We start from the raw sequence: 115343 nt of genomic DNA, 5'->3' as shown, positions 1-115343 counted from the left end.
ACAGCCTTATCTAAATCCCCGCTACTTGCAAATTGTAAGGCAACATAACCAATGCTGCTATACGTCACAGGCACGGAAAAATCTTTGCTTAATTTAATTTTTTGACTTGCTTTGAGCTGTGATTCCAGTGTAATTGTGAACTTTTTAAGTCCCTGAACAATACTCTCTAAAGTATTATCTAAACGCGCGTTAATTGCCGATTGTGTGTCAGCTTCTAACACCAAATACATTCCACCACGCAAATCAAGTCCAAGATTCATGGGTTCAGCACCTAATGCTAATAGCCAGTTTGGCGTATTGCCTGCCATGTTAAGGGCAACAATATAATCATTACTAATCGACTTTTGTAAAAGCGTACGTGCCGCTATCTGATCTTGTGCATTTGAGAAACTAACTTGCACAACTGTACTTGATTCTTGATGCAATGATTTATATGGGAGCTTTTGTTGCTCTAATGTATCTTTGATTTGACTGATAAGAGACGCTTTAATTGTGCCATCTTTTGGTGATATTTGTAATGAAGGTGTTTCACCAAACAGGTTTGGTAAAGCATAAATGATTGCCAAAATAGCAATCATTAGAATCATCAAATATTTCCATAAAGGATACTTGTTAACCGCAGCTTTTTGTCTAGGATGAAGCATAGTCATAATACCTTATTGATTATATGCTTGAGTTGTATAGAAGGTAGCAAAAATTAATTCGTTTTAACGGCACCTTTTGGTAAAATGCCTGAAACAGCATTTTTCTGTAGTTTGACTACTACATTTTCTGCAATTTCAACTTCAGTATAATTTTCGCCCACCTTAACAATTTTGCCCAGAATACCTCCTGTTGTCATGACCTCATCACCTTTAGTCAGTTCAGAAATCATTTTACGTTGCTCTTTATTTCGCTTCATCTGTGGACGAATTAACAAAAAATAAAAGATAGCAAAAAATGCAACCAACATTAAAATAGAGCTCATCGCACCGCTACCTGTTGCAGCTACACCTTCAGCAAATGCAGTGCTTGTTAATAATAAGGTCGATAGAATCACAACTAATCTCTTCATTTATTGTCTCCTGTTATATCTAAAATTCTGGCTTATTTCAAAACCCAACTAATGTACATGACAGGTGGTACTTTGACAACAACTGTCTGCTGTAAATGCAGCATCCTCATTAAAAAATGAGTGATCTCTAGCAACTTTTATGGAAATTGACTCTATCTCAAATAGCTATTTCTTATTCGATTAACTATTTATGACTTGTTTAAATCAGCTTTTACAGCCTTATAAGCTGCTGACAAATATAACCACATCGAATAAACCGTTAGAATGACTGCAATATAGAGCAGCACAAAACCGCTAATTACCCACAAATTAGTAAGATCCTTTGGTTTAAGCAACAAAAGAAAGATCGCCACCATTTGTGCAGCTGTTTTCACCTTGCCAACAAACGAAACTTTTACCACAGCACGTTGTCCAATTTCTGCCATCCATTCACGCAAGGCAGAAACAATAATTTCACGACAAATAATGATAATTGCAGGAAGCGCCACCCATGGGTACGGATATAAAGCAATTAAAAGCCCAAGAGCTGTTGCAACCATAAGCTTATCAGCAACAGGATCCAAAAAGGCTCCAAGCTTCGTCGTTTGCTCAAAATAACGCGCTAAAAAACCATCCAACCAATCAGTTATAGCCGCAAGTAGAAATATAGTTGCGCTCACACCATGATGATGTGGAAACGGTACATAGAAGGCAACCACTAATACAGGTATCAATAAAATCCGCAACATGGTTAAAATATTAGGGACTGTCCAAATCATCTTATTACAACCATTTTTCCTAACACTTTGTTAGTGTAGCATTGGCTTATAAGTGCAACAAGCCTTTACTTTACACCTGTATGCCCAAAACCACCAATGTTGCGCTCACTCTCGCTATTAAATTCATTAACCGCTACAAAATTAACCTGCACCACCGGAACAATGATCAATTGTGCAAATCGCATCAAGGGCTCGATAATGATATCTTCATTTGAGCGGTTCCAGCAAGATACCATCAACTCTCCTTGATAATCCGAATCAATGAGTCCGATAGAGTTACCTAAAACAAGTCCCTTTTTATGCCCTAAACCTGAGCGTGGGAGTATCATACCTGCTAGCGATGGATCCGCAATATGAATTGCAATACCGGTAGACACAAGCTCACACGCATTAGGTTTAAGAATAAGCACCTTATCAATTGCAGCATGCAAATCTACTGCTGCTGCTCCAGTTGTACCATATTTAGGTAATGTCGAAAAAATTTCAGGCTTTAATAACTTTAACTCTATTGTTGGAATACGCATTTATATTTTCCTTATAGCTGATCAATAAAACGATCAAACAACCATACTGTATCAACAGGACCAGGTCCTGCCTCTGGATGAAACTGTACTGATGAATATGGCAAGGTTTTATGTTTAATGCCTTGAATAGTATGATCATTTAAATTTCTAAACCATACATCCCAATCATTTGGGATGGTTTTCTCATCAACGGCAAAACCATGATTTTGAGAAGTCAAATAGCTTCGATTCGTCCCCTCTAATAGGCAAGGATGATTTTGAGCACGATGACCAAATTTTAACTTATAGGTTTTAGCACCTATTGCAATCCCCATAATTTGTGAACCAAGACAAATACCAAAAATTGGCTTTTGTGGGCACTTTGCCATTGCTATTTTCAAGAAGTTTGCTGTTTGCTGGCAACGAGCAGGATCACCTGGACCATTCGAAATAAATATACCATCATAAGGTTCCTTCGTATAATCATAATCATATGGCACTCGTTTTAAAGTTACCCCTGAATATGAACAAAGGTAACGCCAAATATTGGCTTTCATCCCGCAATCTACTACAATAACCTTTTTCTGACCATCACCATAGACAACAGACTCCTTAATTGTGACCTCAGCAACTAAGTCTAAATCGCTAATATCTGGATAGCTTATGGGCATATTATCGCCCACAACAATAGCTCCTGCAACCACACCGTGCTGGCGTAAGACTTTGGTGAGCGCTCTCGTATCGACATCTGCAATAATGGGAGTGTTGTATTTTTCACACCACTCCTTCAAGGAGTGCTCACCTTGCACACGTGCATAAAATGGTGCCAATTCTGACACAATAATCCCGGCAGCATGAATTTGATCTGATTCCCAATGATCCTGGTTTTCAACACCATAATTACCAATCATAGGGTATGTAAAGCAAACTATTTGCCCCTTATAAGATGGATCGGTCAATACTTCTGTATAACCTACCATACCAGTATTGAACACAATTTCGCCAAAATTAATACCTTTGACCCAATCTGGAACCTTACCTTCGAATACATCTCCTGTCTGTAAAACCAATTTTGCTGGAATCATGAAAAAACGCCTTGATTGAAGTTGACCTATTCTATGGGAAGCATCCTCAGATTGCAAATAAGCAAAAGGATATTTTAAAGTTAGAAAGCATTTTTAGAATCACCTCATTAAAATTTTACTCTAAGTATCTAATCAAGAGTATTCCTATCACAATTTTTAAAGCAGCATCCTTGTAGAAATAGCATACTTATTGTAGTTGGAATTTTCATTATTTTGTATTACTGTAGCACTCTAAAGTTCAAGCCTGGAGTAATTTATGACATTAAAGCAACACATAGTAACAGGGATTTATGATGGTCAAACAAATAATGTAGTTCATCGTAAGATTACAGAAAAAAAGTGATCAACCTTCGTAAAGCAGTATTACAATGATAATCGTTCGAATACTGGTGCAAGGACCTTTTGAGGATGGACTGGACTATCTTTACCCTTTTTCTCATCCCGTGCTTTATACACGTGTTTTAGTTCCTTTAGGAAAGCGCAAGCTTATTGGTATTATTAGCCAAATCAATCCTGACTGTGCCGTTACTAAGGATAAGCTAAAGCAAGTGATCAAAGTGCTTGATTGTAACGCCATCGTTTCTAATCGTACCATCGTGCTCATTAATTGGCTTTCAACCTATTACCAATGCTCACTCTATCAGGCATTAAAATTGGCAATTCCTAAGCTTCTACTACAAAAAGAACAAGCTTTTTACTCTGAAGTAATTGAATATAGATTAGCGAATTCTAATATTAAACTTGCCAAAAATGCACACAAACAAAATCAGTTAATTGAATTACTCAAGCAACGTCAAGTTCTCAACCATAGTGAACTCATTAAATTGGGAGTTCTGCCACAAACACTAAAAGCTTTACTAAATAAAAGCGCCATTCAGAAATACGTGTATCCATATAATCCGTTTTATAACACACAACGACAAACGTATCCTAAAACACTAACAACAGAACAACAAAAAATAGTCTCAACAATTTCTACTCGTTTAGATTATTTCAATACAATACTATTATATGGTGTAACTGGTAGTGGAAAAACGGAAATATACATTGAAACAATCAAACCTATTGTAGAAAAAGGTGGGCAAGTTTTGATTCTTGTTCCTGAAATCAATCTCACACCACAAACGCTTAATCGCTTTCAAAACAGATTGACTCAACCAATGGCTGCTATTCATTCACAACTAACAGATCAAGCACGGTTAGATGTTTGGCTTCATGCAAAGGAAGGGAACATTAATATAATTATTGCCACCAGAACTGGGCTGTTGTTTGATTTGCCTAAGCTTAAAATGATTATTGTAGATGAAGAACATGATGCATCCTACAAACAGCAGAACATACCCAATTATCATGCGCGAGACGTTGCAATTATGAAAGCACAAAAGTTCAATGTTCCAATACTCTTGGGTAGTGGTACACCTTCTCTGGAAAGCTATCATCATGCCATTTCTAATAAATATCATTTGATTTCTATTAAAAAACGAGCACTTAATCAAACACAAAATACGATACACATCATTAATATGCAAAAACAACAAACTGTCTTAGGTTTAAGCCAAGTATTGATCGATAAAATACAACAAGTAATTGCTAAAGGTGAACAGGCATTGCTGTTTATTAATCGGCGTGGATTTGCACATAGCCTTATTTGCCAAGCATGTGGTTGGTGTGCAAACTGTAACCACTGCGAAAAACCTTATACCTTGCACAAAAAACCCCAACACCTAGCCTGTCATTTTTGTGGAAAGGCAAAAGAAATCATTACTGAATGCCCAAATTGTAAATCACATGATTTAATTGATTTTGGTAATGGTACCGAAAAGCTAGAAGACCAGCTTATGGATATTTTCCCTTATGCCAACGTTGCCCGCTTAGATCGCAGCTCAACACAAAGAAAAGGTGAGCTTGAAGCACAATTAAACAATATCAAAAGTAACCATATCGATATTATTGTTGGCACGCAAATGATCACCAAAGGACACGACTTTCAGCATGTCACACTGGTTGGAATTATCAATGCTGATGCTGGGTTTTATAGTCAAGATTTCCACGCTATTGAAAAAACTGCGCAATTAATTACGCAAGTGGCAGGAAGAACAGGGCGTGGTAATAAAAGTGGAGAAGTTTATATCCAAACTTATCAACCAGATAACTCAATTTTGCATTTGATTTTACAAAAACACTATGAGCAATTCTTGCACCATGCACTTGAAACACGTAAACTTTTAAACTACCCACCCTTTTCCTATCAAGCATACATCTACGCACAAGCCACAAAAACTGAAATGTGTACTTATGCTTTGCAAAAACTCTATCACAGCTTATCTCACTATAACCTACACTATCAATTTAAATGTGACATTTCTCCTGTTTTGCCAGCCATTAATATCAAACAAGCAGGTTATTATCGATTTATGTTGATGCTCACAGCAAAAAACCGCTCAACTTTGCAAAAACTCCTTAAATCCATTAAACATGAAATTGCAACTACACGAAAAAAAGTAAAAATCACAGTTGATATCGATCCGATCGAAATTAAATAAAGTCAATAATGGGTTACTTGAGTATCATACTAATGATTTGTTGCACACTACTTAATTTACCTTCTAGCTTTTCATCTAGATCTAAGAAATAACCTAAATTTGGGTAAAGGGCATAAACTGTCTCTTTCGCCAAATCACATTAAGCACTATAAATACCCCCAACTGTCAAGATAGTTGAGAGTATTATACTTACTCATCCAGCTTTACGGATAGCTTAATATTTCCAGCATCCACAGCTTCCTTCTAAACACCAAATAGCACATGCTTATGGCAACAATAACGATATGCTGCCCATAGAACGATCAACTGAAAAATAATGGCAACAGCTAACACCCATATAGGTCCATTAAACCAGAAGATTAACATTTCAGCAGCCGCAGGACCAATAAGCCAAGTTGGCTCATCTCTGGTCACAATTCGCTCAAGATTATCAAAAGTATGAGCGACCCCCTTTGGGATGATGAAATCTGGAAGGAGAATAACTGACAATTACCTGACTTCCTTTTGATGGCGAATCCTTATTGCAGTCAATGAAATACCCAGTGATTTTTCTGCCAGTGTCTACAAAAAAGTTAACCGATTATTTTGACCAAACTATATCTTATTTAGTCAAATAACCAAGTTAATTAGCGCTAAATCCATCTGTTTGTGCATGCCTGCCTTAAGCGAGCTTAGCTCAATATTTTCATCCTTACTAAGACTCAGAAAACATGCCAGGTTTTGATAGAGCACATTGAGCTTTTCCGTGGCAAGATCGCAGCTTAACACATACTTTTGCTCTTGGGTAATACAGACATAGTGGTGTTTTACCAGTAGCGCTAGCAGCTCATCCAATGCGTTTAAATCAACATCTAAGCCAATTTTAATCAACTCATTTTTACTCACAGCCCGTTTGCTTTTTTGCTGTTCATAAAGCACTTTTAAAATTTTGATCGAAAGCTCAAAACGCATGGCTTTTCCTTGTCCGCGCAAGACTGGCTCAAGACTTAACATGCGAACAACGATCGCACCAAGTAACAATAACTGCCAGGAAATGGCAACCCAAAGGATAAACAACGGAATGATCACCAGGGTACCATACAGCATCTCATAGGTCGGCAAATTCAGCGCGTACCAAGCAAATGCTTTTTTAGCCAGATCAAACACAAGCGCCATCAACAAGCCGCCTAATATGGCGTGCTTAAGCTTCACACGCGTGAAGGGCACAACCTGATAGATAAACGTAAATGCGATTAAATTAAAGACAAATGGCAAAATCTGCAAAAAATTCACAAACCTGCTCACACCATCATTAAGCCAATGCCATGACAGCAAATATGAACTCAAACCCAAACTTGCACCAACCAGTAACGGTCCCAAACTCAACACCGCCCAATATAATAAAAAAGCTTGGGATAAGGGGCGCTCTTTTTTGACCTGCCAGATGTCGTTGAGTACTTTTTCCAGTGAACGCATCATCATAATACTGATAAAGAACAATACCACCACAGCAGTAATTGGAAGCCCTGCACGATTTTGCATGAACATTTTTAAATATTCATTCACTACTTCACCTGAACTTGGCAGCATGTTTTGTAAAATAAACTGCTGAAAGTCACCCTGCATACTCTTAAAGACAGGTAACATACTTAAAATAGAAATTGACACCATTAACAATGGCACCAAGGCAAATAGACTCGTTAATGCTAAGACCGATGCTTTGGCAAGGCAATTTTGTTGCATATATGCTTTAAACACCCATACCCAGAAACTTAAAAATCGCTTACTATAGTGGCATATTAACTTTGCCATAAGGATCCTTTATGCAGAACATTTTAATTCTTTATTATAGTCAGGGCGGCTCTACAAAAGCAATGGCACATAAGATCGCTCAAGGTGTTGAACTAACGGGTTTAGAAGCAAAACTTAGAACAGTGCCAAATATCTCTAGCAACTGTGAAAAAACAGAGCCTGATATTCCCAAAGAAGGTGCAATTTACGTCACTAAAGAAGACCTTATCAACTGTTCAGGTATTATTTTAGGTAGCCCTACACGCTTTGGAAACATGGCAGCCCCCCTTAAATATTTTATTGATAGCACGACTGATTTATGGTTTAAAGGGACACTCATCAATAAACCTGCCGCTGTCTTCACATCTACCGCTAGCTTACATGGGGGACAAGAAACTACCTTGTTATCAATGATGTTACCACTTTTGCATCACGGTGCGATAATCGTTGGCATTCCTTATAGCGAACCCTCACTCCAAAATACCCAAACAGGGGGGACTCCTTATGGTTTAAGTCATTACGATGGGATCAATTCAAATAACTCGCTTTCAAATGATGAAATCATCCTAGCCAAGGCACTTGGCAAGCGAGTTGCAGACATTGCAAAACTTAAATGATAATGCTTATCAATTGAGTTGACTCAAACTCAACTGATAGCTATAATGCCAAGCTACTTGCTAACCAATTCACGATAATTATGACTATTAAAACGAAGCAGGCTTATAAAATCCTAGGATTTAACGACAACTGCCCTCGTAACTACATGCAAAAATTACTCTCACTTGGTTTTATTCCAGGGGGTAGCTTTTATATTGCTAAAAAAGCACTGTTTGGTAACCCTTACCACATTACCATAAAAAACTTTTCGGTTTCACTTCGCAAATCAGAAATTTTATTCATGCAGGTTGAAAAAATATGAAATATGCAATCATAGGTAATCCCAATTGTGGTAAAACGACTCTTTTTAATGCTTTAACTGGGCTTAAACAAAAAGTAGGTAACTGGAGTGGTGTTACCGTCGATAGAAAGGTTGGTTATATTGAATCTGATAATCAACGCCTTGAAATCGTTGATCTACCTGGCATTTATACACTAACCGCAAGCGATCAATCTTCAATTGATGAACAAATTGCATCACGCTTTATCGTCGAAGATAAGCCAGATGCAATTATCAACGTCATTGACGCATCAAATTTAGAGAGAAATCTCTATCTGACCATGCAATTAATCGAGACAGAAATTCCTGTTATCTTAGTAATTAATATGATAGATGTTGCAAATAAAAAAGGAATTGTCATAAATTATCAAAAGCTTCAAGAAACGTTAGGTTGTATGGTTGTTCCAGTCATTGGTCGTAAAAAAGTAGGAATTGATGAGCTAAAAAGTGCGTTATTTCAAACACACTCATCGTCTTGTTATACATTGGAACAGTATTACCCAAACGAAATAAATGCTTTAACCAATACTTTGACTGAGCTTACTCACGATTATCCCAATTTATGGCTTGCTACATCGTTAGCAGAAGATAACTACCTGTTAAAAACACTATTTGACGGTATAACTTACGAGCGCTTACAACAATTAAAAGCATACTTTAAACTTGATCAGAAAACTGACATCGCTTTATCTACTGCACGCTATAAGGCAATTGAAAACGTCATCAAAAAAGTCTGTAAAACTCAAGCAATTACACCCCATAAAACCACTGAACTGATTGATAAAGTATGTATGAATAAATACCTTGGTATCCCAATATTCTTATTTGTAATGTACTTAATGTTTGAGTTTTCGATCACTATTGGTGGTGCCTTACAACCTTTATTCGATAATACATCAAATATAATTTTTATTGAAGGCATGACCCATTTAAGTTTATACCTTGGCTTACCTTTATGGCTTGTTGCAGTGATTGCACAAGGGATAGGCTTAGGTATTAATACCGTCTTAACCTTTATTCCACAAATTGGTTGCATGTTTTTATTTTTATCCTTTTTAGAAGACTCTGGTTACATGGCGCGTGCTGCTTATGTCATGGATAGATTCATGCAAGCGATTGGACTACCAGGGAAGGCTTTTGTGCCCTTGATTGTTGGGTTTGGCTGTAATGTGCCATCGGTAATGGCTGCACGAACACTTGAAACACGTCGTGATAGATTAATGACAATCATGATGGCACCCTTTATGTCCTGTGGTGCACGCTTAGCGATTTTTGCAGTATTCGCCGCAGCGTTCTTTCCGCATAATAGTGCCTTTATTATATTTAGTCTCTACATCGCTGGAATTATTGGTGCTATTGTTACAGGCTATGTTGTGAAATTTGCATTGTTAACCGGTCAAAGTACCCCCTTTGTTATGGAATTACCTGTCTATCATCTACCTAACCTTAAAACCATTTGCTTCAATAGCTGGGATCGCTTAAAACGTTTTATTTTTCGTGCAGGGAAGGTGATTATCCCGATTTGTGTATTAGTGGGAACGCTCAATAGTATTGAAACAAACGGTCAAGTTATAGCAGGAGGGTCTCCACAATCTATACTTGCTGAAACTGGACGTGCTATTACACCAATTCTGAAACCAATGGGAGTGTCTGAAGAAAACTGGCAAGCAACTGTAGGCTTACTTACAGGAACCTTGGCCAAAGAAGTTGTTGTTGGCACATTAAATACTCTTTATACTCAGGAAAAACCTCAGAGTCTTGCCGCCACAGCTGATGAAACATTTGACCTTTTGGAAGGTCTTGCTGTATCTTGGTACGACACTGTTGATAGTTTCAAAAACATGAACATTGGTGCTTTTATTAATCCATTCTCAGCTAATGAAAGTGATGCTAATATGGATAAAACAGCGATGGGTTCAATGATTATTGCTTTTGGTTCTCTGGCTGCCGCATTTTCTTATATGTTATTTGTTCTACTTTACGTTCCTTGCGCTTCAGTGATTGGTGCTATGGCACGTGAAGCTACACGTGGTTGGGCAGTAATATCTGTCATCTGGAGCACCTCAATTGCTTATACAGCTGCTGTTATCTCCTATCAATTAGCACAATTGACCATAGCCCCCTTGCACGCATTGAGCTGGATACTTGCAGTTATTATTTATATGGCAATGTTAGTTATTATAATGAAGCGTTTGTCACAAAAGCTATGCTTTAAACTAGAGCTCAATCAAACATGTTTAAAAGACTGTGGAACGACTGCTAAAGTTTCAAAAGTTACTTCAAATTGCCATTAAAATATATTGCAACACGATAATATTAGAAAGAAATAGCAGCTCCTGTGATTAAATCATCTAAACTTTGCAGTGGTCCCAATGGGCGAATCTCATCAATATAGGCTTTACGTTTAGGCTCACCTGACCATAGCTTATAGACGACAAGCTCATCTTGAATAATAAATACTGCTTGAAACCCCCAGCCTTCTTTCATTGTTTCTCGACGAAAACTCGTTAAATCAAGAAAGACATTACCAATACGTTTTTCATAGTCGTAATCGACATTGACAACGTATGCCTGGCAATGCTTAAACATGCTTAAACATTTGGCAACAGGAGCAGGAATATTCTTACCTGTACTCAAAGGGTCAAAACGAATACGTGTATCTAAGTAATTTTCAATCTTAACATTATTGGCCGCGTATGGATCAAAACCCATATTTTTTAACTCATTTACACTTGTTTTATTTGGAGTGACTTTATCGTAAACCTGTTGAATACTATCAAAAGATGACCACTGGTCATTACGCTCAATTTTTTTGGATGGCAAAAGAAAGCTGCATCCACTCAAAAATGTTGCAAGTGCAAAAACTGTGAGGCCCATTTGCCTGTTCATTGCAACTGTCCTTATGCTTTTCTTATACTTGTATAGTTAAAGTATAGTTCAAGCTCATTAAATATACAGCAATTCCAAAATATCTCCAAACCATATATAGGAAGAGTTTTATTGAAAGTAATTAAATTGCTTACTATCAAGAGTTTTTGCACCCTATCCTATAGTAAGTTTTTTACATATCCTTATGAAACAATTTATAGTTATTAGCTTATATTATCTGTACATTATCAATATATTATATTGCATTTTAAAAATCTTCGTCTAAGTTTCTAATTAACTATCACTTAAGCTTATGAACAAATCATTCACTGGAGTAACGCTATGAATAATCATACTAATAAAAAAAGGAACCTTCTTGTAAAAGCTTTACCTTTTGCGATTGGAGCTTTACTAATAACAGGCTGTAGCATTACCCCTACAGCTGTAGAGAATGAAGCTCAATTGAACAACACTTACAAGGGATTTCATGAAACAATAAAACGACAACCGCCAATTGATCACAAAATTACTTTAGCAGAAGCAATTGCACGCACTCTCAAATACAATCTTGATCACAAAGTCCAACAAGCACAATTGATGCTGGAATCTGGAAATCTTAAAGCCGCCTATATGGAAATGCTGCCAGCGCTTAACCTTAATGTTGATTATAGTTTTAGAAATAATGAACTGATTCAAAACCTCGTCAATGCTAATGGTCAAGTGACTCCTGGACAACAAAGTTATACACCACGAGAAGTATTAAACCAATCTTATGGGTTACAATGGAGTTTGTTAGACTTAGGTTTAAGTTATACCCGTGCTCAACAGCAAGCCAGTCGTGTAATGATCGCCGAAGAAGAGCGCAGAAAGATTACCCAGCAACTCATTCAAGAAGTGATCTCTGCATATTGGAAAGCCTGGACTGCACAAACGATGGTAACCGAAGTCACCCAATTTAAAGAAAAAGCGGAACTTGCTTTAAAACGCTCCAAAGAAGCTACAGAGAAAAAAGCCAATACCCCACAAATTGAGCTGGATTACCAACAAGTATTGATTAAAGCGATTCGTAAGATTAATCAACTTAAAGCCCAAATCGTGGATGCCAAAGCCAATCTTACACGATTAATGAATGCTGAACCTAATAGTAATTTTGAACTCTCTGATCCAGGCACAAATTTAATGACCTTACCTAATATTTCACCTCAATTTGAAAAAATGGATACATTAGCCCTAATCTATCGACCTGAATTAAGACAAGCCTCTTATCAGGCTGAAATTGCCAAAAAAGGTATTCAAGCTGCAATTATTAATATGCTTCCTGGTATTGATTTTTCATTTGGTTATAATACAACCAATAATGAATTTATGAAAAATCAATATTGGTTGGGTGGGAATATTGGCACATCACTTAACCTTATTCAAACCTTGTTAAGTGGTCCTTATGCCATTAATCTTGCTAATCAAACTCATAGTTTTGAGCAACTTAAACAAATTGCAGCAACAATAACAGTGCTTACCCAAGTGCGCATAGCCTATAGCAATTATTTATTATGGCAAGAGGATGCAAATTATGCCTTGCAAGAATCTAAAGTATCGATGGCACTATTTGAACATGCCAAAAAGCTTGAACAGGCTAATCAAGGCAATGAACAAATCACCATTCGTCGCGGAATAGAAGCAATTTCTGCACAATTTGATAAGGATGTTACTCTTGCACGAGCACATGATGCCTTGTCTAAGCTTTATCAATCAATTGGTTTAGATATTATGCCAACTCAAGTACGTGAGCTGCCACTAGATCAGTTACAGCAAAAGGTAGAAGAAGTGTTAAAGGCACAAAGTCAAGGTCAATTTAACCAGGAAATCGATAAAGCTTATTCTGACATCAAACCTACCTTAGATAAAATCAAAGTTGAAATGGTAGAGGAACAGAATAGCATACAAACGGAAATAATTGATGAAAAAATGACAACTGAAGCTATACATACAAATAATAACAATCATCATTCTCATCAAACCCCTCAAGTTTCTGATTCCACTGAATTGACTAGCGTTTCTGAATCTTCACGCTCTTTGAAGATAGTTGGGCCTTCAATACATTCTATGCCCTCTAACAGCGCTGACTCTCATTAATCCACACACACACTTTGCCTCATCTTGTACTTTTTACGTATTTCCGTTAGCATAACGACACTTAATAAAAAACCTTAACGCTTAAAGTTCAGCAAGAAAAGTGTGTACATCAATGCAACTATTTGTGGTTTTGTATTTTTTTGTGTAAGCACATTTATCTACGTTTTATTGATCAATACTCTTTTTGTGTAACCCTTCTTAAAATTTCAATAAAATGTTACATTATTCTATAGATTTAAAATTGCATTACTTTGAAAACAACTTAAACTAAACTCAACCGTTGTTTTTTAATAAAAATGATTATTTTATGATTCAACACTTTTTTAAACCCGCTAAAGCGGTCACAATGTTACCAGCTACAACAGTTGCCAAACTCTATCCACATTGGCGATTAAGAATGTTTTTGGTCGCTTATATTGGCTATTTTACCTATTACTTTGGGCGCAGCAGCTTTGATATTTCTAAGCAATATATTACTACTTTAACAACCGATCAACTTGGGTTTATCGGTGCTGCTTTAGGAATCGCTTATGGCTTGAGCAAATTCTTAATGGGGAATGTCTCTGATCGCAGCCATGCTAAAGTCTTCTTAGCAACAGGGCTATTAATTTCTGGTACTTTAAATTTACTTCTACCTTCATTCTTAAATGCTGGTGTTGCAATCATGTTTTTTGTAATGTTTTTAAACGGCTGGGGACAGGGCATGGGGTGGCCTGCATGTGCGCGCATCATTACCCACTGGTTTAGTGATAAAGAGCGTGGTACCAAAATGGGGATATGGAACACCGCACATAACGTTGGAGCAGGCATATTTGCAATCGGCGTAGTGCCATTAGGTATATTTTTATTTAAAGACAATTGGCATGGTCTTTTTTATCTTGCTGGAATTTTATGTATTTCTATTGCCGTGCTTATTCTCATTTTTGGTGCAGATACACCTCAATCTGTCGGCTTACCTCCAATTGAAGATTATAGCCATGACTATCCACCTGTGGCATGTGCTAAAACCAAAGCAGAACGAGAAAAAGAGTTAGGCGCAAAAGCAATATTTTTTCAACATGTGTTAAACAACCCTTGGATTTGGACAATTGCAATTGCTAATGCATTTGTTTATTGTGCACGTTATGGCCTTTTAAGCTGGTCCACCTATTATCTTGTACAAGTGAAACATATGTCTATGACAACAGGTTTGCTTGGCTTTGCTTTATTTGAGTTACCTGCCATCCCTGGAACAATTTTAATTGGTTGGTTAACAGACCGTTTATTTAATGGTCGTCGCGCACCCATGAGCGTTATCTGTATGGTGTTATTTATTGCTGTATTATTTGTTTATTGGCAAAGCAATACACCTTGGATAATGCTACTTTCTCTATCCGCTATGGGAATATTGATTTATGGACCTGTAGCCTTAATTGGTATTTTAGCAATAGATTTAGTACCAAAAAAAGCAGCAGGAACAGCTGCTGGATTTACTGGACTTTTTGGCTACTTTTTAGGAACGGTTGGCGCACAAGCCGTCATTGGCATAATTGCAGCTTATTATGGTTGGAATGAAGTATTTATTTTCTTACTTACAGCAAGCATCATTGCAACTATTTTACTTGCATTGTGCTGGAATCTGCATAATCGTAAAGAAGCATAACTAAATAAATTACTGAGTTTTCTTACTACTAGAAAATAATAAAAGTCTTAACTAAAAGCAATTGCTAACAATACCATGCTATCTCTTTATTTACAAACCCCTTCTGTTATACTGTTTTGACTTAAAGAGCTCATTCATTTCAAAACATCATGAAAGCACAAAATTACGTTTATTTTTTCGCTATTTTTTTAGTTGGTGTATACGTTTGTGCTTATGATATGTACATATCTGCCTTGCCTTTATTGCAGCAAGATTTTGCAGTAAGTGTTAGTCAAAGCCAATTAACGCTTACCTTATTTGTTATAGCAGGAGCAGTTTTTGCAATTCCTGCTGGAGTTATCAGCGATAAATTTGGTCGCAAAGTAGCTCTCATATTATATGCTTGCGTAGTTGCTCTTGGCAGTGTCATTTGTCTTTTAGCAAACAGCATTTACATTTTTTATTTGGGACGCATCTTACAAGGGATTGGCGCATCTGGTTTATACATTATTGCAATTGCCATTCCTAAAGATTTACTGACTGGCAACGAATATGTCAGAGCCTGGCAAAGCTTAACACTTTTATTCTACGTTGCCCCCTCTATCGCCGGCTTTATTGGTGGTTATATTGTTTACTTTGGTGGTTGGCAATCGGTTTTTAATAGCGTTATTCTTATTTCAATTTTAACTTTATTTGTTGTACTTATTTACTTTAAAAATCCGCCTTCTCATGAAAGCGACCAAAAAATTTCCAGTCGCAAAAAAATGGTTAACATCCTTAAAAATATAAAGTTTCTAAGTTATTGTTATATTACTTCTGCTGCTTGGTCAGGGATGTCAATTTTCTATATTTGTACACCTTATATTGTCATCAGTACACTTGGTTATAGCACAATTATTTACGGTTGGTTGTCCTTTTTACTTATCCTCTTTGGTGCCATTGGCCGCTGGATAAATATTCGTTGGCTACATGGAATAATGAGTTATGAGAAAAGCGCTTTATTATTTTCATTTGTAGCGGTTTTTAGCGGTTTGTTATTTATCTTTGCGTATTTAGCTCCCGTGAATCTTGCCATCTATATTATAGGTATCAGTGCAATTTTATTTGGTTTCTCATCTGCATTAGTAAGCGTCAATTCATCGACTATTGCTTTCTTGCTCATAGAAAAATCCCATAATGCAGTTGCATCGTCCATTTATGGGCTTAGTCTTGACCTTTTTATTGCTCTTTCATTAATTTTTGCCAATTTAATGTATCCAAATTTGATTTTACTTGGTGGCATGATTACTTGTTTTTATATTTTGGCAATTATTTTGATTTTTAAATTTAAGACACCAAAAAACTACAACAGCTTAGCTATCTGATCATACAGGAAAATAGTAAACGCTAATCAAAATTCAAACTTATACTGAAATTACTGCGACCCTTTCTTAACAATTCGATAATCTGAACGATTAGCAATTAAGTTTTTAACACAATTTGCATCGGCAAGGGTAGAGGTATCGCCGATTTGCTGTTCTTCAAAATGCGCAATTTTACGTAATATGCGACGCATAATTTTACCTGAACGCGTTTTAGGCAGCATTGGCACCCATTGGATTACTTTAATACTGGCAATAGGACCATACGTTTTGCGCACCCATTCCATAATATCTTGTTTAAGCAATTCAGATGGTGTGATACCTTTCTCTAATATTACATATGCATAAATGACTTCACCTTTAATTGCATCTGGAATGCCAACAACAGCTGTTTCTGCAACAGCTTCGTGAGAATCGATAACACTTTCAATTTCAGCTGTACCAATTCTATGCCCTGCAATGCTGATTACATCATCTAACCGACCACTTATCCAATAGTGCCCATCTTTATCACGATATGCACCATCTCCTGGGAAATAATAACCTAGATAAACATTAAAATAACTATCCATATAACGCTTATGATCACCCCAGAGCGTACGCATCATCCCCGGCCACGGACGTTTAATAACAATTGCACCATAATCATGTGCTGTTAACGCACCCTTTAGTTCATTGGCAGTGTTTTTATCCAAAATCGCAGGCTCAATCCCCCAAAAAGGATACATTGCTGAACCTGGTTTCTGATATTGAGTATGATCAGGTGAAATCATAACCCCACCTGTTTCAGTTTGCCACCAAGTATCCACAATTGAACACTTCCCCTTGCCTACTTTATCGTGATACCAATGCCAAGCTTCACGGTTAATTGGTTCACCAACTGTTCCTAAAATACGTAACGAATCTCTTTTTGTATTAGCCAATACGGCATCATCACCTTCTGCTTGTAAAGCTCTTATAGCCGTAGGTGCAGTATAAAAAATATTCACTTTATATTTATCAACCACATCAAAAAAACGTGATTTTTGTGGATAACTTGGGACCCCTTCAAATAGCACGTTTGTTGTGGCATTAGCCAGTGGTCCATAAATAACATATGAATGTCCTGTAATCCAACCGACATCAGCTGTACACCAATAAACATCACCATCTTTCAAATCAAAAATCTGTTTGTGTGTTGTTGCTGCATAAACCAAATAACCTGCTGTAGTATGTACTACACCTTTTGGCTTACCTGTAGAACCTGAAGTATATAAAATAAAAAGTGGATCTTCCGCATTCATGGGTTCAATTGGACAGAACACGTCTACTTGCTGAGCAAGCTTATAATAATGGACATCAATTTTATCATTCCAATTATTTATGTTGTGGGCATGCTCAACCACAAGTACTTTTTCAACTGTTGGGCAGTTTTTGATTGCTTCATCAACATTAGTTTTCAGTGGAATAGATTTTCCACCTCTATAACCGCCATCTGCAGTAATGATAAATGTACACTTTGCATCATTAACACGATCAGCGATTGCAACAGGGGAAAAACCACCAAAAATAACTGAATGTACCGCACCAATACGCGCACAGGCAAGCATAGCAACAGGTGCTTCGACAATCATTGGCAAGTAAATACAAACTACATCACCTTTTTTGACACCAAGGGTTTTAAGAACATTAGCAAAGCGATTAACCCTATCGTAAAGTGCTTGATAACTCAACGCTTGACTATGTTTAGGGTTATCCCCTTCCCAATAAAATGCAATTCTATCTGCATATTTTGACAAATGGCGATCAACACAATTATAAGAAACATTTAAGATACCTTCTTCAAACCATTTTACATTTCCTTCTTGAAAGGATCCACTGGTTACAGTATTCCACGGTTTAATCCAATCAATAATCTCACTCTTTTTTGCCCAAAACGTAGCATTATCATCAATGCTTCGTTGATATTGTGTCAACCAACCTTCTGACATCTGCAATTTCCTTTTTTGCATATTAACTATAACAAAAGGCTAACAAAAAAATCTGCCTATGGCTATATTGTTATACTTACGGTTTTTCAATGCTAACTATTTTATGCTAATTCAATATTGAAAATGAGCAAAATATTACTGAATATATTTTATTTTATCAGTATGATGCTCTTAATTTTACAAAATAAAATGATAAACCTTATTAAAGTCATCTATATTAACAAACCAAATCAAGGTTGTCTTATTGGCTTTTATTTCAACGTTCTGCTGCTTTTTACCAAGATCAATTGTATAGTTACCTGCCTTAAATTGATTTTCATAGAGTTGGATATTATTTGGCAACAAAAGCCAACTGCGCTCATCTGCTTGTGCAGTGACAAAACTATAGATTGAGCCAGCTAATAAACCCCAGCCACCAGCCTGGTTAGTTGCCTCATAAGTGGCAAGTGACTTTACTACCAACCGAATCACTTCACGCGTGATAATCACAGGGTACTCCTCTGTCAACGATTTAGTTGCCATTTGAGTTGTATTGACGAGCAACGCTGTCTGAGCACGATCTTGAATCCGATCATTTTGAGCAACATATATGCTTTTTTCTGGTAACAACGTATATTTGGATGGGTAGTAAGCGACCGCTACTTCTTGTAAACCAAGCTTGCCTAAAAATAATGGTAGTTTAATCGCCTCTCTAGGAGTTACAAAACCTTGTTCATAAATTACAACCAAACGCCCTTTGCCATTTTCATAAGCACTTCCTCCATTAAAGCCACGCTCTATTTCTTGATATGTGCGTAGAACGTAAGGATTATCTGGAAGCACTCGTTTAGCATCCTTAATGGATATAAACGCATTATTGTAATTCTCATCAAATGCTTCATACAAGATGCTTGCTAAATAATAACCAAATCCATTTTCATACGCATTGGTAGCATCCTTTACTGAACTAAACATCTCATTAATTTCTTTAGATTTTTTAAGTCCTAAGTTTTCTTCATCAATATCGACCTTAGCAGTATCTTTTTGATATTTACTTTGCATATCCTCCACCATTAATTTTTGTTGATATGTCCAATATTGAGCATTGCTTAACTGACGAATGGCAACTAAAGCGCCACTTAAATCATTTTGTGATAAATAATTTAGCGCTTGATATGGATATAAAAATGTCATCGCATAATCAGGTGTAGAAAAAGGTAATCCTCGATCATTGGTTAATACTGCTCCCATATTTTGTAAAACTTTTGACACCTGGACTTTTGCAGCCATTTTATTGGTCGCTACTGTTTGGATAACGGCTTGATAGCCTTTTTTTGATCGCTCAACGTTATCGTTTAATTGTGCTAAACGTGCCTGCTCCAATAAATATAGATTATCTTCTGTTGGATTATCTCCAAACTGGTTACTAAAAGATTTCTGTGCTGCTTTAGCATCTCCTTTAGCTAAATCAACTTTAACTTCAGATATTTTTTTAGGATAGGATGCTGAAAAAGTGGCACAACCTGATAACAATAAAAATATAATACCAACAACGCTAAGTATTAAATTTTTGTAGCGTTTTACTTTGTTATTCATATATACCCCGTCCCCATTCAATTTGGTTGATATAAAGACCAATTACAGTGCATGCATCACGCATTAGCTCACTTTTTGAGAAACAGATAGTTTTCCTCACAAGGCGCTTTATCCTCGTTCTAAACGTTTAAAGATTTACGCTCAATCTTCTGCGTGTTGCGTTTCCAACGTTGTGATACTCCTTAAGGAATACATGTGAAGTAAGTGATTTTTGTTTCCTTTACCAACCAAAGGTGCTACGTTTTTGAGTCTTACGAATTTGTTTTTGGTCTTGCCACACGATGATACCAGTTTTCAAGTCAATCATTTTTAGCGTAATCAAGAAGAATAAAGATTGCTGGTTACTATTCATTGATTGCATATCAGCAATGCTACCATAAATCATGTACTGTGCCCCAATTTGTTGCCCCATTTTGATTGCAGTTGCCTGATCAACCATGCCAGAGCCTGCTTGGTAGTCCATTTGTTCTTTCATTTCTTTGACTTGAGACATATCGGTAAATTGAAATTTACCACTATTAATAATCTCAGTGGAAACCGTATTGGCTAACATCCCTGTATTAATATGCTCTGCTGTTTCATTCTTAATGGTGCTAAAGAATACAACAGGCTGTGCACCTGCGGTAATGCGCGCAATTGCAGGCGATGACAACATACCACCAACCATTTTCTGGGTCGTTGTTTGCAGATCAGTTGAATTAAAATTAATTGAAGTAGTGTCAACACCTTGTGGGTCAACATAGCTTACATTGCCTGAGCTTGCACAACCTGCTAGTAAACTTACCGACAATAAAGTAGGTAAAAGGCATATTTTTTTGATCTTGATATTTAATCTCATCTTTACTCCATTATTCCGAAATTTAGTTTGTCAAATTCAGTTTGACGATGATTTTATGTAAAAAATATTATTAGTTCAAAACTTATCTATTGAAATAATAAATAAAAAATCTTTTCTGATGGTTACAACGTTAAAAATGATTAAAATGCACACAAATCACGAGCTTTTAACGTAATATTGGAACACTGTTCCCATAGTTTCTCACTCGCCATTTTGCCATTCTTATCAGTATATGGATAATGACCTTCAGCCGTTAATCCACACGCCTTAGCACATTGTTTAACCTGATTCTCATCAATTCGATACCAATATTGCGTACGCCCAAATAATGAGAAACCAATATAACCTCTTACATAAAGTTTGTTACCATTTTCTTGGACTTGAATTTTACAGCTATAAACTTTGCCATTAGATGGATCTAAAATTGAACCATCATCATATAAAGCACCATCTGAACCCTCTTTTTTCCCACCCTTGATAAAACCCCACATAATTTTAAGATCTTGCACTTGATTGTTGGGATAATTTGAATAATCAAACTGATAACCGTTTTCATTTCCCTTTCCACATTTCTTACATACTACCTCAGGCACTTGCTTTTTCCCATCTACAATATTCACAAATGGCACCACAATCTTGCCTTCCAGTTGACCATTTTTGCCTTTATAAACTTGTAGAATAGACTGGGCTTGCTTTCCGTCATCAGTATACTGTAACCAATAACCCACTGGTGAATATAAGTCTTGCTGCCTATTATGTTCTACAATTGTTTGATCATTAATCATTTTTGGTATTGTATTCTCAATATTTCCTGGTGAGTTTAACTCATCTTGTGCATAAGCAGGAATGCTGATAGCTATCCAACATATTGCTGCTATAGCTAATAATTTTTTTTTCCTCATTTGACTTAACATTTTATCTCCTTATTGATGAATTTAACATTTTGATTCATGTAGGGCAGTCACCAAACTATATCCCTTTGCAATATTGTACGCATTTTTGTTAAAACTGCTAATACATCTTTATTTCTTGTCCACTTCTAAAGTACTCTTTTCTAAGTTAGCTGAATTTCAGTGGCTATTGCCCTCGTTTAACGCCAGGAATAGTAGTTGAAAATATATATTTGACTGTTATGATGCTCAAAATAACAATTTTCTATAAACATAAACTCAATCATGCCAAAATTTCTAAAACCAAGTTATCTGTTATGGTCATTTTTTATTATCTATGCGGCGCTTTGGGTCATAACTCCATCCATAGTGAGGTTTGTTACACCAATGGATTCAACAGAAGGAGCTATGTGGGGACAAGTATTGCAATGGGGCTATCCAAGAGATCCGTGGTTTAATGCACTTTTAACAAAAATAGCACTTTGGATGAGTGGTGATCGCGATTGGAGCGTTTATTTACTCTCTCAAATGATGGTACTTTTAGCAGTCTGGTCAGTATGGCGTTTAGGGCGAATGATCCTTAAAAACGATTATTTAGCCTTAATCGCAGTGATTATTTTAGTTGCTATCCAATACTACAATTTAGGGGTGATAGATTTTAACGACAATGCTTGTGAGCTTGGGCTATGGCCACTTATGTTTTTATATTTCTACCGAAGCTTAACAACTAACCGGTTAAAGTACTGGCTTTACTTAGGCATAATAGCTGGTATTGGAATGATGGCAAAATACTATACTGCTGTCCCCTTAGTAGCTATGCTTCTATTTATGCTCTTTGATAAATCAAACCATAGATTTTTTAAAGAGTACAAGATATATCTTTCACTTATTATTGTTTTTGCTATTTCAACACCTCATGCAATTTGGCTACTTAAATATGATTTCGTTCCGATTCAATACTCTTTATCAAAGTTAAATCATTCAGCAGATACAACAAGCTTTTTCACCAAACATTTCGGCTATGGCATTAATTTTTTCTTTGCGCAAATTGGTACCTTTATCGGAGCTGTAGCAGTCTTTTTACTCGCCTATTTTGGAAAAACAACATCACAAACTAAGCTAAATGAAAAACCCTATATTGATCAATATAATCGTCGATTCTTATTCTACGTTGGTATTGCACCATTTTTATTGACAGTGCTTATTTCAATGGTTTCGGGTTGGAAAGTTCATACGATGTGGGGCATTCCTCTTTTAAGCTTATGGGGAGTGATTTTAATTGTATGGACCAAACCAATTTTAACTAAAAGCTAAAGTATATAGAGTTATTTTAATAGCCGCCTTAGTGACCATTTTATTAATGATAGGTTATAGCGTTTCAATATCTCGTAGCCAAACTTCTAGCGCAAATTACCCAGCGCGCACTATTGCTAAAATCATGACCGATTCTTGGCATGATCGTTATCATACACCACTTAAGTATGTAGCAGGCTATAATCGTCCAGTTAGCTATATGGCAAGGTATTCTGAAGATCGTCCAGAAGGATTGATTGATTTTAACCCAAAATTAAATCCAGCACTTAATATGAGGGACTTGCAAGAAAAGGGAGCTGTATTTATTTTAATTCCACAAATGGAAGGCCCATCTAGCTTTTCTAAAGAGATTTTAAATGAATATCCAAATTTAGTTATCACGCCATACCAAGAAGTTAAATGGGAAAGGCACAAACCTAAGCAACAACCAATACGTTTTCAAATAGCTTATTTACCCCCAGCAAATGTAAATCGATAAGATATTAGTTATGCAGCTAATCTTTCCAATCATTTTTTTCTCGTTACTCAGTGTATACTCATCAATAAATAAATTCCCCAGAAAAGGTTTTTTGCACTACAATTGGCGTTAAATTAATAGGAAAAAACTAACTACTAGATTCAAAAAGGACGTTATGAACTTTTTTAAATTAATTGAGCTGCATACTTTTTTGCTTATCTGTGAAATTTTAATTTTAATTGTTGTCATTCGCATGGTTGCTGAAAAACAAAAACCAACGAGCATGATGGCATGGCTATTAGCAATTATCCTGATTCCTTATGTAGCGGTTCCTTGCTATTTTATTTTTGGTATTCGCAAACACAAACGCAAACGTCATAAACATGTATTTAATCTACGTAAAATTGATCACGTTGATGCTTCTCATCCTCACACCATTCGTACGATATTAATTAATCAAGACATTCCTGCCCCCACCAGTAATAATCATTTTGAGCTTTATTTAGATGGGATTGATGCCTATGAAGCACTTATTAAACATATACATAAAGCACAACATAGTATTTATATCAGCACATATGTCTTTCAAAATGACCATGTTACCTTAAGACTTCTCGCAGCACTAACCGAAAAAGCTAAACAAGGTGTCACGGTTAAATTGTTGATCGATTCACTTGGTTCTTACCGCGTGTATTTCAATCAACGAACTTTTAGGCACTTACGTAGAGCAGGTGGGAAGGTATGTTTTTTCATGCCTATTATCCAAATGCCATTTCGAAACTATATTAATTTTAGAAATCATCGCAAAATCTACTTGTTTGATAATCACAGTCTTTTAACCGGTGGCATGAATCTAGGAGATGAATACCTAGGACCTACACATTGCAATAAACGTTGGGACGATATTTTGTTTAAAATTGAGGGTCATGCAGTATGCCATTTTCACAATATATTTGCTTCAGACTGGGAATATTCTGCAAAGGAGCATATTCCTAATATGACTGAAGTTTCAATGAAAAAATATTATGGTCAAAACTTATTACAAGTTGCTCCATCAGGTCCTGATATTCCAAATGATGCACTTTATGAATCACTAATTGCGGGCATTTATGCCGCACAAACAAGAATTTGGATTGTCACCCCTTACTTTGTACCATCTGACTCATTACTTGAAGCGTTGCAAATTGCTTATTATCGAGGGCTTGATGTCAAGCTGATCACTCCCAAAGTTTCTAATCATTTGATTGCTGACTTAGCACGTAGCAATTACATGCGGCAACTTGCCAAAACTGGCATCGAAATTGCCTTATTTGACAAAAAAATGATTCATGCCAAAGCTGTACTTTTTGATGACACAGCTGTGATGCTTGGTTCTGTCAACTTAGATAATCGCAGCTTATTTCTTAATTATGAAGTGGTAACTTATGCTTATGAAAAAGCGATTATCATACAAGTGGAAAACTGGATGAGTGAATTTTTAAAAGATGCTGATAAGCAATTACCTTCCCTAAATAGAGCACGTAAATTAGGGGAAAACATGGTTAAACTCCTTGCACCTCTCTTGTAGATTATGTTTAAGCCGACGCAAATTACCCAAAGCTGCAAAACTCAAGTTAAGCTTGAGTTTGTCCCAATACGCTTTAACCTTCTAAGCTGGAATATTTACAAGATAAATCATAAAACACCTTACGCTTTTCAACATTTTATTAGGAGTCTACAACAAGCGTTTGGCATTGGCTTTTATTGCTTGCAAGAAGCTAAACATACTGATAGTAATACCTTTCCCCTGAGCGATTTTTGTTTACATTTTGCTGCAAATTTACAACTTAAGAACCATGCCTATGGCGTGATGACAGCAAGTAACGTTATCAGTCACAAGGCACAACAAATCTTATCCAAGAAGACAGAATTTCTCTTTAAGACACATAAGTCTAGCCTTGTGAATCACTACTTATTTGAAGATCAAACCCCCCTTATTATCATCAACGTCCATGCTATTAATTTTAATAACTCTCGCGTTTACGCCGAAGAGATTGAACAACTTCAAGATTATTTGACTGAGTTTAAAGATACGCCACTTATCATTGCTGGTGACTTTAATAGTTGGAATAAAAAACGTAATTATCTTATTGAACAGTTCTGTATTGCCCTTAATTTAATCCAAGCGCAATTTGAAAACAATAAAAACATCAAACGCTTTGCTAAACACCCATTGGACCTAGTTATGTATCGCAACCTCACCTGTGAATATGCAATCGCAATCGATAGTCAAAAAATTTCGGATCACAATCCTCTTTTATTAAAGTTTATAAAGTATTAATCCAGCCATCACATTTGACTATTGTGGCATTAGGTTATGTAATAAAGAGCATGGCAAAAAATTTTCAATCGATCAAAGGCTATTGAAACGCATTAATCACTTAACCCTACTTGCTGTTTTGTCAACAAAGCCTCGAGCACAACAGAATGCACATAACCAGCAACTCGGTAAGGATCAATTTTGGATACTTGACGAATCATAGTTGAAGATAAACATGTATATTTCTCATCAGGTGTTAAAAAGATCGTCTCAAATTTTGGATTTAAATGACGATTGATATTAGCCATCTGAAACTCATAATCAAAATCAGACACTACACGCAAACCACGAATCACAGCTTTTGCATTAACGTGTTTGACAAAATCAGCAATAAGCCCTTCAAGATAAACAACTTGAACACCTTCCATTTCTGCCAATACTTTACGTGTAATTTCTAAGCGCTCTTCTTTAGAAAATAATGTCTTTTTACCATCACCTGTTGATATTGCTACGATCACTTCACCAAAAAGTGCTTTTGCTCGCTTAATTAAATCGATATGTCCTAAACTAATTGGGTCGAACGTCCCTGGATATACTACTTTTATCACAAGCTTTCCTTAAAATAAGCCAAGTTCCAATTTTGCTTCCTCGGTCATCATCTCTGAATTCCAGGGGGGATCAAACACAAGCACGACATCAGCTTTATCAATATTAGCAAATTGTTTAAGTTTTTCTTCCACATCCTGCACCAATATTGGTCCCATACCGCAACCTGGGGCAGTTAAGGTCATCTGAACCCCAATATGATAGTTACTATTTTCCAATAACGTAGTTGAAATGTCATAAATTAAGCCTAAATCAACAATATTAACTGGAATTTCTGGGTCATAAACTGTGCGCAATTGTGCCCAAATTAAATCCATATTAATTTCATCGCCTGGTTTCACGTCAATTTTATCACTGGGCAACAATATAATTTCTCGATTGATTGCATCAGCATCTTTGCCATCTAAGTAAACTAAGTTACCCATCACATTTAGTGTGAAACTTGCACCCATTGCTTGAGTCACTAAAACTTCTTGTCCTGGCATGAGTGTCATTTTTTCGCCATAAGGCACCGTCGTAACTTCTACCTCACGACGTAAAATTGCAACGTCTGACATCTTCATTAACCTTTCAACCCCTCATCTATAACGGTAAAACTCTCACCACAGCCACAACGTGCTGACTCATTGGGATTCTTATAAACAAGTTGTGACAAACCAAGTTCTCTTTTAATGTGATCAATTTCAAGACCATTAACATATTGCAAGGCTTTAGGATCAACAAAGAACAAAACGCCTTGTTCTTCTAGTCTAATAAACCCTTGCGGTAATTCATGAATAGGCTCAACAACATAAGCTAAACCTGAACAACCTGTGGTCTTGATACCGATTTTAATCCCAAGTCCACCTATTTTTTCCAAATGTTTTTTAAAGTGCTTTAATGCCGCTTGAGTAAAAGTTACTGGTCGCTCAATATTTGGATCAAACTTTTCTATCATAGTTTTTCTCATCAGGTTTATTCAATAAAATAGTACTGATATGGTATCATTTTATCTTAGATAACGCCAATAATTGCAAACCTTTCAAATATATTAATAGCATGATAAATTAAAGTGTATATAGCACCCCATCGTCACAAAATTAAACGTCAATATTGACAACATTTAGCGCATTGCTTTCAATAAAATCTCGCCTTGGCTCAACGTGATCTCCCATTAATGTTGAAAATAACTCATCTGTGGCTACTGCATCAGCAACGGTAACTTGCAACATTCTGCGCTCAGAAGGATCCATAGTTGTTTCCCACAATTGACCGGGATTCATCTCACCTAGTCCTTTATAACGCTGGATATTTTGACCACGCTTAGCCTCAGTAATTAGCCAATCTACTGCTTGATCAAATGTATCAACATATTCTTTCTTATTACCGCGCTCAACATAAGCACCAGGAGCTAACAAACCATTTAAAGTCTGACCAAGCTCAACAATGCTTTGGTAGTCTTTACTCTCAAAAAAACTTAGGTTGAAAAGATAGTCCGTTTGCACGCCATGTAATAATCTAGTGATATGTAATTTTATTAATTTTTCATCTTCATGAGTTTCGACCTTGATATCTGAACTATAAAATTCATAACCTGCAGTCATTGTATTAATATGTTCAGCAAAGCTTTTCCACCAGTAAGTAATATCTTCTTCACTCATATTAGCCGTAAAAGGTACATAACTTATTAATGCTTTTAAAACTCGTTCAGGATAGCGTCGCGCTAAGTTTAAAATTTTCACTTGTGTTTTTTGATGTTGGTGATATAAAGCCTCTAAACCTACGCCTGCAATTGGTGGAATATTCTCACCTGGATAAATACTTGCCCCTTCAATCCCAATATTACCAAGGTATTCAGATAAAGCTGTGTCATCTTTAAGGTAAGTTTCTTGCTTGCCTCGCTTTACTTTATATAAAGGTGGTTGTGCAATATAAATATAGCCACGCTCTACTAACTCAGGCATCTGACGATAGAAAAATGTTAACAATAGTGTGCGAATATGGGAACCATCAACATCTGCATCGGTCATAATTACAATTCGATGATAACGTACTTTCTCTGGATCATATTCATCACGTCCAATACCACAACCTAAAGCTTTAATCAAAGTACCCACTTCTTGTGAAGCAAGCATCTTGTCAAAGCGCGCTTTTTCAACGTTCAGTATCTTACCCTTTAATGGTAAAATAGCCTGGGTTCTTCTATCACGTGCTTGTTTAGCAGAACCACCCGCTGAATCCCCCTCTACAATATAAAGCTCAGACAATGCAGGATCTTTTTCTTGGCAATCTGCAAGTTTACCCGGGAGTCCTGCAATATCAAGTGCACCTTTTCTTCTAGTCATTTCACGCGCTTTTCTTGCCGCCTCTCTGGCACGTGCTGAATCAATAATTTTACTGGCAATCAGTTTAGCTTCCGTTGGGTTTTCAAGCAGAAATTCTTGTAATTTTTCATTAACTAGCGCCTCCACCGCAGACTTTACCTCTGAGGAAACCAATTTATCTTTTGTTTGTGAGGAAAATTTTGGATCAGGGACTTTAACGGATAGGACTGCTGTTAATCCTTCTCGCGCATCGTCACCTGATGTGCTAATTTTCAATTTTTTATTCAAGCCTTCTGATTCAATATAACCATTTATCGTACGTGTTAATGCTGCTCTAAAGCCTGATAAATGTGTTCCCCCATCACGCTGCGGGATATTGTTCGTAAAGCAGTAAATGCTTTCTTGATAAGATTCATTCCACTGCATCGCAAGCTCAATCATCACACCATTTTTCTCACCTTGAATATTGATGATATTAGGGTTAAGTGGAGTTTTACTGCGATTTAAATGCTCTACAAACGCACTGATCCCACCTTCATACTGAAAAATTGCTTGCTGATCGTTGATCTTATCAATCAGTTGAATCTTGACACCTGAGTTTAAAAACGAAAGTTCACGAATACGTTTAGCTAAAATATCATAGCTAAATTCAACTATTGAAAAGGTTTGAGCTGAAGGTTTAAAACGAATCATCGTCCCTCTTTTTGTTGTATCACCTACCTCTCTTAATGGTGCTAATGGTTCACCATGTACATAAAACTGCTCATACTCTTTACCGTTTTTCCAAACACGCAACTCTAAGCTCTCTGATAAGGCATTCACTACAGAAACACCCACACCATGAAGCCCCCCAGATACTTTATAGGAATTGTCATCAAACTTACCACCTGCATGCAGTACGGTCATGATCACTTCAGCAGCAGATCGACCTTCTTCTAAATGGATATCAACCGGAATCCCACGACCATTATCACTCACTGAAACAGAACCATCGGTATGGATTGTCACGATAATATCATCACAATATCCAGCAAGTGCTTCGTCAATTGAGTTATCAACAACTTCAAATACCATGTGATGTAATCCTGATCCATCATCGGTATCTCCAATATACATTCCAGGACGCTTACGAACAGCTTCAAGACCTTTTAAAACTTTAATATTTGACGAATCGTAGTTTGTAACATCGGACATTCAGTCGCTCCATTTTTACTTAAAAACAAATCACGCGGAATTATATCAAACATTGCAACTAAACACCTTAAATTATTGATATTTGGAATTAGAAAGTGTATTGAATACCGACCTTTGCTGAATCAACGCTCATACTTGAGTTTATAACATCTAGCTGTTTCTTAATTTCCTCAACTGCTGTCCCACCGATTACCTTTTTACTATTGATTGCAGAATCAATCGTTATCACTTGAAAAATATCTTGTTCAACGTTTGGAAAAAACCGCTGATATTCGGTTAATGTTAGCTCTTTAAGTGGACGACCTTCATTCAATGCAAAGCGTGTAATTTTACCTACTATATGATGAGCTTTTCTAAATGGTACACCTTTTTTAGCAAGGTAATCTGCAAGTTCGGTGGCAACACAAAAGCTATGCTTATAATCCTTATTTTTTTTAATCTTTAAACTCGCAATAGTAATCTTGGTAATCCGTAATATATCAATTATTGTATCTACAGCACCAAACAATGCTTCTTTGTCTTCTTGTAGATCTTTGTTATAACCTGAAGGTAACGCTTTTATCGTCGTTAATAATGCAATTAAATGACCATAGATACGTCCTGTTTTACCACGTACAAGTTCCATTGCATCTGGATTTTTCTTTTGCGGCATAAGTGAGGAACCCGTTGTTACTTCATCGCTCATCTCAAGTAAATCAAATTCAGTTGTTGAATAGATAATCATATCTTCAGCAAGGCGGCTTAAATGTACACTAACAAGACTCAATGCCGCCATAAATTCGATGATATAATCACGATCACTCACAGCATCTAAGCTATTTTTTGAAACTTCACTAAACCCTAATTGTTTTGCTATTTTATAACGATCTAATTGCCACGAATTACCTGCAATTGCACCTAATCCTAAAGGTGAAATGTCCACACGTTTTTTGACATCTGATAGTCTTTCAATATCACGCTTGAGCATTTCATAAAAAGACAAGAAATAATGACCCCATGTAATAGGTTGTGCCTGCTGTAAATGGGTATACCCCATGAGTGGAACATCAATGTTGGTCTGTGCTTGTTGACACAAATCGTGTTGCAAATTTTGAATAAGATCAACAACTTGATCAATGTGATCCAACACCCATAATCTTGTCGCACATGAAACTTGTTCATTACGCGATCTACTCGTATTGGCTTTATAAGCTAAATCACCTAACTTCTCGACTAAACTTTGCTCAACAAAAGTATGTACGTCTTCTACCCCTTCCCAAATTGCTTCTTGAATCAACTTGGGGTTTTGCTGGTTATCTTTTGCAATTTCATCTAGCGCTTGATGGAGTGCACTTAGCTCAACTTGTGTTAATACACTAATATCATAAAGTCCATGTGTAAAAACTTTACTCGCTTTAATATCATAAGCTAGCAAACGGTAGTCAAAACGAAGCGATGCATTAAATTGTACAAATAACGGATTGTTATCTTCACTAAAACGCCCACCCCATAGTTTTTGCTTTTGGTTATCTACTATTTTTTCTACCATTTCATATTCCTCATTGTACTAAAAAAATCTATGAAAAAAGCAATTCCTTCATTAATTTGTTGAATATAAATAAATTCATTCGCCGTATGCGAGCGTGCTGAATCTCCTGGTGAAAATTTAACACTAGGACAACTCAAAATTGCTTGATCTGAAGTCGTGGGAGAACCATACGTTGTGACACCTTGTGCTAGCAATGCTTTTACTACAGGATGATTCAGTGGTGTTGCACTTGGTTTTATTCGAGTTGAACGCGCCTGTACTTCTGATTGCATATTTTGCTGCATAATTTTTAGCACTTCCTCATTACTATAAGCATCTGTTGTACGTACATCGACAACAAAATGACATTTATTAGGCACAATGTTATGCTTAATACCAGCTTCAATCATGGTAGCACTCATTTTAATCTCCCCTAAACTGGGAGATACTTTGTCAAATTTATAGTTTGTCAACCATTGTATATCTTTAATTGCTTTTAAAATCGCGTTTTCACCTTCGTCTCTTGCCGTATGTCCTGATTTACCATACGCTATACAATCACAAACCATTAATCCTTTTTCACTAATCGCTAAAGCCATACTTGTGGGCTCGCCGACAATTGCAAAATTGATTTCACCAAAAAATGGTAACGCCAACTCCAACCCATTTCTACCTGAAATCTCCTCCTCTGCTGCTGCACAAAACATTAAATTAAATGGCAAATGCTCCTCATCATAAAAATAAACAAAAGCACTTAACAGACTCACCAGTGGTCCACCTGCATCATTTGAGCCTAACCCATAAAGCTTCCCTTCTTTTATGAAAGGAGTGTAAGGATCAATTGTATAATCTTTCGAGGGGGGCACCGTATCATGATGCGAAACAAGCAAAATCGATGGTTTATACGTATCAAAAAATTTATTTTTGGCACAAACATTATTGCCAATTAAAGTGGCATCAACACCTTTGTCATTTAACCATGATTGCAATAAGCATGCTGTTTTATTCTCTTGTTTCGAAGGCGACGGAGTAGCAATAAGTGCTTTAAGTAGGGCTAAAGCATCACATTTCATCTTAAGCATTTCTTTATTTTCTAACTCCATCTTAGACATGTATAGACTTCTCTTTTTTAACGATTGCTGTACCTTTAAACTTCAAGCCTGTCAACAGTTGAATTATTTGCGTAGCATTACTCACATAGATTTTACTAACCCCCCGCTCTAAAGCACTAAAGCAATTTTGAAGCTTAGGAATCATACCTTCTTTAATCATGCCTTGAGCATGGCAGTCTTTAAACTTATCTTCATCCAATACTGCAATCAACGAATCAGGCTGATCAAGGTTTTCATACACACCTTGTAAATCTAAACAATAATAAAGCTCAATCTCAATACCTTGAATGATGGCCAAGTTTATTGCAATGCTTGCGGCAAAGGTATCGGCATTAGTGTTTAATAACTGCCCTTTACCATCGTGGGTAATGGGGGATAAAACTGGCGTTATACCGTGTTCTAATAGCATTAACAAAGGTGATACGTTAACCGACTTTACATCACCAACAAAACCAAAATCATACTTTTGCATGCAACGTTTATCACACATGACTAAATTTGCATCCACTCCCGTTAAACCCCATGCATTGAGACCCTTTGCTTGTAAACTTGCCACGATGTCTTTATTTATCCATCCAGCAAGCATCATCACAACAGCTTCCAAGCTTTTATTGTCGGTTATACGTCGACCATCAACAAACTGTGGTGTAATGTGAAATTTTTCAACTAGTTTATTGACCTTATCACCCCCACCATGCACCAAAATAAAAGGTACGTTTTGCTTAGATAATGCACCAAAGAACTGTTCTAATTGCTGTGTGTCATCCATAACACGACCACCAATTTTAATGATTTTTATTTTATTGACTTGATTTTTCATCTTCCAAAATTTTCCAGGTTTTACATGATATCTCTATAAATCTGTCATATATGATAAGTAAAGTGGAATTACATTATTCTATTTCTCAAGATTTAAGCCTATTTTCTTTTTTATCAAGCGTTTTAATGATTTCTGACAGCACATATTGCGCTGCATAAAGGCGATTTTCTGCTTGATCAATAACTATTGATTGCTCAGAATCCAATACATAATCTGCAATCACTAAATTTCTACGAACAGGTAAGCAGTGCATCACTTTGGCATAAGGCGCGTTTTTAAGTTTGTTTTTATTGATCATCCAACTTTGATCTGTATTGGTCACCTTGCCATAATATTTAGTACTTGACCAATTTTTAACATAAATAAAATCCGCTCCTTTTAATGCTTCATCTTGATCGTAACAAACTGAGGCATTTTTTGTAAACTCAGGATCCAGCTCATAGCCTTTAGGATGCGTGATAACAAACTCATAATCCATCAACTGCATACTCTCAGCAAATGAATTTGCGACAGCATGTGGTAATGGATTAACATGCGGAGCCCAACTTAGCACTACTTTAAGCTTTTTTAAGCTTTGTATATTTTTATACTCTTCAATTGTTAAAATATCTGCCAAGCTTTGCAATGGATGGCGTAAGGTAGACTCTAAATTTATAAGCGGGCAATTTGTATATTTTTTAAAGCTGGCAAATATTTGCTCTTTATAATCTTCTTCCTTATCCATAAGCTTAGCAAAAGCACGAATAGCAACCATATCGCAATATTTTGCAATAACTTGTGCGGCTTCCTTGATATGCTCTGGTTTATTTGTATCCATCACAACGCCTTCACTAAATTCCAGTGACCAGCCATTGTTAACATCAATCGGTAACACGTTTAATCCAATGTTTTGTGCAGCCTTAATCGTTGAAATTTTGGTACGCAAGCTAGGATTGAGAAAGATGATGCCTAATGTTTTATTGTTTGCAAGCTGTAGCTTAGTAAAAGGTGATTTTTTAATCTCAATACACGATTCAATTGCATTTTTAATATTGTCTATATCTTTAATACTAAGATAATGTTGCATGCTCTTCTCCTAATTTCAACTTAAAAAGCAATTGGCTTCAATGTCAAACCACAGCTTATATCAAAGCCAAACATTAAATTCATATTTTGTACGGCTTGCCCTACCGCACCTTTAATTAAATTATCAATCACACTAATAATATGCAAATAATCACCATACTTTTTAACTGATAGCAAACAGTAATTGGTATTGACCACACTTTTTAAATCTGGACCTGATTTTTCTTCACTCACCTTAACAAATTCGACCTTGTGGTAAAAGGCTTGTGCCAAGTTTCTTGCTTCTATCCCATTTAATGATGATTTAAAATAAATCGATGCCAATATACCACGGGTAAATGCACCTCGCATCGGAACAAATTGCAACTGATTTCTATTTAAGCCTAAACCTCGGCATATCTCATTCATATGCTGATGTTCAAAGCTTTTGTAAACTGAAAGGTTATTGGCTCGCCAACTAAAATGGGAAGTATCACTTAACTTAGCGCCAGCCCCTGTTGAACCTGTAATCGCTGTGACATGAACATCATCTTGCACATATTGGCAAAATGGCATTACACCAAGCTGAATGGCTGTTGCAAAACAACCAGGATTGGCAATTTTAGTTGCTTGCTTGATTTCATTTGGATAAACATCGGCAAGCCCATATACAAATTCTGGATTCTCTGAACTATTACGATGATCTTGACTTAAATCAATAAGTTTAGTGGTATTTGAAAATATTACGTTTTTTAAGACTGACTTTGACTGATTGTGACCAACACACAAAAAAGCAACGTCAACTTCTGGATTAAGAATATGATCAAACACGCGTTTTTCATCAATTAAATAAAAATCACGATGTACATTTTTTATTGGTTTACCTTGATTTGAATCACTGTGTACAAAATCTATATTAACGTGAGGGTGGTAGGTTAAGATACGTAATAATTCTCCTGCCGTATAACCAGCACCTCCTATAATCCCTACTTTTATTTTTTTGTTTTTTATCATATTCATTCTTCAATTAACCAATAGAGCATTGTGAGCTTTTTTATCTGTCGAACTAGTAACCAATTTTGTTGTTTGGTTACTCTGCTTGTTCTTCAACTTCTGATGATAGGCTGCAAGCTGATTACTTAAAATTTTACTAAACCCTCTTACATCTTGACCACTAAAACTTGTGTTTCCTTCACCGTATTGTGCACCTTGCTGCTGCATTAAATCATAATCTGACTCAATACCTGTGATCGTAAAATACCACGGCTTAAGCTTGATAAATACATTGCCACTAACATGTAGTTGCGTTGAGCTTAAAAAGTTCTCAATATCACGTAATGCAGGATCCATAAACTGACCTTCATGTACCATCTCACCATAAGTACAGGCAAGCTGATCTTTTAGCTTTAACTGCGCTTTTGTTAAAACATGCTTTTCTAGGCAATGATGTGCCTTAATTAAAACCATAGGTGCTGGTGCTTCAAAGCCAACCCGACCTTTGATGTTAATAATGGTATCGCCTACGTGAATATCACGACCAATGGCATAGCAACTTGCAAGTTCATTAAGTTTTTTGATTAACTGTATAGGGTTAGATAATTCATCATTTAAAGCAATTGGTTCTCCTTTTAAGAAAGTAATCTTCACCTTTTCTTCATCACTTAAGGACTTTGTCATCTGACTTGACCAAGCTTCTTCAGGTAAAGCCAAGTGTGAGCTAAGTGTTTCTACACCACCTATTGACGTCCCCCAAAGCCCTTTGTTAATGGAGTATTTTTTTGTTTTGTCTGAGCATTCAATTCCATGCTTAATAAGGTAAGCTTGTGTTTGCGCGCGAGTTAACGATAAATCGCGAATGGGAGTAATAATCTCAACATTCGAACATAAGATATGGAACATTAAATCAAAACGTACTTGATCATTACCTGCTCCTGTGCAACCGTGAGCGATTTTATTGATACCCAATTCGTTTGCTTTGTTAGCAATGACCATCGATTGGAACGCACGCTCTGCACTAACAGAAAGCGGATAACAATTATTTTTAAGCACATTCCCAAAAATTAAATATTTAACACAGTGATTATAAAAATCATTTGTTGCATCAATATTTTGGTGAGTCGTTGCGCCCAATTGATATGCCCTTTTCTCAATTTCTGCTAGATCAAATTTGGAAAAGCCACCTGTATTTACAGTAACCGTATGTACTTCGAGATTTTTTTCTTGTTGCAAATACTTCACACAAAAGCTTGTATCTAAGCCACCACTAAAGGCTACTATGACCTTCATTTTTTGCTCCTTTGGTTTATGGTTGTTGGGTTCATAAAGCATACCTGTACATAAGCAGTTCTGATAATTTTTGGATTGCAAAATCGAAAAATTGACACAACTTTGGCAACCTTGCCAAAAAGTCATGTCATGCGTGAGCTTTGCAAAAGATGTAGGCTGATAACCAAGCTCACAATTGATTTTCATCACTACAGGATTGGTTGTTAGGCCAAATATTCTTGCATTTGGATAATACAAGCGCGCTAACTCAAAAGCCTTTTCCTTAAGAGCTTTTGCTAGACCTAAACTGCGATACTTCGGGAAAACAATCAGTCCTGAATTTGACACATAACTTTTATCCTGCCAAGACTCAATATAGCAAAATCCTGCCACTTCTTCATTTTCAGTGTCAATAGCAATCACCGCATGTTGAGTACGCATTTTAGTCTGCAAGTAATCTACACTGCGCATAGCTATACCTGTTTTTCTTTGTTTGGCACTTTCTGCAATTTCATGTGATATTGCTTTTGCAAAACAACAATGTTCAGTATTTGATATTACAACTTTAACACTGGATATTTTCATATCATCAATCTGCTTTTTATTAAGGGACAGGTTTTAAAAGATAACCAAAGATCATTAATAAATAAAATTCATTATTTTTATAATCTGATAAATTAAAAAAATCAAAAAGTACCTACAACTGCCAATCTATTGGTTCTACTCCATGAAATTTTAAATATTGGTTGGCTTGAGAAAAGTGCTTACAACCAAAAAAACCACGATGTGCCGATAATGGTGATGGGTGAGGCGCTTTTAGTATCAGATGTTTATTCCCATCAATTAAACTTGATTTCCTTTGAGCAGGAGCTCCCCACAGCATGAAAACGACATGCTCTTTATATTTATTAATAATATGTATGACATTATCGGTAAAATCCTCCCAACCGATATTGGCATGTGAATGCGCTTTATGCGCTTCTACAGTTAGAACAGTATTAAGTAAAAAAACACCTTGTGCTGCCCAATTACTTAAGTTTCCATGTTGAGGTACGCTGATATTGATATCTGCACTGAGCTCTTTATAAATATTAACTAATGAGGGTGGCGGGATCACGTTTTTTTGCACTGAAAATGCCAAACCATGTGCCTGTCCAACGTTGTGATAGGGATCCTGACCTAAAATAACAACTTTTAAGTTCTCTAATGAACACAGCTTAAACGCATTAAAAACATCTTGTTGTTGTGGAAAAATTATTTTGCCTTTTTTACGTTCATTTGCAACAAATGCCAACGTATCTTGAAAGCGCTCGCTATTTTTATATTCTGCCAACACATCGCGCCAAGCTTGTTGCCTATCCATCTTCATTACGCCTTTATAACACTTAACTCACTAGCCATTCTAAACCATTCTGCCGCCATATTATAATCACCGTTGTTATAAGCATGAAGTCCACGCAAAATTAGAACCTTATTATAAGTATTACGTTTGATACCACTGTAATACCAAAGTGCCGCTTTTTTAGCACTATCTTTAACACCACAACCAAACTCATACATAAATCCAATCACTAGGGTAGCATTAGTTTCACCACTTCTGGCAAAAGGCAGAACCTGTTTATATGCCAATTCACAGTTTCCTTGTTCAAAATTATGATAGCCCACTTGATAATTTTCACTGTGTTGACTATTTATTTGAATGGATGCTAACAAGGCATTTAAATCTAATTGAACCTGACGTTGAGAGGTATTAAGTGTAAACTGACTTTCATGGTTGGTATGCAGATTCTCAATCATAATGCCAACAAAGATAAATAGTAGAAGAATCAAAACAACCCATTGCATAGGTCTAGATTTTCTAAACTTCACAGCCTTTTCCCTTAAACCTATCGTCAATGTTAAGCACCATATACCTCTTTAAACATAAGATCACTCTAATCTTTGTCTTATGACTTCGTACAAAGCAATCCCTGTTGCAACTGAAACGTTTAAACTCGATACTTGACCGTACATTGGAAGTTTTGCTAAATAATCACACATTTTACGTGTCCCGAAACGAAGTCCACTACCTTCGGCACCCATCACTAATGCACAAGGAACTGTTAAATCAATATCGTAAATGAGGTTTTTTGCCTCACCTGCAAGCCCTGTTACCCAAATACCTGCATCTTTTATAACACCAATGGCTCGCGCTAAATTTGTCACTGCAACAAGCTTGGCACTACTTACCGCACCACTTGCTACTTTTTCAACAGTGGCATTGATCGTTGCATTTTTATCCTTAGGAAAAACGATAAAGTCAACACCTGCTGCATCAGCACTGCGTATACATGCACCAAGATTATGTGGATCTTGAACACCATCTAATATCAAAATAAAGACTGGTTTTTTAGATTGTCTAAGTAATAATAAAAGGTCACTTTCGTGATATAAATTGATATTCGATTGGCACAATGCCAATATATTTTGATGCACTACATCATTTAAACTGTTTTGTTGTAATAATTGATTAAAGACCTCTTTGTTGACCAAGCTAAATTCTAGATTTTTTTTAAACATCAAAGCCTTTAACTCACCAAGCTTAGGCGCAGTTTCTTTACCTTTAATACAATAGATCGTTTGAATTGCATCAGCATGAACTTTTATGCGCGATTTGATCGCGTGTATACCATATATCATTATGAGATTATGCATAATTAAAATTCCTGCCTCTTTTCAGAATGTAACTGTAAATGACCAACGGGTATCCCTTCTATGCGTAAACCTTGAGAAATCCGATCAACAATTTCCTGACACCTTTCCCTGCACTCCTCACCACGAATACCTTTACTCATAAGCCAATCCGCTATCTCATTTAAAAATACCTTTAACTCATTCAATAGCTTTCTATTACGTTCATTTGGGCTATACCGATAACGATTATAATCAAGCGGCTGACTCCACTGGCGATATAAGTTATTCAACTCAAATACAACATCCGCAACCATCTGCTCAATTGCAAGCTCAAGCTTCCCTTCAGGCATAACATGCATTTCACGCATAGACTGAATCTGTTCACGACGAACATCTGCGTTTGTTTTTACCGCTTTAGTCTGTAACTCACTTAAACGCTTCCTGTTCGATAAAGTGATTTTTTTCTTAGACATAATTATTTTACTACCTGTAGAGATAACATAACATTATATACCACTAACAAAGTTTTTTGCAGCATTTACAACCTTAAAAAGTATAAGCGATTGTTGTTGAAGTAACCGTATTGATACGTTTTTTACCACTGCTTGCCCAACTGCTACCGTTTACTTGAAATCCTAATTGCAAGATCAGGTTTTCATATAGCTCTGTTGAGAGAGTACTATTTGTTTGATAAGTTGTTGCGTCACTTGCTGTCCAGTTCACTAAAAAGTTTTGTTTAAAACTTGATGCGTCAGTAAAATTCCAAACATAATTAATTGTATTCTGTGCACCCAGCGCATTTGCAAACTCTCCTGATTCTTTTATTTTTGACTGAGTTAAACTCGGACCTAAAGTTGTATTGAGTGACATATTATGCCTTGAGTAAAGTTGTCGCTTATAGCCAAACGATTCAGTAAGAAGATAGGTATAAGTATCTAGCTGATCATTTAAGTAGTTTAAACTTGCATAAAGACCATTATTTTTATCAAAATTCCATGAAGTGGTACCTAATGCTTGAAATTTATTTGTTTTAACTCCTTTTCCACCTGACATATCATCACGATTATACAAATAACTCATTACCAAAGTGTTTTCCCAAGGAATAATTGGGTTATAACTAATATTGGCATTGGCATTATAGTTTGTTGCTGCTGAATTACCTGTAACGATACTTCCTCCAAGACCAAAACTTGTGCCTTTCCAAGGTACTAATACTGTAATATTAGGTATTTTTTGCACTTCAATATTATCATCCATAATACCTTCGGGGAGAATAAGTTCACTTAAACCTATTAGCCTTTTACTTTGATTTTCACTTACAGTGTGAACTGGTGACTTTGTTACATTATTTATCTCTTTTTGTGTTTCCAATTCAATAGACCAGGGATTTAGTGGCGTACTATCGTTTGCCTGTGATTGAATATCTTTGTTTTGTTGTTGTACTTTCAATTCCTTAGTTTGTATTTTTTTTGCATCATCCGTTGCTTTTTGTTTGATAGTCAGCGCTGGGGTCTTATTTAACATATCTTCATTCTTTACTACCATTTCATATTCTTGTGCTAATTTGTTATAGCTTTCCGCTAACGCGCGGTATTTTTCTGCCATAATTTTGGCGTTTTCAGGACTTACTGCATAAGCAGTTGATAGATTAATCATCCCTATTACTGTAATAATTAATAGCTGCATTTTCATTTTGAAAACTCTATTTCATCGCTATTTTGCCACTTTCCTACATCTTGTGGTGTTTTTGTCACTGGCTGTGATTTTGTTTGAGGTTCATTTTTTTCGCTAGAAGGCAAATATAATGGTCCCATCTGCCCACAACCTATTATACAAATGTTTAATAATAAAGGAATTCCATATTTGAGGTATTTTTTTGTCATAATCAACTTGGCGTAAACTCAATATTCGTCAATAATTCAGACTATCATAAAAAACATAGTGCATGATGCCAAACATATTCTGTTAATTTCATGCTGAAAGTTGACGATAAAGGAATAACCATGGTTAAAAAACTTATATTAAGTCTCCTTCTTACAATTACGCTTCTTCTGTTGCTATTTTTCATCTGGTTGAAATTTATTTTTAATCCCAATGATTACAAAAACTGGGTTAATAATAAACTTAGTCAGAACAACAATGTTCATATCCTTATTGATGGCAGGCTTTCATTTAACTTATGGTTAATGCAACTTGATGGACAAAATATTACAATTAACACTAACAACAACATCCTCACCAGTCATTGGCAACAAGGTACCATTAAAGTTAATTTTATTGACCTTATTATAAATCCCAATAACTCAATTAAGTCACTTGATCTTGAACAAGGACAAGTTAAACTTGGTACTAAAATAAAATTTTTAATTCCTACACTTAACGTCCTCGAGAAAAACCAGAAATATAATATTAAAGGGAGCTTTGTCAATGAATTTAATGATTTTAACTTCCAAATGGCGCTCAATCCATATTCAAACACAATTCAGTTTGATGATATTACATTACAAACTACTATTAATAATCACTCTACGTCTCTCAAAGTTCCTAGAATTTATATCACTGATAACGATAAAGTTACTGATATTGAGAACATTACACTTGATATTAATGGCGAAGAACTAATAGGTACACTCAAGCAAATAAAACTAAAACCTCATTTTTCTGCTGAAGGTAAATTTTCAGCTCCAAAAATTGCTGTTGAAAAAATTATTGACATGAAAGGTTTTTTACTCACACTTAATCAATTCAACATTAATTTCGACCTTCAACAAGATAACCTTCAAAAACTACAAGGTAATATCAATATCCACGCCAATAGTGCTAAGCTTAACGGAATCAATTTAAATAGTATTGCTGACTCAACTCACAAACTACTCACTGCACTAAATAGTGGTGATGAAATTGAAACCGCCTTTCAGAGCTTAAAAAACCAAATATTGCCAATCTTAAACAGCGATAAATTTAATGCAGATCCAAATCAACATACCCAGCTAAATACTTTAAATGTACAGAGTCAATTTGTTGACTCAATGATTACAACGACGAGACTCAGTTGGCTTGCACCTAAATTTAGCATAACAGGTACAGGGAAGTTTGATGTGTCCAAGGAATATTTTAATTATCCATTGTTATTAAATGTTCAAGTCGAACCTAGCTTACACATTCCCTATATCCTTAATTACCAAAATGGAAATTTCAGTGCTAAAATCAACCAACAGAAATTACAACAAAACTTACAACCTATTATTGAAAAAGCACTAAATAATGCACTTAATAACAAACTAAAATCATGGTTTAGATAGGACATGCTAGAGTTAAAATCGCTAAAAGGTATTGGTCAATCTATTTTAAATAAACTCAATAAAGCTGGTATCAATACAGTCACTGATCTTTTACTCCACCTGCCTAGATACTATCAAGATCGCCGTACAATTATACCCATTGCTCATACTACAGCTGGTGAAAAACAACAAATTGAAGGTGTAATTCGCCAAGTCAATATTAATGATATTGGTAAAAAACATTTAACTTGCTACTTTTTTGATAGCAGTGGCGTTTGTAAAATGCATTTATTTAAGTTTTACTCAAATCAAACACGACTCTTGCAAAAAGGTAAAATCATTCGCTGCTTTGGTGAGATTGTTCATAATCATCATGCTGTTGAGATCACTCACCCTGAATGGCAAATTTTAACCGATGAAGATAAAGGTAAAAAATTAGGTAATATTATTCCTATTTATCCAACTATTGAAGGAATAAGCTCTGCCGTTTTTTATAAATTAATTTTACAACTCAAAGATCAAATCAAGCTTGATGAATATGTGCCACTTTCACTTTTACAAAAACATCAACTAGAAAATATAAATCAAGCATTACATACTCTCCATTTCCCAAAAAACGATAACTTTGATAACCTATATAACCTTAGTGCTCGCGCACGCTATCGCTTAGCATTAGAAGAATTGTTAGCACACAACTTAAATGCTAAAAAAGCAAGGTTGCACAATCAAATAACCTCATCTGCCCGAATTGCCGTTAATCATACGCTTTTAAAAACTTTTTTAGAAACTTTAAGCTTTCAACCTACCCCAGCTCAAATACGCGTTATCAATGAGATTTTGTATGATTTCACGCTTAATAAACCAGCATCACGTCTTGTTCAAGGTGATGTTGGTTCAGGTAAAACCGTTGTTGCTGGCGCCATAGTCATTCAAGCTGCACACAATAAACTACAATCTGTCATGATGGCACCAACTGAAATTTTAGCCAAACAGCACTATCATAACCTTACGAACTGGTTAAACATATTTAATATTCCTGTAGTATTTATTGCTCAACAGCTTACGACTAAGGCGCGTAAAGAGGCCTTAAAAACGATAGAGAATCAAGATAATTGTGTTATTATCGGCACACACGCCGTTTTCCAAAACAACATTGACTATCCGAATTTAGGATTAGTCATAATTGATGAGCAACATCGATTTGGTGTAGAGCAGCGGTTGAGTTTAATTGAAAAAGCTAAAACTAAAAATTGGCAGCCACATCAGATTGTAATGACTGCTACCCCTATCCCACGCACACTAGCAATGACTGTCTATGGTGATTTAGATCTTTCCATTATTGATGAACTTCCTCCTAATCGTAAACCGATTACAACCAGTGTTTTAAACCAAACTAAAAAGCAAATTCTAATTACACGACTTGAACAACATATTGCCAATAATGGTCAAGCTTATTGGGTGTGTCCTTTAATTGAAAGTTCAGAGGTTCTAATTACTTTACAAGATGCCCAATCTCTTTTTGAAATGCTAAGCAACATGCTACCTTGCGCTCGCATAGGGCTTATACATGGTAAACTAAAAGCTCAGCACAAAGAAGATATCATGCAGGCATTCAAATCCCATGAGTTAGATATATTGGTTGCAACAACAGTTATTGAAGTTGGAGTAGATGTACCCAATGCCAATATTATGATTATTGATAATGCCGAACGTCTTGGATTATCGCAATTACATCAATTACGTGGACGTGTTGGGCGCGGTAACAAAGAAAGTAATTGTATATTACTATATCACTCCCCTTTATCCAATACTGCCAAAAAACGCTTAGAACTTATGCGTAAAACGCAAAATGGCTTCGTAATTGCCGAAGAAGACTTAAAATTAAGAGGTCCTGGTGATATATTTGGAACTAATCAAACAGGGGGAATTCAATTTAAAGTTGCTGATTTAAGCCAACACCAAGCACTTTTTGATGATGTGACTAATATTGCTGAAGCAATTATCAAACAATATCCTAAGCACGCAGAGAAAATCATTCATCGTTGGTTAAACAAAACTGATGAATATATCAAAGCTTGAACATCTTTTCAGATTATTCATAAACCAATTATATCCAGACTAATACAATTAATATACTGCTTATTCTTAATCTTACTTTAGCCCCAATATAATCAAAAATCCCCCATTTAGTTTTATAACTAATTCATCATCTAGACCTTGAGGCAGCATGATTTGTGCTAAAGATCTTTAGATATTCCAATTTTATAAGCTATCGTTATAAGCAATTATTTAACTTAATTATTTGCTCAATGAAATGCCAAAGGAATCACTATGCAATGGTTAAGTACGGCAGAGCTTAAACCTTATACACCTCATGGAAATGCTAATAACCCTGATACACTTGAAAAAGCAAGTGTTAAAAATGCAGATGCGATTATCATCGCTTATGAACAGGATGCCGATAATATCATTACCCTACTTAGCATCAATGAGTTTCTGCAAAATAGTCATTCAAATATCAAAATCACCATTCGTATCAACCAAGAAAATAGTCTCCAGAAAGCAAAAATGCTGGGAGCAACCAAAGTAATCTCACCACTTGTAATGGCAGCTCAAGCTATGCTTAATTTAGCATGATTATAGTCCAAAATAGCAGTCAAGAAATACTTCTAATGCCTGCTGTGAAAAGTTATTTTCAATATACGCCTGTCCAACTCTATCTAATAAAATGAGTGTTATGCCTTTTGTAGTATTTTTCTTATCGCGTAGCATAGCTGCTATAAAGTCTGGTTTTTGAATCAGTGCTGGTATTTCAATTGGTAAGTGAAATGCTTTTAATAAGTCTTTTATTCTACTGACATCTTTTCCATCAAGATTACCTAGAGTATGAGATAATTGAGTTGCCATTACCATACCTACAGCAACCGCCTCACCATGCTTTAGACCAACATAATTCTGGCAACACTCAATTGCATGACCAAAAGTATGCCCTAAGTTTAATAATGCTCGCACGCCCGTTTTTTCTTGTTCATCAAGAGATACAATTTGTGCTTTTAACTCACAAGCTTTGGCAATCGCATAACAAAGAACATTTGGATCATGCGCATTGATTAAATCAATATTTTTTTCTAGCCAAACGAAAAAATTATAGTCAACAATGCAGCCGTATTTTACAACTTCTGCCATTCCTGCTGAAAATTCACGCGCTGGTAATGTTTTCAAAAACGTTATTGCAGTATAAACAAGTCTAGGCTGGAAAAATGCACCAATCATATTCTTGCCTAATGAATGATTAATTGCAGTCTTTCCACCAACGGATGAATCAACTTGAGACAATAAAGTGGTTGGAATTTGGATAACCGATACTCCACGTTGATAAGTCGCAGCAGCAAAGCCTGTTATGTCACCGATCACACCACCACCTAATGCAATAAGTTCACAATCCCTCGTATAATTTTGCCTAAGTAAGGTTTCATAAATATAATCTAAAGAAACACTATTCTTATAGGTTTCTCCATCTTGAAGTAAGCACAATTGCCATTGGTGACAATGTTCTTTCAATACATTTTCAAGCAGCAGTAAATACAAATTGGCAATCGTTTTGTTACTTACAACAAGTATCTGCTTGTTTCTAACAAAAGGTATAAGATAAGAAAAATCAGCTGTTTCGGAAATGATTACGGAGTAACTTGGTTTGCCTTGTGGCGAAACCCGTACTTCTGTTATCACACAGCTTCTTCCATTAGCAGATTGGTAATTTTCTGCACTACATTACGAACAGTTGTTTCACTTGTTTCAATCGTAATGTCAGCAATTTCACGGTAAAGTGGCTCTCGTTCTTCCATTAATTTTCTTAATTGTGCTTCTTTATTTTCTACTTGCAGTAAAGGACGTTTTTTATCTTTAGCTGTACGTTCCAACTGTTGTTCAATTGATGCTTGAAGATAAACAACCTTTCCACGTGATGATAATAAAGTTCTATTTTCTGGACGAATAATTGCACCTCCTCCAGTTGCCAACACAATACCTTGCCGATTTGCCAATTCACTTAGAATTTCTTGCTCTCTATTTCGAAAGCCCTCTTCACCTTCTATATCAAAAATCCAATCAATATCAACACCACAGCGTTGCTCAATCTCACGGTCTGAGTCAACAAACTCCAATTTTAGCTCATTTGCTAATTGACGACCTATTGTACTTTTGCCAGCACCTACTGGACCAATCAAGAAAACGTTTTGTGTGATAATCATCTTTCTCTACATTAATATTTTTATGTTTAACACATAGACCCACAACATAGTCATAGAACATACCATGACCCTCGATTTTGTAAACCATGACAAAATACACAAAAAAGATGTTATTCGCAAGAATTTTCGCAACAATCATCACTCAAAAAAGCATCATTTTACCAGTAATTATAACGGCTTTTCAGCTTAGATTTTGCTATGATTGGCATTATGCTAATCACGGTCAGTTACTTCATGAGGCGAAAATTTCTACCGACAAAAGAAGAGCTTAAACAACATAAATGGTTGGGTTTCCTGCACAAGTATATGCACCATAATTTTCTATGGCATTTTGATCGCAATAGTGTAACTAAGGCGTGCATTGTTGGTGGCTTTATGTGCATGATGCCAATACCTTTTCAAATGGTGCCAGCTGCGATTTTAGCACTTACATTACGTGCAAATTTAATCATCACTATTGCTTTGGTGTGGATCAGTAATCCCATTACCATGCTACCGATGATGTATGGAGCATATTTATTTGGTTGCTTTATGATGGGTCAGACAGCCTTGTTTTATGAGGATAATTTTGCTTGGCATCATATAATCACTAATATCCATGCGATTTTCGTACCATTGATCCTTGGCTGCATCATTATTGGATTAGCATTTGGATTATTACTCTCAAGCATTGTTTGGTTAAGCTTCAATCTTTGGCGAAAATTCAAAAACCATTAAAAGCACATTCTCATCACCACAACAATTAACAGGAAAAAATAAAATGGAATATTTAAAAAATCATTTAAATTCGCCAAAAACAGAACATATTATTTATGGTGTGATACTAGCAGGACTTTTACTTATATTTTGGAATCCTGCAAACCTTTACTACAATGTTTCCCACAATGCACTTGATACATATGTTTTTCGAGGTTTTACATCATTATTTTGCTGGATCATCGTGTTGTCAACATTTTTAATTACTAGTGCTTCACACCACAATATTATTTCCAGTTTTTTATCATTATCTTTATGGACCAGATCCCTCATTGTAACCTTTTTTTTATTGGAATACTCTCTGCAAGTTTTGCTTTAAAAGCAGCGACTGCTTTTAAAGGTGTTTCAATCGACATTTCAATGCTCCTTGCTGTGTTATTTTTGGCAAATTACTTTAAGCGATTTCCTAATAATATCCGCTGGCTGATCGCTGTTGTGATTGTTTGTGCTATCAGCTATGTTTTTGTCTTATTATTTAAGCTCTATTTAGTGCATACGTACCTTCCAACCTCTGCCACCCAAACCAAATTTCAAGGAATGATCTTGCTCCAATTTAATTTTGCCAATCCTCGTTTTTTTGACCATTTCGCCACTTGGTTTTTACCTATTTTATGTCTAGCGTTATTAAGGAAGGATGATACAAAATTATTTAAGGCTTTAAGCTTTATCGCTATGTCATCTTTATGGTTTGTTGTAATTGCGCATAGCTCACTGCCCTTATCCTTGAGTATATCGTTATTTTTATTGTATACTTGGTATTTTAAATTATAAACTCATGCTTAAATTCATTAGTTGGCAAATATTAGCTGCTATTGTTGGAGCTATTTTATTCTATATCGTTCATCAAATCGTTGGCGGCAGCTCGATATTAGATCGAGCTTTTTTTGCCAATCAAGATCGCTGGGATTTATGGGCAAAATCTCTAGCACTTGCAGCGCATTATCCTTTGCTTGGCGTCGGAGAACTGAACGCTTTATATTATCTGCGTGATTATCCACACAATATTGTTTTAACTGTCGCCGCACAGTGGGGAATTATTGGTCTTACTTGCTTTCTATTAGTTGGCTTAAGGAGCTTTCGCCGTGCATGCGAATATATGAGAAGCTATAAACACTCAGCCTTATATTTTGTTGCTTTTGCTAGTGTACTTGCTGGAATGACACATGCTATGCTTAGCAATTTATTTAAATTACAACTTAGCCAATTTAGCATGATATTTGCAATGGGATTGCTATTGTCTTTTATGCCTCAAGTATTAGAACAAAATAGCCAAAAAAAATGCCACATGTTCTTTGTGGCACCTTTAATCATTACCATCCTTGCTATTCTTATTATTGTCCCTTTCTTTACAAATGTGACGTTCTAATTAAAATTAGAACTCAGCACATACATCTGCAACAGCAGCACTATTGATAGTTGTTGTACAGCCCCATGTTACACCGTTATTTGCAAAGGCTGGCGTTAAAGTAACTGTTTGGTTATTCAAGTTTGCACCATTACCAGCTGCACTATAGGTATAGGTAATCGCACCAGTACCAGAGTTAACAGCAACTGCACCATATTGACCAGTTTTAGCACTTCCATCGGTCGTAAAAGTTGCAGGAAGTCCTGCATTGGTGTTAATTTGTTCTGCGACGAATACTTTGTCAGAACCTAGAAAAGAATAGGCTTCCGATAATCGAGCACGTTCTGTATAACTCGTATACATCGGTATCGCAATCGCGGTTAAAATCGCAATAATTGCTATTACAATTAATAACTCAATTAGCGAAAAACCTTTTTGGTTCTTTTTCCTATTTACTTTCATCTTTCATTCTCCTATTAATTTTCCGTGGCACATAATTACATTATTACTTACTTGTATTGGCAAATGTAGACAAGCACTTTACTTTATGCAAGCAAGATATTGTTAAAAATAGAAATCTCGATGGTGCTTTAGTAAAGATCGAAAAAACATATTAACAATTAAGACTTTTACCATGTAAACGATCAAAAAAATACACAACCAAAATACTCTCCCCCCACTCCTTTTTGCTTTTTCTTGCACAAATTAATATAAAAGTCCTATTCTTCTGGGCATTTATCTATGTAAATAGATAGTAGTATATACTTTTTAAATTCAGATCACCACTATCCTTTAGTTAAAGCCTTGACTTATTTTGTTTTTTAAAAAATATTGATACCGCTTTAACATGCTTATATTACCTGTAACACCACCACAATGAACATAAATAATAGGTTTTTGCAACTGTTGGTAATGATCAAAAAGCACTTGCCATCCCAAAGGGTCATACAATAAATCAAACTCAATTCCAGTTTGCACTTTAAGGTGATTATACATTGCTAAATGCTCTTTATAACATTGACCGAAATGATATTTCCGTTTTGCATCTAATATTATTGGCATCTCACCAGTATTCTTTGCAAGTGACTTCATTTGAGCTAATAAATATTCTTTATCTCCAACACATGGTGTGGTGTAAAGCAAATAAGATTTCTTTAGGTGTTTACGCAAATAAAACGCACTTACTCCCGTACCTGAGGCAATAAAAATACTGCCCTTACTTGCAGCGATATTTTCAAAATAATTATTGATGTGATCCGCACAAATTTTAAGTCCAACTTCAGCTTCTTGCTGCGCTCCCCCTTGGGTAAGCAACAGTACTTGAGAGTTATTTCGATAATTTTCCATCAACTTATCTTTATTTAAATAGTCCTTTTCATAAACTTTCATTCCCAAATTACATGCTACACGTAGATTTCCGTTTGGGTTGTCTTTCAATGCTCTTGGTAATGGCTTAAGCCAATAATCAAATTGCAGTTGATTCAACCGACAAAACTGTGCCACTGCTAACATATAATTTGACTGTGCCCCACCAAATGAGACTATCTTAGTTAGACTTGGATGATATTTAAGATGGTCAATCAACCAATAGAGTTTATATGCCTTATTCCCTGAAAATAATCGATGAATTACATCATCACGCTTAACTATTACGCTTAAGCCATCAACAATCACTTCTTGAAATAGGGGGGTACTAAAAACAAAAATGAGCTATATCTCCATCATTTCAAAATCTTCTTTACCTACACCACAATCGGGACATTGAAAATCATCAGGCACATCTTCCCACTTAGTACCTGGATGAATACCATCTTCTGGCCAGCCTTCTGCCTCATCATAAATCCAGCCACAAACAACACACATATATTTTTTGTATTCTAGCTCTGACATATCCTTACTCTTCATACCACTTACCAACGTAGCTTATATTCACTTAACTGGGTTCTTGAATTCTGCCGCACATCTTACTGCTTTGAACTCATAATGTTAAGTCATTTAATCACTCATTTTTTGTGCCATAATACTTTCAATAAGCACATCCTTATCTTGCCAAAGTGTATTTAACCACACTTGAAAAGCATACTTTGCCTGCTCATTGTCATAATAGTTTTGATAGGGAATTGTTTTAGGATCAATCAACTCAACATGAATATCAACCTCTGGAATCACGCCACACAAAAAATCCCAAAAACTACAATTTTCATACGGATAAACAATTGTTACATTTAAGATTCCTCTTATTTTATCACCCAAAACATCCAATGCTAAGGCAACACCACCTGCTTTAGGATTAAGGAGATACTTAAATATTGCTTGTTGCTTATCACGTTTATGTTGTGTAAAACGTGTTCCTTCAACAAAGTTTACCACCGAGACATGTCGATTTTTAAAGCGCTCACATACATGTTTAGTCTCTCGCAAATCTTGTCCTTTTTTCTCAGGATGCTTCGTCAAATAATGTTTTGAATAGCGTTTCATCAGTGGAAAGTCAAGTGCCCAGCAAGCTAAACCAATGATTGGTACATATATTAATTCCTTTTTCATAAAAAATTTAGCAAATGGAATTTTGCCTAAAAATATCTGCTGCAATACAACAATATCTAACCAGCTACGGTGATTACTTAAGATTAAATAAGAGCTATAGATTGTAAAACTTTGATAACCACTAAGGTGATACTTCGTTGGCAGCAATATACGACTGACTTTGTTATTAACACCCATCCACATTGTAGCTAAAGCTACTAATATTTTACCAATTGTATTTTGCCAGTAACTAATTGGAATTAGCTTCAAAATGGAACATAGTATAACTGGCACAGCCATTACAAGTGTGTTGATTACCAACAAAATTAATAGCATAACACCAATTACAATATGTTTAACTTTCCTCATGCTGACTCTCGTTATTTTTCTGTTTCAATTTCAAGCTCTCCATTATCTTTGAATATCGCTGTTATTGCACCATTTTGTGCTGTATTTAAAATTTTCGCACCAATGTTAAGGTAAGCCTGGACAACTTCATTATGAGGATGCTTAAATCCGTCATGACCTGAGCTGCTAAAAATAACATATTTTGGACCCACAGCTTCAATAAACGCCTTTGAAGATGAGCTACCACTGCCATGATGAGGAGCAACAAGCACTATAGATTTTAATTGGTTATGATATTGCTTTAATATATAACGCTCCGCCGTTTTATAAATGTCTCCTGTCAACAGCATGCTTTTATCATCAAAACTTATTTTAAGCACACAGGATCCGTTATTGCCTGTTAAGTGATTGGCAGTTAAAAACTCAAAGACCACACCATCTTGCAACCACCTCTTGCCTGCTGTACAAATACTATTGTTGATTTCAGAAAGTTTTTCATTGGCGATCACTTGATCGACATTAAAACTTGCCAACACATTTTCTATTCCACCGCTATGATCTTTATCTAAGTGGCTAATAATTAATGCGTTAATTGTATGTACCCCTTGGTTTTTCAGATAAGGAATAAGAGTATGATTTGCAAGCACAAATTTGTGCCTACCAGCACCTGCTGTATCATATACAACAACTGCATTTTTTGTCTGGATGACCACAGCTAAACCATGACCAACATCCAACACGGTCACCTTCGCACCAACGTCAAACGGTAAAGTATTTTTCTGCCACAATGCTAAAAACAAAGTCAGCCCAAGCACACGAAAGTACCAAGAAAGCGGTAAAAACAAAATTAACATTCCCATAATTGCAGCTAAAACCGCCAAAAGTGAAATGCTATGCCAGGAAAAAAACAACATATAAGTCGGTAACACATCTAGCCAGACAATTAGCGCTTTTATCAAGTATGCACTTATGGACCATAACGTAATACCAAAGAATGAGAGCATTAAATTGAGAAACAAACTCGGCACAATCAAAAAACTCACCAATGGAATAGCTACTAAGTTTGCCACTACACCAATCAAGGTAAAACCCTGAAACCAATATACTGTCAATGGAATTAGCAGCAACATCAGTAAAAACTGAATCAAAACATAACGCTTGAATTTAGGCATATAAAGCAGCAATCGATTAATTATGATTAAAAAGAAAACCGCCATAAAAGATAGCCAAAAACCAGGCGCTAAAATTGATAAAGGATTCCATAAAACAATGATAATTGCTGCAATAATGAGCACATTCAAACCATTTATCTTACGATTTGTCATAAGTGCTAAAGAAAAAATAAGCACCATAATAAAAGCACGCTGTGTTGGAATTGCAAACCCTGCTAATAGACTATATAAGAATGCACTAACAACCGCAGCAACTAACGCCACCTTTTGTGCAGGCAGCCATTGACACAATACAATAGATAACGACCATAAAACACGAACAAACACAAATGCAAATAGAGCAATCATTCCGATGTGTAAACCAGAGATTGCAATTAAATGTGATGTACCTGTTTGTTGAAATACCCGTTTATCCTCTGTAGTGAGTTCATTTCGATTACCAATTAAAAGTGCACTGGCTAATGCTCGAATCGAAATATCTTTAATATGATGATTCAACGTTTTTTGAATGTTATAACGCAAACGTTCAATAAGATAATTGTAATCCATACCGTGAAATTGCACGTTTTCTGTTGTTACAACATAACCCACGGCTTTAATACCCTGATGCTTAAGCCAAGTGACATAACTAAACACTCCTGGATTACTATAACCTTCTGGGTATTGTAATTTAACGGTAAAACGCCATCTTGTGCCCGGCGTTAATCGCCAACTTTTTAAGTTTTTATTTGGATAAACACTTAGCTGTACTAAACCATCGTTCGTTGCAAACAAAAACTTACTCACTGATTTATCTTGGTCAATTAAGCTTGCAACAGTTCCTACTAGTATTATTTTTTTATCAACTTTATCTTCAGGATACACTTGCTCATAATCATAAAGCACCCACATACCATGTAAGGTAATAATGATAAGTAAACCAATAATTCCCACATTTATCCAACGAGTGCGCACAATTGAACCACAACTAAAGACTTTGTTATATAAAAAGCATAGTTGATATTTTTTGCATATAAGCGTTTTTTAAAGTAATGAGCTGTGATTTTATTGCAACAATAATATAGTTATATAAAATATCTTCACACCTAGTTATAAAATATAGCAAAATGGATTTAAACCCAAATATTTATGATTTTTAATATCATCACTTCACACCATTATTAAAAGGGGATAAAAGTGCACGATGCAAAGCATTAATCTAATGATAAAGGAGAACTATAATGATCAATATATTAATTTTTGGCAGTGGCAGAGTAGGTCTTTTAACAGGAGCAATTCTGGCTTCTAGCAAAGATTATCATGTTCATATTGCCGATGTTCAGGCAGATAGAAAGCAGCTACACCTTGGTGAAAATGCTCACAATCTCAAACACTGTATTTTGGATATCAATAACACTGAAAACGTCAAAAGCTATGTTCAAGAACATGATATTCATGCACTTACCGCAGCTCTTCCATACTTCCTTACTAAAAAAGTCGCTGAAATTGCCAAAGTTTGTAATACACATTACTTTGATTTAACGGAAGACGTTGAAACCACTAAATATGTTGAAACACTAGCGAAAAATACCGATAAAGTATTTGCACCTCAATGTGGACTTGCGCCTGGCTTTATAAGTGTTGTCACCAATGATTTAGTGAAACAATTTGATGAAGCTGAAACCGTAAAAATGCGTGTTGGTGCTCTACCTGTTAATATTAGTCATCCTCTCCAATACGCACTTACGTGGTCAACTGAAGGTCTAATCAATGAATATGTTAAACCATGTGAAGCTATTCGTGATTATAAAAACGTGACTATTGAACCACTTGATGATTTGGAAACCATTAAAATCGATGGTTTGACTTATGAAGCTTTTAACACATCTGGTGGCATTGGCTCGTTAAAAGACACATACAAAGCAAAAGTTCGCAATATTAATTATAAGAGTGTACGCTATCCAGGACATTGTGAGAAATTACGCTTTTTGATCAATGACTTAAAACTAAGAGACAAACAAGAGCTTCTATGTGAGATTTTTAATAATTCCATCCCGCGCGTTGAAGATGACGTTGTTTTGGTGTATGTTTCTGTTGAAGGCAAGATTAATGGTGTATACCATGAACGCCATTTTGCTAAGAAGTATCATTCTCAAGAAGCCTTTGGTCAAAAATGGAGTGCACTTCAGTTAACCACTGCTTGTGGAATATGTGTTACTATTGACCTTGCTATCAAACATAAGTACTTCGCACCTGGATTTGCCAAACAAGAAGACATTAACTTAACCCAAATGATGGATAACCGATTTGGTCACTACTACCGCTATAACTTTCTTGATGGAATTAAAAGCCCAAAGTTAATCACAAAAAGTACAGCAAACAATAAACTTGAAGTGATTTAAATCTAAGTAGGAGAAATGAATGACAACTTGTATGACCAGCTATACTGAAAAACTGACACAATATGCCTCCAAATATCAAACAAGTGAGTATATTGAAAGCTATAATCCTGCCAATAATGAGATTTTAGCCAAGGTGCCAAGCTTAGGACTCAACCACCTAAACCAAACCATCCAAGAAGCTCATGCTGCATTTTTAAAATGGCGTAAAACTCCAGCACCTAAGCGTGCTGAACTTGTACGCTTAATCGGTGAAGAATTAAGAAAAAATAAAGATCAATTAGGCAGTCTCATATCACTTGAAATGGGTAAATCTAAACAAGAAGGTGATGGTGAAGTGCAGGAAATGATAGATATGGCAGACCTTGCCGTAGGTCAAGCTCGCATGCTTTATGGCAAAACAATGCACTCAGAGCGTCCTGATCACAGAATGTTTGAACAATGGCATCCACTAGGTGTTGTTGGTGTAATATCAGCCTACAATTTCCCAGTTGCTGTTTGGTCATGGAACGCTTTTATCGCTGCCATCTGTGGTAACACTGTTGTTTGGAATCCATCACCTAAAACACCTTTATGTGCTTTAGCTGTTCAAGAGATTTGTGATCGTGTGACTCAAGCATATAACTTCCCAAATGTGTTTAGTTCTGTCGTATCGAAAAGCATTGATGTTTCTAAAGCACTTGTTAATGATACGCGTATTGCGCTTTTATCGTTTACAGGTTCAACCAAAGTTGGGCGTGAAATTGGCGCACAAGTGGCAAAACGCTTTGGCAAATCTTTACTTGAACTAGGCGGCAACAATGCAGCTATTATTGATGAATCAGCTGACCTTAAGCTTGCCATTCCTGCTGTAGTATTTGGTGCAGTTGGCACAGCGGGTCAGCGTTGCACCTCATTACGGAGATTACTAGTGCATAAAAACATCTATCAAGATGTTATTAAGCGCTTACAAAACGCCTATAAACAAATCACGGTAGGCGACCCACTTGACACCAAAAATTTAATGGGGCCATTAATCGACCAAAACTTAGTTGAAGTATATAAAAAAGCAGTTGCGTGTGCTAAAACTCTAGGTGGAAACATTTTATTTGGTGGTAATGTGATTAATAAACCTGGTAATTACGTTGAACCAACCATTATCGAAGTGAAACCTGATTGGGATATCGTTAACCAAGAAAATTTTTGTCCAATTTTGTTTATCATGCCATTTGAGAACATTGACGAAGCCATTTCTATCAACAATCAAGTTGACCATGGTTTGTCTTCGGCAATCTTTACTCAACGCATTGATCACTCTGAAAAATTCTTGTCTTACGCTGGCAGTGATTGCGGCATTGCCAACATAAATATTGGCACTTCAGGTGCTGAAATTGGTGGCGCATTTGGTGGGGAAAAACATACAGGTGGTGGTCGTGAGGCTGGATCTGATGCTTGGAAAACCTATATGCGTCGGCAAACCGTAACCATCAATTGGAGCAACTCCTTACCACTTGCTCAAGGTATTAAATTTTCACTCGAGGATTAAGTTATGTCTCAAATCGCAATTTTAGAAAGGTTATGGCAACAATATGTTGATGCAAACCCACACGTACAAGAGATCTATAATCTTTTTTACGATCACAACACTTCAGTGATTAACGATCATATTGCACTGCGCACTATTAATGATCCACGCATTGATATTGAAGTATTAGCTAAACCATTCATCGCGGAAGGGTATTTTGAAAATGGAGAGTACCATTTTAAAACTAAAAAGCTTTATGCAAAACACTATGAGCATAAAGATCCAACGCAGCCAAAAATCTTTATTAGTCAATTACTTTTAGAATCATTTACTCCATTTACCCAACAAACTATTAAAGCCTGCATTGATAAAATTGACTCGAAACTCTTAGTAAATCGAGAAAAACTTGTTTCAGCTGGTAATTGCTGGGGTCAACCAAGTCACCCAACTTATGAAAAGCTATTAGCTGAATCAGAATATGCTGCATGGTTTTATGTATTTGGCTTTAGAGCCAATCATTTTACAGTGTTTATTAACGCTTTGAACCAGTTTAATGAAATATATGAGGTCAATAACTTCTTGAAGAAACATGGTTTTGCACTTAATACTTCGGGTGGTGAGATCAAAGGCACACCAGGTGAGTTACTAGAGCAATCCAGCACAAAATCAGGAATGGTCATAGTTGACTTTGTTGAAGGCAAAAAAGAAATTCCTTGCTGTTATTATGAGTTCGCTAAACGTTATCCTGATCATACTGGTAGACTCTATCAAGGATTTGTTGCTGCCTCTGCCGATAAAATCTTTGAAAGTACCAACGTCAATCCTTAAGGGAAACTTATGAATAGTCATGATAGTCTATGGCACATTCGTCAAAGTGAAGTGCCACTTGCACTTGCCAACAACACCCACCTTTGCGTTAAAAAAGCTCAAGGAAGTGTGCTCATCGATATAAATGATAAACAATATATCGACTTTGCCGCAGGCATTGGTTCAATGAATATTGGTCACAACCATCCAAAAGTAGTTAAAGCCATCATTGAACAAACACAAAACTACATTCAACCTTGTTTTCATATCATGGTTCATGAACCGTACCTTCAATTAGCAAAAAAGCTAAACAGCATAACACCCGGGGAGTTTCCCAAGCAAACCATGCTATGCAATAGCGGTGCAGAAGCCGTTGAAAATGCGATAAAAGTTGCGCGCTTCTCAACAGGGCGCTCTGCTATTATTTGCTTTGATGGCGCCTTTCATGGGCGCACATTTATGAGTATGAGTTTAACAGCCAAAGTTAAACCATATAAATACGGCTTTGGTGAATTGTTTAATAATATTTATCGCTTAGCTTATCCTAATGTGCATACTTCTATTGAGAAATTAAAATCTCAATGGCAAGACTTAATTACTAATCAGGTGGCTGCTGAAAATATTGCAGCCATTATTATTGAACCACAGCTAGGTGAAGGTGGCTTTATTCCAGCAAGCATTGAAGCAATGCAATATCTACGCACATTATGTAATCAACATGGTATTGTTTTTATTGCCGATGAAATCCAAAGTGGCTTTTGTCGTACTGGTAAAATGTTTGCTATGGAGCATTATCATGTAGCTCCTGATATTTTAGTGATGGGCAAATCATTAGCATCTGGTTTACCACTTAGCGCGTTAACAGCTAGAAAATCATTATTTGACAAACTGCCTACTGCATCGCTAGGTGGTACGAACTCAGGCAATCCTATTGCTTGCGCTGCAGCACTTGCCTCACTTGAAGTATTTGAAGAAGAAAACCTTGCCCAAAAAGCGCAAGCAATAGGTCAAACTTTACGAGAGTTTTTTATTGCTCAACGCTTCAAGCATCACTTTATTGGTGATATTCGTGGACTTGGAGCAATGATTGGTATTGAGTTTATCAACGATAAAAACACACCGAACCCAGACTTGTTAAAAGTATATATTAAAAATTTACTAGATGAGGGGTTAATTTTGCTAAGCTCAGGTAGCCAAAAAGAAGTTTTACGTTTACTTCCACCTTTAAATACAACCGATGCACAATTAGAAAAAGCTTGCAATATCATGGAAATTGCACTTAATCGTACTGTCATGTCTCAAAAATAACTTGAGTCTATGAGTTTATATCAAAAATATAATTCAATTCTATCTTTAGTCCTTATTATCCTATTTAATTTGAATTTATTCAGGGAAAAATGAAGCTCTCTTTAGGAAACCCCTAAAATAAAACTAAAGAATTGGAATTCAAATAAACTTAGACATAACAATGACAAAAATATTAATCACGTCGTAATCGATCTGAAACAGCAATTGGGCTTGGATAAGTCAATACAACAATATAAGACGATACAATAAAGCTTAATATTGCTACTGCCTCAACAATAATTTCGGAGCTATTAGTAGCAACCCCTGCTGTAGTTGCTAATGAAATTAACATCAATGAGAACTCACTGCCCTGACCAAGCCGCATGCCAATTTCAAACGATTCCTTTGGCGTTTCACGTACTAACCATAATGTGACGAAATGTAGGATGGGTTTTAATACTAAAATCAGTACAGTCAATGCCAATACCACACCCCAAACAGATGTTAACAACCCAATCTGAAACCCAGCACCCACTGAGAAGAAAAACAAAATTAAAAAGAAATCTCGAAGCGGCTTTAAGTTCTCATAAATATATTTAGCAATCGGAGAACTTGCAACAATCACACCAGCAATAAAAGCACCAATTTCATTAGATAGCCCAAATACGATCGCAAGTTGCGCCATTCCAATACACCAGCCAATCGATAATAAGAAAATATATTCCTGAAAGCGGCTAAAACGTCTAAACAAACTAAACAAAAAGTACTTTTGAGCAAGATACCCCACTCCACCCAATACTGGCAATGCAAGTAAAAGCTTTATAAGCGAGAATAAATTAAAGCTTTCTGTTTGTGATGACCAAAGACTAATAAAGGTTAACATCAAAATTGCTATTAAGTCTTGAACCAATAAAATTGCAATCACCAGTTCGCCCAATCGTTTATGATGTAAAGCCGTCGTTGGTAATAATTTCAAACAGATAATTGTGCTTGAGAAGATCAAAGCCGCTCCAATAATAAAGCCTTGAGCACCAATACCAAAAGCGTGACAAATCACAACTGTTGCAACAATAAAAACAATGCTACTGGTAATAGACACAAAAAGCGCCTTACCTAGCATTTTGATCATACTTTTAATTTCAAGGTTAAGACCAAGCAAAAATAACAAAAACATAATACCAATATCTGAGGTCTCTTGAATAGTTGTTGTGTCACTAATAAGTCCTAAGCAATGAGGACCAACAACTATACCCAAAACGATATAGGCAACAATGATTGCTTGACGTGTATAAAGTGCTAAAGTTGCAAAAACTGATGCACCAAAAAAAACCAAAAAAAATACAAATATTAAATTATGCATCGCTATTTTTATCCCTACTATAACCTTAAGTTTTACAATTTATCACCATTGTCTTCTCTGAACACAAATTTATTTACCCGCTTGCATTTAAAAAAACCATCTTGCTAAACCCTAACTTCCCATCTATTCACCTACAAAGATAAGAAACGTATGAGTTTTTGTTTGTTTAGCTTTGAACCTCATAAGCCCCGTGCGTAGCTAAAATCGGTTTGTAAAGCTGGGTAGTTTATTTTTCTTCTTGCACAGAATGCAACATGAAAAGCTTAATAATTGTTGTCATACCCTCAATCTTAAAGCTTTCAAGATTTGCATCCACTAACGCTCGCTTACAAGCTGCTGGCGCCAATAAGTATAACTCAATCTTCTTAGAGTAGTAATAAACAAACAATTCAATTTGATGTAAATTAACATTTTGATGATTTTGTCCTAGGTAGACTTCGAGTTGGCGCATAATTTCCGTGCGATTAGGTGGCATGTCTTTTGGATCAACGATTTGTTCTGGATGCTCTGCTACATCCACATGCACCGTGATATCTTTTATATTTTCAATTTTAAGTGCTAATGCACCACGCACATGTTCTGCTACATAGTGTCCTTCTGATGCTGTTATGTGTGAATCAACTAAAACATGTACATCCAAAATGATCTGTCCTGCCATCTTACGTGTGCGCAAACAGTGAAACCTTTTAACACCATCAACTTTAGCAATTGTTTCCTCAATTTTATGTAATATCTCTTCATTAACTCCAGTATCGACTAATTCAGATAACGCTTTATAACACCATTCAACACCCATTTTCCCAATCATAATCGATACAATAATTGCTGCCAGTGAATCCATCCACGTAACACCTAACGTCGTACCAATTAACCCAATCAATACCACAACAGATGACCACATATCTGATCGGCTATGCCACGCATTTGCACGCAGTAAATCTGAACCAATCCGATTTGCTGTCACCATAATATAACGAAACAATCCTTCATTTGCCACAATTGAAAAAATAGCGGCGTAAATGGTCCACTGATCAGGAATGATTAACTCACCTATAAACCAATTTTGTATAGAGTGATAACTAATAAGAAGTGCAATCACAATCAACATAATTGACAAGACCACTGTCGCTAATGTTTCTATACGTTCATGCCCATAAGGATGATTGTAATCGGCCCCTTTATTGGCATGCTTGGTGGCAAATAATACCATGATGTCACTTAATAAATCTGAGAATGAATGTATACCATCTGCAAACAAAGCGGGTGATCGACCAATCAAACCAATGACCATTTTTAATGCCGCTAATAAAGTATTAACAAACATACTAGTGATGGTAACCTTTTTGCTTGCTCGATAACGCTCTATTTCAGAAATAACCATATTATTGCGTTTCCATTTTAATAGGATTAGTTGCCAGCATACTGTTTTTCATTCATTTGTATACTAAAATCCAACATATAGCACTGAACTGGTACTAATCAATAATCATTCTCAAGCGTTGGTAGTAGTAATATTGACCAACCACAATGAATAATAAACTTAAAATTAAAATTGGACTCAATAAACTAGGTAATGGCCATCCAAAACTAAGTGCTGATATTTCATCACAAAGCAAAGCAATAATATTTAGTAATAAAAACCATACACTAAAAGCACTGGCATTTTTTTCTTTTATATTTTTAACGATTTGTGGCAACCAGTGCACTGCGTAGCAAAACATACTTATAAATCCTATTTTTTGTAATACTTTAGGACCTAATATATTGAAAATTGCAAATATTATACCTAAAATAACAATTGTTAAAATGACAATATGAAATCGATATATTTTCTGCTGACTATCTCTATATATCTGCCATTGTTGAAATAGTAAACATAACAAAATAGACATCGTGACAGTACGATATTGCCATTGCAAATTAAAACCAAAACCGTATATAAGATCAAGCGTATTTGCAACAATCATAAGTGTTTGATTACTATGACTAATATATCCTGCTTGGCATTTAATCTGGTTATAAATAATTTGTGGTAAGAAATAAGTACAATAAATAACGAATGATATATTAATGCTAATATAACCAATGTATTCCATCATGCCTCCTATAATTTAAGTATAGAAAGCTGCAAACCATAACGAAAAGGGTACAACTTCCTACGCTAGTATTAACTAGTTCAGGTACAAAGGGTTAGGAATGACCTTCTCAGCAAACGTTAAGCTTGCACCCCTGTTGCAACTTCAGATTGTAGTGAAAAAACTAATTAAGTTCAAATGGATTTCTTAGAACATGATGAAATTGGGCTTCTTTTGAGTCAAAATACTTCTTTAAAGTTGAAGTAGGACTCTTAATTCTTCAGTTGAATTAGCATAATATGGTGCCAAGTTAATCACTTTACGGCGTTTGACGTGTTCAGTATAGACAATAAAGTCATCTGCAATTCTTGCTCGATAGAGTTCAAAATCCGTAAATCCGTCACCTATAACTACTGTTTTTCCTTTGAGTTTATGCTTAATTTTTTGTGCGCCAACTAATTTAGAATCACAAAAACCGTTATCGTTATTAAGGCTCTTAAAAACACCTTGTTCATCCCAATTGAGTTCAACAGCAAAAACATAGTTTTGATTGATATGTAAAGTCTGAGAAAAAGGAAGTATGAGCTCTTTAAAACCGCCACTAATAATAAAAACTTCCACACCCATGCGCTGCAAATCGATAATAAGCGCCTCTATACCAAAAGTAAACGCACTCGGACAATATTGAGCTGCAAACCAGTTTAATGCGGCTTTTGTTGGCTTGGCTATCTGTAATCGTCGATCCAAACTTTCTCTAAAGCTAATCTCGCCATTCATACCTGCTTCAGTTAAACCTTCAATTGCCTTAATTTTATTTTCATCACCATTTAGTAAATTCTTCATAATAAGCTCAAGTGATTCAAAACGAATTAAGGTTGAATCAAAGTCAAAGATAACGTTGTTATAAAGCACAAGTATTCCTTTATTTTTAAGCTGAAGTCAAAGCTCCACTATTAAAGTACTTAAAGAATTCACCTTGTGGTTTGAGGATAAAGACATCGTCTTTTTTACCACTAAAGCTTATTTGATAAGCCTGCATAGTACGCCAAAAGTCATAAAACTTCTTAGACTGCCCATATGTCTCTGCATAGATTTGAGCTGCTTTAGCATCTGCCTTTGCTTTTATCTCTTTTGCATCACGATCAGCTTTAGCAAGAGTAATGGTAACTGTTGCATCTGCATCAGCGCGAATCGATTCAGATAATTGTTCCCCTTGAGCACGAATAGAAGCTGCTACTTTTTGACGCTCAGAACGCATTCTTTGATAGATTGAATCAGTAACTGTTTCAGGTAGGTCAATCTGTTTAATTCTCACATCAACGACATCAATACCAATTTTCTTTGCTTGATCTTGAACACTCCTAGTTAAAGTTTGCATAAGCTGATCACGTTCATTATTAATCAAACCTTGAATATCAATTTTACCGACCTCTGCACGCAGGGATGCTTCTAGAAACTGTTTTAACAATAATTCAGCACGTGAATCGTTACCAGATACACTACGGTAAAACTGGGAAATATTAATAATCTTCCACTCCAAATACGCATCAATAATTACATCTTTTTGCTCATTGGTTACCACGCGTGATGAATCTACTATTAATGTGCGCAAACGCATATCATAGGTCTTTATCTGTTCAATCAGTGGGATTTTAAAGTTTAACCCAGGCGTATAGACTTTGACTTGACCATCTTTTGTTTGATTGAGCTCCCCAAGTCTTAAAATCACTGCTTCATTTCCTTGATTAACACGAAAAAGCAAACTAAATAACAACAACAATACTACAATAATAACGACGATCAAACTCATTAATTTATTGCTCATTAGCGACCTCCTTGGACAGTTGAGGATAAGGCCACAGGCGATAATTTATCACCATAAAAGATATTTTTAGCACCATCGCCATCAACAATATACAGTTTGTTATTTTTAAATATATTTTCCATCGTCTGATAATATAGCTGGCTTTCGATAATATTTGGGTTTTGCTGATATACTGGCAATAATTGGCTAAAGTTTGCCACATTACCTTGCGCTTCTAACACTACTTTTTCTTGATATGCACGCGCTTCATCCAAAATACGTTGTGCTTTACCTTTAGCAACGGGGACAACTTTATTAGCATAGCTTTGTGCCTCGTTTTGAATGCGTTCACGATCTTCACGCGCTTTGATCACATCATCAAATGCACTTTTGACCTCCGATGGAGCTTGTGCAGGCTGCATAATCACCTCACTAACTAAAATACCTGTTTGATATTTTTGAAGTAATTTTTCTAACTCTTTTTGTACTTCTAAGGTAATCTGAGTTCTAGAAGTTGTTAAGATTTTCTCAAGTTTATTTTCACCAACTACTTGACGAACAGCGCTCTCAAGCGATTGTCTTAAGATAAGCTCAGGATTATTTGTTGCAAATAAATATTTTTCTAAATTTGCAATGCGGTATTGAACTGAAAACGATACATGAACAATATTCTCTTCAGAAGTCAGCATCTGCTTATCCAATTTTATTGTATTTAATACCTCAACGTCTTTCTTGATCACACTAACAAAACCAGGTGGATGCCAGTGCATGCCTGACCCTTCGACAGATGAAAATTTACCAAAGGCCAACACTGCTGCTTGTTGTGCTGGTTGTACAACATAAATTCCCATTGCAGCCCATACAACAATAATAGTCACTGCTACACCAACTATAATTCTCTTAACTGGCAAGGGTTTTTGCTGACTTACGTTTCGTGAGTAAATGCTACGATTGTTATCTTTTTTAGGCGGCTCTGACCCTTGACCGTTCCCACCAATATTTGGACTAGGTGAGTCATTAGATGAATGATTGGAATCATTCCCTTGGTTTGATTTACGACCCTTGCCTAAAAATCGGCGAATCGCTTCCTCCAGATCAGGTGGTCCTTGGTTGAAAACTTTATTAAGTGATAAAAACTTAAATGCCATCGATACTACTTTAGGTTTCTCTTTCAGTGCGCTAATGGTGACTAAATTTTGCTATTAACTCAAGTTTATTGTGTGCGCAAATTTCATCAAAATCGCTTTTTGCAATGTGTAAAGCTAATTGATACTCTCCACTGTCACTTATTGTCTCTTTTTCAACAGCCCCTAGCTGATATAGTTCTGCTCTTACTTTGGCGTGCTTGGTGGACAATACCAACACGCCTTTTAACCATTGTTGATTAAAATATTTGGCAACTGCTTCATATAGAAATTGAATACCTTGTCCTGTTTGCGCGGATAAATAGACATCTGCCGGCTTATCTTTATGATAAATGATATGTGCTTTAACATCCTCTAAACGATCTATTTTGTTATAGACTTGTATAATTGGTTTATCAGCAGCATGAATTTGTTCCAACACCAAATGTACCTGCTCAATATAAGCGCGATGATGTTCATCAGCATAATCAATTACATGAACGAGTAAATCTGCTTCAATTGCTTCTTCTAAGGTTGCATGAAATGCTTCGACAAGATTATGCGGTAAATTACGAATAAAACCTACCGTATCCGATAATACTACCTCACCTAATTTTGGAATTATTACTTTGCGAAGTGTGGGATCCAATGTTGCAAAGAGTTGATCTTTTGCTAGTACTTGTGCACCACTTAATTTATTAAATAGCGTCGATTTTCCAGCATTGGTATAACCGACAAAGGCAATTGTTGGAACGGCATTTTTTTGTCGAGCAGTACGACTTAAAGCGCGTTGCTTTTTGACTTTTTCTAAACGCTTCTCAATTTGGGCAATTTTTTGACGCAACATTCGTCTATCTAGCTCTAATTGGGTTTCGCCAGGTCCTCCACGCATACCAATTCCACCTTTTTGACGCTCCAAGTGTGTCCAACCACGCACCAAACGTGTAGCAACGTAGTTTAATTGTGCAAGTTCAACTTGTAGCTTTCCTTCATGAGTTTGAGCACGTTGTGAGAATATCTCCAAAATCAAACGCGTACGATCAATGACTTTACAATTTAATGCTTTTTCGATATTACGCTCTTGAGAAGGTGTGATCGCATGGTTAAAAACCACAAGATCAATCTGATTATTATCAATGATTTTTTTGATTTCATCGAGTTTACCACTACCACAAAAATACTTAGGATCTGGTAAGCTTCGTTTAGCACAGACCGTTGCAGAAATTTGCCAATTTGCAGCATGAACAAGACCATTTAGCTCAGAAAGCTCTGCGTTCAACTCAGGTTTAGATGAAAAATTAATATCAATTAGTAGGCAGTTCTCACCTACCTCATAGTCATGAAAGATCTCCAAAGAAAAGAGCTCCTTAGTGATTAAAAGGGTTAAATTTGAGTATTTTGTTGTATTGGATGTTTGTTGTACTCTTGTATTTCTTCAACATCTGTATCATAAGATTCTTCATATACATTTTCTTCGATTCCATCAAAGTCTTCTTCTTGATCAGTGTTATTATGCTGGTGGCTATGGTTTGGATTATAGTTACTATAAACTAAGCGCACAGCTTTAGCAGGTACAACAGTTGAAATCGCATGCTTATAAACCATCTGATTAACGCTATTGCGTAACACAATAGCAAATTGGTCAAATGCTTCTATGATGCCTTGCAATTTGATCCCATTGACTAGATAAATTGACACTGAAATTTTTTCTCTTCTGAGTGCATTTAAGAACGGATCCTGCAAGGACGGGATTCTAGACATAGTATTATCCTCTTTATTTTTTTAATTGTTTAATAGTTTTATTTTTAAAATGGTTATACAGCACAGATTGTTACTGTGGATGGCATTCTATCACCAATATAGGCAAGAAAAAAGTAGAACACCAAAAGCCGCAATAAAAAAATAAATAGTAAAAACCTACACTTTGTAAACGGCGCTTTGTCTTCTATTTTTGTGTAATTGTAAAGTAAAATGCTTTGATAAAGCATAAATTGATTAATTATTAGTTATTTTAACTCTAAAATTTCTTACAAAAAACACATCTCAAATTTCTAAAATTGTTTGAATTTTTGGGGAATTTTTAGGGTATATCCCATATAAAAACACATAAAATGCAAAGCAAGAAAATCTGTAAAATGGGTTGTGAGTGGTATATAATGCCTTCAAAAATCACTGCATGTCAATTTCCTATAGGTAATAATGATGTTTAATATTAAAAAAGTCTCCGTATTTCTGCTTTCTGCTTCATTTATGGTTCAGCTTAAACCTGCACTTGCAAATCAAACTAATACACCACCTACCTCTGGTGAAATAACAACTCAACCTAATACCTATGGTGCAGCTTCAGTTAATTATATGGGTGTTCCACTCAATGCTTATGGTGCTGTTTCTTCCAGTGCGAATGTACCATTTGAAGTGCAGGTTCCACCTATACCAAGTGATCTCAAACTACCTGATGTCACACCTGCCACCGAAATTTGGAAAAATCAAGTAGTCACTCCACCAATGCTAAACGTTAAAGGTTATCTTCTTATCGATGCTAAAACAGGGAACGTATTAGCCGAAAAAAATGCTAATTTGCGTGTAGCTCCTGCTTCTTTAACCAAAATGATGTTGTTGTACATCGCTGAGCAACGCCTTGCTTCTGGCAATTTAAAACTCAATCAAGAGGTTAAAGTCCCTGCTGTAGCATGGCACACTGCAGGCTCTAGCATGCACTTAAAAGCAGGACAAAAAGTCACCATTCAAGACCTGCTTGAAGGCACAATTGTTGCCTCAGGAAATGATGCTGCGGTAACGCTTGCAATGGTCATTGCAGGCACGCAGGAAGGTTTTGTTAACATTATGAACTTCACTACTAATAAACTTGGAATGAACAACACTCATTTTAGCAATGTCATGGGTTTACCTGCACCCAACTTATACACCTCAGCGCGTGACATTGCTGTATTGGCTCAACATATCATCTATGACTACCCACAATACTACCACTATTACAAAATGGATAGCGTTAGCATGAATGGTTTTGTCACGCGAAATTATAATAAATTATTAGAAATTTACCCTTATGCTGATGGTATTAAAACAGGATCAACCGATTCTGCTGGCGATTCCTTGGTATCTTCTGCAGTTAAACCAGATCATGATCGTTTGATTGCTGTTGTTATGGGTTCAACCAGTCTACTGCAAAGCGCACGTGATAGCCAAACGCTATTAGAGTATGGTTTCTCTAATTTTCAAACAAAAACCTTTTATCCTGCCTATTATGTACTTGGTGATATTCGTGTCTATAAAGGTGCTGAAGGCATGGTTGACATTGGAGTACAACAACCAATTACGGTCAGCTTCCCACATGATGTGAATGCCAAGGATATTCAATTTGTATTACACAAAAACCCTAAAGGTTTGGTAGCACCCATCCAAGCTGGCACACCAGCAGGTAGTGTTGATATGACATATAAAGGGAAAGTAATTCAAACCTTCCCAGTTTTAACATTAAAAGGCGATTCAACCGGTTCATTATGGCAACGATTGAAAGACACCGTTTTATTGTGGTTTGCTTAAGCGACTACGTTAGATATAGTTTTAAAGCACCCTTAAAGAATATAAGTAGAGTGCCTTCATAAGCAGCTTCATCTTGAAAACAGATACAATAGGTTAATAAATTCCTATTGGCACGGCTTGCTCAAATGTAAGGTCAGCAAAGCGACAAAAACGACCCTCAAAGTGAACTTTGATGCTGCCAATAGGACCATTACGCTGTTTACCAATAATTATTTCTCCTAATCCTTTATTATCCTCTTTATCCTTGTGATAGACTTCATCGCGATACACAAACATAATCACATCAGCATCTTGCTCAATTGCTCCAGAGTCACGTAAATCTGACATCATTGGACGCTTATCCGCACGATCATCTACCCCACGATTAAGTTGAGATAACGCAACTACTGGCACATGCAGCTCTTTAGCAAGTGATTTTAAGGCGCGTGAAATCTCGGAAACCTCTTGTGTTCGATTATTCTCATAACCTGGTACTTTCATCAGCTGTAAATAGTCAACCACAATCATGCTAAGCCCATTATGTTCTTTATAAACTCTACGAGCACGCGAACGCATTTCCGAAGGCGAAAGACCAGCACTATCATCAATGTGCATATTAAAATCTTTTGATAACACTTCCATTGCTGTTGTAATTTTTGCCCAATGTTCATCTTCTAAACGACCATTTCTAAGTGCATTCTGTTCCACACGACCCAGTGATGAAATCATTCTTAATACAATGTCTTCTGCTGGCATCTCTAAACTAAATACAAGCACTGGTTTTTCTGCGCCTCTGGCAACGTTTTCAGCTAAATTCATAGCAAACGTCGTTTTACCCATCGATGGGCGACCAGCGACGATAACTAAATTTGCTGAATGCAGACCAGAAGTCAATTCATCTAAATCAGTAAACCCAGTTGAAATGCCAGTAATACCATCACTTGCTTCCATCATTGCATCAATCCGATCAATTACACTTGGAATGATCTCACGAATCGCCCTTGGTCCATCACCTTTTTGAATGTCGGTTTCAGCAATTGCTAAAATCTTTTGCTCAGCGACATCTAAAATCTCACCTACCTTACGTCCTTGTGGCGTGTAAACCATATTAGCAATATCAGTTGCAGTATTTAATAACACGCGTAATTTTGCACGTTCTTTAACAATCTCAGCATAGGCAACAATGTTGGCAGCAGTAGGTGTGTTTTTAGTAACTTCAGCTAAATAGTGCAAGCCACCTGCCTGTTCTAACAGTTTTTCATTTGAAAGTGCATCACTGAGGGTGATAATATCAAACGGTACTCCTTGCTGAATCAGCTTTTGCATTTGATGGAAGATAATACGATGTTGTGTGCTGTAAAAATCATCAGAAATTAAGATTTCTTCAACCTTGGTCCATGCTTCATTATCTAAAATAAGTCCACCAATGACAGAGCGTTCAGCATCAATTGAAGAGGGTGGTCGCTTGATATTTTCTAGTTGATGTGTTAGAGATATAGCTTCATCTGGATACATTATAGACCCTTTTACTTATCGACTTGATCAAGTGTAGTATTAGTATTTAATACATGAGTCATATCGTCCTCTTTATCCTCTCCGTCCCAAGGTGTATAATCATCAGCAATATCAGCTGAAATAACTGTTTGTTGAGTATTAACTTTATCATTATGCTCTACACTTTTACTTTCTTTAGCAAAAATTTGCATAAGAAAGGTAATAAACTCTCGTAAAGTCTCTGCCATAATAATAAAGTCTGCATCAAAGCGTTCGGTTTTTGTTTCAGAAACAATATCACTTGCCTTATCTTGAATTATCTCAAGAAACTTTAAGGATTTAATCATAAATTCATCATTGATTACAAAACTCAATTGATCTTGCCAGGAAAGTCCAAGCTGAATCACTTCTCGTCCTGACGCAATTAATGACAAAATATCCTCAGTAAATAAATTCTGACGCTGACAGCGAATAATTCCTGAAGCATCTTTGTTATCTTGCAGCACACATTGATCTTCAATCGTTAACTCCTGGGGATATTGATTGGTTTGCAACCATTGTGTTAACAAGATCGAAATGGGTAATATTTCTGGAATGCGTATTTTCAAACTTCCCAAAGCTTTACGCAAATTCACAGTCAACAGCTCTGCTTTTTTAGCCGAAGAAGCATTGACAACTAACCAGCCAGAAGATGTATCGATATAAGCATAAATCATACTATTTTTGGTAAATGCTCGTGGTAACAAATTTTGATAAATCTCTTCTTTTAAGGTATCCTTTTCTTTCTTTTTAACTTTGCGTGATTCTCTTAGCTCAATTTCTTCGACCTTTTCATCCAAAATTTCTTTAATTACACCAGCAGGTACAATTTTCTCTTGAATTTGAAATGCTATCATCATAAAACCACTTGCTGCATGAATAATCGGAGCATCTCCAGCTAAAGGCGACACCCAACCCATTGAAAGAGGTGCACTTGTTGAGCATGGTACAAAAGCATGTTTGGTTAGCTGTTTCTCTACTTCTTCAACGCTTAACTCAAATTTTTCTGTGAACTGAAACAATGCTAAATTCTTAAACCACATTTTCTTACCTTTTTTTTACTTATCTGAATCAATTACTTCTCTGCCTTTAAAGGATAGGCTGTAAGTACTTTAACTTATTTAAAAACCACCGTTGGTCGCTTAGCTGCATCTTCTAAAGATTTTAAATATGCATTATTTGGATAGTTTGTTTTTAATACTTCCATCGATTTTTCTGCTAACATCGGTAGTTTTAATATATCATAAGCACGAATGATCAATACCAATGCATTTTCAATAGATTTACTTTGCGGGTAACTCTCAACCACAAGCTTAGCGCGGTTAATTGCTGCCACATAAGCCTCATGGTCAAAATAAAACTTGGCGATATTATATTCATATTCCGCAACCACATTGTTGATATGCACCATTCTACGCTTTGCATCGCCAACGAATGAACTTTCTGGATCTAACAGTACTGCACGCTTTAAATCATTAAATGCTTGGATATAAGCAGATGGATCATGTTGGGCCATATCATAAGGCAATCTGCGTTGCAAAAATCCACGACCATTATCGTAATTGATCACTCCCATCATATAGTAGACATAGCCCAAATTTTTAGAAGTAGGATAGGCTCTTAAAAACTGTTGAGCCAAACCTAATGCCATTTCTGATTGACCATCTTCATAATAAGCGTAAATAAGCTCAAGATTTCCCAACTCAGAATATTTTTGAAAAGGATATTGAGAATTTAATGAGCGAAATGTATCGATCGCTTTATAGTACTCACCATTTTTAACTTGTTCATGCCCTTTAGCATAAATATACTCTGCACTTTCACCTTGATAAGGTAAAGGCTTGTTTGTGGTGGTAGCACACGCTGAAAGCAAAGCAAACACACCAAGACAATACATCCTCAATAAAATCTTTTTCATTTATTTTCCTTTGATTCATTACCGCCTTTGTCATTTATTGTTTACAATAATACCCAGATTAAAAGGCGTCTTTTATAGGATTTTACTTGTGTCACATCATACCGTATTTAAAAATATTCATCAAAATGTTATTGCACCAGAAACACTAGCTGGAAAAAGACTTGACCAATGTTTATCCATCCTATTTAGAGACTATTCACGTTCACAATTACAAAAATGGTTAAAACAAGGCGATATTCTCGTAAACGGTGAACAACGTAAAGCTAAAGATAAAATTATCGGCGGTGAAGAAATTACTCTTAATACACAATTAGAACAACAAAACAACTGGCAAGCCGAGCCAATAGCACTTGATGTTATTTTTGAAGATGATCATATCATCATTATTAACAAACCAGCTGGTCTTACTGTCCATCCAGGAGCTGGAAACTATTCTGGGACTCTATCCAATGCGCTACTTGCACACGATTCTGCTTTTTCAACACTACCAAGGGCAGGTATTATTCATCGATTGGACAAAGATACTTCAGGCATAATGGTTATAGCTAAAAGTCTTAAAGCTCATACTTCGTTAATTGAACAATTAACTAAGCGACAAGTAAAGCGTGAATATGAAGCAATTGTAACAGGATATATCACCGTTGGTAGTACCATTAAAACAAAAATAGGTCGAAACCCTCATAACCGTTTGAAAATGGCTGTAACACCAACTGGTAAAGAGGCAATTACTCATTTTGTAGTACTTGAGCGTTATCGTGGGCACACGCGAATTAGATGTAAACTTGAAACGGGTAGAACTCATCAAATTCGCGTACATATGGCGCATATTAAAGCACCTCTTGTAGGTGATCCTATCTATAACCCACGTTTAAAACTGGTTAAAGGCTTATCAGATGAAGCACAAGAAGTATTAAAAGCTTTCAAACGTCAAGCACTACATGCTTATAAACTTGCCTTTATTCACCCTGATACTGAAAAGCATATTGAGTTTATTGCCAAACCACCTACAGATCTACAAAATTTAATTAAAACGCTCCGCTACGACGCTCAGCAATTGTACAGTTATGATGAAGATGACTTTAATGATAACTATTTTGACTTTGTTGATGACTATGAAGATTATGACGACGAGGAATATGATAACGATGATGACAACGATTTAGATCAACTAAGGTTTGAATATTAATAATTAGGCAGTGTTGTCATCTAGCACATCCCTTTTTATAATCTCAAATCAAAAATGACGAAAATTGATGTACATTGCAGGAATTCCAACTCAATAAAGACAGTTAAAGCAGGAACGCTAAAGTAAAACACTGCCAATCTATCTATATCAAATAACAATATTAATTATTTTCCCAGGAACATGTATAAATTTTTTGATTTCTTGACTTTTTATTAACCTTTTAATTTTTTCTTCACTTATAGTCTTTTGTTTTATGGTTTCATTATCATCTTGTGAATCAAAATCCATGTGTAGTTTTAACTTTCCATTTATAGTAATTGGGTATGTAATAACTTTAATGTCTAGATATTGATCTTTGATTTCAGGATAACTTTGGTCAACGATGTAATCATTCTGTTTAAGAGCTTGTTGCCAAAGTTCTTGTGATATATACACAGCAAAAGGAGAAACAGCGATAAGTAAATCCTTCAGGATGTGAGTACTATGGCATTTAATGGCAGTTAGTTCATTGACACAAATCATCATGGCGCTAATAGCTGTGTTATAGGAGAAGCGATCTATATCGCTAGCTACTTTTTGCAACATAGTATGCAGGATATGCAACTCATGATGTGTTGCTGCGTTATGACTAACTATAAGCTCTCCTTTATCATTATAAAACAAGCGCCACAGCTTATTGATAAATTTGCTGACACCTTCAATACCATTTAACATCCAAGGTTTTGACTGCTGTATTGGACCTAAAAACATTTCGTAAATTCTAAAGACATCTGATCCAAATTGTTGAATTATATCGTCTGGATTGACTACATTGTATTTTGATTTAGACATTTTTTCTATTGTCCAATCGCAGTAAAAATGTTTACCATCGTAGATAAACTTACTGTCTTTATTTTCATTTCTCCATGTTTTAAATTCTTTAATATTGAGAGAGTCATCTGAGTTAATATATTTAATATCAACATGAAGTTTTTGAACGTCATAATTATTTTTTAACTCACTTGAAACAAAAGTATTTTCTCCTTTTATACGATAAATAAAGGATGATCTTCCTTGGAGCATCCCTTGATTAATAATTTTTTTAAAAGGTTCAGCAAAGCTTATAACTCCTATATCATATAAAAAAAGATTCCAAAATCTTGAATATAAAAGATGTCCCGTTGCATGTTCACTGCCACCAATATATAAGTCAACTTGATCCCAGTAAGAACTGTCTTCGCTGTTTACAAGATGGTTTTCATTATTAGGTGACATATATCTTAAGAAGTACCAAGTTGAAGCTGCCCAGCTTGGCATTGTAGTTAGTTCATATTTAAATTTACCTTTATACAACCACTCTTTAGCACGACCTAAAGGTGGTGTTCCATCTTTTGTTGGAAGGTAGTTATTTATCTCTGGAAGTTCTAAAGGGAGTTCAGATTCTTTAATAGCTTTAGGGATGCCATCTTCATAATAAATTGGGATCGGTTCACCCCAGTATCTTTGACGACCAAATATTGCGTCACGCAATTTGAAATTAGTTTTTTTCTTTCCAATCTTTAAATTGCATAAATATTGGCATATTGATTCGTTTGCTTGATAAGTAGACATTCCATTTAAGAAGTTTGAATTTATTATTTTATTTGTGTTTTTATCTAGTACATCAATAAAATTTAAGTCATATTTTTTTGCTAACTCGCTATCTCTTGCATCTTCACTTGGAACTCCCATTACAACTCCCGTTCCATAACTTGATAGAACGTAGTTTCCAATCCAAATAGGTATTTTCTGGTTATTTGCAGGGTTTATGGCATATTTACCAGTAAAGATTCCACTTATTTGGTTAAGATTAGAAACTCTTTCTAGCTCGCTATCTTTGGAAGTTTTTTCAACATACTCATTTACTTTTAACTTATTCTCATTTGTTATAAAGCTTTGCAAAGATGGATGCTCTGGGGAAATGCATAAAAATGTTACGCCAAATATAGTTTCAGATTTAGAAGTATATATATCTATCGTTTCACTTGAGTTGTCAATATTGAAATTAATTACAATACCTTGAGATTTCCCTATCCAATTTTTCTGTGTTTCTTTTAAAGATTCTGGCCAATCCAGAGAATTTAAGTTAGATAGCAAACGATCTGCATATGCTGTTATTCTCATCATCCATTGTTTCATCTTCCGTTTTTCTACCGGGTGCCCCCCTCTTTCAGATACCCCATTAATAACTTCATCATTCGCAAGTACAGTTCCTAGTTTTGGACACCAATTCACTGTCGCATAAGACAGATAAGTCAGTCTATATTGCATAAGGATTTCTGATTTTTCAAGTTCAGAAAAATTTGTCCAATCATTTGCTGAGAAATCAGCAGCATTATTGTCCTTAGCTGCATTAATTCCAAAAGAACCACCTTTTTCAAAACATAAAATTAAATCTTTTATGTCTCTAGCTTGATTTTTTTCTGTATCGTACCAAGAATTAAATAACTTAATAAAGATCCATTGAGTCCACTTATAGTATTCTTTATCTGATGTTCTAATTTCTCTAGATTTATCAATGCACAGTCCCATTCTACTTATTTGGGAATTAAAGTTACATATGTTTTCTTCAGTTGTTTTTTTGGGTTTTGCCCTGTCTCTATTGCAAATTGTTCTGCTGGCAATCCAAATGAGTCAAATCCCATAGCATGCAAAACATTATATCCTTTCAAGCGTTTATAGCGGCATGTAATATCAGTAGCAATGTATCCTAGAGGATGTCCAACATGAAGACCGCTACCAGAAGGATATGGGAACATGTCAATGCAATAAAATTTTTTCTTTGTAGAGTCGGGGTGAACTTTATATACATTGTCATCATTCCATTTAATATTCCATTTTTTCTCTATTTTTCTATAGTTAATATATCCCATTAATTAAACTCCCAAACTCAAATTAAAGCAAAATAATAACACACAGAGATTAGTGTAACTAGTACACCGTCTCATTAATTTTGTCAGGCAGATGAGACCTTAGAGCCTGTTCAAAGTCTCTGTGCTATTAGCCTAATGAAAGCAAGTACAACCATTTGCAAACTGGTATTATTTTTTCTTTCACAGTTTTTCCATAAACGCCGACATTTTTCTAATCAAGCAAAAGAGCGTTCAACCACCCAACTCTTTGGGATCACAGCAAACTTATGCAGTTCACTTCGTTTAGCTAATTTGTTGTAATATGGATAGCATGCGGCAAGCCTTGTGTATCCACAGCAATATATCGCTTAATTCCAGAAACTCTTTTACCTGCGTCATAACCTTTATTTTCAGCAGTATCTGTATTTTTCACACTTTGCGCATCCACAATACAAAAGCTAGTTCTCTTGGTGCTGTCTTTTTTCTAGCACTTAAAAGAATGGGTTCAATTACTGCAAACTGTGCGCGTGTAATATCAATGGGATAGCGTTTTCGCATTTCAACTCCCCACTTTTGGAATTTAAAAACGTAGATTTTAGCAAATTAAAAAAATTTTTGAACAGGTTCTCAGGCAGCCGACCTAGTGCTTTATATTCAAGTTGAAAGTATTTGCCACAATTTTGACAGGGATATCTTTGTGCACCATTTGGACTAGATTTCAATTGGTTCTTACCTGCTTTAACTGTTTTTATTGAGTTGCAATTCCTGCAACGTATATCAATTTTTTCTATTTTTGATTATAAAAACAAATGCGCTAGATGACAACATTACCCACTTTTTAATCTATAGCACAATCACCCGATCAACATTCTGAAACCCACGAGGGAGGAGCTTACCCCTTGTTGCCCGCTTACCTTCATAATCCTTTAAATCAGAAAAGCTTAAACGCATATGGCGTTTACCTGAGAAGATAGTCAATGTTTCACCTTTAAGAACAACTGCAACAAACTTAAGCATTTCGCCTGTTGCAAGATGACTTGGCATATTAATTAAGCGATTGCCTTTACCTTTAGTTAAGTTTGGGATCTCTGATTTCTTTACTGCCAAAAGCCTGCCTTGATTAGAAATAGCAACAACAAAGGCATCTTCATTTTCTTTAATATTAACAGGAGGTACAATGCGATCATCACCTAGTGTAATCACCTGTTTACCGACTTTGCTTTTGGTGATAAGACCTTCTGATTGTGCTAAAAAAGCATTGCCCGCACTTGAGGCAAAAAGCACTTGATCATCAGTCCTCACAAAACTTAAACCTATTATTGTCTCATTTTTTTCTAATTTCAAATGTCCAGTAATTGGCTCACCTTGCCCTCTTGCTGAAGGCAGATCTGTACTTAGTAAACTATAAACTTTACCTAGGCTTGAAAAAAATAAACAAGGTTGATTAGTTTTACCCACACTAGAAGCAAAGTAGCTATCGCCCACCTTATAACTTAAACCTTCAACGTTTACTTCATGCCCTTTAGCAACCCTCACCCAACCTTGCTTAGATAAAACGATAGTTACGCTTTCCACAGGTTGCAAATCAGAATCTTTGAGCGCTCTGGCTTCAGGGCGTACAATTAAAGCAGATTTACGTGCATCTCCATGCTTTTGCTGAACAAGTTCTAGTTCCTTCTTAATAAGCGTTTTAAGCTTAGCTGGATCATCTAAATAACCCATTATCACATCACGCTCTATTTCTAATTCATGTTTTTCCTTTTGAAGGGCAATTTCTTCAAGCTTAGCCAAATTACGCAAGCGTAAATTCAATATTGCTTCTGCTTGTGCATCTGTAAGTTCAAAGCGTTTTTTAAGCTCATCTTTTGGATCATCTTTATAACGAATAATGGCAATGATTTCATCAATATTTAAAAATGCAATCAAAAAACCATCTAGGATGTGTAATCGCTCTAATATTTTATCCAATTGAAACTCTAAGCGTTTAGTTGTTACTTGTGTTCTAAACTCTAACCACTCAGTTAAAATTTGGATTAATGATTTAACTTGAGGTTTGCCATTTAGACCAATTATATTTAAATTAATACGATAGCTTTTCTCTAAATCGGTTGTTGCAAACAAATGACTCATCAGCAGATTTGTATCAATACGATTGGATCGTGGAACCAGTACAATTCTAACAGGGTCATTGTAATCTGATTCATCTCGAATATCACTTAACCACGGAATTTTCTTACCGTGCATGTGAGATGCAATCTGTTCAATCAACTTAGCACTAGACACCTGGTGTGGCAAACGTGTAATAATGATATTTCCATCCTCAACATGAAAAACCGCACGTAGTTTAATGCTACCTGTGCCTGTTTCGTAAATTCTTTTTCGCTCTTCAAAAGGGGTAACAATCTCAGCACCACCTGGATAATCTGGTCCTGGAATATGATCCATCAATCCATCTAAATCATGATTTTTATCCGCTAGTAAATATAAACATCCTTGTACTACTTCATTTAAATTATGTGAAGGGATATCCGTTGACATTCCAACTGCAATGCCCATACTCCCATTTAACAATACATTTGGTACTTGTGCAGGCAATATCTTTGGCTCCTGAAGCGTACCATCAAAATTTGTGGTCCAATCAACCGTACCAAGTTTCAATTCGCTTAAGAGTACTTCTGCATACTTTGATAGCCGTGACTCAGTATAACGCATTGCTGCAAACGATTTTGGATCATCTTGAGATCCCCAGTTACCTTGACCATCAATAAGAGGATATCGATATGAAAAATCTTGTGCCATAAGCACCATTGCCTCATAACAAGCACTATCACCATGTGGATGATATTTACCCAACACATCCCCTACGGTACGCGCGGATTTTTTATGCTTACTTAATGCTGATAATCCAATTTCGGACATTGCATAAATAATCCTTCTTTGCACAGGTTTTAGACCATCACCAATATGTGGTAGTGCACGATCTAAAATCACATACATGGAATAATTTAAATAAGCTTGACGCGTAAATTGGCTAATGGTTTGCTTTTCATTATCCTCAAAAGATAGACTTAACTGATCCATATTCTCATAGCTTAGACATAGAACTCTGCCTAATCATAACAAATGGATGCTTATAGGTCACGGATGATTTGTATAGAGTATAAAATAAGTTTTCAAAAACTATAATATGTAGAAAAAACTATCTTTGCTTCAATTCTCTTACCCAAAATCTAAGCGGATGCAACGCTTCAAGTAAATGATTTGCCAACGCAAAATGACGACCATTTTCGATCAAACAAGCTAGAATTTTAGAACCATAAATCATTGAGCATAAACCTTTAGAACCAAAAGCACTTAGTACATATAAACCTGTTAGATACTGTGGCTCTGGTAGTGCTTTTAAAATCATGCCCTTTTGCAGTTTATGGTAATACTGTTGATAAAATTCATCGTAACTTGCAAGCGCACCTATTATTGGTACATGATCACTTGTCACACAGCGAAGCCCTACTCTATTTGTGATAATTTCTAAGCTGACATCATCACTATTTTTAAATACGTTTTGTAATTGTAGAATATTGCTTTGATCATCTTCATTTCGCCTATCTCCAGCTAAATCAATATTATCGCGAAAACTTGCACCAATCAGCTGCACGTTATTATGAATGGGCAAAAAGTAACCTTTGTCTAATAAAATTGTTTTATTTGCTAATGCAGGTTTTAACAATGTGATTTGTCCATAGGAAGGATAAACTTTAAGTTTTTGTAAAATTTCCAATGTATTTATCAACGAAGCATTACCAGCAAATATTACTTGTTGATAGTAATTTGTTTTTTGTTCAAAGACTAATTGCCATTTGTTACCGTTTTTCAAACAATATTTAAGTTTATGTTCTAAAAACAGCTGTAGTTTTTCACTTGCATGATTCATAAGAGCTTTACATAACGAATAAGGATTTACCATCATCGCAGTTGGATAATAAGCACATGGATATTCAATATTTATACTTGCAATTTCTGAGGCATAAGTTTTATCCACAAGCCGTAGAATCCTTGGATCAACTGCACGCTTTTTGACAATATTGCTAAAGCGCAAATAGGACTTATCGTCACTCAATAACTCAAGCGCGCCACATTCAATAAAATCAATCTTAGCCTGATGCTTTAATATATACTCTCGTGTAGATAAAAAGCCCTGCGTATGAAATATGTCTGAAACATTCGCATCAGCAGTAAGATAAGGTTTTAAGATGCCATAAGGATTACCTGAAGCTGCTTGTGCAATGTCTTTTTTTTGCTCATATAAATGAACCTCATACCCTTTTTGTGTTAACTCATAAGCTACAGCACAACCAGCCATACCTGCGCCTATAACAGCAATAGGGTTATTTTTATTAGTTTTTACATAAGGCTTAGAAAAATAAGGTTTAATACGATTTATAGGGTTTTTATGAATGTCTTTAACAGTTGCTGTAAGCATTTCACGCTTATAAGCAAAACCTTTTTGCTTTTTTACTTGAAAACCATTATTTTCAAGTGCGCGTTTCACAAAACCTGCCGCACTAAAGGTTGCTAACGTTGTCTTAGCATGACTTAAACGATAAGTTTCACTAAAAAGCGCATCACTCCACATATCAGGATTTTTAGATGGGGCAAAACCATCTAAAAACCACGCATCAACCGAGGTATCAATTTTTGCAAGTGACATTGCAGCATCACCTATTAACAAATTAAGGCTGATATTTTCAGCAATTGTTAATAAAGTTTGTCCTGTATAAAAAATTTCTGGATAACTTGCTATTAAGCTCCTTTTTTCTTGTTCTAAGCTTGACCATAAAGATAATGATTGGATAAGATCAGATCGGGTTAATGGGTATTTTTCACAGCTAATAAAAGTGAGTTTTGCAGATTTAGGGGCTACCTTATGCCATAAAGAAACTAATGCTAAAAAATTTAATCCTGTCCCAAAACCTGTTTCAGCAACAATAAAATGAGCATTATCTGTTAAGTTTTCGAAGCGCTCTCTAAGGCGATTGCCTTGCAAAAACACATATTTGCTTTCCGCCAAACCATTACTTTTAGAAAAGTAGACATCACCGAATTCAGAAGATATAGGTTCTCCTGTAGCTTGCCAGCTTAATTTAGCATATTGCAAATTAGCGATCCTTAACAGCCATTGTTAAGCGATTGATTGAAATTAAACGATTTTGCTCATCTTTTATCTCAATTGCCCAAACCTGTGTCGTGCGTCCGATATGATGTGGATAGGCTTTAGCCGTTAATATACCAGAAGTAGCAGGTCGAATATGATTAGTGTTGATGTCTAAACCTACGCAATATTGCGTAGTTAAATCCACTGCATAATTTGCAGCTGTACTGCCTACCGTTTCAGCAATTGCACATGAAACCCCTCCATTCATAATCCCAAGTGGTTGCTTATGTTTCTGCTGAAGTGTTATTTCTGCAAGCAAATAATCATTACCTAACTCAGTAAACCGAATGCCTAATAAATCTGAAAATAAACCTTCACCACGCTCATTTATTTGTTTGATTGTTACTGACGTTTTCCAAATATTCATTCTCTATCCCTTAATGACTCTATGTTCTATAAACCTACAACACTACATGATTTGAACTTAAATTGTTTTAATCAAAATATGATTTGAAAGCTTACAATCCTTAAGCTGAAACATTGTTTGCAAAAACAACAAAAGAATCGCAAGATGAATTATTACATAGTTGAAGATATTTGGAAAAAGATTTGTGAGCAGCACTCCCTTATTAAAATTTAATTATTAGATTCCTTGTTACATTCGCTTCAAATTAAATATATTTCAATACAAGAAATGAAATACATATTTTCATGGTTCTGGGTGACAATTATGCTATCAAGGTGATAGTGAAGGATGAAGTTTGGTGATAGAGAAAAAAGCACTGGTTATTGCTCTTGGAAACGGGCTAGAATTTTATGACTTTATGCTGTATGGAATTTTGGCACCTATTTTTGCCCCTCTATTTTTCCCACATGATAATCATTTTATCAGCTTATTAATGGCATATACCTTAATTGCGGTAGGCTATATCATTCGACCACTTGGAGTGTTCTTATGGGGGCATATAGCAGACAAAAGAGGGCGAAAACCTGTTTTAATAATCACAATTTCACTAATGGCAATTTCAGCAACGATTATAGCAATACTACCAACCTACAATAGTATTGGCATGATAGCCCCATTAATTTTATTAGTATGCAGAGTAACTCAAGGGCTGGCATACGCTGGTGAAATGCCAACTTCAAGAGCCGCATTATACGAAATTGCACCATCTGGTCAAAAAATCAGATACACAAGCTATTCTGAAATTAGCACAGTCACTGGAGCGGTTACTGCGTGCTTAATCGTTCTGTTATTCACGTGGATAATGCCTCAATCAATGTTTCAAAATTGGGGTTGGAGAATACCTTTTGCCATATCAGTAGCAATAATTATCTATCTTGGTTACATACGTAGTATAGCATTAGAAACACTACCTAAAATTAATCATAAAGTCACAAATTTTCCAGTATTTAGTGCTCTTAAATACCAATGGAAAAGTGTTTTAAGAATTATGCTAATAGAATCACCCTTAAGCATCTGTTTCTATACATTGACATTTTACTTGCCAAATGTTTTGCAAGACTTAATGGGTTTCTCAATTTTAGGATCGTTAACATTACTTTCTATTTCTTTAATCATATTGCTATTGTTCTTGCCGTTGATGATTAAGATTGCGAAAAACTTACATGTTTTATATCAAGTTGGTACAGCTTTGATGGGAATGTGTTTAACAAGTTTTTTAGCATTTAAATTTGTTCAATCACAATCAATTTGTGGAATTATTATCTCAATGATCTCTATATGCTTTTTCCTTTCGATGTATTTGCCAAAGTATGCTTTACTTGTTGCAAAACAAAGTAGTAATCACTTACGAGCATCAACAATTGGGCTAGGTTTAAATATTGCAATTGCAATATTTGGAGGAACAACGCCTATGGTTAATACGTATTTACAATCAACTCTTAATATATACTACGCTCCAAGTCTGTATTTATTGATTATGAGCGTTATAGCAATTTTTATCATTCGTTCTGTTCCACAAGTTAACAGTGAAAACTGGGAGAACAATTATGCTTACCAATTCAGCCAGTAATGTACCAGCAGAAGTTCGTAACTTTACTATGCCTAATCATGAACCCTTAAGTGAAATATGTGCACCTTTATGGAAGAGTTCCCTAATATCCTACTTTACCTATGCCAGAATATTTGACGATGGGTTTTGTATTGATTTAACGACCTCAGATGACAAAACCACGCCGATATCTGCTTCAAAAGAATGGATTTTATACTTTTATCAAAACCGTATGCATGAAAAAATTGCTGGTCGCATGAAATTGGGAATTAATTACCTAAGAAAATTAGAAAAGGAAATATCTCAGTCAGAAACTCTATCCACACAGTTATTTGATATTGGTAATAAACTTGACCTAGTGAGAAGAGGAAACGGCTATTTTGACCAGTTTTGTTTTGGATGTAGTAGTAAAAATTTCGATCAAGTTTCTCATTTTTATATATACCATCAGGATGAATTATTAAAATTTGCATCATATTTTCAATCTGCGGCAGAGAAAATTATACTAGACGCATATAGCCATAAAATCGAACTTCCTAATTACATTACACCCACATATAAGCTAGAAAGAAAATATCATAAAGAACTGCAAGCTGAGCGACATAAATTAAGCCTTACAGCAAAAGAATTTGTCTATCTTCTATTATATGCAAACGGTTGCAATCGCCAACAAATGGCTGAAATGATGAACGTTACTATAAAATCTGTTGATTACCATATTTCAGAAATTAAAAGCAAAAACAATATTAGCACAAGAAAAGACGCTAACGTAATTGTAAGAGAACATGGATGGCAAGACCTTGTGGGATTTTTTTTTAACTATATCCCTAAAGCAAAACACAAAGTAAAGCACAAGTTTAACTAACAAAAATCAAAAGTTGGATTTATTTTATCAAAAACAGGGTATGCTGGTTTACCCTTTAATATCTCCCTATAACTTGAAGTTATTAGAATACTATCACTTTCTATATGCCACAGCGCAATGAGTTCTTGCCCTGTAGGTTCAGCTGCCTCAATTGTATATTTATTATCTAGAATGTAAATAGCTCTTAAACCACACCCATCTAATTGATTTTTTAACATAGCTAGCTGGCTTGTTGTTTTAGCAATATAAATTGGTAACATCAACTCCACATTAACTTGTTGAACTATATCAACAATTCCATACATGTAAGTGCTGTCATCTTCTGCGATAACAATTGCATCATAATCATTTAGACGTTTAGTCAACAGAAATTTTAAATCATCTTTATTACTTGACATATCGATCTCCCTACATGAAAGTATTTTTTATATAGGAAGTAATTATAAAATTAAAGACATTATGTTAATTTAGGAGTAAATACTAAATTTTCTTATTTTATTTCTTCTTTTGTGTTACATACATAATAAATCAACCTTATTTTTTATGCCCCAAACAACTTTAATCCCTCTTTTTTGCGTTTTTCTTCGGCACGAATTCTACGTGCTTCTTTTGGATCAATGGTTAATGTACGATAGATTTCAACTCTATCACCTTCTTTTAACCTATGCCCCAACTCAATAATTTCTGAGAAAATTCCCACTGGTTGTGTTTTTAAATCAATTTCTGGAAAATCCTTTAATACGCGAGTTTGTTCAATGGCATCTTCTACTGTTGTACCCTCAGTCAACTCAAGCGTATATCGCTTTTGTATCGTTTTTGTTGCATAAACAAGTTCAACTTTCATCAATCATCTCCATAAACAACTTTTGCCCTTTTACAAAAGGCATCTAACATTGTATTTGCTAAAGTATTAAACACAACACCTAAAGCTAAAGCAAACACCTTAGAAGAAAATTCAAATTCAAGGTTTAAAGTCACTTTACATGCCTTCTCATTTAACGAAGTGAAGTGCCACACACCCAATAAACGCTTAAAAGGACCCTTGATTAAACGAATTTTTATCTCTTGATTTTTGATCATATCGTTATGTGTGCCAAAATCTATTTTCACCCCACCCTTAGCAATTTTAAGTGTCGCTTCAGCTTCATTTTCAGTATGTTTATGCACTTCAACTGATTGGCACATTGGTACAAATTCAGGATAACGATCAATATCGTTAACAAGATCATACATCTCTTTTGCGCTATATTCAACTAATGCCGTGCGATGAATTATTGGCATATTATTTCTCTTATGTCATGAGTTCATGTTAAAATCTCGGCTATTGTAACGCTTACCCACAAATTTGCAAAACAATGGCAAAAACAAAAACAAAATCAAAATCAACAGCAACTGACAACGTCATTGCCAAGAATAAAAAAGCTTTTCATGATTATATCATCGAAGAACGCTTTGAAGCAGGTATCGTTCTTCAAGGCTGGGAAGTCAAAAGCATTCGTGCAGGGCGCGTGCAATTGATTGATAGCCACATTCATGTTAAAAATAATGAAGCTTGGCTTTTTAATGCACTGATTACACCCCTTAATTCAGCTTCAACCCATGTGGTGCCTGCCCCAAGTGGTACTCGCAAACTTTTGCTACATCGCCGAGAAATCAATAAGCTACTAGGCAAGGTAGACCAAAAAGGCTATACCGTAGTACCTCTTTGTATGTATTGGCAAGGATCACGCGTTAAACTGGAAATCGCGATTGCCAAGGGGAAACAACTGCACGACAAACGCCAAGCATCAAGAGAGCATGATTGGAAACGTGAAAAAGAACGATTATTTAAAAAGAGTATCTAGCCATCATGACTGCCGTTGAGAAAAAACTTCATTTTTACATTACTAAAGCGATTGCTGATTACAAAATGCTAAAACAAGATGACAAGGTGATGATTTGCTTATCTGGTGGTAAAGACTCCTTTAGCCTTGTTAAAATCATGCATGATCTTGTTCAACGTGGCATTTATGACGTCCACCTTCTTGCTTATACTTTAGATCAAAGTCAACCTGGATGGGACGATAGTAAAATGCGTAATTATCTTGAAAAGCATAACATTAAATATGTGATTGAAAAACGTGACACTTATTCAGTTGTAATTAATAAGGTACCTGAAAATAAAACCTATTGCTCATTATGCTCACGCTTGCGTCGCGGCAACATCTATCGATTTGCACGCGAAAATAAAATCGATAAAATCATGTTAGGTCATCACCGTGACGACGTCATTGAATCAGTTTTAATGTCGATGCTCTATCAAGGCAAAATAAAATCCATGCCACCTAAACTTCTCACAGAAGATAAACAAAATGTTGTTATTCGACCAATGGTTTACTGTCAAGAAAATGACATTGCACGTTTTGCTAAAGAACAAGATTTTCCAATTGTTCCTTGTAACTTATGTGGCAGCCAAGAAAACCTAAAACGTAAGCAAGTTAAGCACCTAATCCATGAGCTTGCCAAACAAAACCCAAAGGTTCCGCAAAATCTATTTAGTGCATTGAATAATATCGTACCTAGCCACCTATATGATAGTAATTTGTTTGATTTACGCGAATGCGATCAAGAACGCATACCATTGCCAATTTAAATCTCAAAAACGAATAACAAACTTTACCGTAAAAACCACACCAATATAAGAAAATTCGGCTCCAAAATTTTTATACGTATAATCGATATAAAGCTCAGGAATAGGTAAAACAGGCAAATATTTTGCAAAGTCAGACATCCGTTCATCATAACCAGATATTAGTCCTAAACGATAGCCAATGTTAATCTGATTGTTCTGCGATAGCTGGTCAGTATAAATATTACGTTGTACACCAATAACAAATGCGCGATCATTAAATGAATTCAAAAGTGTTCCCATAAAAATACTATTGTACACCCCCCCAATTAAGTTATTTGACCAGCGATCATCAGATCGACTTGCAGGGTTAAAGTGCCAGGTAAACATACCCAAATAAATGCCATTACTTGGTTGAGCACCTTTTAGGAACTCCCAAAATGATGTACCTTGTTGCGATTTGCTGTCACTTTGATCATCACTATTTGTATTGTTTTGCTCAACGTTAGCAGTGTTTTTTGAACCCACTCCCTCTGACTCAAGGACTGTTGCCGATACACTATTTGAATGCCTAGTTCCAGCTGCTATCGTCAGTCCATTGGACATAAAAAACAAAATTATCAATAAGCAACACTGTATGCTTTTTTTCATCAATCCTACCGTAATTATAAATTATCAACCGTAAAAAATGGATGTGGCATCTTCTCAAAATGAATATAAAAGGTCAATATTGTAACTTAGATTTCAAATTTTAAGGTATGAGCTAAAGCGATTGATTCAATTTATTTTTGGATTACTACTTGTTATTTTTTGACTACACACTTCCTTTTTTCTATAACATTCTCTACCATAAGGTAAATCTAGTTAAGGTATCTAGTAGTATGCTTCACCCGACTTACAATATTCACAAGTCTTATGATGAAAATTATCAAAATGGTCCCATGTGCGATTTTGAAATCCCAAAGAGAGTTAAACTTAAGCCTATCAAGCTCTGGGGATATGAGATCAACTCCCCAATTGGCGTACCAGCAGGTCCCTTACTAAACTCATCATATATTAAACTTTATGCAGCACTTGGTTTTGACTTACCAGTTTATAAGACTGTACGCACGGTTGAGCGTAAAGCGCATTTAGCACCAAACTGTCTTATGGTCAAAAGTAATAGACAACTAACCGTTGATGATATTGGTAACAGCATCTATCCATTTGATCATGAACCTCAAACTACACAAGAAATTGCGATTACAAATTCTTTTGGTATTCCAAGTAAATCAATTGAAATCTGGCAAGCCGATATCGAAAAGGCCAACAGATTTATGGCAGATGACCAACTGATGATTGTTTCATGTGTTGGCACCCCCAGTGAAAATAGAAACTTTATTGATGACTTTGTCTTTTGTGCACAGAAAGCTGTTGAAGCAGGCGCCAAAGCAATTGAGCTTAACTACTCTTGCCCGAATGTTGTTTCTAAAGAAGGTAGTATTTATCAAGATCCAGTACTGTCAGGTGCCATCTCTAAAGCTGTTAAAAAAGCAATTAAAGATATCCCTCTTATGATTAAAATGGGCTATATTGCCAACGAGTACCAAGTATTAGAAATATTAAAAGCCAATGCGCCTTTTATTGATGGAGTTTCTGCAATTAATACCATCTCAATGCAAGCGCGTAACAAAGATGGCTCACAAGCCTTACCAGGTGAAGGACGCTTAAATAGTGGGATCTGTGGCAGTGTTATTAAAAACCTTGCTCTTGAAATGACAAAACGTATTCATAAAATACGCAAGCAAAATAAGTTTGATTTTGTGCTGTGCAGTGTCGGTGGAATCGTCAGTTTAACTGATATAGATGATTATTTACAAATAGGCGCTGATATTGCAATGAGTGCCACAGGTGCAATGTGGAACCCACTGCTAGCATATGAATGGCAACACCAAAAAAGTCAACTACATATAAAAATTTAATCCTTATGTGCAGAATTTTGTTGTAAGCTTATTGCAAATAAGGCACATTTCTCTACAATGTCTACTCGATTGTGGCACATGCCAGAACTTCAAGACAGTTAATAATTTTATTAAGCAAAAATAAAAAACTAAGGAAATAAAATGAGCGATATTCAAGAAAAAGTAAACGCTATTATCGTTGAACAGCTAGGTGTAAAACCTGAGGATGTAAAAGCAGAAGCCTCTTTTATTGACGATCTAGGCGCGGATTCTCTTGACACTGTTGAATTAGTGATGGCTTTAGAAGAAGAGTTTGATACTGAAATTCCTGATGAGGAAGCAGAAAAAATCAAAACTGTGCAAGATGTTTATAACTATATCGAAGCACAAAACAAATAAAAGGCTTATTCATAAGCTAATGCATTGACGATAAATCAGCATTAATCGCAAGAGTAATGCTGATTTTTTTGTTTGTATACTTTGTATAACTACGAAACTTGGATAGATGAGTTATGAAATCAGCAAGACGTGTTGTTATTACTGGAATGGGGGCAATAAGTCCACTGGGTAATGATGTTAAAAGTACTTGGGATGCGATCTTAAAAGGACAAAGTGGAATTGATAAACTGCCTGAATTTGACCTTGAAAGCGGTCCATCCATTTCAGAATTCAAGGTCACCATTGGTGGGACAATCAAAAACTTTGATCCTTTACAACACTTAGACAAAAAAGAGCTTAAAAAGTACGATCCTTTCATGCAATACGGTCTTGTTGCAGCTGAAGAAGCTTGGCAAGATGCGAGTATAACCGTTACCGATGAAAATTGCCGCCGAATTGGTATTTCGATGTCCTCTGGTATAGGTGGTATTGGGACGCTAGAAGAAACTCGTGTTATTATTGATCAAAAAGGTCCAAGCCGAATTTCTCCATTTTGTATTCCAGCTACTATCATCAACTTGATCTCTGGTAATTTCTCAATCAAACATAATTTACGTGGTCCTAATACTGCAATTGTCACTGCATGTACGACAGGCACACATAACATTGGTATTGCAGCACGCATGATTGCTTATGGTGATGCCGATGTAATGATCGCAGGTGGCGCAGATAAGGCGAATACAGCAATCGGGATAGGTGGATTCGCCGCAGCACGTGCACTTTCTACTCGTAACGACAATCCTAAAGCTGCTTCTCGCCCTTGGGATAAGGATCGTGATGGTTTTGTGCTGTCTAATGGTGCCGCAGCTGTGGTCTTAGAAGAATATGAACATGCCAAAAAAAGAGGTGCTAAAATATATGGCGAACTTATTGGATTTGGCATGAATGCAGATGCTTTCCACATTACCAACACTAGTGGTGAAGGCGGCTATGAATGTATGAAGCTTGCATTAGAGGATGCGCAAATCAATCTAGATCAAGTGCAATATATCAATGCCCACGGCACTTCAACACCTGCAGGCGATGTTAAAGAAAGCCAGGCAGTTGAAAAGTTAATGGGAAATCACGCTAAAAATATCGTTATGAGTTCCACCAAGTCGATGACAGGTCACATGCTTGGGGCTGCTGGTGCTATTGAAGCGATTTTCTCATTACTTGCAATTCGTGATCAAGTTGCACCTCCAACTATTAACCTAGATAACGTCGATGAAGGTTGTAACTTAGACTATGCTGCACATGAAGCAAAACAAATGAAAATTGATATTGCAATGTCGAATTCATTTGGTTTTGGTGGCACAAATGGTACGCTTGTGTTTAAAAGGCTCTAAATAACACTAGTCTAGTTACATGTTATTTTTCTTTGTTAAGCAACACTTCATTTTGAAGACTTATTTTCTCTAACGATAAAATCATTTTATTATTCTGCTCTAATATAAGCTGATTCTGCTGTGCTTGCTTATATAATAGATAAAATATGTATTGTTCGGGCTTTGATAAATTATGTGCGTTTTGATCGACCTTTAAAAACATATTATATAACTCGGATTGAATCGCCTCTATTTGACTTTCATTACCAACCATAACAGGATAATTTATCTGTGCTTTATCCGCTATTGCAACAGGATTTTCTGGCATAATCACTTGTGGTGCTTTTACACCTCTTAGTTGTTGATCAAGAGATAAAGATTCGTCACCTGCCGAGATCACTTGCATTTGAGCATGGCTTTGTGTGCTATCACTAATAATATGCTCATTTTTAGACGATATTGTCGTTTCAGGTAGAGTTTCAGCAAACAAACTAGCTATCAACCCAAATGACACCATAAATGAAAAAACCTGAATTTTTCTGCTTTCCATGAATTTACTATCAATAAATAAACATAGCATCACCATAACTATAAAAGTGATAATTGTCATCTATTGCATGGCGATAGGCCTGTTTTATCATATCGGTAGAAGCAAAAGCACTCACTAACATAATTAAGGTTGATTTTGGTAAATGAAAATTCGTCACCATAGCATCTACAACATGAAAGTTTTTGCCAGGGTATATAAAAATATCACTCTCACCATAAAATGGCTTTATTTCGCCTGATTGAGCTGCTGATTCTAATGAACGCACTGAAGTTGTTCCCACTGCAATGACACGCTTACCATTGGCCTTTGTCTTTCTGACAAGCTCACATATTGATGATGGTACATTGATTAACTCACTATGCATAACATGTTCATAGATGTTTTCAGCTTGAATGGGCTTAAATGTGCCTGAACCCACATGTAACGTTACATAAGCAGTTTCAGCGCCCTTTTCTCTGATCGCTTTTAATAAAGCTTGTGTGAAATGAAGTCCTGCCGTAGGTGCTGCTACTGAGCCTAACAATTTACTATAAACCGTTTGATAACGCTCAGCATCAAAACTTTCATCTTGGCGCTTCATATAAGGAGGCAATGGTATATGACCATGCAGATTCATTAACTGCCACACATCACTATCGTGAAGCTTAAGCATATAAAGTCCATTTTGCTTGTTCAGTACCTGAGCTGGTACATCTGCGATCAAAATTTCGGATCCTATCTTAAGTGCTTTATTGGCACGGATATGAGAGATAAAAATTTGATCATCTATTATTTTTTCAATTAAAAATTCAAGTTTAGCACCTGTTGACTTTTGACCAAACAAGCGTGCTGCCATCACTCGAGAATTATTAAAAACAACTAAATCACCTGCTTCAATATAATGAATAATCTCAGTGAATATGTGATTACTTAGCTGACCTGTCTGTCGATCAAGTACCAAAAGCCTGCTCTGATCACGCTCTTTTGCTGGGTAACGAGCTATTAGCTTTTCCGGTAAATCATAATCAAAAATATCTGTTTTCATATAAAATATATTTATTTTAACCGTTTATCACATGAGTTATATTCTTTTACTTGTACTTAGTTTCATATTAAGTATGAAAATCTAGAAACGACTAATGACCTGCTGCTTTTTCGATAAAAAATCGCTTTAATAAATAGGTGTCATTAACAAAGTTCATTCCCAGTGCACGCAAGGGTTTTAATAACCTGTTATCATTACAAAATAGCTGCTTTAAACCTTGTACTGTATGAAGCATGGTTTGATTCTTAACACGTCTTTTACGCTCATATTTCGCCAAAGTGCTAACATCTGCAATGTCACGATGAATAGCTTTTGCATGAGCTAATACCTCAATCAATACATTAGCATCAGCAAAACCAAGGTTAATTCCTTGCCCTGCTAAAGGATGAATTGTATGAGCTGCATCAGCAATTACAACAATAGCTTTTTGATAATAACAATCAACGTGACGTTCGATAAGCTCAAAACTCATCCTGGGACTTTTAAGTTCAATTTGCCCTAGTTTTGCCTCGGATGCAACAAACAAATGCTTGCTAAACTCTATTTCACTAAGTGTCAAAATATCATTGAGTTTATTGCTTTGAATTGAATAAACAATCGAACATAAATATGGATCACTCAAGGGCAAAAAAGCTAAAACGCCATTGCTTAAGAATCGCTGATATGCTGTGCTTTGATGTGATTTTTGCGTTTTAATATTGGCAACAATTGCATGGTGCTCATAAGAAGTTTTTTTATATTGAAACTGGAAATAGTCTCGTACAAATGAATTAGCTCCATCAGCACCAATAATAAGCTTACATTGAAGTGTTTTGCCATTTTCTAAAAGAATATTATTTTGGCCTTGGGATGTCGCTTTACTTATTTCTTTAATTCTTATCTCTTCAAATATTTCAACATTGGTTTTAAGTAATGCGGATCTAAGCGTAGATAAAATTAAATCATTTTCAACGATCATACCTAAATTTGGCTGTGAAAACGCATGGGCTTGTAAATTTAACTGTGCAGATGAGTGTTGATCCCATACTTGCATTGCTACATAGGGTTGTGCCCGAGTTTGGATAATCTCTTGCCACACCCCCAATTGAGTTAAAAATTCCTCTGAGGCATGGTTGATCGCGCTAACTCGTTTAGGTTGTTGGGCAAGATATATTTGACACGCGATTTTCTTGGCATCCAAAACGACTACCGAGAAACCTTTATGGCTTAAACCTAAAGCACAAGCAAGTCCTGCCATCCCTCCACCAATAACAATAACATCATATTGCATTAATAAACCTTATGTTGCATTAAAGTTGAACCATAACTTAGCTTACCCATCATAAGCTCACTAAATGCTGCCTTTAGAAATTTATCACGCTCTAAGCAATGAAGTGCAAGACTTCTTAGTTTTTTTATCCCCCACTGCTGTTGGGTAAAAATATTAATCATTGAATGCGTCACCCATACTGTGCGCTTGTGATCAAAATCCCGAAGGCTTGTATAAGTTTCTAACAAGTTTGCAACGACTGCTGAAGTGAGTTTTTCCTTATCTAACATTAGATCATGTAACACCCCAATATCGCGTATACTCAAATTCAAACCCTGCCCTGAAATTGGATGCAAAAAATGTGATGCGTTACCAAATAGTAGAATATTTTTTTTATACAACGTCTTTGCTTGAACTAAAGATAATGGAAAGCTATGCATGTTTGTGATATCAAGAAAACGCCCTAAGCGATATGAGAAAATTTGCTGAAGCATTTTTAATAAATCGCTTTTATCCATTGCTCGTAATTGAGATACTGCTTGATGCGCTACACTCCACACGCAAGCAACGCGTTTTTGACCAACGGGCAACATTGCCATCACCCCATTATTAATAAAACGCTCATAAGCACAATTTTGGTGGTTCTTGTGTAATAAAACATCAAAAATCAAGGCAGATTGCCCATAATCGTGTATATAACTATCAATTGCCATTTTTTCCCGCAGTAGTGATTTTGCGCCATCAGCGGCGATAATCAGATCTGCATGTAGACTATAAATATCATCTTTTGATTTAAGTATTAAGGTATATTGACCGTTACAATCCATAAGGTCAATCACTTTTGCATTTGACCATAGTTCAATATTTTTATGTACTGATAAAGCATCAATCAGCTTAGGCAATACATGCTGCATTTTTATAACCACACCTAAAAAAGGCAATCCCTCGTCTTTAGCAGATAAATTCACTTGTCCATATAGACCTTTATCCGAAACGTGAATGTGTTCAATCTTCTCTATTTCATGTTTTATTCTCGCCCACACACCAAGACTCTCTAGCATACAAATCGATGTATAAGATAATGCAATTGAACGACCATCGACACAATTGTCATCACAACTAGGTAATTTTTCTATTAAAGTAATTTCTCTACCTAACTTTGCTAAGGCTAATGCCATTAACATACCAACTGCACCACCACCCACAATGACTAGATTTTTATGTTTAATATTCATAAATCTATCAGAAATTATTAAAGGATTTTAAGCCAAATTCACTATGGATCAATAATACAGCCACTTTGGTATATTCAACAAGCTCAACATAAGCTTTCTCTTCATCTTCTTGACCTGTTACTTCATCATCATATTGCAAACGAGACACATCCAATAAATCAGAAATTGCTTCTTGTACTTCAGCTGAACCCTTTGTGTAGTCTAATTCTATCAATCCCAAACCTGATAAATAACCTTGACACCACATTGCCAAGGCATCGATACGCTTATAAAATACCTCTTCATCAATAGGTAATAACAAATCAAAATGGATGTTATGTGATAAAAATTGAGCCTTTGTCACTTGGTACATCTGACTCAGTGTTTTGAGTGCTGCTTGCGCCATGATATCACCCGATTCAATAGGTTCTGCCATTAATGAATCCATCCAGGCTTGAATGCGTACTTCAGCACCTACAGTAAAAAGTGCGCATAGTAGAGCATGTGCTTCTGATGCCTCGGATAAGGCTTTGATTTTTCTTAAAGCATCTGTCACCGCTTGATAACTGGGTAATTGTTCATTTTTCATTATTTCCATTATTGTTTTCAAATCATCAAAATAAATATGTGCTTATCGTATCATTGTCGCTTGTTTTTATCCGCATTTTTTTACAATAAATCGCTTGCGCTTGAGCAATTATGCTTCTATGATTTAAGTGAAAGTTTAGTGTTGCCTGTGCTGTTAGCCAGTCTTTACATTCTTGAGCCGATGCATAACGTATCGGGAGCGTATATGCCTATTTTAGCGTGCATGCTCAGTTTGACTGAGAAGCCCAACGAATAAGCGAACGCACCCACCTGGTTCTTGAGGGTTCAAGAGCCATGTAAGCAGCGGCAGCTATGGGTAGCACTATAAAAATCAACCAATTGTATCAAATTCTTTTTCTCTTTTTTCATAGTTATTTGATTTATCTTGCCCTAAGGAAAGAGAGCTTTCTTTGCTATTACCTTTATAAATACTGTTGTCATGAATCTTTTGGCGTACATCTTCTGGTAATTTATGATCCACCCAAACTGCCCCCTTGACTAACCAAGATACAAATAAGGAATCTTGCCAAACTTTCCCTTCAGTTAAAGCTTTATTATAACTTAGAACACCAATAATCAAGCTTAAAACCAATGTGGATTTGACAATACCAAACAAAAAACCCAACAGTCTATCAGTGATAGTTTGTGTATTTTTACGAAAAACTCCAAATATAATATGAACTATACCACCTAGAATCCAAACAAATAATACAATTGCAAAAAAAGACAACCAAAATGCTACTTCAGGTGAGTTAAACCAATTACTGATAACGCTTACACTCAATATATTGGCAAAAAAATATGCCGATATAGCTGCTACTAACCATGTCAGTAACAAAATAAGCCCGCGAATAAAGCCTTGCGAAAAACCAATTACCGCAAAGCAAAATACGATAATAATAAAAATCCAATCTAACCAATTTAATACTGCCATATTTAATCCCTTATTAGATTAAGTGAGCACAGCGTTATTTCATTATTCTATTGCCCGCTTCATTTGCACTACAACTTGATCAGTAATATCTACTTTTAAATCAGGTGAAGCATAAGCCACTGCTTGTGAGCTTAAAATTAAGCTGTATTTTCCAGATTTTGCAACAGTTTCTACTGCTGTATTAAAACCCGTTTGAAAAGCTTGGGCAATTTGCTGTTCTTGTTGCATTTGGCTCTGCCTAAATGCTAATGCTTGTTGCTTAAACTTATCTTGATCTTCTGTAAGTGCTTTTTGCTGCTTGTCTAAGTCTAATTTTGTCAAAGTCGGTGCGTTGGTTTGTAAAGTTTGCATTTTTTGCATTAAATCTTCTTGTTGCTTTTGTAATTCACCTGCTTTAGGCTGAAGTTTGGTCTGTAAAGCTTTAATACTTTCTTCTCCTTGTGGAACCGACTGATAAACTTCAACTGGATTCACTAAGCCAATTTTAAACTCATTAGTATCAGTTTTGGTCGCTTGTGCCATTCCACATAACGTAACACTACTTAAAAATGCGATTGCTAGTTTTTTCATGATTAAACTCCTTTATTAACATTTTTACCTATTTACTAAAACGTTTGTCCAAGCGTAAACTGGAATACTTGTGTTGAATCACCTGGTTTTGTATTCAACGGTTTAGCCACGCTAAATGCCATTGGTCCAAGTGGGGACAACCACTGAAACTCCACACCAACTGAGTAACGCAAGTTGGAAAAAGTCGGTGAATTAGGTGAAGTTGGCTCTGGCCATAATGGTCCATTTGGATTAGTCGTAGCATTGTAAACAGGCATGCTATAAGTATTGTAGACATTACCCGCATCAAAAAACACACCTAAACGCATATTTTGACTGTCTTTAATTCCAGGGATAGGAAATAAAATATCGATATTGGTATAAATATTTAAGTTACCACCAATCGCGTTACCTTGTTGTACTGTTCCACCATTTGGAATATAGGTATCCATAGGTCCCATACCACCTTGAGTAAATCCTCGTACAGAGCCCCAACCTCCAGCATAGAAATTTTGGAAAAATGGCAAATATTCTGTTTTACCATAACCATTACCATACCCAAGACCACCTTTAACAGATAAAGTGAAATCCCCAATTAATGGATGAAAAAATCCAGCTGATCCGATTACTTTGTACCATTGCAAATCACTGATTCCTGGTAGCGATGTGGTACTATTAATTCCTAAGGTAGTGCCCTCTGTTGGAAAGAAAGCACGGTTTGTTGAGTTATGATTCCATCCCAAATTTACAGTAAAGGTATTAAACGAGGTCTTGCCACTATTTTGGTTAACGAACCATTGTAAAATACTAGATTGTCCACCACTAGGTTGAAGTACTTGAGTATGATCAACGCCACCACCTATACTAATGGAGGCAAAGGCTGACGTTGGAATACTGTAACCTAAATTTGCTCCATATTGATTCAAACGATAACTCGCAACAGATGTATTATCATAATCTGTCCGTGATAGATAAGTACTAATAGTCTGACTCACACCTGATTGCGTAAAAAATGGATCGGTATAAGACATATTTAAGCTTTGATAAACGCTAGATAGATTAGCACCTATTGAAAACTGATTACCAGTACCTAGAATATTTGGCAAACTCAAATTACCGCCAATCATAAACTTATATAATTGTGAGTAACCAATGCTTGCACTTACCGAATTGGCACTACGCTCTGTGATATCATAATTCATATTAACAAGGTCATCACTGCCTGGAACAGGGACTTTGTTAACGGTGACGTCTTGTACAAATGGCATCCTTTGCAACTTAATCTTTGATTGATCAATCATTTTTTGATTATAAACGCCTGATTCAAAATACTGCATCTGGCGACGATAAACATAATCATTGGTAACGTTATTACCTAAAAAGTTAATCTGATTAATATATACTTTCTTACCAGGATCAATATAAAAAGTTAAAGCTACAGTCCTATTTTCTTTATCAACTTTCGGTAATGGATTAACATTTGCAAAAGCATACCCTTTATCTCCCAATGCTTGAGTAATTGATTTTGCACTATCAAACACTTTCTGACGTGAAAATATATCACCTGCTTTAAAGGTTATAAGTTTCTCAAGCTCTGCTTTTGAGATCACAAATTGCCCTTCTAAGGAAACTTTAGATATTTTATAAATTTGACCTTCACTGATATCAAATGCAATAAATGCGTTCTCTTTGTTTGGTGACAATGACGCTTGATTGGAGCTTACTCGGAAATCAAGATAGCCATTATTCATGTAATAGTTCGTCAAATCTTCAACAGAAGACTGCATATTAACTGGTGAATACTCCGCTTTAGAAGTAAATAAGCCCCATAAATTCCAAATAGATGGCGTCTTAAAAGTGATGTTATTAAGTAACTCACTTTCTGAATAAGCTTTATTGCCAATAACATTAATTCGACTCACTGTGGCAGTTTTACCTTCTGCAATATTGATTTTAATTGCAACACGATTACGTGATTCTTTTACTTCCTGAATGTCTACCGTTGTTGAATAATAACCCATCAACGCATACTGCATAAGCAATGATTGTCTGACTTGAAACAAAACCTCAGGATTAGCAATATTACCGACATCTAGCCCTGCTTCACGTAATACTTTACGCATATCGTCGTTTTTAATTTTGTCATTACCATCAAAATCAACTGAACTAATTGCTGGGCGCTCAACCAATTTAACGATAAGTGTGTTACCATCTTGATACAATTGAATATCTCTGAAAAAACCACTATCATAAAGCGATTTAATCACTTTGTTAGTTTCAGTACTATCAACCATTTCACCTATTTGAATACCTAGATCATTTATGACCGTTTCTTTAGAAATGCGCTCTAGACCCTCAACTTCGATTTTCTTAACAACAAAGCTATTTTGCGCATAGCTACCTGCAAAAGGGATAAGCCCCAGCATCGTTAACAATAGTGTTCTTCTCAATGACAAGCTCAAGCTAACCTTCCTTCATTTTTACTTTACTTTTGCACCTTTTACCCATTAAAGCTTTACTTAGCTTAAACGCGCAAAGCGAGTGAGGCATTAAACCACATAAGTATCTTATTTATAATGGGACTACCCTCACTTTAATAAATCTCTCACGAATGTACGCACATCTTGATCTATTCTAATTACATCGTCTATTGTTTTAGGACAATCAAAATGACACATTTTTAAAGTGTGTTCAATATACTTGATAATTTGCAGATATTGTATTTTTTCCGCCAAAAAAGCGTTAACAAGTACCTCATTCGCTGCGTTTAACGTAATAGTCGCCGAATAATTTTTATACTTTAAAATTTCATATACCAGTGGAATTACTCTAAAACGCTCACCATCCAAAGCTTCAAAGCTTAACGGTTTTTTAACAAAATTTAGTTTTGACACATTTATTTTATGTCGATTGGGATAATACATAGCGTATGCAATAGGCGTTTTCATATCAGGTGAACCCATTTGCGCCAAAAAACTGCCATCATGATACTCAACCATAGAATGCACAATACTCTGTGGATGAATAAGTACTTCAATCTTGTTATAAGGCACATCAAAAAGCCAATACGCTTCAATAACTTCCAAGGCTTTATTCATCATTGTCGATGAGTCAACTGATATTTTTCTTCCCATTTTCCAATTTGGATGTGCACAGGCTTGATCAGGGGTGATATGTTGAAGCTCGGTCAAAAGCTTATCGCGAAATGGACCTCCTGATGCAGTTAAGATAATGCGTGAAACAGCTTTATCATCATAGTATTTGTTCGCACAAGGAAGACATTGAAAAATAGCATTATGTTCACTATCAACAGGCAAAAGTATCGCATTGTGATGCTTAACAGCCGCCATAAATATTTCACCAGCTGTAACCAATGCTTCTTTATTGGCAAGCAAAATAGTTTTACCCTTTTCTACCGCAGCATAAGTGGGTTTTAAGCCTGCAATGCCAACAATAGCTGCCATCACAACATCCACTTCATCTGCAGTGACAACTTCAATCAATGCAGACTCTCCATACAAAACTCGCGTTTTGCTTTCAGTCTGCTTTAATTTTTCTGATAATGTCTGTGCTAAATCTGCACTTGCAAGAACAACATAACGCGGTTTAAATTGCAAACATTGTTCATAAAGCAGACTGATATTTTGATGCGCCGTTAATGCGTAAACCGTGAAATCATGTGGATTATCTGCAATGATCTCAAGTGTATTTACACCAATTGACCCGGTTGCACCTAAAATGGTAATGCGTTTCACGACTTACTCCATAGATGAGTCATCACTTTCACTTGTTTCGTCATTCTCAATAAATGGAATCTCGCTATGATTTTCGACTTTAATTTCCAACTCTTCTTCAAGTTCATCTTCAGTTACAACTTGAACAGATACGAGTTTTTCCCCCTCTTTTAAATTGATCAAACGTACGCCTTGTGCTGAGCGCCCTGTTTCTCTTACCTCGCACACACGTGTACGAATAAGCGTCCCTTGATCTGTCATCAACATGATATCATTATTTTCTTCTACAAGCCCAGCTGCAACTACTAGCCCATTTCGCTCAGAAGTAGAAATTGAAATCACACCTTGTGAACCACGTGCAGTTTTACGATATTCTGAAACAGATGTGCGCTTACCATAACCATTTTCTGTTGCTGTTAAGACAACACCTTGATCAGGATTAGTAACAATTACATCAACAATCGATTGACCTTCTTGAATACGCATACCACGCACACCTCGCGCTGTTCTACCCATAGCGCGTACTTCTTCTTCATCAAATCGAATTACTTTACCTGCATCTGAGAACATCATGATTTCTTGCTGTCCATTCGTTAAATGCACGTGTAATAACTCATCTCCTTCATCCAAGGTTAAAGCATAGATTCCTCCTTTACGTGGACGTGAGAAGAGTGACAAATCCACTTTTTTTACCGTTGCTTGCTTAGTTGCCATAAAAACATGCCAACCTTCGGTATATTCAGATATAGCAAGCATCGCCGTAATACGCTCACCTTGTTCTAACGGCAATACATTATTAATTGGTTTACCTTTAGCCGCACGACCTGCTTGTGGGAACTCATAAACCTTGCTCCAATAAATTTTACCCGAGCTAGAAAAACACAACATCGTATCGTGGGTGGATGCAATTTGCAATTTATATACAAAATCTTCTGATTTGATTTGTGTTGAAGATTTACCACGCCCGCCACGCTTTTGAGCATTATAATCCTTCAATGGCTGCGCTTTGATATAACCATCATAAGACAACGTCACCACCATTGGTTCTTCTGTAATTAAATCTTCATATCCTAAATCAAGCTGCGAGGCGATAATTTCAGAACGTCGTTGATCACCAAATTGTTCTTTTACTTCATGAAGCTCCTCACAAATAACTTCAAGCAGACGCTTGATGTCTTTTAAGATTGCAATGAACTCTTCTATGCGTAACAGTAACTCTTTAAATTCATCTAAAATCTTATCCTGTTCAAGTCCAGTTAAGCGATGTAAACGCAATTCCAAAATGGCATCGATTTGTGTGGCTGACAAGAAATATTCATCATTATGTAATCCATAATGTGAAGCTAAACCTTCAACTCGATATAAGTTTTGATCAACGCCTTGTAGCATTTGTAACACAAGACTCCCTGACCAAGAACGCGCAAAAAGCGCTTCTTTTGCTTCAGATGGGGTTTTTGAGGCTTTAATTAAGGCAATCATCTCATCGATATTTGATAATGCAATTGCCAACCCTTCTAAAATGTGTGCCCGCTCCCTTGCTTTTCTTAATTCAAAAATTGTACGCCTTGTTACAACTTCTTTTCTATGCTTAATAAATGCCTCAATCACTTCTTTTAAGTTAAGAAGTTTAGGTTGTTTATCAACAAGAGCAACCATGTTAACACCAAAACTCAGTTGCATTTGTGTTTGTGCATATAGGTTGTTTAGCAAGACTTCTGCAACTTCTCCACGTTTAACATCGATGACAATACGCATACCATCTTTGTCAGATTCATCACGAAGCTCTGAAATGCCTTCTATCTTTTTATCCTTAACCAGCTCAGCAATTTTTTCAACCAATCGCGCTTTGTTGACCTGATAAGGAATCTCAGTCACGATAATCTGTTCACGTTCAGTTTTCTTATCTGTTTCAATAGAAGCTTTTGCTCGCATAATAACGCGACCACGCCCTGTTTTGTATGCCTCGATAATCCCTACTCTACCATTAATATAAGCACCTGTCGGAAAGTCTGGTCCTGGAATATATTCCATGAGCTCTTCTATTGACAAATCTGGATCTTCAATCAACGCAATCACGCCATCAATAACTTCTTTTAAATTATGAGGTGGAATATTAGTCGCCATTCCCACTGCAATACCAGATGAACCATTAACAAGCAAGTTTGGAATGCGCGTTGGTAACACATCCGGAATCATCTCAGTTTCATCGTAGTTAGGTGAGAAATTAACAGTTTCCTTATCAATATCAATTAATAAAGAGTGTGCAATTCTCGACATTCGTACTTCGGTATAACGCATGGCTGCAGGTGAATCACCATCTACGGAACCAAAGTTTCCTTGACCATCTACCAACATATAACGTAAAGAAAAAGGCTGCGCCATACGTACAATCGTATCATAAACCGCTGTATCACCATGTGGATGGTATTTACCAATAACATCCCCAACCACACGCGCCGATTTTTTATAAGGTTTATTAAAATCATTACCTAAGTCTTTCATAGCATAAAGCACACGGCGATGCACTGGCTTTAAACCATCTCGTACATCTGGTAATGCTCGCCCAACAATAACGCTCATCGCATAGTCAAGGTATGATTGCTTTAATTCCTGCTCGATATTAACGGGAAAAACTTCATTGGCAAATTGTGTTGTCATAAAGATATAAACGCTTTTACTAAAACAAAAACTAGCGCGAATTATATCACACTCAGTCCACTACAGAAATAGGAATCTCTAACATAGAGACTATCAATTACTTCCACACTTCAAACTAATTGGCTTTAAAAAGTTCACACACCATCAAATCTCACAAGTGTAAAATACCTCACACTCTCTTATATGATTGAATTTCAACCTAAGTTAATGCTCATTGTACTTACGTGCATTTAGATTTTACCTTTTCGATTTTTTTAGACAAAACGCTCATTTTTTGATTTATATAAGCAAGAAGATGACTCATAAGAAATCCAATAACTCCCCCCGCAATAATGTCATAAAATCTGATTTGTCCTATTGTTAAGCCTTGGTTAGCTGCAAATAAAACAATAAAAAAACAGCGTAAGCCAAAACCATGTGAATATAGTTTAAATGACATGAGGCTTAACATAATTCCTATATAACTTATTGTGCTTATATAAAAATTTGTTGGTAGTAAGTTCAAGGTGAGAAAACCCATCAATAGACCAGTTGATCCAGCATTTATACGGTGTTTAATTTTAATTGTCGCATCAGCAGTGTTTAAATTCAAAACGGATAAGCCAGACCAAAGATACCACTGTGGTTCATATACATGTCCTAATCTAAAAACGATCAGTGCAATGATAAAATATAAGGTATATTTAAAATAATGAATGCTGTTTTGCCAGCTAAATACTAAAACGATATTTATCGTAGTCGTTTTTGTCTTTATCTTGGCAGAATATACAAAAGTTGTGATACAGATTAAACCTAAAACAAATAGATTTAGATAGTTTATCCAGGTGATATCAAAGGAATATTGTTGTAGCTCAAAGCTCCCATAAAGTAATCCAATAAAAGTCCACGCGCTTAATTTTTTAAGCGTTCCAATATTTGTCTCAAGAAAGCCTAATAAAAAACTAACAACCAAAATAATTATCCAAAAATAATAAGGTTCATTATTTAATAAGTAGCCCCCTAATATGCTTCCAATAAAAAGCAGCGTAAACATCATAAATATATAGCGCTTTTTGTAAAAGCTTAAGCCATAGGGCATAAGGGCACTAATAGCAAAAAAACTGGCTAAGAAGAAATATGGATTATGGGACAAACCACCCATTATCATGCTAGGTAATATCGAAATGAAGCAGATCAATGACTTTTTAACATTTAAAGTGCTGTATATAAAATGAGACCATAAATTGATCATTTTGACGATCTTATCCAATCATCTATCGTTTTCACCTGAGCAATTCTTAATATGTTATTGATCGATGCTTCATGTTTTTCTTCGCTATGGGCACCACAAGCATCTTTTAACACAGTGACAATATAATCGCGATCATGGGCTTCTCGTGCTGCAAGCTCTACCGCCATATCTGTTGAAACCCCTGTAATAATAATTTCCTCAATCTGATTAGCACGTAATACACACTCCAGATCCGTGTTATAAAATGAGCTAATACGATGCTTAACTAATATGTGATCTTGTATTTGCACATCAATTTTTTCGTGAAATTTAGTTCCCCAAGTGTCAAGCATTAAAGCGCTAAACTTTTTGGCATTACCAAATATAGGTGAATGCTGAGGGCACTCAATATAACTGCGACTAAAACCGACTTTAACATGAGCAATTAAAATATCTTGCTTGCGCGCATGTGAGATTGCCTGATTAGCATGATCTAGTACCGCATATTTTTGCAAAAAGGGGGAAAAGTTTGTACCTAATTTCCCATTTTCATGCACAATATCATTAATAAAATCAATCACCAATAGTATTTTTTTCATTTTGTTCTCCGTATATTTTGCTTGGTTACTGAGCTAGATTATAGTTTTGGTAAAAGCTAAGATAAACTTATAATTCCTAACAGTGTTGTAAGAAGAGCTAACATGGAGCTGAGCAAAATCCATTATATGCCATTAAAAACGTTACCTGTTTTTTTGTGTGTCGTGAAGCATCTAAGTTTTAGCAAAGCAGCTCAAGAGTTATGTGTCACGCATTCTGCGGTCAGTCAAAATATAAAGACCTTAGAAACTTATTTAGGAATTAAATTATTTAATCGTCAAAACGGTAAAGAGATTACATTGACATTGTTAGGGGAGCATTACTATCAACAAATTCAATCTGCGATTGAACTCATTTATCAAGCCAACACAGATATCAAAAATAAACAACAAAAAAATCAGCTTGTTCTTAATCTCCCATCTTCTTTTATGACAAAAATAATTGTACCTAACTTAAAACATTTTGAAGAAAAATACCCACTTATTAAACTTACGATGTCATCTCACAAAAATTTGACTAACTTTTATAATAAAAACTATGACTGTGAAATTGTATATGTTACAACTCAACAGTTACCACAAGATTATGTTTGCAAGAAGCTATTGGACGATGCGTTGATTCTTATTTACCCTAAATCTACACAATTCCAGAAGAAACATGAAATGATTCAGCACTATAAACCTATATACGTCAATGACGAATTGCGTAAAGAGGATTGGCAGCGATTTTGTCATAACATACAGATTTCCGAGCCAGCTGAGAATGAAAGACTCTATGTTTCATCAACGATTCAAGCAATTGATATAGTTGCTAGTGGTTATGGTTGTTTTGTAACACACGAGGCATTAATTAAACAAGATTTAAAGACAAGAAATATTAATATTGCCCCTCAAAAGTTTCCATGTGAGAAAAGCTATTATTTTTGTAGCTCACCGGATAAATTCCAACTTGATAAAGTCACATGTTTTTATGCCTGGTTGATCTATATAGTCAATGATAATGAAAATGAGATCTATTAGTAAAATCCATTGTGAAAGGCATGAACTTAGCTCAAAATAGTATCATTTTTTGAAGTAAGTAAATTAAATAAAGGTATTGTATGAAAAAAGTTATTATTATTGGAGCTACTGGTACAATTGGTAATGCTGTTTGTAAAAAACTCACATCAAGTGGATATCAGGTTATTACAATTTCACGTTCATCCCAAATAAGTGTTGATATTAGTGATATTGAGTCTATCCGAAATATGTATAAGGTAATTGGAGCGTTTGATGATTTAATCTCAACAACAGGTAAAGTAGCATTTAAACCCATTCAAGAAATGTCTTATGCCGACTTTATGCTTGGTTTAACTAACAAGCTAATGGGACAGGTTAACCTTGTACAAGAAGGTCTAAAGTATATTAAAAAAGAGGGATCATTCACACTAACAACGGGGATTTTAAACCATGAACCGATTGCGCTTGGTAGTTCTGCTGCTATGGTTAATGCTGCTATTGAGGGTTATGTTAAAGCAGCAAGCCTAGAGCTAAGAGAAAAAGCACGCATTAATGCTGTTAGCCCAACTGTAATCACTGAAGCTCTAGATAAATATGCTTCTTTCTTTGCGGGTTTTAAATCAATTAGCGCTGATGAAGCTGCACTTGCTTACCTTAAATCAGTTGCAGGCATCGAAACCGGAAAAGTCTTTCATGTTGGATTCTAGATTGTTATTATTACATACTAAATATTGATGAAATAAATATTTGAATACAGATTAATATAAGTAATACCAACGTAGGTGAAAAATCGATTCCACTTTGAGTTCGAGGAATGATTTGACGTGCTTTACGCAACAATGGCTCTGTCAATTGATGTAAGGCAAGGAGGATTGGATTATAAGAAGCATGACTAAACCAGCTCGCAATCGAGCGAATAACAATCAAAATAATATACAGCCATATTACGTTTAAAATGAGTTTAATGAATGCAACCACCCAAATGACTGCCCATGTAATATAAAATGACTTATCTACTAACATTTGCACTAAGATCAACTGTAAAAATATTACAACGTAGGCTAATAGAATTGCCGCAAAATCTAAGCCAAAAAAACCAGGGATAACACGACGCAACGGCTTAAGCAAAGGACTAGTAATACGAATAATCAATTGACAAAATGGATTATAGAAATCTGCCTTAACCCATTGCAGAAAAAAACGTAACAGCACTGCATAGGTAAATAAGCTAAAGACAACTTCAATCAAAAATAAACCAATATTAATAAAAGCATTTGTCATACGTGTTCCTCAAGTATTTTATTTTTTATGAATTACTATTTTGTAACCGATACAAAATAAGTTAAGTATTTATTTTTCCTCACATACGTTGCAAGAGAAACGCAAACAGTCTCGCAGGGGTCAATGTAGAGAGATTATTCAATTTATTTTTACATCGTTACTTTTCATGTGTGAGCGCTGCACCAAATTGTTGAGATAGTTCATGCGAGCGCTCCAGATTTTTTTGTATTGCAAACTTAATGCTTTTCTCAAAGCCAGATTCATCAAATGCCTTTAATGCTGCGGCTGTCAAACCTTCTTTTGACGTAACATTATGACGTAAAGTTGACAATGAAACCGCACTTTCTAGCGCCATTTTACTTGCGCCAAAAGCCGTTTGAGTTACCAACAACGTTGCTTGCTTTTCAGACAATCCTAGATCAACTGCTGCTTTGACCATATGTTCCATCATTAAGAAAAAATACGCAGGACCGGAACCTGAAATAGCTGTTGCGACATCAATTAACGCTTCTTCATTAACCCACGTGATTACTCCGGTTCTTCTTAAAATTTGTTCTGCCATTTCTTTTTGTTGGCGCGATACATGGACATTCGCATAAAGCGCAGTTGCACCACAACCAATCAACGCCGGGGTATTAGGCATTCCTCTTACAATTGCATATTCCGTTAATAACCAGCTTTCTATTTGAGCTAAAACAATCCCCGCTACAATCGAAATAAAAAGTGGTCTACTATGCCTATTAATGGCAGGCTTAATCGATAAAATAAGCTCTTTTAATGATTGAGGCTTGACACACAATAAAATAATATCCGCTTTTTTCACAGCATACGCTGCATCTTGAGTTGTCTGTACATGAAAACGTTGATTTAAAAAATCAAGCTTATTCTGATTCCTATCAACTACCACAATCGACTTAGCTGATATTCCATCAGCAATAAGTGCTGACAAAATGCTGCTTGCCATATTGCCACCACCTAGAAAACAAATTTCTGCATTAACCATCTTTCTTTCCCTTTGATTATTTCATCGTATTCACTAAAGCAATAAAAGTTTTTACTTCATTTTTCATCATTAACTTATTACTTAAAAAATAAATTTTTCTTATGCTACCTTAACTATGATAAACTCACCATCCAAACTTATAAACTTAATGCATTTTATGAAAAAAATTGTTTTTGCCTCTAGCAACAAAGGCAAAATAAAAGAAGTCTCTGAAATATTAAATCCTTTAGGTATAGAAGTCATTCCCCAAACGAAATTTAATATACCCGATGCTAAAGAAACAGGCTTAAGCTTTGTTGAAAACGCGATCCTAAAAGCACGTCATTGCTCGTATTATACTAAGCTGCCAACGTTAGCAGATGACTCTGGGTTATGTGTTGATGCCTTAAACGGTGCACCAGGTATTTATTCTGCTCGCTATGCCCAACATGGTAATGATAAAGCGAATATCGATAAACTATTAAAAGAAATGCAACACATTCCTGACGAAAAACGTAAAGCACATTTTCAATGTGTACTTGTTTTAGTTATGCACGAATATGATCCTATGCCTATTATTGCTGAGGGACGTGTAGATGGTTTTATTACTTGCACACCGAAAGGCAACAATGGTTTTGGCTATAACCCAATATTTCTCCTACCCGCTTATCATCAAACGATGGCTGAAGTAGACAATCATATTAAAAATAGTATCAGTCATCGCGCTTGCGCGCTTGAAAAACTAAAATTTAAACTCATTGAAATCTGTTAAGTTCAAACACTTAAATATCCCATCTAACAAGAGTTTATTCCTTTTATCAAAATTTTTCGGCATAATGCTCCTCACATGAGGATACTTAGCTTAAAACATACACATGCAGCATATTCGTAACTTTTCTATTATCGCCCATATTGATCATGGCAAATCAACCCTTTCTGATCGTTTTATCCAAATTTGCCAAGGTTTGACTGAGCGTGAGATGAAAGAACAAGTGCTTGATTCTATGGACATTGAACGCGAACGTGGTATTACCATTAAAGCACAAAGCGTTACCCTCAATTACACAGCAAAAGATGGTAATACATATCAACTTAACTTCATTGATACACCAGGACATGTGGACTTTTCATATGAAGTATCACGCTCTCTTGCTGCTTGTGAAGGTGCATTATTAGTCGTTGATGCAGCTCAAGGAGTTGAAGCTCAAACTGTTGCTAACTGTTATACTGCGATTGAACAAAACCTTGAAGTAATTCCAGTACTAAATAAAATTGACCTACCTTCGGCAGAACCTGAACGTGTTTGTGAAGAAATTGAAGATATTATCGGCATTGAAGCAGTAGGTGCCACCACTTGTAGCGCTAAAACGGGGATAGGTGTCACCGATGTTTTAGAAACAATCATCGCCAAGATTCCCCCACCAAAAGGTGATATTAACGCACCTTTACAAGCACTTATTATTGATTCTTGGTTTGACCCTTATCTGGGGGTAGTATCGCTTGTCCGCATTAAAAATGGACAACTTGAACTCAATGATAAAATAAAAGTCATGTCTACAGGTCAAGTATACCAAGTTGATCAACTTGGTGTATTTACACCTAAAATGCACAAACTTCAAACTCTAAAAGCAGGAGAGGTCGGCTTTATCGTTGCAGGTATTAAAGACATTCATGGTGCCCCTGTTGGTGATACACTAACGCTTGCTAAGAATCCAACTGATAAACCTGTACCTGGCTTTAAAAAAGTTCAACCACAAGTTTATGCAGGAATGTTTCCAATTAGTGCTGACGATTTTGAAGCTTTTCGTGAAGCGTTAGATAAATTGAGTTTAAATGATGCTTCGCTTTTCTTTGAGCCAGAAGTTTCTCAAGCACTTGGTTTTGGTTTTCGTTGTGGCTTCTTGGGTCTTTTACACATGGAGATTATTCAAGAGCGCTTAGAACGCGAATATGACCTTGATTTAATCACATCTGCACCTACGGTTATTTATAAAGTCACACTTAAAAATGGGACCGAAGTTGACGTCGATAATCCTGCAAAACTCCCTGAACCATCTGCGATTGCCGAAGTGCGTGAACCAATTGTCCGCGCATCTATCTTGGTTCCACAAGAATATGTAGGCACTATTATCACACTTTGTGTTGAAAAACGTGGTGTCCAAGTTAGTCTAAACTATATGGGTAGACAAGTCTCAATCATTTACGACATTCCAATGATTGAGGTGGTATCTGACTTTTTTGATCGTTTAAAATCAGTCAGTCGTGGCTATGCCTCTTTAGATTATGAGCTACAACGTTATCAAGCTGCTAAGATGGTGCTATTAGATATTTTAATCAATGGTGAGAAAGTTGATGCCCTTGCAAGCATTGTTCATAAAGATCAAGCCGTATATAAAGGACGAGAACTTGTTGAGCGTTTAAAAGAACTTATTCCAAGGCAGATGTTCGAAGTCGCGATTCAAGCAGCAATCGGTGGCACTATTATTGCAAGAAGTACAGTTAAAGCCATGCGTAAAAATGTTTTAGCAAAATGTTATGGTGGTGACGTTTCACGCAAACGTAAACTGCTGGAAAAACAAAAAGCAGGTAAAAAACGTATGAAACAAGTTGGTAATGTTGAAGTACCTCAAGAAGCATTTTTATCTGTTCTCAAAAAGAATAATTAAAATCCATTTCCTAATTTATAATACAAATTCGATATAAAAGAACGAAATTTAGTCATTAATTTATAGTCATTCCAGTATATAACCAATCCTATATATTTCATGATAACCATTTTGGAGTATAGGTTGGATAATGTGGATATTTATTGGAATGACTATAGTTCCTCTGTGTTTTATCATTCAACTGCCAATATTGAATCCATCAATGATCAACTGACAAATATCAGTCAAATTGAACATACAAGACACCGCTCAATTTAGAGTTTTATGACAAATTTATTGTGTGGCTTGATCGCCTATTGCTTTCAACCTAAGAAACCAAGTTTGCGGGTTAAAAAGACAAATGAATTGATCGTATTGTAAACATTTATGCCGAACTGACGTTACTTATAAACTGTCGGTATTTTGTGATATAGAATAGCAGTATAATAATTTCGAACAACAAAAAAATTATTCCTAATTGCATAGTGGTCCATGCCCAAACGGTTGGAAGGATCATAAGGCATAAAATATGCAAAAGTGCTCCAATCATGGAGATGGCTTTTTCAAATCTACAATGCACCAATACATGGTATAACACTAATGACATCCCTTCAAAAATAAACGCTAATACGATTACAAAGCTAAAATCGAGCGTCTGTGTCTTTAAGAGTATGGCAATGGAAATGCCAGCAATAATAATGCTAAAAAGCGAGGAAAAAAGCAGTGTATGATAGGTGTTTTCCCTAATGGTTTGTGCGCTTTTCTCTACCTTATGACTGATGATCTGCGCAGAGTAGATGCCATTGGCTTGAGTAATACCCGAAAATATAAGTCGATTAAAGTTAAATGCGGTTAATATTATTCTAAATATGCCCAGATAGACCATGCTAAGATCACCTATTTTTGACATAAAGTATAGCAAAGAGCATGCACCTACCATATTATAAACAGCCGAAACGCCGATAATTGATCTGACTTTACGCCAATATAGGATAAAAGTGCTGAATTTAACTTTTAATTTTAGTAATGATACATCATGAAACCAGATGATAACCAAGGCATATAGTACGCCAATGATTTCTCCTCCCAATAAGGCATAAGCGGGCAGTCTTATCAGGGAATTATCGGCGATAACACAGTCCCTTAATAAACCCAAAAAAATTGTAAGTAGCGCTATTCTTATGACATTCTCCATCGCCGAAATTCTGAAACTAAGATGCGTGAGTCCTCTACCGTTGAGTGTGCCTTTAATGGAAAATAACACTGGCACCAACAACATGCTAAACGAAGCGATATTCAAATAATCAAGAATAAGGCTCATATTCCCAGTGTCGCTGGCTGGATAATGAAAAGCAATGAAAAACAACACCATCCTAAAGCACAAAAACACACTAACAGCAATCACAGCAGATGTGAGGATAGAACAGAAAAAAAACTCAGAAAGCATGCTACGATCACGCTTTCTTGATATAAGCCTAGCAAAAGCAGATTGATTGGCTGTAACAAGACTCATCATCCCTGACATGATAAGACTGATAAACATTGTTGATAGCGCAAGAACTCCGAGCAATGCCAAGGATAAACGCCCCAATAGTATGACTTCAACCATGCCCGCAGCGTATAAAAACACCCCCGCGTAGGTTAAGGGAAATCCTAAACGCAGAATAGTATGATAGTAAGTTTTCAGCATTTGTCTTGACTGTCACTCCAAACTATGCCAAATATCATAGCCAGCATCTGATGTTGATCTATCTATCTTATGCAAGGATTTTTCTGAAGGCTTAAAAATAATCGCTTGGTTAAAAATAGGCTTACTATCAATTATTTTCAGACACCCTCTCCGAGAAGAGAATACTTCTATTTCATATGGCATCTTTGTTTCCAAATACTCATAGAATGAACGACTAATGCTGGATTGTTCTAGATAATCTGAATTTTTAATGACTTTAATGACTTCTAACAAGTTATCGAGTGTCACATGAAATTTTTTTTCAGGGATGCGCTCGTTACATCCGAGTCATATATCAGAACGACAACGTGGTTTAAATAATTCCTCTGCCAATAGTTTCTCATCCGCATTCCTTGTTAAATAACAAAAAACTACATAAATTGGATAAAAACATAATTTTAACTGATCGTCAACTGAAAACTCCCAAATTGTAGCGGATAAATAAACTGTCCTCAGAAAGAACGTATGAATTGTTTAGTCCAGCTCATAACCAGATATCACATTGGTAAATTATTTTCTGAAAATAAAGGATTAATATTTAATAATATTGATTATCTTAGTTAACGCAGATACGCTAAAACAGTTAGATAAAATAAAAGCTATCGGTATTGATGATATAACAGGGATAAAGAAACAATGTTCATCATTTTGTCTGTTTATCTACCCATTCCATTGTAGAAAATTTGTCAATATGTTAACAATATATTAATAGGTAATAAAGTGAAATTATATTTCGAAACCATAAGATTTATTGACATACTAGATATTTAGGAAAGGTTATGCCAAAATTTAATTTTTTAAATATACCTGATAACGACTCCCCAATTAAATTAGTAAAGGCAGTTAGTGAGAAATTGGGTAACGTAAACGTAGGTACGGATGTTCAAAGTTGTTACTTTGATTTTCAAGGGTAAGTGTTAGCAGAAAGCAAACTCAATAACAAAGATGTATTAATTGCTTTTGACCTTCATCAAGCAACTGATTTAGTTAAGCAGGATTTAACTGGTGGAATGCACAGTTTTTATACCCAATTAAAACGAGAACTTAAGAGTTTAAAGCTATCAGAACAAGAACTATTTTCAAATTTTAAAGCGTTAATTAATTCAGATTGCCGTTTTAGTGTTATTCCCATCCATAAGGAAATGTATTTTCACACTTTACGTTCTGCTAATGCATCGACAGCAGATAACGAGAAAGCCAAACAAGCGTTTAGATTTGCTTACGACCACGTTTATCAGTTGATTAATGCAGATATGGCAAACTATCTGAATCAAGAACGACGTAATTTGCAAGCCTTAAATCAATTTATTGATAAGCAGCGAGTTAAGTACGCAACGGTGGGAGAAAGCATGGTAATGAGTCATTTAGTTTCTGACCAAACACCTTTACGTAATGCACAAGCAAGAAAAGAAATCTTGGAAAAACATACTGCTGCAAATATGGACTTTGTCTCAACAAATTCTCTAAGTGGATTACTTACCCATGTTAGCGGCTCTGACCAGTCTTCACATAGCAAAAAAGAGCAACTTCCTGCCTTTATGCAGATTGATCAATATAATTTAAAAGAAGATATTAAAGTTCAATCTCAGTTTCGAGTACCATCTCTAACAATTCCTAAAGGAGATAATATTGCCAACGATTTTCAGGACGAAAATGGTCGGAATATTCGACCAATTGATGCTCAAATTCGGGATTTTATCGATAATCAAGATTTTAGTGATCCTATAGTTTATAACTTATTAACGTCCCTTCCTGTTGGTATAGATTCAAATAGTCAAGAAGCTGCGGCCAAAAAGATTTTTAAGGCAATGCACGTTTATAATGCGAACCGAAATAATCAGAGTGAAAATAGACCCTTGTTTTATGTGATGAATCTTCCGATCAATCAACATACACACCGCTTACGCTATGATGGTAGCACGTCACAACGAGAAGCTTTATTACTTGCCGATTTAGCTATGTTAAATACAGTAGCGCAAGATGTAAGGTTTTCAGTGAATTACGAAAATAGCACTCTTAGTGTGCATGATGCTATAAATAAGCTTTACACAGCTTATTTAGATACTCCAAACAGAGATGAGTATTTTTCATCATCACCTCAAGGTCGCCAAGCAATAGAGTTTTTCACTCAATTCAAAGATCATAACCTTGCCTTAGCAAGCAACGATAATGCTACTTTAATTAAAAAAGCTTTTTTAAAATTATATGCTGATAAGTATAAAGGCACAGCTATTGATGATCAAAAAGAGTATGGGAGTTTAGCTCAAGCTTTATTTCTAGCAGCGACGAACAACCATAACTTAAAAGGTTGTAAGAGTGCAAATGAACGTTTTTTCTATATAGAAAATATCAACAATTTACTACTTGCTTTCAAAGAAGCTACATTAGAGTTCTTTCCAAACCTCAATTAGTCAATTCAAAGTTGTAAATTCCCGTTATTAAATTAAATCGAAGTCCAAACCTTTTTCGTCTATTCCGATATTTGTCGGCAATAATTTTAAAACGTTTTAAC

At 35.8% G+C, this 115343-nt stretch carries 107 protein-coding genes, 1 other RNA gene, 4 pseudogenes and 1 riboswitch (1 of these 113 running past the window's edge); of the genes and pseudogenes, 37 read left to right on the top strand and 75 right to left on the bottom strand.

The window, feature by feature from the left end:
* From secD to carA, 5 genes are all read right to left on the bottom strand, one after another.
* Positions 1-644: the 5' end (the start) of a protein translocase subunit SecD gene (secD, locus tag M1V25_RS02645; RefSeq protein WP_498842349.1), read on the bottom strand. It extends 1303 nt beyond the left edge of the window; the window shows 644 of its 1947 coding nt (coding positions 1-644); the start codon lies at positions 642-644; its stop codon lies beyond the left edge, outside the window.
* Positions 645-697: 53 nt separating this feature from the next.
* Positions 698-1054 (bottom strand): preprotein translocase subunit YajC, encoded by a 357-nt coding sequence (yajC, locus tag M1V25_RS02640; RefSeq protein ID WP_116964376.1) that lies wholly within the window; start codon positions 1052-1054, stop codon positions 698-700.
* Positions 1055-1242: 188 nt separating this feature from the next.
* Positions 1243-1812: a CDP-diacylglycerol--glycerol-3-phosphate 3-phosphatidyltransferase gene (gene pgsA, locus M1V25_RS02635; protein ID WP_116964375.1), complete on the bottom strand. Its 570-nt coding sequence runs from the start codon at positions 1810-1812 to the stop codon at positions 1243-1245.
* A 65-nt stretch (positions 1813-1877) separates the two neighbouring features.
* On the bottom strand, positions 1878-2336 hold the full coding sequence (dut, locus tag M1V25_RS02630; protein ID WP_116964374.1) for a dUTP diphosphatase: 459 nt from the start codon (positions 2334-2336) through the stop codon (positions 1878-1880).
* Between the two features lie 11 nt (positions 2337-2347).
* Entirely contained in the window at positions 2348-3400 is a 1053-nt protein-coding gene (gene carA / locus M1V25_RS02625) for a glutamine-hydrolyzing carbamoyl-phosphate synthase small subunit (protein ID WP_498842348.1), read from the bottom strand.
* A gap of 368 nt (positions 3401-3768) precedes the next feature.
* Here carA and priA point away from each other — a divergent pair, with 368 nt between their 5' ends.
* Entirely contained in the window at positions 3769-5943 is a 2175-nt protein-coding gene (priA, locus tag M1V25_RS02620; protein WP_498842347.1) for a replication restart helicase PriA, read from the top strand.
* 243 nt (positions 5944-6186) lie between these two features.
* On the opposite strand, the gene M1V25_RS02615 is transcribed toward priA, so the two are convergent.
* Positions 6187-6432, bottom strand: a complete 246-nt coding sequence (locus M1V25_RS02615) for a hypothetical protein (RefSeq protein ID WP_498842346.1) — start codon at positions 6430-6432, stop codon at positions 6187-6189.
* A gap of 120 nt (positions 6433-6552) precedes the next feature.
* Positions 6553-7734 (bottom strand): YihY family inner membrane protein, encoded by a 1182-nt coding sequence (locus tag M1V25_RS02610; RefSeq protein ID WP_498842345.1) that lies wholly within the window; start codon positions 7732-7734, stop codon positions 6553-6555.
* 11 nt (positions 7735-7745) lie between these two features.
* Between M1V25_RS02610 and wrbA the strand changes: the two genes are divergently transcribed.
* The 3 genes from wrbA to feoB all read left to right on the top strand — a co-directional run bounded on the left by wrbA (position 7746) and on the right by feoB (position 10944).
* Positions 7746-8330, top strand: coding sequence for an NAD(P)H:quinone oxidoreductase (gene wrbA, locus M1V25_RS02605; protein WP_116964370.1), 585 nt, complete (start codon positions 7746-7748; stop codon positions 8328-8330).
* Positions 8331-8410: 80 nt separating this feature from the next.
* Positions 8411-8632: a FeoA domain-containing protein gene (locus tag M1V25_RS02600; protein WP_116964369.1), complete on the top strand. Its 222-nt coding sequence runs from the start codon at positions 8411-8413 to the stop codon at positions 8630-8632.
* Positions 8629-10944, top strand: coding sequence for a Fe(2+) transporter permease subunit FeoB (gene feoB, locus M1V25_RS02595; RefSeq protein WP_498842344.1), 2316 nt, complete (start codon positions 8629-8631; stop codon positions 10942-10944). Before M1V25_RS02600 ends, feoB begins: the two co-directional genes overlap by 4 nt.
* 22 nt (positions 10945-10966) lie before the next feature.
* Here feoB and M1V25_RS02590 read toward each other — a convergent pair whose 3' ends face one another.
* Positions 10967-11473 carry a hypothetical protein gene (locus M1V25_RS02590; protein ID WP_157966642.1) on the bottom strand — a complete coding sequence of 169 codons (507 nt, stop codon included), beginning with the start codon at positions 11471-11473 and terminating at the stop codon, positions 10967-10969.
* A gap of 387 nt (positions 11474-11860) precedes the next feature.
* Between M1V25_RS02590 and M1V25_RS02585 the strand changes: the two genes are divergently transcribed.
* The 3 genes from M1V25_RS02585 (at position 11861) to M1V25_RS02575 (ending at position 16636) form a co-directional block, all read left to right on the top strand.
* Positions 11861-13651: a TolC family protein gene (locus M1V25_RS02585; RefSeq protein WP_498842343.1), complete on the top strand. Its 1791-nt coding sequence runs from the start codon at positions 11861-11863 to the stop codon at positions 13649-13651.
* 307 nt (positions 13652-13958) lie between these two features.
* A complete protein-coding gene (locus M1V25_RS02580) occupies positions 13959-15293 on the top strand; it encodes an MFS transporter (protein ID WP_116963732.1) in 1335 nt (444 codons plus the stop codon).
* Positions 15294-15442: 149 nt separating this feature from the next.
* Positions 15443-16636, top strand: a complete 1194-nt coding sequence (locus M1V25_RS02575; RefSeq protein WP_116963731.1) for an MFS transporter — start codon at positions 15443-15445, stop codon at positions 16634-16636.
* A gap of 50 nt (positions 16637-16686) precedes the next feature.
* On the opposite strand, the gene acs is transcribed toward M1V25_RS02575, so the two are convergent.
* From acs to M1V25_RS02550, 5 genes and pseudogenes are all read right to left on the bottom strand, one after another.
* Positions 16687-18624 carry an acetate--CoA ligase gene (gene acs / locus M1V25_RS02570; RefSeq protein WP_116963730.1) on the bottom strand — a complete coding sequence of 646 codons (1938 nt, stop codon included), beginning with the start codon at positions 18622-18624 and terminating at the stop codon, positions 16687-16689.
* Between the two features lie 156 nt (positions 18625-18780).
* On the bottom strand, positions 18781-20178 hold the full coding sequence (locus M1V25_RS02565; RefSeq protein ID WP_116963729.1) for a COG3014 family protein: 1398 nt from the start codon (positions 20176-20178) through the stop codon (positions 18781-18783).
* Positions 20171-20342, bottom strand: a pseudogene (locus tag M1V25_RS02560) (IS1 family transposase); the annotation flags it as partial. The gene M1V25_RS02565 and the pseudogene M1V25_RS02560, both read right to left, overlap by 8 nt.
* A gap of 56 nt (positions 20343-20398) precedes the next feature.
* Positions 20399-20998 (bottom strand): penicillin-binding protein activator LpoB, encoded by a 600-nt coding sequence (gene lpoB / locus M1V25_RS02555; RefSeq protein WP_116963739.1) that lies wholly within the window; start codon positions 20996-20998, stop codon positions 20399-20401.
* Between the two features lie 158 nt (positions 20999-21156).
* Positions 21157-21930, bottom strand: coding sequence for a DUF2147 domain-containing protein (locus M1V25_RS02550; protein WP_116963728.1), 774 nt, complete (start codon positions 21928-21930; stop codon positions 21157-21159).
* 363 nt (positions 21931-22293) lie between these two features.
* Here M1V25_RS02550 and M1V25_RS02545 point away from each other — a divergent pair, with 363 nt between their 5' ends.
* The 4 genes from M1V25_RS02545 to M1V25_RS02530 all read left to right on the top strand — a co-directional run bounded on the left by M1V25_RS02545 (position 22294) and on the right by M1V25_RS02530 (position 25997).
* Complete coding sequence (locus M1V25_RS02545) at positions 22294-23220, top strand: glycosyltransferase family 39 protein (protein WP_498842342.1); 927 nt, start codon at positions 22294-22296, stop codon at positions 23218-23220.
* Positions 23221-23266: 46 nt separating this feature from the next.
* A complete protein-coding gene (locus M1V25_RS02540) occupies positions 23267-23698 on the top strand; it encodes a hypothetical protein (RefSeq protein ID WP_498842341.1) in 432 nt (143 codons plus the stop codon).
* 154 nt (positions 23699-23852) lie between these two features.
* Positions 23853-25244 (top strand): cardiolipin synthase, encoded by a 1392-nt coding sequence (cls, locus tag M1V25_RS02535; protein ID WP_498842340.1) that lies wholly within the window; start codon positions 23853-23855, stop codon positions 25242-25244.
* A 3-nt stretch (positions 25245-25247) separates the two neighbouring features.
* Positions 25248-25997 carry an endonuclease/exonuclease/phosphatase family protein gene (locus M1V25_RS02530; protein ID WP_116963725.1) on the top strand — a complete coding sequence of 250 codons (750 nt, stop codon included), beginning with the start codon at positions 25248-25250 and terminating at the stop codon, positions 25995-25997.
* Positions 25998-26089: 92 nt separating this feature from the next.
* On the opposite strand, the gene coaD is transcribed toward M1V25_RS02530, so the two are convergent.
* From coaD to M1V25_RS02450, 16 genes are all read right to left on the bottom strand, one after another.
* Complete coding sequence (gene coaD, locus M1V25_RS02525) at positions 26090-26584, bottom strand: pantetheine-phosphate adenylyltransferase (RefSeq protein WP_116963724.1); 495 nt, start codon at positions 26582-26584, stop codon at positions 26090-26092.
* A gap of 9 nt (positions 26585-26593) precedes the next feature.
* Positions 26594-27145 carry a putative Fe-S cluster assembly protein SufT gene (sufT, locus tag M1V25_RS02520; RefSeq protein ID WP_116963723.1) on the bottom strand — a complete coding sequence of 184 codons (552 nt, stop codon included), beginning with the start codon at positions 27143-27145 and terminating at the stop codon, positions 26594-26596.
* Positions 27145-27519, bottom strand: coding sequence for a HesB/IscA family protein (locus tag M1V25_RS02515; RefSeq protein WP_116963722.1), 375 nt, complete (start codon positions 27517-27519; stop codon positions 27145-27147). The genes sufT and M1V25_RS02515 overlap by 1 nt, the downstream gene beginning before the upstream one ends.
* 142 nt (positions 27520-27661) lie before the next feature.
* Positions 27662-30079: a DNA topoisomerase (ATP-hydrolyzing) subunit B gene (gene gyrB, locus M1V25_RS02510; protein ID WP_498842339.1), complete on the bottom strand. Its 2418-nt coding sequence runs from the start codon at positions 30077-30079 to the stop codon at positions 27662-27664.
* An 88-nt stretch (positions 30080-30167) separates the two neighbouring features.
* Positions 30168-31607, bottom strand: a complete 1440-nt coding sequence (argH, locus tag M1V25_RS02505; protein WP_498842338.1) for an argininosuccinate lyase — start codon at positions 31605-31607, stop codon at positions 30168-30170.
* Positions 31601-32698 carry a M20/M25/M40 family metallo-hydrolase gene (locus M1V25_RS02500; protein WP_498842337.1) on the bottom strand — a complete coding sequence of 366 codons (1098 nt, stop codon included), beginning with the start codon at positions 32696-32698 and terminating at the stop codon, positions 31601-31603. Before M1V25_RS02500 ends, argH begins: the two co-directional genes overlap by 7 nt.
* Complete coding sequence (argB, locus tag M1V25_RS02495; RefSeq protein ID WP_498842336.1) at positions 32691-33518, bottom strand: acetylglutamate kinase; 828 nt, start codon at positions 33516-33518, stop codon at positions 32691-32693. The genes M1V25_RS02500 and argB overlap by 8 nt, the downstream gene beginning before the upstream one ends.
* Positions 33519-33603: 85 nt before the next feature.
* Positions 33604-34584: a Rossmann-fold NAD(P)-binding domain-containing protein gene (locus M1V25_RS02490; protein WP_498842335.1), complete on the bottom strand. Its 981-nt coding sequence runs from the start codon at positions 34582-34584 to the stop codon at positions 33604-33606.
* A 20-nt stretch (positions 34585-34604) separates the two neighbouring features.
* A complete protein-coding gene (gene argC / locus M1V25_RS02485) occupies positions 34605-35576 on the bottom strand; it encodes an N-acetyl-gamma-glutamyl-phosphate reductase (protein WP_498842334.1) in 972 nt (323 codons plus the stop codon).
* A gap of 9 nt (positions 35577-35585) precedes the next feature.
* Positions 35586-37412: an argininosuccinate synthase gene (argG, locus tag M1V25_RS02480; protein WP_116963717.1), complete on the bottom strand. Its 1827-nt coding sequence runs from the start codon at positions 37410-37412 to the stop codon at positions 35586-35588.
* A 112-nt stretch (positions 37413-37524) separates the two neighbouring features.
* Positions 37525-38190: a uracil-DNA glycosylase gene (ung, locus tag M1V25_RS02475; protein WP_116963716.1), complete on the bottom strand. Its 666-nt coding sequence runs from the start codon at positions 38188-38190 to the stop codon at positions 37525-37527.
* Positions 38191-38195: 5 nt separating this feature from the next.
* On the bottom strand, positions 38196-38696 hold the full coding sequence (locus tag M1V25_RS02470) for an SEL1-like repeat protein (protein WP_157966588.1): 501 nt from the start codon (positions 38694-38696) through the stop codon (positions 38196-38198).
* Positions 38697-38756: 60 nt separating this feature from the next.
* Positions 38757-39521, bottom strand: coding sequence for a 23S rRNA (guanosine(2251)-2'-O)-methyltransferase RlmB (gene rlmB / locus M1V25_RS02465; protein ID WP_498842333.1), 765 nt, complete (start codon positions 39519-39521; stop codon positions 38757-38759).
* Positions 39522-39523: 2 nt separating this feature from the next.
* Positions 39524-39973, bottom strand: a complete 450-nt coding sequence (locus tag M1V25_RS02460; RefSeq protein WP_116963713.1) for a hypothetical protein — start codon at positions 39971-39973, stop codon at positions 39524-39526.
* Positions 39974-40046: 73 nt separating this feature from the next.
* Entirely contained in the window at positions 40047-41192 is a 1146-nt protein-coding gene (locus tag M1V25_RS02455; RefSeq protein WP_498842332.1) for a DUF481 domain-containing protein, read from the bottom strand.
* A complete protein-coding gene (locus M1V25_RS02450) occupies positions 41189-41383 on the bottom strand; it encodes an LptM family lipoprotein (protein ID WP_116963711.1) in 195 nt (64 codons plus the stop codon). Before M1V25_RS02450 ends, M1V25_RS02455 begins: the two co-directional genes overlap by 4 nt.
* 120 nt (positions 41384-41503) lie before the next feature.
* Between M1V25_RS02450 and M1V25_RS02445 the strand changes: the two genes are divergently transcribed.
* From M1V25_RS02445 to M1V25_RS02435, 3 genes are all read left to right on the top strand, one after another.
* Positions 41504-42802: a hypothetical protein gene (locus M1V25_RS02445; RefSeq protein WP_116963710.1), complete on the top strand. Its 1299-nt coding sequence runs from the start codon at positions 41504-41506 to the stop codon at positions 42800-42802.
* A gap of 3 nt (positions 42803-42805) precedes the next feature.
* On the top strand, positions 42806-44860 hold the full coding sequence (gene recG / locus M1V25_RS02440; RefSeq protein ID WP_498842331.1) for an ATP-dependent DNA helicase RecG: 2055 nt from the start codon (positions 42806-42808) through the stop codon (positions 44858-44860).
* A gap of 252 nt (positions 44861-45112) precedes the next feature.
* Complete coding sequence (locus M1V25_RS02435) at positions 45113-45418, top strand: NAD(P)-binding protein (RefSeq protein WP_498842330.1); 306 nt, start codon at positions 45113-45115, stop codon at positions 45416-45418.
* On the opposite strand, the gene aroB is transcribed toward M1V25_RS02435, so the two are convergent.
* Both aroB and aroK read right to left on the bottom strand, forming a co-directional pair.
* Complete coding sequence (aroB, locus tag M1V25_RS02430) at positions 45419-46510, bottom strand: 3-dehydroquinate synthase (protein WP_498842329.1); 1092 nt, start codon at positions 46508-46510, stop codon at positions 45419-45421.
* On the bottom strand, positions 46507-47031 hold the full coding sequence (gene aroK / locus M1V25_RS02425) for a shikimate kinase AroK (protein WP_116963706.1): 525 nt from the start codon (positions 47029-47031) through the stop codon (positions 46507-46509). The genes aroB and aroK overlap by 4 nt, the downstream gene beginning before the upstream one ends.
* A 234-nt stretch (positions 47032-47265) precedes the next feature.
* On the opposite strand from aroK, the gene M1V25_RS02420 reads away from it, so the two are divergent.
* From M1V25_RS02420 to M1V25_RS02410, 3 genes are all read left to right on the top strand, one after another.
* Entirely contained in the window at positions 47266-47748 is a 483-nt protein-coding gene (locus M1V25_RS02420; protein WP_157966587.1) for a DUF2062 domain-containing protein, read from the top strand.
* 294 nt (positions 47749-48042) lie between these two features.
* The gene (locus tag M1V25_RS02415; RefSeq protein ID WP_498842328.1) at positions 48043-48558 is read left to right on the top strand and encodes a hypothetical protein; all 516 of its coding nucleotides are present in this window, start codon (positions 48043-48045) and stop codon (positions 48556-48558) included.
* A gap of 4 nt (positions 48559-48562) precedes the next feature.
* Complete coding sequence (locus M1V25_RS02410; RefSeq protein ID WP_498842327.1) at positions 48563-49153, top strand: O-antigen ligase family protein; 591 nt, start codon at positions 48563-48565, stop codon at positions 49151-49153.
* A 6-nt stretch (positions 49154-49159) separates the two neighbouring features.
* On the opposite strand, the gene M1V25_RS02405 is transcribed toward M1V25_RS02410, so the two are convergent.
* The 5 genes from M1V25_RS02405 to M1V25_RS02385 all read right to left on the bottom strand — a co-directional run bounded on the left by M1V25_RS02405 (position 49160) and on the right by M1V25_RS02385 (position 54189).
* Positions 49160-49594 carry a pilin gene (locus M1V25_RS02405; RefSeq protein WP_116963703.1) on the bottom strand — a complete coding sequence of 145 codons (435 nt, stop codon included), beginning with the start codon at positions 49592-49594 and terminating at the stop codon, positions 49160-49162.
* A 330-nt stretch (positions 49595-49924) separates the two neighbouring features.
* Positions 49925-50806 (bottom strand): 1-aminocyclopropane-1-carboxylate deaminase, encoded by an 882-nt coding sequence (locus M1V25_RS02400; RefSeq protein ID WP_498842326.1) that lies wholly within the window; start codon positions 50804-50806, stop codon positions 49925-49927.
* Positions 50807-50842: 36 nt separating this feature from the next.
* Positions 50843-51037: a rubredoxin gene (locus M1V25_RS02395; protein ID WP_498842325.1), complete on the bottom strand. Its 195-nt coding sequence runs from the start codon at positions 51035-51037 to the stop codon at positions 50843-50845.
* A gap of 90 nt (positions 51038-51127) precedes the next feature.
* The gene (gene yihG, locus M1V25_RS02390; protein WP_498842324.1) at positions 51128-52024 is read right to left on the bottom strand and encodes a 1-acylglycerol-3-phosphate O-acyltransferase, YihG family; all 897 of its coding nucleotides are present in this window, start codon (positions 52022-52024) and stop codon (positions 51128-51130) included.
* Positions 52025-52035: 11 nt separating this feature from the next.
* Positions 52036-54189, bottom strand: coding sequence for a DNA internalization-related competence protein ComEC/Rec2 (locus tag M1V25_RS02385; protein ID WP_498842374.1), 2154 nt, complete (start codon positions 54187-54189; stop codon positions 52036-52038).
* A gap of 206 nt (positions 54190-54395) precedes the next feature.
* Here M1V25_RS02385 and M1V25_RS02380 point away from each other — a divergent pair, with 206 nt between their 5' ends.
* Genes M1V25_RS02380 through M1V25_RS02365 form a run of 4 tightly spaced genes read left to right on the top strand, consistent with a single transcriptional unit; the run spans position 54396 to position 59172 of the window.
* Complete coding sequence (locus tag M1V25_RS02380) at positions 54396-55556, top strand: saccharopine dehydrogenase family protein (RefSeq protein ID WP_498842323.1); 1161 nt, start codon at positions 54396-54398, stop codon at positions 55554-55556.
* A gap of 31 nt (positions 55557-55587) precedes the next feature.
* Entirely contained in the window at positions 55588-57078 is a 1491-nt protein-coding gene (amaB, locus tag M1V25_RS02375) for an L-piperidine-6-carboxylate dehydrogenase (protein WP_498842373.1), read from the top strand.
* Positions 57079-57081: 3 nt separating this feature from the next.
* The gene (locus M1V25_RS02370; RefSeq protein WP_116963698.1) at positions 57082-57885 is read left to right on the top strand and encodes a DUF1338 domain-containing protein; all 804 of its coding nucleotides are present in this window, start codon (positions 57082-57084) and stop codon (positions 57883-57885) included.
* A 9-nt stretch (positions 57886-57894) separates the two neighbouring features.
* Positions 57895-59172, top strand: a complete 1278-nt coding sequence (locus M1V25_RS02365; RefSeq protein ID WP_498842322.1) for an aspartate aminotransferase family protein — start codon at positions 57895-57897, stop codon at positions 59170-59172.
* A 172-nt stretch (positions 59173-59344) separates the two neighbouring features.
* Here M1V25_RS02365 and M1V25_RS02360 read toward each other — a convergent pair whose 3' ends face one another.
* The 8 genes from M1V25_RS02360 to hfq all read right to left on the bottom strand — a co-directional run bounded on the left by M1V25_RS02360 (position 59345) and on the right by hfq (position 67275).
* Positions 59345-60511: a cation:proton antiporter domain-containing protein gene (locus tag M1V25_RS02360; RefSeq protein WP_116963696.1), complete on the bottom strand. Its 1167-nt coding sequence runs from the start codon at positions 60509-60511 to the stop codon at positions 59345-59347.
* 226 nt (positions 60512-60737) lie between these two features.
* The gene (locus M1V25_RS02355; RefSeq protein WP_498842321.1) at positions 60738-61892 is read right to left on the bottom strand and encodes a cation diffusion facilitator family transporter; all 1155 of its coding nucleotides are present in this window, start codon (positions 61890-61892) and stop codon (positions 60738-60740) included.
* Between the two features lie 94 nt (positions 61893-61986).
* Positions 61987-62610 carry a PQ-loop repeat-containing protein gene (locus M1V25_RS02350; protein WP_116963695.1) on the bottom strand — a complete coding sequence of 208 codons (624 nt, stop codon included), beginning with the start codon at positions 62608-62610 and terminating at the stop codon, positions 61987-61989.
* Between the two features lie 37 nt (positions 62611-62647).
* Positions 62648-62752, bottom strand: a riboswitch (TPP riboswitch).
* Between the two features lie 86 nt (positions 62753-62838).
* Positions 62839-63498, bottom strand: coding sequence for an HAD-IB family phosphatase (locus tag M1V25_RS02345; protein WP_498842320.1), 660 nt, complete (start codon positions 63496-63498; stop codon positions 62839-62841).
* A gap of 16 nt (positions 63499-63514) precedes the next feature.
* Positions 63515-64411, bottom strand: coding sequence for a protease modulator HflC (hflC, locus tag M1V25_RS02340; RefSeq protein WP_116963693.1), 897 nt, complete (start codon positions 64409-64411; stop codon positions 63515-63517).
* Positions 64411-65538: an FtsH protease activity modulator HflK gene (gene hflK / locus M1V25_RS02335; protein WP_116963692.1), complete on the bottom strand. Its 1128-nt coding sequence runs from the start codon at positions 65536-65538 to the stop codon at positions 64411-64413. The genes hflC and hflK overlap by 1 nt, the downstream gene beginning before the upstream one ends.
* Before the next feature lie 31 nt (positions 65539-65569).
* Positions 65570-66868 carry a ribosome rescue GTPase HflX gene (gene hflX / locus M1V25_RS02330; protein ID WP_116963691.1) on the bottom strand — a complete coding sequence of 433 codons (1299 nt, stop codon included), beginning with the start codon at positions 66866-66868 and terminating at the stop codon, positions 65570-65572.
* Positions 66869-66897: 29 nt separating this feature from the next.
* A complete protein-coding gene (gene hfq, locus M1V25_RS02325; protein WP_498842319.1) occupies positions 66898-67275 on the bottom strand; it encodes an RNA chaperone Hfq in 378 nt (125 codons plus the stop codon).
* A gap of 438 nt (positions 67276-67713) precedes the next feature.
* Between hfq and M1V25_RS02320 the strand changes: the two genes are divergently transcribed.
* A complete protein-coding gene (locus tag M1V25_RS02320; protein WP_498842318.1) occupies positions 67714-69078 on the top strand; it encodes a D-alanyl-D-alanine carboxypeptidase family protein in 1365 nt (454 codons plus the stop codon).
* A 93-nt stretch (positions 69079-69171) separates the two neighbouring features.
* Here the strand turns inward: M1V25_RS02320 and dnaB are convergent, their stop codons facing one another.
* The 3 genes from dnaB to M1V25_RS02305 form a co-directional block, all read right to left on the bottom strand.
* The gene (gene dnaB / locus M1V25_RS02315; protein WP_116963688.1) at positions 69172-70572 is read right to left on the bottom strand and encodes a replicative DNA helicase; all 1401 of its coding nucleotides are present in this window, start codon (positions 70570-70572) and stop codon (positions 69172-69174) included.
* 11 nt (positions 70573-70583) lie between these two features.
* On the bottom strand, positions 70584-71633 hold the full coding sequence (locus tag M1V25_RS02310; RefSeq protein ID WP_498842317.1) for a recombination-associated protein RdgC: 1050 nt from the start codon (positions 71631-71633) through the stop codon (positions 70584-70586).
* Positions 71634-71707: 74 nt separating this feature from the next.
* Complete coding sequence (locus M1V25_RS02305; RefSeq protein WP_498842316.1) at positions 71708-72508, bottom strand: outer membrane protein assembly factor BamD; 801 nt, start codon at positions 72506-72508, stop codon at positions 71708-71710.
* Between the two features lie 88 nt (positions 72509-72596).
* Between M1V25_RS02305 and rluD the strand changes: the two genes are divergently transcribed.
* Positions 72597-73694 carry a 23S rRNA pseudouridine(1911/1915/1917) synthase RluD gene (gene rluD, locus M1V25_RS02300; protein WP_498842315.1) on the top strand — a complete coding sequence of 366 codons (1098 nt, stop codon included), beginning with the start codon at positions 72597-72599 and terminating at the stop codon, positions 73692-73694.
* 147 nt (positions 73695-73841) lie between these two features.
* Here rluD and leuS read toward each other — a convergent pair whose 3' ends face one another.
* The 8 genes and pseudogenes from leuS to M1V25_RS02260 all read right to left on the bottom strand — a co-directional run bounded on the left by leuS (position 73842) and on the right by M1V25_RS02260 (position 82143).
* The gene (gene leuS, locus M1V25_RS02295; protein WP_498842314.1) at positions 73842-76244 is read right to left on the bottom strand and encodes a leucine--tRNA ligase; all 2403 of its coding nucleotides are present in this window, start codon (positions 76242-76244) and stop codon (positions 73842-73844) included.
* A 5-nt stretch (positions 76245-76249) separates the two neighbouring features.
* Positions 76250-76585: a class I tRNA ligase family protein gene (locus M1V25_RS02290; protein ID WP_498842313.1), complete on the bottom strand. Its 336-nt coding sequence runs from the start codon at positions 76583-76585 to the stop codon at positions 76250-76252.
* A gap of 110 nt (positions 76586-76695) precedes the next feature.
* Positions 76696-77027, bottom strand: a pseudogene (locus M1V25_RS02285) (transposase); the annotation flags it as partial.
* Complete coding sequence (locus M1V25_RS02280; protein ID WP_420810612.1) at positions 76994-77122, bottom strand: transposase; 129 nt, start codon at positions 77120-77122, stop codon at positions 76994-76996. The pseudogene M1V25_RS02285 and the gene M1V25_RS02280, both read right to left, overlap by 34 nt.
* On the bottom strand, positions 77074-77340 hold the full coding sequence (locus M1V25_RS02275; RefSeq protein ID WP_498842372.1) for an IS1/IS1595 family N-terminal zinc-binding domain-containing protein: 267 nt from the start codon (positions 77338-77340) through the stop codon (positions 77074-77076). Before M1V25_RS02275 ends, M1V25_RS02280 begins: the two co-directional genes overlap by 49 nt.
* Before the next feature lie 67 nt (positions 77341-77407).
* Entirely contained in the window at positions 77408-79645 is a 2238-nt protein-coding gene (parC, locus tag M1V25_RS02270) for a DNA topoisomerase IV subunit A (RefSeq protein ID WP_498842312.1), read from the bottom strand.
* A 118-nt stretch (positions 79646-79763) separates the two neighbouring features.
* Positions 79764-81719, bottom strand: a complete 1956-nt coding sequence (gene mnmC / locus M1V25_RS02265; RefSeq protein WP_157966583.1) for a bifunctional tRNA (5-methylaminomethyl-2-thiouridine)(34)-methyltransferase MnmC2/FAD-dependent 5-carboxymethylaminomethyl-2-thiouridine(34) oxidoreductase MnmC1 — start codon at positions 81717-81719, stop codon at positions 79764-79766.
* A 1-nt stretch (position 81720) separates the two neighbouring features.
* A complete protein-coding gene (locus M1V25_RS02260; RefSeq protein WP_116963681.1) occupies positions 81721-82143 on the bottom strand; it encodes a hotdog fold thioesterase in 423 nt (140 codons plus the stop codon).
* 337 nt (positions 82144-82480) lie between these two features.
* Between M1V25_RS02260 and M1V25_RS02255 the strand changes: the two genes are divergently transcribed.
* Positions 82481-83752, top strand: a complete 1272-nt coding sequence (locus tag M1V25_RS02255) for an MFS transporter (protein ID WP_116963680.1) — start codon at positions 82481-82483, stop codon at positions 83750-83752.
* Positions 83730-84596: a response regulator transcription factor gene (locus M1V25_RS02250; protein WP_116963679.1), complete on the top strand. Its 867-nt coding sequence runs from the start codon at positions 83730-83732 to the stop codon at positions 84594-84596. Before M1V25_RS02255 ends, M1V25_RS02250 begins: the two co-directional genes overlap by 23 nt.
* Here the strand turns inward: M1V25_RS02250 and M1V25_RS02245 are convergent.
* The 3 genes from M1V25_RS02245 to M1V25_RS02235 all read right to left on the bottom strand — a co-directional run bounded on the left by M1V25_RS02245 (position 84593) and on the right by M1V25_RS02235 (position 85877).
* Entirely contained in the window at positions 84593-84994 is a 402-nt protein-coding gene (locus M1V25_RS02245; RefSeq protein ID WP_116963678.1) for a hypothetical protein, read from the bottom strand. The two genes, M1V25_RS02250 and M1V25_RS02245, sit on opposite strands and share 4 nt — an antisense overlap.
* 143 nt (positions 84995-85137) lie before the next feature.
* The gene (locus M1V25_RS02240) at positions 85138-85440 is read right to left on the bottom strand and encodes an RnfH family protein (protein ID WP_116963677.1); all 303 of its coding nucleotides are present in this window, start codon (positions 85438-85440) and stop codon (positions 85138-85140) included.
* Positions 85440-85877 (bottom strand): type II toxin-antitoxin system RatA family toxin, encoded by a 438-nt coding sequence (locus M1V25_RS02235; RefSeq protein ID WP_116963676.1) that lies wholly within the window; start codon positions 85875-85877, stop codon positions 85440-85442. The genes M1V25_RS02240 and M1V25_RS02235 overlap by 1 nt, the downstream gene beginning before the upstream one ends.
* Positions 85878-85951: 74 nt before the next feature.
* Between M1V25_RS02235 and smpB the strand changes: the two genes are divergently transcribed.
* Both smpB and ttcA read left to right on the top strand, forming a co-directional pair.
* Positions 85952-86440: an SsrA-binding protein SmpB gene (gene smpB, locus M1V25_RS02230; RefSeq protein WP_498842311.1), complete on the top strand. Its 489-nt coding sequence runs from the start codon at positions 85952-85954 to the stop codon at positions 86438-86440.
* A gap of 5 nt (positions 86441-86445) precedes the next feature.
* Positions 86446-87228 carry a tRNA 2-thiocytidine(32) synthetase TtcA gene (ttcA, locus tag M1V25_RS02225; protein ID WP_498842310.1) on the top strand — a complete coding sequence of 261 codons (783 nt, stop codon included), beginning with the start codon at positions 86446-86448 and terminating at the stop codon, positions 87226-87228.
* A gap of 3 nt (positions 87229-87231) precedes the next feature.
* Here ttcA and M1V25_RS02220 read toward each other — a convergent pair whose 3' ends face one another.
* A complete protein-coding gene (locus M1V25_RS02220) occupies positions 87232-87810 on the bottom strand; it encodes a hypothetical protein (RefSeq protein ID WP_157966582.1) in 579 nt (192 codons plus the stop codon).
* Between the two features lie 275 nt (positions 87811-88085).
* Here M1V25_RS02220 and M1V25_RS02215 point away from each other — a divergent pair, with 275 nt between their 5' ends.
* The 3 genes from M1V25_RS02215 to fabF all read left to right on the top strand — a co-directional run bounded on the left by M1V25_RS02215 (position 88086) and on the right by fabF (position 90910).
* Positions 88086-89165, top strand: coding sequence for a beta/alpha barrel domain-containing protein (locus tag M1V25_RS02215; protein WP_498842309.1), 1080 nt, complete (start codon positions 88086-88088; stop codon positions 89163-89165).
* A gap of 141 nt (positions 89166-89306) precedes the next feature.
* Positions 89307-89543, top strand: coding sequence for an acyl carrier protein (gene acpP, locus M1V25_RS02210; protein WP_116963671.1), 237 nt, complete (start codon positions 89307-89309; stop codon positions 89541-89543).
* A gap of 113 nt (positions 89544-89656) precedes the next feature.
* Positions 89657-90910 (top strand): beta-ketoacyl-ACP synthase II, encoded by a 1254-nt coding sequence (gene fabF / locus M1V25_RS02205; RefSeq protein WP_116963670.1) that lies wholly within the window; start codon positions 89657-89659, stop codon positions 90908-90910.
* A gap of 22 nt (positions 90911-90932) precedes the next feature.
* Here fabF and M1V25_RS02200 read toward each other — a convergent pair whose 3' ends face one another.
* The 5 genes from M1V25_RS02200 to M1V25_RS02180 form a co-directional block, all read right to left on the bottom strand.
* Entirely contained in the window at positions 90933-91439 is a 507-nt protein-coding gene (locus M1V25_RS02200) for a hypothetical protein (RefSeq protein WP_498842308.1), read from the bottom strand.
* 10 nt (positions 91440-91449) lie between these two features.
* Positions 91450-92463 carry a tRNA preQ1(34) S-adenosylmethionine ribosyltransferase-isomerase QueA gene (queA, locus tag M1V25_RS02195; RefSeq protein WP_116963668.1) on the bottom strand — a complete coding sequence of 338 codons (1014 nt, stop codon included), beginning with the start codon at positions 92461-92463 and terminating at the stop codon, positions 91450-91452.
* 91 nt (positions 92464-92554) lie between these two features.
* The gene (locus M1V25_RS02190; protein WP_116963667.1) at positions 92555-93733 is read right to left on the bottom strand and encodes an FAD-dependent oxidoreductase; all 1179 of its coding nucleotides are present in this window, start codon (positions 93731-93733) and stop codon (positions 92555-92557) included.
* Entirely contained in the window at positions 93733-94947 is a 1215-nt protein-coding gene (locus M1V25_RS02185) for an FAD-dependent monooxygenase (RefSeq protein WP_116963666.1), read from the bottom strand. The genes M1V25_RS02190 and M1V25_RS02185 overlap by 1 nt, the downstream gene beginning before the upstream one ends.
* 7 nt (positions 94948-94954) lie before the next feature.
* Positions 94955-95515, bottom strand: a complete 561-nt coding sequence (locus M1V25_RS02180; RefSeq protein WP_116963665.1) for a UPF0149 family protein — start codon at positions 95513-95515, stop codon at positions 94955-94957.
* 139 nt (positions 95516-95654) lie between these two features.
* On the opposite strand from M1V25_RS02180, the gene ssrS reads away from it, so the two are divergent.
* Positions 95655-95837: non-coding RNA, 6S RNA (gene ssrS, locus M1V25_RS02175), on the top strand.
* Between the two features lie 8 nt (positions 95838-95845).
* Here the strand turns inward: ssrS and M1V25_RS02170 are convergent.
* The 7 genes from M1V25_RS02170 to M1V25_RS02140 form a co-directional block, all read right to left on the bottom strand.
* Entirely contained in the window at positions 95846-96448 is a 603-nt protein-coding gene (locus tag M1V25_RS02170) for a CvpA family protein (RefSeq protein WP_498842307.1), read from the bottom strand.
* Between the two features lie 42 nt (positions 96449-96490).
* Positions 96491-97018 (bottom strand): OmpH/Skp family outer membrane protein, encoded by a 528-nt coding sequence (locus M1V25_RS02165; RefSeq protein ID WP_498842306.1) that lies wholly within the window; start codon positions 97016-97018, stop codon positions 96491-96493.
* A 35-nt stretch (positions 97019-97053) separates the two neighbouring features.
* The gene (gene bamA, locus M1V25_RS02160) at positions 97054-99459 is read right to left on the bottom strand and encodes an outer membrane protein assembly factor BamA (RefSeq protein ID WP_498842305.1); all 2406 of its coding nucleotides are present in this window, start codon (positions 99457-99459) and stop codon (positions 97054-97056) included.
* Positions 99460-99585: 126 nt separating this feature from the next.
* On the bottom strand, positions 99586-100752 hold the full coding sequence (ispC, locus tag M1V25_RS02155) for a 1-deoxy-D-xylulose-5-phosphate reductoisomerase (RefSeq protein ID WP_116963661.1): 1167 nt from the start codon (positions 100750-100752) through the stop codon (positions 99586-99588).
* 3 nt (positions 100753-100755) lie between these two features.
* A complete protein-coding gene (gene gyrA / locus M1V25_RS02150) occupies positions 100756-103389 on the bottom strand; it encodes a DNA gyrase subunit A (protein ID WP_116963660.1) in 2634 nt (877 codons plus the stop codon).
* Between the two features lie 220 nt (positions 103390-103609).
* The gene (locus M1V25_RS02145) at positions 103610-104530 is read right to left on the bottom strand and encodes an FUSC family protein (RefSeq protein WP_157966580.1); all 921 of its coding nucleotides are present in this window, start codon (positions 104528-104530) and stop codon (positions 103610-103612) included.
* A gap of 86 nt (positions 104531-104616) precedes the next feature.
* A complete protein-coding gene (locus M1V25_RS02140; RefSeq protein WP_116963658.1) occupies positions 104617-105198 on the bottom strand; it encodes a cysteine hydrolase family protein in 582 nt (193 codons plus the stop codon).
* Positions 105199-105300: 102 nt separating this feature from the next.
* Here M1V25_RS02140 and M1V25_RS02135 point away from each other — a divergent pair, with 102 nt between their 5' ends.
* Positions 105301-106215, top strand: coding sequence for a LysR family transcriptional regulator (locus M1V25_RS02135; protein ID WP_498842304.1), 915 nt, complete (start codon positions 105301-105303; stop codon positions 106213-106215).
* A gap of 80 nt (positions 106216-106295) precedes the next feature.
* Positions 106296-106901, top strand: coding sequence for a short chain dehydrogenase (locus M1V25_RS02130; protein WP_116963656.1), 606 nt, complete (start codon positions 106296-106298; stop codon positions 106899-106901).
* Positions 106902-106911: 10 nt separating this feature from the next.
* On the opposite strand, the gene M1V25_RS02125 is transcribed toward M1V25_RS02130, so the two are convergent.
* Both M1V25_RS02125 and proC read right to left on the bottom strand, forming a co-directional pair.
* Positions 106912-107475: a YggT family protein gene (locus M1V25_RS02125; protein WP_116963655.1), complete on the bottom strand. Its 564-nt coding sequence runs from the start codon at positions 107473-107475 to the stop codon at positions 106912-106914.
* A 157-nt stretch (positions 107476-107632) separates the two neighbouring features.
* Entirely contained in the window at positions 107633-108478 is an 846-nt protein-coding gene (gene proC, locus M1V25_RS02120; RefSeq protein ID WP_498842303.1) for a pyrroline-5-carboxylate reductase, read from the bottom strand.
* A 157-nt stretch (positions 108479-108635) separates the two neighbouring features.
* On the opposite strand from proC, the gene rdgB reads away from it, so the two are divergent.
* From rdgB to M1V25_RS02105, 3 genes and pseudogenes are all read left to right on the top strand, one after another.
* Entirely contained in the window at positions 108636-109229 is a 594-nt protein-coding gene (gene rdgB, locus M1V25_RS02115; protein WP_116963733.1) for an RdgB/HAM1 family non-canonical purine NTP pyrophosphatase, read from the top strand.
* A gap of 103 nt (positions 109230-109332) precedes the next feature.
* Positions 109333-111123, top strand: coding sequence for a translation elongation factor 4 (gene lepA, locus M1V25_RS02110; RefSeq protein WP_498842302.1), 1791 nt, complete (start codon positions 109333-109335; stop codon positions 111121-111123).
* A gap of 99 nt (positions 111124-111222) precedes the next feature.
* Positions 111223-111483 (top strand): annotated as a pseudogene (locus tag M1V25_RS02105) (transposase).
* A gap of 4 nt (positions 111484-111487) precedes the next feature.
* Here M1V25_RS02105 and M1V25_RS02100 read toward each other — a convergent pair.
* Positions 111488-112792: an MATE family efflux transporter gene (locus M1V25_RS02100; protein WP_498842301.1), complete on the bottom strand. Its 1305-nt coding sequence runs from the start codon at positions 112790-112792 to the stop codon at positions 111488-111490.
* Between the two features lie 953 nt (positions 112793-113745).
* Here M1V25_RS02100 and M1V25_RS02095 point away from each other — a divergent pair.
* A complete protein-coding gene (locus M1V25_RS02095) occupies positions 113746-115242 on the top strand; it encodes a hypothetical protein (RefSeq protein ID WP_498842300.1) in 1497 nt (498 codons plus the stop codon).
* Here M1V25_RS02095 and M1V25_RS02090 read toward each other — a convergent pair.
* Positions 115235-115343, bottom strand: a pseudogene (locus tag M1V25_RS02090) (IS5/IS1182 family transposase); the annotation flags it as partial. The gene M1V25_RS02095 and the pseudogene M1V25_RS02090 overlap by 8 nt on opposite strands.

It is taken from the genome of Candidatus Nebulibacter yamunensis (assembly GCF_024208055.1).
Lineage (GTDB): Bacteria > Pseudomonadota > Gammaproteobacteria > Francisellales > Francisellaceae > Caedibacter > Caedibacter lacustris.
This window is presented reverse-complemented; position numbering and strand designations above follow the sequence as displayed.

Bases quoted from the DNA above. Each gene is read 5' to 3' on its own strand.
- yajC (WP_116964376.1), bottom strand. From the start codon at position 1,054: ATGAAGAGATTAGTTGTGATTCTATCGACCTTATTATTAACAAGCACT.
- pgsA (WP_116964375.1), bottom strand. From the start codon at position 1,812: ATGATTTGGACAGTCCCTAATATTTTAACCATGTTGCGGATTTTATTG.
- dut (WP_116964374.1), bottom strand. From the start codon at position 2,336: ATGCGTATTCCAACAATAGAGTTAAAGTTATTAAAGCCTGAAATTTTT.
- carA (WP_498842348.1), bottom strand. From the start codon at position 3,400: ATGATTCCAGCAAAATTGGTTTTACAGACAGGAGATGTATTCGAAGGT.
- priA (WP_498842347.1), top strand. From the start codon at position 3,769: ATGATAATCGTTCGAATACTGGTGCAAGGACCTTTTGAGGATGGACTG.
- M1V25_RS02610 (WP_498842345.1), bottom strand. From the start codon at position 7,734: ATGGCAAAGTTAATATGCCACTATAGTAAGCGATTTTTAAGTTTCTGG.
- wrbA (WP_116964370.1), top strand. From the start codon at position 7,746: ATGCAGAACATTTTAATTCTTTATTATAGTCAGGGCGGCTCTACAAAA.
- M1V25_RS02600 (WP_116964369.1), top strand. From the start codon at position 8,411: ATGACTATTAAAACGAAGCAGGCTTATAAAATCCTAGGATTTAACGAC.
- feoB (WP_498842344.1), top strand. From the start codon at position 8,629: ATGAAATATGCAATCATAGGTAATCCCAATTGTGGTAAAACGACTCTT.
- M1V25_RS02585 (WP_498842343.1), top strand. From the start codon at position 11,861: ATGAATAATCATACTAATAAAAAAAGGAACCTTCTTGTAAAAGCTTTA.
- M1V25_RS02580 (WP_116963732.1), top strand. From the start codon at position 13,959: ATGATTCAACACTTTTTTAAACCCGCTAAAGCGGTCACAATGTTACCA.
- M1V25_RS02575 (WP_116963731.1), top strand. From the start codon at position 15,443: ATGAAAGCACAAAATTACGTTTATTTTTTCGCTATTTTTTTAGTTGGT.
- acs (WP_116963730.1), bottom strand. From the start codon at position 18,624: ATGCAAAAAAGGAAATTGCAGATGTCAGAAGGTTGGTTGACACAATAT.
- M1V25_RS02565 (WP_116963729.1), bottom strand. From the start codon at position 20,178: ATGAATAACAAAGTAAAACGCTACAAAAATTTAATACTTAGCGTTGTT.
- M1V25_RS02550 (WP_116963728.1), bottom strand. From the start codon at position 21,930: ATGTTAAGTCAAATGAGGAAAAAAAAATTATTAGCTATAGCAGCAATA.
- M1V25_RS02545 (WP_498842342.1), top strand. From the start codon at position 22,294: ATGGATTCAACAGAAGGAGCTATGTGGGGACAAGTATTGCAATGGGGC.
- M1V25_RS02540 (WP_498842341.1), top strand. From the start codon at position 23,267: ATGATAGGTTATAGCGTTTCAATATCTCGTAGCCAAACTTCTAGCGCA.
- cls (WP_498842340.1), top strand. From the start codon at position 23,853: ATGAACTTTTTTAAATTAATTGAGCTGCATACTTTTTTGCTTATCTGT.
- M1V25_RS02530 (WP_116963725.1), top strand. From the start codon at position 25,248: ATGTTTAAGCCGACGCAAATTACCCAAAGCTGCAAAACTCAAGTTAAG.
- sufT (WP_116963723.1), bottom strand. From the start codon at position 27,145: ATGAAGATGTCAGACGTTGCAATTTTACGTCGTGAGGTAGAAGTTACG.
- M1V25_RS02515 (WP_116963722.1), bottom strand. From the start codon at position 27,519: ATGATAGAAAAGTTTGATCCAAATATTGAGCGACCAGTAACTTTTACT.
- gyrB (WP_498842339.1), bottom strand. From the start codon at position 30,079: ATGTCCGATGTTACAAACTACGATTCGTCAAATATTAAAGTTTTAAAA.
- argH (WP_498842338.1), bottom strand. From the start codon at position 31,607: ATGGTAGAAAAAATAGTAGATAACCAAAAGCAAAAACTATGGGGTGGG.
- M1V25_RS02500 (WP_498842337.1), bottom strand. From the start codon at position 32,698: ATGTCTAAGATGGAGTTAGAAAATAAAGAAATGCTTAAGATGAAATGT.
- argB (WP_498842336.1), bottom strand. From the start codon at position 33,518: ATGAAAAATCAAGTCAATAAAATAAAAATCATTAAAATTGGTGGTCGT.
- M1V25_RS02490 (WP_498842335.1), bottom strand. From the start codon at position 34,584: ATGCAACATTATCTTAGTATTAAAGATATAGACAATATTAAAAATGCA.
- argC (WP_498842334.1), bottom strand. From the start codon at position 35,576: ATGATAAAAAACAAAAAAATAAAAGTAGGGATTATAGGAGGTGCTGGT.
- argG (WP_116963717.1), bottom strand. From the start codon at position 37,412: ATGAAAATATCCAGTGTTAAAGTTGTAATATCAAATACTGAACATTGT.
- ung (WP_116963716.1), bottom strand. From the start codon at position 38,190: ATGGATAGGCAACAAGCTTGGCGCGATGTGTTGGCAGAATATAAAAAT.
- rlmB (WP_498842333.1), bottom strand. From the start codon at position 39,521: ATGCATAATCTCATAATGATATATGGTATACACGCGATCAAATCGCGC.
- M1V25_RS02460 (WP_116963713.1), bottom strand. From the start codon at position 39,973: ATGTCTAAGAAAAAAATCACTTTATCGAACAGGAAGCGTTTAAGTGAG.
- M1V25_RS02455 (WP_498842332.1), bottom strand. From the start codon at position 41,192: ATGAAAATGCAGCTATTAATTATTACAGTAATAGGGATGATTAATCTA.
- M1V25_RS02450 (WP_116963711.1), bottom strand. From the start codon at position 41,383: ATGACAAAAAAATACCTCAAATATGGAATTCCTTTATTATTAAACATT.
- M1V25_RS02445 (WP_116963710.1), top strand. From the start codon at position 41,504: ATGGTTAAAAAACTTATATTAAGTCTCCTTCTTACAATTACGCTTCTT.
- recG (WP_498842331.1), top strand. From the start codon at position 42,806: ATGCTAGAGTTAAAATCGCTAAAAGGTATTGGTCAATCTATTTTAAAT.
- M1V25_RS02435 (WP_498842330.1), top strand. From the start codon at position 45,113: ATGCAATGGTTAAGTACGGCAGAGCTTAAACCTTATACACCTCATGGA.
- aroK (WP_116963706.1), bottom strand. From the start codon at position 47,031: ATGATTATCACACAAAACGTTTTCTTGATTGGTCCAGTAGGTGCTGGC.
- M1V25_RS02420 (WP_157966587.1), top strand. From the start codon at position 47,266: ATGAGGCGAAAATTTCTACCGACAAAAGAAGAGCTTAAACAACATAAA.
- M1V25_RS02415 (WP_498842328.1), top strand. From the start codon at position 48,043: ATGGACCAGATCCCTCATTGTAACCTTTTTTTTATTGGAATACTCTCT.
- M1V25_RS02410 (WP_498842327.1), top strand. From the start codon at position 48,563: ATGCTTAAATTCATTAGTTGGCAAATATTAGCTGCTATTGTTGGAGCT.
- M1V25_RS02405 (WP_116963703.1), bottom strand. From the start codon at position 49,594: ATGAAAGTAAATAGGAAAAAGAACCAAAAAGGTTTTTCGCTAATTGAG.
- M1V25_RS02395 (WP_498842325.1), bottom strand. From the start codon at position 51,037: ATGAAGAGTAAGGATATGTCAGAGCTAGAATACAAAAAATATATGTGT.
- yihG (WP_498842324.1), bottom strand. From the start codon at position 52,024: ATGAGGAAAGTTAAACATATTGTAATTGGTGTTATGCTATTAATTTTG.
- M1V25_RS02380 (WP_498842323.1), top strand. From the start codon at position 54,396: ATGATCAATATATTAATTTTTGGCAGTGGCAGAGTAGGTCTTTTAACA.
- amaB (WP_498842373.1), top strand. From the start codon at position 55,588: ATGACCAGCTATACTGAAAAACTGACACAATATGCCTCCAAATATCAA.
- M1V25_RS02370 (WP_116963698.1), top strand. From the start codon at position 57,082: ATGTCTCAAATCGCAATTTTAGAAAGGTTATGGCAACAATATGTTGAT.
- M1V25_RS02365 (WP_498842322.1), top strand. From the start codon at position 57,895: ATGAATAGTCATGATAGTCTATGGCACATTCGTCAAAGTGAAGTGCCA.
- M1V25_RS02360 (WP_116963696.1), bottom strand. From the start codon at position 60,511: ATGCATAATTTAATATTTGTATTTTTTTTGGTTTTTTTTGGTGCATCA.
- M1V25_RS02355 (WP_498842321.1), bottom strand. From the start codon at position 61,892: ATGGTTATTTCTGAAATAGAGCGTTATCGAGCAAGCAAAAAGGTTACC.
- M1V25_RS02350 (WP_116963695.1), bottom strand. From the start codon at position 62,610: ATGATGGAATACATTGGTTATATTAGCATTAATATATCATTCGTTATT.
- hflC (WP_116963693.1), bottom strand. From the start codon at position 64,411: ATGAGCAATAAATTAATGAGTTTGATCGTCGTTATTATTGTAGTATTG.
- hflK (WP_116963692.1), bottom strand. From the start codon at position 65,538: ATGGCATTTAAGTTTTTATCACTTAATAAAGTTTTCAACCAAGGACCA.
- hfq (WP_498842319.1), bottom strand. From the start codon at position 67,275: ATGTCTAGAATCCCGTCCTTGCAGGATCCGTTCTTAAATGCACTCAGA.
- M1V25_RS02320 (WP_498842318.1), top strand. From the start codon at position 67,714: ATGATGTTTAATATTAAAAAAGTCTCCGTATTTCTGCTTTCTGCTTCA.
- dnaB (WP_116963688.1), bottom strand. From the start codon at position 70,572: ATGTATCCAGATGAAGCTATATCTCTAACACATCAACTAGAAAATATC.
- M1V25_RS02310 (WP_498842317.1), bottom strand. From the start codon at position 71,633: ATGTGGTTTAAGAATTTAGCATTGTTTCAGTTCACAGAAAAATTTGAG.
- M1V25_RS02305 (WP_498842316.1), bottom strand. From the start codon at position 72,508: ATGAAAAAGATTTTATTGAGGATGTATTGTCTTGGTGTGTTTGCTTTG.
- leuS (WP_498842314.1), bottom strand. From the start codon at position 76,244: ATGGGACTGTGCATTGATAAATCTAGAGAAATTAGAACATCAGATAAA.
- M1V25_RS02290 (WP_498842313.1), bottom strand. From the start codon at position 76,585: ATGGGATATATTAACTATAGAAAAATAGAGAAAAAATGGAATATTAAA.
- M1V25_RS02280 (WP_420810612.1), bottom strand. From the start codon at position 77,122: ATGCGAAAACGCTATCCCATTGATATTACACGCGCACAGTTTGCAGTA.
- parC (WP_498842312.1), bottom strand. From the start codon at position 79,645: ATGGATCAGTTAAGTCTATCTTTTGAGGATAATGAAAAGCAAACCATT.
- M1V25_RS02260 (WP_116963681.1), bottom strand. From the start codon at position 82,143: ATGAATATTTGGAAAACGTCAGTAACAATCAAACAAATAAATGAGCGT.
- M1V25_RS02250 (WP_116963679.1), top strand. From the start codon at position 83,730: ATGCTTACCAATTCAGCCAGTAATGTACCAGCAGAAGTTCGTAACTTT.
- M1V25_RS02245 (WP_116963678.1), bottom strand. From the start codon at position 84,994: ATGTCAAGTAATAAAGATGATTTAAAATTTCTGTTGACTAAACGTCTA.
- M1V25_RS02240 (WP_116963677.1), bottom strand. From the start codon at position 85,440: ATGAAAGTTGAACTTGTTTATGCAACAAAAACGATACAAAAGCGATAT.
- M1V25_RS02235 (WP_116963676.1), bottom strand. From the start codon at position 85,877: ATGCCAATAATTCATCGCACGGCATTAGTTGAATATAGCGCAAAAGAG.
- smpB (WP_498842311.1), top strand. From the start codon at position 85,952: ATGGCAAAAACAAAAACAAAATCAAAATCAACAGCAACTGACAACGTC.
- ttcA (WP_498842310.1), top strand. From the start codon at position 86,446: ATGACTGCCGTTGAGAAAAAACTTCATTTTTACATTACTAAAGCGATT.
- M1V25_RS02220 (WP_157966582.1), bottom strand. From the start codon at position 87,810: ATGTCCAATGGACTGACGATAGCAGCTGGAACTAGGCATTCAAATAGT.
- M1V25_RS02215 (WP_498842309.1), top strand. From the start codon at position 88,086: ATGCTTCACCCGACTTACAATATTCACAAGTCTTATGATGAAAATTAT.
- acpP (WP_116963671.1), top strand. From the start codon at position 89,307: ATGAGCGATATTCAAGAAAAAGTAAACGCTATTATCGTTGAACAGCTA.
- fabF (WP_116963670.1), top strand. From the start codon at position 89,657: ATGAAATCAGCAAGACGTGTTGTTATTACTGGAATGGGGGCAATAAGT.
- M1V25_RS02200 (WP_498842308.1), bottom strand. From the start codon at position 91,439: ATGGAAAGCAGAAAAATTCAGGTTTTTTCATTTATGGTGTCATTTGGG.
- queA (WP_116963668.1), bottom strand. From the start codon at position 92,463: ATGAAAACAGATATTTTTGATTATGATTTACCGGAAAAGCTAATAGCT.
- M1V25_RS02190 (WP_116963667.1), bottom strand. From the start codon at position 93,733: ATGCAATATGATGTTATTGTTATTGGTGGAGGGATGGCAGGACTTGCT.
- M1V25_RS02185 (WP_116963666.1), bottom strand. From the start codon at position 94,947: ATGAATATTAAACATAAAAATCTAGTCATTGTGGGTGGTGGTGCAGTT.
- M1V25_RS02180 (WP_116963665.1), bottom strand. From the start codon at position 95,515: ATGAAAAATGAACAATTACCCAGTTATCAAGCGGTGACAGATGCTTTA.
- M1V25_RS02170 (WP_498842307.1), bottom strand. From the start codon at position 96,448: ATGGCAGTATTAAATTGGTTAGATTGGATTTTTATTATTATCGTATTT.
- M1V25_RS02165 (WP_498842306.1), bottom strand. From the start codon at position 97,018: ATGAAAAAACTAGCAATCGCATTTTTAAGTAGTGTTACGTTATGTGGA.
- gyrA (WP_116963660.1), bottom strand. From the start codon at position 103,389: ATGACAACACAATTTGCCAATGAAGTTTTTCCCGTTAATATCGAGCAG.
- M1V25_RS02145 (WP_157966580.1), bottom strand. From the start codon at position 104,530: ATGGGTGGTTTGTCCCATAATCCATATTTCTTCTTAGCCAGTTTTTTT.
- M1V25_RS02140 (WP_116963658.1), bottom strand. From the start codon at position 105,198: ATGAAAAAAATACTATTGGTGATTGATTTTATTAATGATATTGTGCAT.
- M1V25_RS02135 (WP_498842304.1), top strand. From the start codon at position 105,301: ATGGAGCTGAGCAAAATCCATTATATGCCATTAAAAACGTTACCTGTT.
- M1V25_RS02130 (WP_116963656.1), top strand. From the start codon at position 106,296: ATGAAAAAAGTTATTATTATTGGAGCTACTGGTACAATTGGTAATGCT.
- M1V25_RS02125 (WP_116963655.1), bottom strand. From the start codon at position 107,475: ATGACAAATGCTTTTATTAATATTGGTTTATTTTTGATTGAAGTTGTC.
- proC (WP_498842303.1), bottom strand. From the start codon at position 108,478: ATGGTTAATGCAGAAATTTGTTTTCTAGGTGGTGGCAATATGGCAAGC.
- rdgB (WP_116963733.1), top strand. From the start codon at position 108,636: ATGAAAAAAATTGTTTTTGCCTCTAGCAACAAAGGCAAAATAAAAGAA.
- lepA (WP_498842302.1), top strand. From the start codon at position 109,333: ATGCAGCATATTCGTAACTTTTCTATTATCGCCCATATTGATCATGGC.
- M1V25_RS02100 (WP_498842301.1), bottom strand. From the start codon at position 112,792: ATGCTGAAAACTTACTATCATACTATTCTGCGTTTAGGATTTCCCTTA.